Origin of the sequence: Polaromonas sp. OV174 (assembly GCF_900112285.1) — a bacterium.
Lineage (GTDB): Bacteria > Pseudomonadota > Gammaproteobacteria > Burkholderiales > Burkholderiaceae_C > Polaromonas.
In genome coordinates, this window is record NZ_FOKZ01000003.1 from 1 (window position 1) to 115343 (window position 115343).

The window sequence follows — 115343 nt, forward strand, 5'->3', positions numbered from 1 at the left end:
GAATCCCCGCTGGCAAGGCATTTTTCCCGCCATCACGACCAAGTTCCATGCCGATGAAAGCATAGACGCCGAAGGCACGGCCAAGCACATCGACTTTCAGATCCGCAACGGCGTCCACGGTCTGGTTACCTGCGGCTCGCTCGGTGAAGCCAGCACCTTGACGCTGGAAGAAAAGCTCCAGGTTGCCGACATCGCCATCAAGGCCAGTGCGGGTCGCGTCCCGGTACTGGCCAACGTCTCGGAAACCAGCACGCGCGAAGCGCTGCGCTACATCCGTGGCGCCAATGAACTCGGCGTGGACGGTTACATGGTGATGCCCTCGGTCATCTATGTCGCCGACGCCCGCGAGGCGATGCTCAATGTGCGCACCATGGCCGAGGCTGCGAAGAAGCCCATCATGGTCTACAACAACCCGGTCGCTTACCGCGTGGACCTCAAGCCCGAGCACATGGTTGAGCTGGCCGATTGCGAATGGATTGTCGCCATCAAGGAAAGCACGGACAACATCCGCCGCATCACCGACTTGCGTAACCTGCTGGGCGAGCGCTACCAGCTCTTTCTGGGCGTGGATGATCTGGCTTACGAAGGCCTGGCACTGGGCTGTGACGGCCTGCTCGCCGGTGTCGGCTGCACCTTCCCGCGTGAAACCGTGGCGCTGTATGACCTGATGAAGGCCGGCAAGTTCGCCGAGGCACTCAAGCTCTACCAGTGGATGACACCCATGCTGCACCTGGACGTGTCCACCAAGCTGGTGCAAAACCTCAAGCTCATCGACGTCTTGGCCGGTGTGAGCACCGAGCACATGCGCCGTCCCCGCCTGCCGCTGATTGGCGCCGAGCGTGAATACATTGAAACGATCGTGAACAAAGCACTCGCAACACGCCCGCTTCAATACCAGTCGGTAGCCTGACGGCCACCGTTTATCGACCCGAAACTTTAGGAGGCAGGTATGACAATCAAATCAAGCATGATTCCTCTTCTTGGACTTATGACTCTTGCTCTTGCAGGCCATGCGAATGCGCAGGAGCAAGTAGTCAAAATAGGCGTTACCGGTCCACTCTCAGGCCCCAATGCGTTTGCCGGCAAAGACAATGAAAATGGTGTTCGTCTGGCGATTGAAGAGCTGAACGCCAAAAAAATCATGGTGGCGGGCAAGGCGCTCAAGTTTGAACTGAACTCTGAAGATGACCAGTGTGACGCCAAATCAGGCGTTAACGCGGCCCAGAAGCTGGTGGATGGCGGCGTCAAGTTTGTCATGGGTCCCTACTGTTCGGGCGTTGCCATTCCCGCATCGCGGGTCTATAGCGAAGGTGGCGCCATGATGTCCACCGTCGGCACCAATCCTAAAGTCACCCAGGGCGGCTACAAAAACCTGTTTCGCATGGTTGCCAGCGACAACCAGATTGGCTCCAGCATGGCGGTCTATGCGGCCAAGGTGCTCAAGGTCAAGAAAGTGGGCGTGATTGATGACCGCACCGCGTTTGGCCAGGGTGTTGCGGATGAATTCCTCAAGGAGGCGAAAAACCTGGGCCTCACCGTCGTGGGCCAGGAGTACACCACGGACAAATCGGTTGACTTCCTGTCCATATTGACCAACCTGAAAGCCAAGCAGCCGGAAGCTATTTTCTTCGGTGGCTATGCACCGCAAGGCGCACCGTTAGTCCGGCAAATGAAACAACTGGGGATGCCGGCCAAATTACTGGGTGGTGACACGCTGTGCAGCCCGGAGATGGGGAAACTGGCAGCGGATGCGGTCAATGACACCGTTTTCTGCGCGCAAGGCGGCTCCATGCTGGATAAGGCCAAGGAAGGTCCCGCATTCAAGGCTAAGTACAAAAAACGCTTCAATCTTGAAGCGGACACGTATGCTGCCCCGTTCTACGACCAGACCTTGTTCATTGTCGAGGCCATGCAAAAAGCCAACTCGACAGACCCGATCAAAGTCGGCGCCGAAATCTACAAGTCAAGCTACAACGGGGTTGCCGGCACCTATGCCTATGACGAAAAAGGAAATATGAAACAGGCTCCCGTGACGGTGTCCACCTTCAAAAATGCCGCGCCGGTTCCATTGGTAAGCTATTGATACAGTCTGTTTTCCATAGCCACTGAGTTGAAGGAATAGGGCAATGCCAACTGCCCTATTTTTTCACTGTTTCCCCCTGGAAACCTCGTGGCCTCCATTCTCAACGGCATGATTGAAACAAGCATGAAACGCATCCAGATCATCGACTCCCACACGGGCGGCGAACCAACGCGCCTGGTGATTGGCGGCTTCCCCGACCTGGGACCAGGCAGCATGGCCGAGCGCCGCACTCTGCTGGCGCAGCAGCACGACGACTGGCGCGCCGCGACGGTGCTGGAGCCGCGCGGCAGCGACGTGGTGGTGGGGGCCTTGCTGTGCGAGCCCGTGGACCCGGCCAACGCTGCTGGCGTGATCTTCTTCAACAACACCGGTTACCTGGGCATGTGCGGCCACGGCACCATAGGCCTGGTGGCCTCGCTGGCTTATATGGGCCGCATCCAGCCCGGTGAGCATCGCATCGAAACACCGGTCGGCACGGTCACCGCAACCCTGCATGGCGACGGCTCGGTCAGCGTGCGCAACGTGCCGGCTTACCGACACCTGCACCAGGTCGCTGTCGAGGTGCTGGGCCACGGCACGGTGCGCGGCGACGTCGCCTGGGGCGGCAACTGGTTTTTTCTGGTCAGCCAGCACGGCCTGCGCGTGGCCAGCGACAACCTGGAAGCGCTCACGGCCTACAGCGTTTCGCTGCGTGAAGCGCTGGCGGCGCAAGGCGTCACTGGCGTCGACGGTGCCGAGATTGATCACATTGAGCTTTTTGCCGACGACGACCAGGGCGCCGACAGCCGCAATTTTGTACTCTGCCCCGGCAAGGCCTACGACCGCTCACCGTGCGGCACCGGCACCAGCGCCAAGATCGCCTGCCTCGCGGCCGACGGCAAGCTGGCACCCGGTGCGCTCTGGCAGCAGGCCAGCGTGATTGGCAGCCGTTTCGAGGCCAGCTATGCGCTGCAGGACGGCCAGGTCATTCCCACCTTGCGCGGCCGCGCCCACATGAGCGCCGAGGCCACGCTGCTGATTGAAGAAGACGATCCGTTTGCCTGGGGCATCCGGACCTGACTGCACCGCGACACCCCATCATGACTGACACCATTTCCCTCTCGCTGGACGCGGTTCATGCGCTTGCGCTGCGCGTTCTCACGCACCATGGCCTGTCCGCAGCGCATGCGCAAGCCATCGCCCGCATCATCGTGGCGGGCGAACGTGACGAATGCCATTCACACGGCGTATTCAGGCTGTTGATGTGTACGCGTTCGCTGCGCGACGGCAAGGTGTCGTGCCATGCCGAACCAAGGGTCACCGACCGCTCCGCCGCCGTCGTGGCTGTGGACGCGCAGTACGGTTTTTCGCAGCTCGCGTTCGAAATCGGCAGCCAGCACTTGGTCGAAAAGGCGCGGCGCAACGGCATCGCTGCATTGGCCATCAACAACTGTTTTCATTTTTCCGCCCTCTGGCCCGAGGTTGAAAGCCTCGCGGAGCAAGGCCTGGCAGCTCTGGCGCTGACGCCCAGCCATGCCTGGGTCGCCCCTGCCGGCGGCAGTCGACCGGTTTTCGGCACCAACCCCATGGCCTTCAGCTGGCCACGCCCAGGCGGCCAACCTTATGTCTTCGACTTCGCGACCAGCGCCGTCGCACGCGGGGAGATCGAACTGTATCGCCGCAGCGGCCGTGCCATTCCTCCAGGCTGGGGCATCGATGCAGCTGGCGCTGCGACGACTGATCCCGCCACCGTTCTGCAGCACGGTGCCATGCTGACCTTTGGCGGGTACAAGGGTTCTGCCCTGTCAACCATGATCGAATTGCTGGCGGGCCCGCTGATTGGCGATCTGACCAGCATCGAGTCGAAAGCCCTGGATGGTGACGCCGGCGGCACACCCTGCCACGGCGAGTTGATTCTTGCCTTCGATCCGGCCTTCTTTTCCCAGGGCGACGCGCAGGCAGACCAGGCGCGGGCAGAACAGTTGTTCCAGAGCATCACGGACCAAGGCGCGCGCCTGCCCTCGCAACGCCGCTTCGAGGCGCGGGCACGAAGCCTGGCTCGGGGTGTGCAGATTCCGCGCGCGCTACATGAGGACGTGCTGGCGCTGCTGCGGTAGCGCTGGCTGGTTTAAAAACACCGTCAACGGTAACCCCTGGAGGACTCATGAATTTAAAAAATATCATCACCGTAATTGGTGCCCACGCAGAAGGTGAAGTGGGCCGCGTCATCACCGGAGGTGTGATCGCGCCCCGTGCGGCGTCCATGTTCGAGCGACGACTGGCGCTGGAGGAAAAGCAGGACTGGCTGCGCACCTTGCTGCTGTCAGACCCGCGGGGCAGCGTTAACGCGGCAGTCAATCTGGTGACGCCTGCGATTGCACCGGAAGCGGACTTCGGCATGATCGTCATCGAATCGGACGACTACCCGCCGATGTCCGGCTCCAATCTGATGTGTACGGTGACCGCCGTCCTCGAAAGCGGCATGTTGCCTATGCAAACGCCGATAACCGAGCTGTGCGTCGACACGCCAGCGGGCCTGGTGCGTGTGCGTGCGGAGTGTGAAGGCGGCAAGTGTCGGCGTGTGTCGTTTCAAAACGTGCCCGCCTTCGTCATGCACCAGAACAAACCTGTCGAGGTTCAGGGCGTGGGCACGGTCATGGTGAATGTGGCTTACGGCGGCATGATTTTCGCCATTGTCGATGCCGCGGCTTTGGGGTTTTCGCTTCACCGCAGTGAGGCACGCTCACTGGTGGAAATGGGCGAGCGCATCAAGCTGGCCGCCGCCAAGCAACTGCCCAGCGTTCATCCGGAAAACCCAGGCATTCACACCATCAACATCACCGAATTTGCCGGGCCGCTGAGCATGGTGGACGGCGTTAAAACTGCCAAAAATGCCGTGGTGGTCTCGCCAGGTCGACTGGACCGAAGCCCCTGCGGCACGGGCAGCTCGGCGCGCATGGCGCTGATGCACGCGCGCGGCGAGTTGGGAGTGGGTGAGCCCTTCGTCCATACCTCCATACTGGATACGCAGTTTCTCTGCCAAATTGAGGCGGTGACACAAGTCGGCAGCCAGGCCGCCGTAGTGCCCAGGGTCAGTGGCCGTGCCTGGTTGACTGGTGTGTCCTATTACGGCGCCGACCCCGAGGACCCGTTTCCCGAAGGCTACCGCCTCAATGACACCTGGTTCGCCGATTGAGAACAGGAAACGCAACTATGCCTTCACAGGTCATTGCGGGCGCAAGCCTATGAACGCCGATGTGATCGTCATCGGCGCCGGCATCATAGGTAGCGCCTGCGCGCATGAACTCGCGCGCGCAGGTCTCGACGTGCTGGTGCTGGACGCCCGCCTGGGCGGCGCCACCAACGCCGGCATGGGCCATCTGGTGGTGATGGACGACAACCCGGCCGAACTCACGCTGAGCCACGAATCGCTGAAGCTTTGGCACGATTGGGCGCCGCGCATGAATGCCGATTGCGCCTTCACTTCCTGCGGCACGCTGTGGCTGGCCTCCAACGACGCGGAGATGGCTGCCGCAGAGGAAAAGAAAGTACGCCTGCAAGCCCACGGCGTCAGCTGCGAACTGCTGAATGCCGCCGCGCTGGCCGCGGCCGAGCCTATGCTGCACTCTAGCCTGGCAGGCGCACTCAAGGTCAACGGCGACAGCGTGGTCTATGCGCCCAGCGCCGCGCGCTGGCTGCTCACACAAGCACCCCGTGCCATCGCCTTCGAGCAGGCGGAAGTCACCGCCATCGATGGCGCCCGTGTGCGCTTGGCGGACGGCAGCTGGCGCAGCGCTGGTGCCGTGCTGTTGGCCGCCGGTATGCAGGCCACCCGGTTCTGCCCGGAGTTGCCCCTTCGCCCAAAGAAGGGCCACCTCGCGATTACTGACCGTTATCCGGGCACGGTGCATCACCAATTGGTCGAGCTGGGTTACATCAGCAGCGCTCACCACAGCGATGGCACCTCGGTCGCCTTCAACGTGCAGCCGCGCCCGACCGGGCAGTTGCTGATCGGCTCCTCACGCCAATTCGACACCATCGACCCGGCGGTGGAGCCCGCCATGCTGGGACGCATGCTGCGCCGCGCGCTGGACTACCTGCCGGCGCTGGCCGATCTCAACACCATCCGCACCTGGACCGGCTTTCGCTCCGCCACCCCAGACAGTATTCCCATCATAGGCCGCCACCCACAGCGCGACGGACTATGGCTGGCTGTCGGTCACGAAGGACTGGGCGTGACCACGGCCCCGGCCACCGCCCGCCTGCTGGCGGCACAGATGACGGGTGCTGCGCTGCCCTTTGATGCAGAGCCCTACAGCGCGCACCGTTTTCAGAAAACACCATAAATGCCTCTTCTTGTCTATCACGTCGTGTCACCAGAGGCACCCTCAGCGGCGCTCGGCGCCACTGTGGAGTTGCTGCTCGATGGCAAGGCCTTGCGTGTGCCGGCTGGCATCACCGTAGCTGCCGCCCTCGCACACCAGCCGCCTGGGTGGTCACGACTTTCCGTCAGCGGACAAGTGCGTGCGCCGTATTGCGGTATGGGCATCTGCCACGAATGCCGGCTGACAATAGACGGTCGCCGCCGTTTGGCTTGCCAGACCCTGTGCTGCGACGGAATGCGTGTGGAGACCGGAACCAGTCAGGGGCGAGCGTCATGAATGCGACGATCAGCGAACCTATCGCGCCTATCCTGTCGTCACCCTGCGAACTGCTGATTGTCGGCGCCGGCCCGGCTGGCTTGGCTGCCGCACTGGCAGCAGCTCCCAGCGGCGCACGCATCACGCTGCTCGACGACAATCCGGCCCCTGGTGGACAAATCTGGCGCGCTGGTCCAGCGGTCCGGCTCCCGCCACAGGCGCTGAGGCTGCGCGAGGCGCTCGCGCGCTGTGCCAATGTGCGCGTGCTTTGCGGCACGCGTGTGGTCGGTCTCGTGGGTGAGCGGGAATTGTTGCTGGAAGACCCCGAACGCGGCTGGGTCCAGCGCTATGACAAGCTGATTTTGTGCACAGGCGCGCGCGAACTGCTGCTGCCCTTCCCGGGCTGGACGCTGCCCGGAGTCACCGGCGCTGGTGCACTTCAAGCCCTCATCAAGAGCGGCCTGCCGGTTGCGGGTGAACGCATCGTGATTGCAGGCAGTGGCCCCTTGCTGCTGGCCGTTGCGGCCACGGCGCGCAAATGCGGTGCTCAAGTGATACGCGTCGCTGAACAGGCCAGCCTGTCTTCGCTCGCCGCTTTTACGGCGCAACTGGCGCGCTGGCCAGGCAAGGCCATTCAGGCACTGACGCTTGTTGAAAAAAGCTACCGTACTTCCTCGAATGTTGTTTCGGCACAAGGTAACGGGCGCGTCGAATCAGTCCGCTTGCAACAGGGCGCCAAAGTCATCGACATAGCCTGCGACCGCATTGCATGCGGCTTTGGCCTGATTCCCAACACCCAGCTTGGTCAGTTGCTGGGCTGCTTGCTGGCGTCGGCTTCTGGTGGCGCGCAGGGGCTGGCCTTCGATGCTTTTCAGGCCACCAGCGTGCCTGATGTTTACGCGGCCGGAGAATGTACCGGTTTTGGCGGTAGCGAACGGGCGCTTACGCAAGGCCGCATCGCGGGACATGCTGCGGTCGGTAACATCGCTGCGGCGCAGCGGTGTTGGCCGGAACGTGCCCGCTGGGAGGCCTTCGCCAACCAGCTGCATCGCAGGTTCGCACTGGCCGAGTCGCTGAAACAGATTCCCCGGCCCGACACGCTGATATGCCGCTGCGAAGACGTGCCGCACAACATACTCACCCAGTGCAGTGGCTGGATTGATGCAAAGCTTCACAGCCGCTGCGGCATGGGTGCCTGCCAGGGACGTGTGTGCGGAGCGGCGGCGCAGTTTCTCTACGGCTGGGAAGCCCCCGTGCCGCGGTCGCCGCTGTCGCCGGCGCGCATTGCGACTCTCGCTTCTCCCCTCAACTCAGACTGAAACCGCAACTCATCGATATGCCACAGAAAGCTATAAGCTCTACGTTTTTATGCTGTCGGCAGCGTTTTCGGGCTTGCTCGACTCACTCAAGGCGCTGCTACTTCGGCTCGCCGAGGTCAACGACGTGATGTTGGCAACTGCGATGGAAATGCTGCCTATGACGTTACTGGGCGGACTGGCCACCTGTTGGGGGCTCATGGTAGGCTTCCGCGTGGTAGTCATCCAGCAGAATCACCTCGCTACGTTAGGTGGAGTAGTTCCCGATCATCATCGGTATGACCTTCATCGTCTGCATGTCATTTTTCAGGCGCGGCCTGGTGGGAAAATGACAGGCCTTTCTGCAACGCTGAAATACGGAAAAACACAATGTCATCCTCAATGACCATGCTTCGGCTGCCGCCCAAACGCCGGGCCGCTGATGTCGCCTATGACGTCATAGAAACCATGATTTCCACGCTTCAGCTCGAACCCGGCACGCCCGTGGTCGAGGCTGATTTGGCGCAGCGTACCCAGCTAGGCCGCACGCCGGTGCGCGAGGCCCTGCTGCGCATGGTGTCCATAGGCCTGATTGTTCAGCAACCGCGCCGCGGCTTGCTGATCTCCAACATCGATCTGGCCGCGCATCTGGACGTGATCCTCACCCGGCGCGCGCTGGAATGCCTGATCGCGACCTGCTCAGCCAGGCGTGCCACGGCGTTGCAGCGCAAGGCCATCATCAGCTGCGCCGAAAAAATGATGAAGGCGGCGGAGCGCGGTAATCTGGACGCCTACATGACGGCCGACCATGAACTCGACGAGGTGAACCACGAAGCCTGCCGCAACCGGTCCGCCGTGAAATGCGTGGTGCCTCTCATCGTTCAGTGCAGGCGCTTCTGGTATGCCTACCAGCACGAAGGCGAGATCGCCGAGGGCGCGCGTTTTCACATGGAGCTGGCCCAGGGCATTGCCACCGGTGACGAGTTGGCGGCCGTGCGCGGTGCTAACGAATTGATGAACTATCTGGAGCGCTTTGCCCGGCGCGTCATAGAGATCTGAATCCGCTCATCCGGCTCCTACCCTTTCCCGCCTTATTAGTCATAGCCCCTATTTTTCAACCCAATGAGCACCCTCATGGACACCACCGTTCCCGCCAAAGCTTCCCCCATTTCGCTGCTGAAGGACCCCAGCCTGCTCAAAACCGACGCCTTGATCAACGGCCAATGGGTCGCCGGCAACACCCGGTTTGACGTGAACGACCCCGCCACCGGTCGCAAACTGGCCGATGTCGCCAACCTCGGCCCAGCCGATGCCGAGCAGGCCATCGCCGCCGCCAACGCCGCCTGGCCGGCCTGGCGCAGCAAGACCGGCAAGGAGCGCCACGCCATCCTGCTCAAGTGGTACCAGTTGCTGATGGCCAACGTCGAGGACTTGGGGACCATCATGACCGCCGAGCAGGGCAAGCCCTTTGCCGAGGCCAAGGGCGAAGTCGCCTACGGCGCCAGCTTTGTCGAGTGGTTTGCCGAAGAAGCCAAGCGCGTCAATGGCGAAACGCTGCCGCAGTTTGACAACAACCGCCGCCTGATGGTGATCAAGCAGCCGATCGGCGTGTGCGCCGCCATCACCCCCTGGAATTTCCCGCTGGCCATGATCACCCGCAAGGTGGCGCCGGCCTTGGCCGCCGGCTGCCCGGTGGTGATCAAACCGGCTGAACTGACGCCGCTGACGGCCTTGGCTGCCGCTGAACTGGCGGTGCGCGCCGGCATTCCCGCCGGTGTGCTCAATGTGCTGACGGCCGACAGCAGCAACTCGATTGCCGTCGGCAAGGTATTCTGCGCCAGCGACGTGGTGCGCCACATCAGCTTTACCGGCTCCACCGAGGTCGGCCGCATCCTGATGGCGCAAAGCGCGCCTTCGGTGAAAAAACTCGCGCTTGAGCTGGGCGGCAACGCGCCCTTCATCGTGTTTGACGATGCCGACATCGATTCCGCCGTGGAAGGCGCCATGGCCAGCAAATACCGCAACGCCGGCCAGACCTGCGTCTGCGCCAACCGCATTTATGTGCAGGACGGCGTCTACGACCAGTTTGTCGAAAAATTCGCCGCCAAGGTCAAGCTACTCAAGGTCGGCAACGGCTTTGAAGACGGCGTGGCACAAGGCCCCTTGATAGAAGACGCCGCGGTTGAAAAAGTGCAGCGCCACGTGGATGACGCACTCGCCAAAGGCGGCAAGCTGCTGGCCGGCGGCCACCACATCAAAGGCCAGTTTTTTGAGCCCACGGTGGTGGCCGAAGCCACCGCCGACATGTTGTGCGCCCGGGAGGAAACCTTCGGGCCCTTTGCGCCGGTGTTCCGTTTCAAGCATGAGCAGGAAGCGATAGACGCGGCCAACAACACCGAGTTTGGCCTGGCCAGCTATTTCTACAGCCGCGACATCGGCCGCATCTACCGCGTGGCCGAAGCGCTGGAATACGGCATGGTCGGCATCAACGCCGGAGTGATCGCCACCGAGCATGTGCCTTTCGGCGGCGTCAAGCAGTCGGGCCTGGGCCGCGAAGGTTCACGCCACGGCATGGAGGAGTATGTTGAAATGAAATACCTCTGCCTGGGCGATATCCAGAAGTGATCTGACTCCTCATCTGGCGGCAAGATGTGTTGCTCACTCGGACGACGAAATGAGTTCGGCGCCGAGCAGCACGCAGCGGAGCATGCGATCGATCTGAAGGCCCTGCACGCCAAAATCGGCCAACTGGCATTGGGATTTTTTGGGAGGCGTGCTCTTCACCGCCGGCATGCTGAGCACAAGGCGATGATTGATAGAAGCCATGATCTATCGATTAAGCTGCAGGCCGAACTGATGTCCGTACTGAAATCAGCCTGCACTGCTTGGCCTACAACATGCGCCGAGTCATGAGCATCCTGGGGATTACAGTGTTGATCAACACGATGCGATTGATGGGGGCAGATTTTTTGCGTTTTCACACAGGCTCAGTCTCTTGCAGTCAGTCGCCGTAACCTCCCCTTCATAGACAGGATTACAGCGATTTCGGACCTAGACGCAAGGCCACTGCTGCTGCATCCGGCCATGAAGCGACTGTTGCGAACGTCCGCAATGGTGCCCCCTAGATAGCAGGAATCACAACTCCGCCCACGATGCCTAGTGCACCGCATGTACGCGCAGCCACAAGTATCCCGCCGCGATGGTAAGCGTGAACAGCGTCACCGGGACGCCTATCTTGGCGTGCCGGCGCCAGTCTATGTGTACGCCGCGACGTGCAGCAGCATCGACGACGATGATGTTGGAGATGCTGCCGACGATGAACAGGTTGCCAGCCAAGGTACTGACCAACGCGAGCAAGGGCCCGGCCAGTGCATGCGTAGCGACTGGCAACAAGAGCATCACTGCGGGGACATTTGAGACGATGTTCGACAAAAGGAAGGTCGCGCCGAACAGCGGCGCAGGTTGATCCAGGGGCAGCCCCGCAGCAGCTAGCCCGGCCACCGCCTGGGCGGGCAGCCCTGACTTTTGCAGCGCGCCGTTGACGACAAACAGGCCAATGAAGAGGATCAGCAATTCCCAGTCGATGAGGCTTAGCATCTTGCTCGAATGCAGCTTGCGGCTCATCAGCAGCACCCCCGCACCGGTCAGCGCGACCACTTCGCGTGGCCAGGAGGTAAAGAGAAACGACAGCAGAATCAGCAGTGCTACCGCCAGTCCTTTGCCCGTCTGCCACCGGTCTAGAGCCTCAGACTCCTGGCGGCGTTCCGCCACTTGCACGTCGTCCCCCGACCAGCTCCAACGGCCCCGCGTGTGAGCCACGATCAAGCCCCACGTCACGATAAGACCGACGAGAACCGGAATCGCCGCTTCGGCAGCATAGCCGGCGAAGGACAGACGAAGCGTCTGGCCGATCAACATGTTTTGCGGATTGCCGATCAGCGTCGCGGCCGACCCGATGTTGGCAGAGCACGCAAGGGCCAACAGATAGGGCACCGGATTAAGTCGCCGCTGGCGACAAGCGTCGATCAGCACCGGCGTAACGGCAAGGCAGACGATGTCGTTGCTGAACACGGCCGACAACCCGGCGACCGCAAAAATCATGGCACCGAGCAGCAGCGGCGGCGCTAAGGGAAAGGAAGCAAGCTTGCGCGTGACCCAGTCGTAAAAGCCGCCAAGGCGCATCTGCGCGGACACTACCATGAAGGCGAACAGCAGGATGAGTGTCGGCAGGTGGACGGCTTGCGCCGCCTCATCGACACTGAGCGCCTCGCTCCCGATGACCGCGATAGCACCCAACAGCGCGATACCTGTGCGGTCCAACTGAAGAAATGGCAGCCCGCCAAGAATCATGCCGAGGTAGACCAGGCCGAAAATCGTGAGGACCGTTGATGTCATGCCACCATTGTCTGGGAAAACCTAGGCGTTATCCGTATCAGCGTCCGCGACAACATTGCACAGAATGCTCGCAGCACCTTCAGAGTATGCGAAAGCGCCATTGAGTTTCTGGTCACTGGTAACGCTAACGGCTGCTTTGGGCAGGTCAACTGTCGCCGCTGAATACCTTCAATTGGTCGAAATGCGTCGTTTACCAGAATTGGCTGAAGGTCCGCAACCAGTCTTAAACAGCCCGCCAACCACGAATGCCAAGCGGACATGACCCAGCACCGGCAAAGCTCTTCCCTCACGCACGATAATTAAGCCATGCGATTCCTACACACCATGCTGCGCGTTGGCAATCTCCAGCGCTCCATCGACTTCTATACCAAGGTGCTGGGCATGCAACTGCTGCGCACCTCGGAAAACCCCGAGTACAAGTACAGCCTGGCCTTTGTCGGCTACGAGGGCAATCCGGCGCAGGCCGAGATCGAGCTGACCTATAACTGGGGCACGGAAAGCTATGAACTCGGCACCGCCTATGGTCACATCGCGCTGGGCGTACCCGATGCCTATGCGGCCGGCGAAAAGATCAAGGCGGCCGGCGGCAACATCACGCGTGAAGCCGGCCCGGTCAAAGGCGGCAGCACGGTGATTGCTTTTGTGACCGATCCCGATGGCTACAAGATTGAATTGATACAGCGCGCCGAAGGCGCTGCTGGCGGCGGCCTGCGCTAGCCGACCGCGGGCGCTCAAACAGCTATCATTTCAATAGCTGTCTGCGCCCTACCCATATACGCTAAAGGCTGATTTCGCTTAAAAATCAGCCGATTTCAAAAAAATACCGGCTCAGACCGCCCGGCGCTGCAGCTGGCAGGCCTGCTGGGCCAGTGCCGTCACCTGGGCCCAGTCGCCACGCGCTACGGCATCCGCCGGCGTGAGCCAGGAGCCGCCCACGCAAACCACATTGGACAGGCTCAGGAATTCCGCCGCATTGGCCATGGAGACGCCGCCGGTAGGACAAAAGCGCACATCGCCAAAGGGCCCGCCCCAGGCCTTGAGCATGGCCGGGCCGCCGGCCTGCATGGCGGGGAAAAACTTCAGTTCGCTCAAACCGTCTTCTTGAGCCATCAGGATTTCGCTGCCGGTGGCCACGCCGGGCAGCAGTGGCAGACCGGCATCGCGGCAGGCTTGGCCCAACGCGTGGGTGTAGCCCGGACTGACGGCAAAGCGGGCGCCGGCCATGGCGCAGGCCTGGGCATCGGCGGCGCTGCGCACCGTGCCGGCACCGACCACCGCCTCGGGCACCTCGCGCGCAATCGCCTCTATGCAGGCCAGCGCCTGCGGTGTGCGCAAGGTGACTTCCAGCATGCGTATGCCGCCCGCCACCAGCGCGCGCGCCAGCGACACGGCCTGGCCGATCTCGCTCAGCACGATCACGGGAATCACGGGGGCATCCCGCATCACTTGCAAGGCGGTCAGTTTTCCGCTGAGGTCCAGGTTTACATCCACGATAAAGCTCCTTCTTCGGCCGTCAGTGCGCGCTCGCGCATGCCGGCAAACAATCCACGACCCATGCCCACGCCATTGCTCAGACGCAAGTCTTGCGGCATGGACGCCAATTGTCGCGCAGCCCATTCGGCTGGCGCGACCAAAACATTCAAATCACCCGTCACGGCATCGAGACGAACCAGATCACCATCGCGCACCTTGGCCAGCGGCCCGCCGGCGACGGCTTCTGGCGACACATGGATGGCTGCCGGCACCTTGCCCGAGGCACCGCTCATGCGGCCATCGGTAACCAGCGCCACCTTGTAGCCCTTGCCCTGCAGCACCGCCAGCGGCGGCGTCAGCTTGTGCAGCTCCGGCATGCCATTGGCCTGCGGGCCTTGCCAGCGCACCACGCACACCAGGCCCTTGGCGGCGCTGTGCTGGCACAGTTGCTCCAGCTCGCCGGCATTGAAGGCCTGCAGCAAAGCCTCTTGCGAATCAAAGACACGGGCCGGGGCCTCTATCACATGACGGTCATCGGGCACGGCCGACACCTTGATCACGCTGCGGCCCAGGTTGCCCTGCAGCAGCTTGAGCCCGCCGGTGAGGCTGAAGGGCCTGGCGGCGGGCCGGACTATGGTTTCGTCCTTCGAATCACCAGCGTCGTGCCAGGCCAGCGAAGCGCCAGCCAGGGCCGGCTCACGCGTGAATTCGCGAATGCCGCCTTCGCGCACCGTCAGCACGTCTTCGTGCATGAAGCCGGCGTCCAGCAGTTCGCGTATCACCAGCCCGGTGCCGCCCGCGGCCTGGAACTGGTTCACGTCGGCGCTGCCATTGGGATAGACATGCGTCAGCGTAGGCACGACTTCGGACAAGTCAGAAAAATCATTCCAGTCAATCACGATACCGGCCGAATGCGCCACCGCCACCCAATGAATCAGGTGGTTGGTCGAGCCGCCCGTGGCCAGCAAGGCCACCATGGCGTTGACAATCGCCCGCTCGTCGACGATCTGGCCTATGGGCGCAAAACGCCGCGACTTGATGATGCCCAGGGCTGTACGCGCCGCTTCGCGCGTCAGCTCGTCGCGCAGCGCGCCGCCGGGCGCCACAAAGGCGGTGCCGGGCACATGCAGGCCCATGGCTTCAAGCAGCATCTGGTTGCTGTTGGCCGTGCCGTAAAAAGTGCAGGTGCCGGGGCTGTGATAAGACTTGAGCTCGGCCTCCAGCAAGCCTGCGCGCCCGACCAGACCCTGGGCGGCGAGCTCGCGCACATGGGCTTTTTCCTTGTTGGCCATGCCTGAGGGCATGGGCCCGGCCGGCACAAACACCGTGGGCAAATGACCAAACTGCAGCGCGCCTATCAGCAGGCCGGGCACGATCTTGTCGCACACGCCCAGCATCAGCGCGGCATCAAACATGTCATGCGACAAGGCCACCGCCGTAGCCATGGCGATCACATCGCGGCTGAAGAGGCTCAACTCCATGCCGCTGGTGCCCTGGGTCACGCCATCGCACATGGCAGGCACGCCGCCAGCCACTTGCGCCGTGGCACCCAGCTTGCGCGCTTCGTCCTTGATCAGTGCGGGATAGCCTTGCAGCGGCGTGTGCGCCGACAGCATGTCGTTATAGGCGGTGACGATGCCGATATTGGGCGCACGCTCGGTCACCACCTTGAAACGGTCGTCCAGCGGCATGCCGGCCACGGCATGGGCCAGGTTGGCGCAGCCCATGCGATCCATGCTGGGCGGGCGCGTGACCGCCGCCTGCAACTGCGCCAGGTAGGCGCTGCGTGTGGCGCGGCTGCGTTCTGCGATGCGCGCAGTGATATCTGAGATTGCGGAATGAAGAGCCATGCTGTGCCACCTTTTGGTCAGGGATCGATATGTAACTTTATTACAGGCGCTATGGTAACTGGTGAACACTGCATTTAAGCCCCACATGGTTACTTTGCGGTTACCAAAACGGGCACAAAAAAACCCGCAGGGCCAGGCCGCTGCGGGTTGCTTCATCGGGGCCAGGCCCCGGCCATGTCTGGCTAGGCTTATTGCAGGCTGATTTCCACGCGCCTGGCTTCGGCATCACTGCCGCCGCCGGTCAGCTGCTCAGGCTTTTTCAGTTCGATCTGTGCTTCGGCCACACCCGCGGCCTTCAGCGCATCACGCACGGCCAGTGCACGCTGCTTGGCCAGTTCGGCATTTTTTTCCGCATTGCCGCTGGCATCGTGGAAACCCGAAATCAGCAACTTGCGACCGGCCTGAGCGCCTTTGACCACGTCGGCCAGGGCTTCGCTGGCGCCGGCGGCCAGATCGGCCTTGCCGGAGGCAAAGTAAAACTTCACCACGCCCTGCTCGACCGTGACGCTGGCCGCATCCGAAGCGGCTTGTGCAACGCTAGGCGTGGCCGGCTCAGACGCAGCGGCCAGCGGCGCGGTCACCTGGGCCGCAGGCGCGGCAGCGCTCTTGCCGGCACGCCCTATATTGACACCAAAAAACAGCACCGCGGCAACCACCAGCGCCACCAGGCCAAACACCAGGAACAAGGCCACGCGCTGCTGGCTATCATCGTCTTGAGAAACCATTACCTATCCCCTTTTTAAAATTTGCCGCTATTGTAAAGTGCGCTTGTGCAAAACCTAGCCTATCCACGCCGCGACCCGGCCCCCATGCTCCAGGCCGTCACCCATGAATGGGGCGGCCAGGGCGATCTCTGGGTTTTCGCCTATGCCTCGCTGATCTGGCGACCTGAATTCGAGTTTGCCGAAGAGCGCTTTGCCACCTTGCATGGCTACCATCGCGCGCTCAAGATGTGGAGCCGCATCAATCGAGGTACGCCCGAATGCCCTGGCCTGGTGTTCGGCTTGCTGGCCGGCGGCAGTTGCAAGGGCATGGTTTTTCGCATCCCGCAAGTCCAGGTGGCCGCCGCCCTGCCCGCCTTGTGGGAGCGCGAAATGCCCAACGGCGTCTATGACCCCAAATGGCTGCGTTGCCGCACGGCCCAGGGCGATGTCAAGGCCCTGGCCTTCACGCTGTCAAAGCGCAGCCCCAGCCACACCGGCGTGCTCAGCGAAGACACCTATCGGCAGATATTTTCAGCCTCCTGCGGGCGTTTTGGCACGACCCGCGACTACGCCCAGCTGACCTACGACAAGCTGCGCACGCTGGGCATAGAAGATCAGGCGCTGGGCAAGCTGCTGCAGCTGGTCAGCCGCTAACCCGCCAGGTATTCGGCCAAGCCCATTGCGTGCCTGGGCGACTAAGCCTAGAGTGGTGAGCCCATCACGCACCTTACGGGAGACCTGCATCATGAACATCCGTCTGACTCTGCTGAGCAGCCTGTTGGCCCTGGCCGCCTGCGCTTCCCCGTCCAGCGGTCCACGCGCCCTCGCCCAGCTTCAGGCCACCACGGGCAACACCACCACCGGCAGCGTGCGCTTCACCCAGATGGGCCAGGGCGTGATGGTCTCAGGCGAAATCTCCGGGCTCAAGCCCAATGCCGAGCACGGCTTTCATATCCATGAAAAAGGCGATTGCTCCAGTGGCGACGGCATGAGCGCGGGCGGCCACTTCAACCCCGACGCCAAGCCCCACGGCAATGCCACGGCCATGGCCCACCACGCCGGCGACCTGCGCAGCCTGAAGGCAGACGCCAACGGCATGGCGAAGTTCAGCTTTGAATCGACCGGCATCGCGATAGGCGGCGGCGCAACCGACATCGTGGGCCGCGGCCTGATTGTTCATCGCGACCCCGACGACTACACCACCCAGCCCACCGGAAACGCCGGGCCGCGGCTGGCCTGCGCCGTCATTACCCGGGCTTGAGCGCCTAAACCTGCCCCCGCGAGCGGCGGATGCTGCGGTCGTAGCTACCAAATCAATAGCTGCCCATGGCCGCAGCGCAAGCCCAAACCCCTTAAATCACTTAAACATAGGCGTAAAGAGGCCTGAACGGGGGTTAACCAATGCCTATACTTCAACGATGTCAGAGCACAACTCCTCCATCGCCGATCTGCGTAAAAGCTACGAGCGCGCCGAGCTCAACGAAGACGCCTCACACGCCGATCCCCTGCAGCAATTCGACCAGTGGCTGAACGAAGCCATCGCGGCGCAGGTGCCCGAGCCCAATGCCATGACGCTGGCCACCGTGGCCAGCAACCTGCGCCCGTCCACCCGCATCGTGCTGATCAAGGGATTCGATGAGCGCGGCATCGTCTGGTACACCAATTACGACAGTCGCAAGGGCCAGGAGCTGGCCGGCAACCCCTATGCGGCGCTGCAGTTTCACTGGGTCGAGCTGGAGCGCGTGGTGCGCATAGAAGGCGTGGTGGAGAAAGTCTCCGCCGAAGAAAGCGACGACTACTTCAACAGCCGGCCGCTGGATTCGCGCATAGGCGCCTGGGCCAGCCCGCAAAGCGAAGTGATCACCAGCCGCAGTGTGCTGGTGGCCAATGCCGCCAAATTTGGCGCCAAGTTTTTACTGCAGCCGCCGCGCCCCGCGCATTGGGGCGGCTACCGCCTCAAACCCGACAACTGGCAGTTCTGGCAAGGTCGCAAAAGCCGGTTGCATGACCGCCTGCGCTACACCCTGCAGGCCGACGCCGGCTGGCTGCGCGAGCGCCTGGCACCCTAGTTAGAGCTAGCCAGCCAGCGGCCCCAGCCGCTCTATGGCCTGGTGCGCCACGGCCTTGAGCTGTGCGTCGCTCACCCGGTCCGGGGCAATTTCGGCCAACGGCACCAGCACAAAGGCGCGCTGCGTCATACGTGGATGGGGCAGCGTCAGGTGCGCTGAATCCATCTGCGCGCTGCCATACAGCAGCAGGTCCAGGTCCAGGGTGCGCGGTGCATTGCGGTACGGCCTTTCGCGCCCGGCCTGCAACTCGATCTGCTGCAGCTGTGCCAGCAAGGCCGGTGCCGACAAGCTAGTCAGCAGCTCCACCACGGCGTTGATGTAATCGCCGCCCGGCGCGACGGCCTCTTGGCCGGAATCGCTGTCCAGCGGGGCGGTTTTATAGAGACTGGATGTTTGCCTCAATTGCGTCAGCGGCAAGGCCTTGATGGCGCTCACCGCCTGCCGCAGCGCCGCCGCTGCGTCGCCGAGGTTTGCGCCCAGGGCGACATAGGCCGTCACACCCGCTGGAGCGAGGGCATCCGCCTGGCCGCTACGCATGGCAGGCGCCCGGTTCAATGAGGGGATGCGGCGTCCGACGCAGGCTGCTCGCCGCCGCCCTCTAGCGTAGAGCGGTTGACAGGCTTGCGACGGCGCCGGCGTTTCTTGGCCGGCGCGGCCTCGCCTTCTTCACGCGGTGCGTCGGCCAATTCGGTCGCAGCCTGGCCCACACCAGCATCGGCATCGACCCGTTTCACGCGAACCCGGGGAGTTTGCGGTTTTTTCGACTGTTCCTGGCGCACCGCTTCAATCATGGCGTGGCGTTCGTCGTCATATGCGGTGCTGAATTTTTCCCACCACTCGGCCAGCGCGGCGTCGATCTCGCCGGTTTGCCCGCGCAGGCGCAAGAAGTCAAAGCCGGCGCGAAAGCGCGGCTGCTCCAGCAGGGTATAGGGCGCGCTGCCCACGCGTTTTTCAAAGCGTGGTTGCATGGTCCAGATCTCGCGCATGTCGGTGCCCAGCTTGCCGCGCCCCGAAACATCGCCAATCTTGGCATTAAAGGCCTCGTCAATCGAATCCTGCAGCGCCGGCATGACCGGCTCGCCGCGCTGACGACGCTGCTCCCAGCCGTGGCGCACATCGGACCACAGCACGCAAGACAGCAAAAAGCTGGGGGCCACAGGCTTGCCTTCGCCGACGCGGCGGTCGGTGTCCTGCAAGGCCAGTTTCAGGAAGGGCTCATCGGCCATTTCCACCACCACGTCAAGCAATGGATAGATGCCGGTGCCCAGGCCCAGGGTTTTGAGCTGGGCGATGCTGGCCATCGCATGGCCGGTTTGCAGCAGCTTGAGCATTTCGTCAAACAGACGCGACTGCGGCACGTCGGCCAGCAAGCCCTTCATCTCGCGCAGCGGCGCAGCGGTCTTGTCCTCGAACTTGAAGTCCAGCGCACTGAGCTTCGCACCAAAACGCACGGCACGAATGATGCGAACCGGATCTTCGCGGTAACGCACGGCCGGGTTGCCTATCATGCGTATGATTTTTTTCTTGGCGTCCTTGATGCCGTTGTGATAGTCGACCACGATTTGCGTTTCGGGGTCGTAATACATGGCATTGATGGTGAAGTCGCGCCGCGCCGCATCTTCCTCCATGGGGCCCCAGACGTTGTCGCGCAACACCCGGCCGGAAGCATCGACGGCATGCTTCATGCCAGCCAGCTGATTCTTGCTGGTGCGCTCGTTGCCGCCCACCTGCTCGGCCAGGCTGCTATCCAGATGGGCACGAAAGGTCGAGACCTCAATCACCTCATGCTCGCGGCCACGGCCGTAGATGACGTGAACGATGCGAAAGCGCCGGCCAATGATGAAGGCCCGGCGAAACAGGCTTTTGACCTGCTCCGGCGTGGCATCGGTGGCGACGTCAAAGTCCTTGGGACGCAGGCCAACCAGCAAATCACGCACGGCGCCGCCGACGATATAGGCTTCATAGCCGGCCTGTTTGAGCGTATGCACCACATCCATGGCGCGTTCATCGACCAGCTTGGGATTGATGCCGTGTTCCTGGGGGCCTATGTCCTGGCGCTGGCCGAACGGTGATTTTTTGACCCGCTTGGCGCCGGACTCTTCACTGCCGGATTTTCCAAACAGTTTGTCGATAAATTTTTTGATCATGAATTTCTGAAACTTTGCGGAACAAAGCGCAATTGCCTGGCGGCAAGCCCTGTCCCCAACTGGCTAAAACAGGTCAAGTATGCGCCATCCGCGCTCGGTCGCCAGCGCGCGCAGGCGCGGGTCCGGATTGGTGGCCACTGGCCAGGTGGCTTTTTCCAGCAAGGCCAGGTCATTCATGGAGTCGGTGTAGAAGGTGGTTTCCACATCCTCCCAACGCCAGTTGCGGGCCGCCAGCCATTGCTCCATGCGCGTGACCTTGCCTTCGCGGGCCGAGGGCGTGCCCCGGATTTCACCGGTCAGCTCGCCCCGGGCGTCGCGCTCCAGCTCCACCGCGATCAGCTCCTGCACGCCAAAGGCCTGGGCAATCGGACGGGTGACGAATTCATTGGTGGCGGTAACGATCACAAGCTCATCGCCGGCCGCCCGGTGCGTCTCCAGCAGCGCCCTGGCCTGCTCCGTAATGACTTTATTCACCACTTCGTCCATGAACTGGTCATGAGCAGCTATTGATTTTATAGAGCCCTGCTCACGAATGGCTTGCGTGGCAAAGCGTACGTAGTCGTGAATATCGAGCGTTCCGGCCCGGTACTGATCAAAGAATTCGGCATTGCGGCGCTTGAATTCGGTGGCATCGCACCAGCCCAGGGCAATGGTGAATTCGCCCCACTCATAGTCCGAGTCGATGGGGATCAGGGTGTGATCCAGATCAAACAAGGCCAGGCGTCTAGAAGCCTTCACTTGCGCTGTCATTCGCTCTCCAGCATGGATTTAAGCAGCGGCACCGTGATGGCCCGCTTGGTTTGCAAGGCGTAGCCGTCCAGCTTGTCCAGCAACTGCATCAGGCTTCCCAGATCGCGCGAAAAGCGCCTCAGCATGAAGTCCATCACCTCGTCGCTCAGAAACACGCCACGGGCATCGGCTTCGCGTCTGAGCACGGCACGCCGCTCCTCATCGTTCAAGGCCTGCAGGGCAAACACATGGCCCCAGCCCAGGCGGGAGCGCAAATCCTCACGCAGCACCAGATCGGCCGGCGGCACATCGCCAGCGGCCAGCACCCAGCGCGGCTGGCCGTCGTCGGTGCTCAGCGCATTCACAAACCAGTTAAAGGCGGCGCGCTGCTGCACCGCCGTGTAGAGGTGACAGTCGTCCATGATCACGACGGACCAGGCCTCGTTGAACTCCGGCGGCTCCAGCATGGAGGCGTCCATCCAGCCACTGGAGACACCTTGCGTACGCAAGGCCTCGCTCACGGCTTTGAGCAAATGGGTCTTGCCGCTGGCTTCTCCGCCCCACAGATAGGTCGGCACCGGCGAGCGCAGCGGGTTGCCGGCCCAGAGTTCAAGATGCTTGACTGCGGCCTCGTTCGGTCCGCTGAAAAAATTGGCAAACGAAGGGTCGGATGCCAGTCCGATGTCCAGTGCGATCTGTTTCATGCCTGTCATTACCGTGTTCATCCCTGATACAGCTTGCTGGCCATGTAGCTAGCCCGTAAACGACGAATGCCGACCAGCAGCACCGCGCTGGCGGGCAAGGCGATCAGCACGCCGAGAAAACCCAACAACTGGCCAAAGGCCAGCAGGGCAAAAATAACGGCCAGCGGGTGCAAGCCTATGCGTTCGCCGACCAGCCGAGGCGTCAGATAAAAACTCTCGACCATTTGTCCGGCGCCATAGACGCCGGCCACCACCAGCAGGCCGTAAAGACCGCCAAACTGCAACACGCCGGCCAGCAGCGCCAGCAGCATGCCCAATCCAAAGCCCAGAAAGGGAATAAAGAAGGCCAGGCCGGTGAAGACGCCCACCGGCACGGCGAGGTCAAACCCGAACAGCGAAAGCGCCACGCTGAAGTAAATCGCCAGCACCCCCATCACCAGCAACTGGCCGCGCAGATACTGGCCCAGCACCAGGTCGGCCTCGTCGATGAAGCTGTCGTACGAGGCACGCAGCTTGGGCGGCACCAGCTCGACCACCCGGGCAACAATCCGATCCCAGTCTTTCAGCAGAAAAAACAGCGCCACGGGTATCAACACCACATTGCCCATGATGGCCAGCGCCACGCTGCCGCCCAGCTTCAGCGAAGACAAGACCGAGGCCAGGGCATCTTCCACATTGGCATTGAGGTACTTGAGGACAAAGGCCTTGATGCTGGCAACATCCAGCGACACCTTGATGCCGAACTGCGACAGCCAGGGACCCAGCGAATGGTTGAGACGGTCGGCCAGCAAGGGCAGCTGCTCACGCAGCAAGGGCAGTTCCTTGGCGAAGATAGGTACCACCAGCAGAAAAATAGACAGCAGGACCAGGATAAACAGGGTTTCCACGATCAGAACCGCCAGCACCCGCGGCAGCCGGCCCCGGCCCAGGTCATCGAGCTTGTCCACCAAAGGCGTCAACGCATAGGCCAGCACGGCCGCCACCACAAAGGGTGTCAGCACCGGCCCCAGAAACCACAGCGCCAGCACCACCAGCGCGGTGATCAGGCACCAGGCAGCGGTACGTTTTTGGGTAGAAGTAAATTGCATACAGCCTTGGGTGAGCTTGCCGGAGTCAGCCCGGAACAGGTCCCCGGGTGGAACCTTTAGAATCTAAGGCTGAATTCTATCGGGCTTGCAAGGCGGTTCCAGACCACTGCCGGCCGGATAGACCGCCGCTCCACGCCCTCCATCGCATAAAGCCCCGATACATGACTACCTCTTCCACCACCCCCCTGAGCTACAAAGACGCCGGCGTTGACATCGTCGCGGGCGACGCCCTGGTTGAACGCATCAAGCCGCTGGCCAAGAAAACCATGCGCGAAGGCGTGCTGGCGGGCATTGGCGGCTTTGGCGCCCTGTTTGAGGTGCCCAAGCGCTACAAAGAACCCGTGCTGGTCAGCGGCACCGACGGCGTGGGCACCAAGCTCAAACTGGCCTTTGAATGGAATATGCACGACACCGTCGGCATAGACCTGGTCGCCATGAGCGTCAACGACGTGCTGGTACAAGGCGCCGAACCGCTGTTCTTTCTGGACTATTTCGCCTGCGGCAAACTCGACGTGGATACGGCAGCGGCCGTGGTCGGCGGCATTGCCAGGGGCTGCGAGCTGAGCGGCTGCGCCCTGATAGGCGGAGAAACCGCCGAAATGCCCGGCATGTACCCCGCCGGCGAATACGACTTGGCCGGCTTTGCCGTCGGCGCGGTGGAAAAATCCAAAATCCTGAGCGGCCAGGACGTGAAGGCCGGCGACGTGGTGCTGGGCCTGGCCAGCAGCGGCGTGCATTCCAACGGTTTCAGCCTGGTACGCAAGTGCATTGAGCGCGCCGGCGACAAGGCCCCCGTGAAGCTGGACGGCAAGCCCTTCAAAGAGGCGCTGATGGAGCCCACCCGCCTGTACGTGAAGAACGTGCTGGCCGCTCTGGCCGCCCACCCGATCAAGGCGCTGGCCCACATCACCGGCGGCGGCCTGCTGGAAAACATTCCCCGCGTGCTGCCTGAAGGCACGGCTGCCCATCTGAAAAAAGGCAGCTGGCCGCAGACCGAGCTGTTTGCCTGGTTGCAGGCCACTGCCGGCATCGACGATATCGAGATGAACCGCACCTTCAACAACGGCATCGGCATGGTGGTGGTGGTGGACGCTGCCAATGCCCAGGCGACGGCCAAAACCCTGCGCGATGCCGGCGAGCAGGTCTATGAAATCGGCGTGATTGCCGATCGCGGCGAAGGCGCAGCGGTCGTCGTCGGCTGATCTTCGGACTGTCACCACGCAAAAAAGCCGCTGATGCGGCTTTTTTGCTATCCCTCCGTCACTCTCCTGCCTAACTCAAGACGCAGGAACATCCGGCTTTTCAGCACGCTCCTGTGCAATGCCGTGCAGCCACTCGCGCCAGATAGCCACCAGCAAAGCCATCAACACCGGCCCGACAAACAGGCCGACCAGGCCCATGGTTTTGACGCCGCCCACCAGGCCAAAAAAAGTTGGCAAAAACGGCAGCTTGACCGGCCCGCCGACCAGGCGCGGGCGCAAGGTCTTGTCAACGATGAACAGCTCGACCGAGCCCCAGACAAACAAGCCCAGCCCCGCCATCGAGTGGCCAGAGCCCACCAGATAAAGCGACACCAGGGTGAAAGACAGCGGCGCGCCGCCCGGAATCAGGGCCATGAAGACCGTGATGACGCCCAGCAACACCGGCGAAGGCACGCCGGCCACCCAATAGGCGATGCCCAGCACCAGGCCCTCACCCAGCGCGATCAGTCCCATGCCGGTGACAGTGGCACTGACCGTGGCCGGCACCACGCGTGAAAAATGCTGCCAGCGCTTGGGCAGAATGCGCTCACCCACCACATCGAGCTGGCCCGCGATACGCAAACCATCCTTGTAAATAAAGAACAAGGTGATCAGCATGAACAGCACCGTCAGCACCAAGCTGAACACATTGCCGGTAGCGGTGAGCAGCGTGCGGTAAATATTGCCCAGGTGCTGGCCGCTGAGAATCTGAATCCAGTCACCCAGCGCACGCGGCGCGCTCAGGTGATCGCGCCAATAGCTGGCCAGACGCTCACCCACCACGGGCAGCGCCTCAATCCAGCGCGGCACCGGCGCACCGTTGCGATTGGCCTCTTGCAGCCAGGCCAGCAGGCTGCCGGCTTCGTGCAAGGCGTAAGGCAGGGCCAGCATCAGCGGCACCACCAGCACGCCGGTCACCAGCAGCAGCGCCAAGCTGGCGGCCAGGGTGGTGTTGCCATGACAGCGCAGCACCAGCCAGCCGTACAAGGGCCAACTCGCAAAACCGATGATGAGTGCCGCCAGCACCGGCACCAGAAAGCCACTAAAAAAATACCCGCCGGCGGCAATGAGCAAAAGCAGCAGCGTGCGGGTAATGAAGGGAGCGTGCAAGACAGGGGGCATGGGGGGAATTCTGGCATGAGGCCTGACAAGGCCCCGCCTCACTTGAAGAAAAAACCTGCCCGACCCGTTGGCGCTGGGCGTCTTAATGCTTGCCCTGGCGCAACTGGGCCAGGCGCTCGGCAATCACATCCATGTCCAGCGCATCTTCGGCGTGCGCCAGGTACATCTCCAGATCCGCCACCGCGTGCGCCACATCACCCTGCACCGCCCAGGCCAGGCCACGGTCGCGGTACTCAGTCCAGGCATCGGGCAGCAACACGATCAGGCGGTCCAGCACGGCAATCAGGCGCGGCCAGTCTTCCTGGGTTCGGTGAATCTCCTGCAGGTTGCGCAGCATGCGGCCTATGATTTCGCGCGGCGGCGCCGACTGCAGGTACAAGCCCATGGGCACATCAAACTCATCCACCAACCCGCTGCGCTGGCGAAACGGCTCCAGCCGCTCGACCAGTTCTTCGCGGCTCAATGACTGGCCGCTGAAGGGGTCTATCACCACCTGGCCTTTGGGCAGGTTGACCTTGACCATGAAGTGCCCGGGAAAAGCCACGCCGCGCGCATTCAGGCCCAGCCCCAGGGCCAGCTCCAGCCACAGCACCGCCAGCGTGATGGGAATACCGCGGCGCGTGCGCAGCACCGCGTTCAAGTAGCTGTTGTCCGGGTCGTAATAGTCATTGATGTTGCCGCCAAAACCAAGATCGCGAAAGAAAAACTGGTTCAGCGCGCGCAGGCGCTGTAGGTCGGGCGAATCGACGGGCAGGCGCCGCTTGACACGGGCCAGCAGTTGATCGACGTCGCCCAGCACCTGCTCGACATCGAGATCCGGGTATTCGTCCTGAGCCAGGCTGACGGCGGCCTCCAGCAAGGGGAAATGCGCATCGCTTTGCACCAGGCTGGAGAAATATTGCAGCGGGGACGGTACAGCCAAATTTAATTCCATGCCGCTACTTTCTCACAAACCGGCAGCCCCTGCGAGGCACATTAACTCAAGCCGCATCATCCGTGCCGCAGCAATTGGCGCAGCTTCAGCCCCGAAGCCCAGAGCGCTATAAAATAAATAGCTGCAGAGGCAATAAGCACAAGGGCTAGAGAGCCAATTCTTTGAAAATAATGGAATTTCAGGCCAATCCAGTTGACGCTGCCGGCGGCCCATAGCAAAAACACCGCCAACAGCGCGCTGGCCGCCAGCACTTGCAGCGCAAACCGACCCCAGCCGGCAGCCGGTTTGTAACTGCCGCGCCGCAGCAGACCAATCAACAGGCACAAGGCATTGATCAGCGCGCCCACGCCTATGGCCAGCGCCAGCCCGGCATGCTGAAAATAGGGCACCAGCACCAGATTGAGCAACTGCGTGATGACCAGCACCACCACCGCGATGCGGACCGGCGTCTTGATGTCCTGGCTGGCATAAAAACCCGGCGCCAGCACCTTGATGGCCACCAGGCCCAGCAGGCCCGCGCCGTAACCCATCAGCGCCGTCGTGGTCTGGCGCACATCACGGTCGCTAAAAGCGCCGTAGTGGTAAAGCGTGGCAACCAGTGGTTCGGCAAAGGTCAGCAAGGCCACCGCGCAAGGCACGGCCAGCAACACCACGAGGCGCAAGCCCCAGTCCAGCATGGCCGAGTATTTGAGCGCGTCGTTGGCGCCCTTGGCCGCCGCCAGTTGCGGCATCAGCACCACGCCTATGGCCACGCCCAGCATGGCCGTGGGAAATTCCATCAGGCGGTCGGCGTAGGTGAGCCAACTCACGCTACCGGGCGCCAGGTGCGAGGCAATCTGGGTGTTGATGAGCAGGGAGATTTGCGCAACGCTGACGCCCAGCAGTGCCGGCAGCATCAATCTTGCTATGTTTTTTGTAGCTGGATCCGCACATGCATCCTTGATGACAGCCCAATTCCATCCAATTTTTGGCAGCATGCCCAGACGCAGCAGGGCCGGCACCTGCACCGCCAGCTGCAACACCCCGCCCAGCATCACGCCTCCGCCCAGGGCATACACCGGCTCAATGCCCAGCGTCTTGAACCAGGGTGCGCCCAGCCAGGCTGCGGCAATCATGGACAGGTTGAGCAGCACCGGGGTGGCCGCCGGCACGGCGAAATGCCGCCATGTATTGAGAATGCCGGACGACAAGGCCACCAGCGACATGAAGCCGATATAGGGAAACATCCAGCGCGTCATGTAAACAGCGGCCTCAAAACCGCGCGGATCCTGCTGCAAACCGCTGGCCATGGCCCAGACCAGCAGCGGCGCCGCCACCACGCCCAGCACGCAAGTTAGCAGCAGCGACCAGCTCAGCAGCGTGGCCACCCGGTCAATCAGCAGCTTGGTCGCCGCCTCGCCGTGTTGCGCCTTGTTGGCCGCCAGCACCGGCACAAAAGCCTGACTGAACGCCCCCTCGGCAAACAGCCGGCGAAACAGATTGGGAATGCGAAACGCCACATTGAAGGCGTCGGTCATGGCGCTGGCGCCAAAGGCCGAGGCAATCAGCAACTCCCGCACCAAACCGGTGATTCGGGACATCAGCGTAAAAAGGGAAACGGTGGAGGCGGATTTAAAAAGTGACACCGCTGGAGTTTAGCCGTCACGGCAGCGCGCAAGCTGTGGTTCCGTGCGGCCGTATTTGGTGAGCTCTTCACACCAGCAGGGGCCACGGAACCGGCTTTGCCGGGCCGCAGGCGCAGCGGCCCCCTCGGGAGGCAGGGAGCTACACGCTAGTAGAGCGGCCGTGGAGGTATATAATCGTGGGCTTTGCTGCATCATCCACAGACTCCTCCCTGGATTAAAGGAAATTTATTATGGCAACCGCCAAACCCAAGAAAAAGAACCCCCGCCTCGCCTCCGGCCGCAAACGCGTCCGCCAGGACGTCAAACTCAATGCCGCGAATACCTCGCTGCGTTCCAAATACCGCACCGCTGTGAAAAACGTCGAAAAAGCCGTTGCAGCTGGTGACAAAGACAAAGCCAAGGACTTGTTCGCCAAGGCCCAAAGCATTGTGGACACGATTTCCGACAAGGGCATCTTCCACAAGAACAAGGCCGCTCGCGATAAGAGCCGCCTGTCTGCCAAGGTGAAAGCCCTGGCCCTGAAAGCCGCCTAAACATTTAGGCAAATCGCCCGGACGGTATTTCCCACAAAATTCCGCTCCGCCGTTTTGTAGGGTGCGCTGCAGCAAAAGTAAGAAACCGCCTTTCGGCGGTTTTTTTACGTCTGTACTTTCTGGATCGGGATGAGCCTGGTCACCCAGGACCACTCAGGGCTTGGGTGGATCGGGAAGCAGACAAGCCTCGGCCATTTGCAGCTTGTTGTCTTTGGCGAAGTTGATGGCGAAATCCCAGGCCATGGGTTCGGCGTCGCGCAGTTCAGCGTTGACCACCACGTACTTGACGCCGTTGATGACGGTTGGAACGCACCAGGGGGAATAAGTCAGGTGACTGCCGGGCTGCGGCCCACCGGGACGGAACTGGCTCATCACCCCGCACAACCGATCGGCCCAGTCGCTGGGCCGGAAGGTTTTGCCATCATGGGTGACGCCCTGAATGAAAACTTCTTTGGCGGAGTTGGAGACCATCGGGTGGAGGGTTTTTCGCGTGCCCGGGAAGCCGGTATGCGTCCCATGCTGCAGCGCGCAACTATTCTATCTTATATAAGACTCAGCTCAGATTTGCAGGCCGGCGCTGCAACCCGGCCCCGGCGCATGACTGTGATGCAGGATAGTCACAAAAGGCCGTAAAGTCTGCGCCTAAAATCACTTCAGACCCGCCCATTTTGGCGCGGCCTTCCGTTTTTTGCCACCGTCCCCGGAGTTATCAATGACCGCTGCCCTCCCCGACCACATCGAAGCCGCCTCTCCCCACGTGATGAATAGCTACGGCCGTCTGCCGATAGCGCTCTCGCACGGCCAGGGCTGCCGCGTCTGGGATGTCAACGGCAACGCCTACATCGATGCGCTGGGCGGCATTGCCGTCAACACCCTGGGTCACAACCACCCCGAGCTGGTACCCGCCTTGCAAGAGCAGATCGGCAAGCTCATTCACACCTCCAACTACTACCATGTGGCGCTACAGGAAACCCTGGCCGCCAAGCTGGTGGAACTGTCGGGCCTGGAAAACGTCTTTTTCTGCTCCACCGGCCTGGAAGCCAACGAGGCCGCGCTCAAGCTGGCGCGCAAGTTCGGTCATGACAAGGGCATTGAACGCCCCGAAATCGTGGTCTATGAAAAAGCCTTTCACGGCCGCAGCATTGCCACGCTCAGCGCCACCGGCAACCCCAAGGTGCAGGCCGGCTTCGGCCCGCTGGTCGAAGGTTTTATCCGCGTGCCGCTCAACAACATCGATGCATTGAAGGCCGCCACCGCCAACAACCCCAATGTGGTGGCCGTGTTCTTTGAGGCTATCCAGGGCGAAGGCGGCATCAACAGCATGAAGGACGAGTACCTGCGCGAAGTTCGGGCGCTCTGCGACGAGCGCGACTGGCTGCTGATGATCGACGAGGTGCAGTGCGGCATGGGCCGCACCGGCAAATGGTTTGCCCACCAGTGGGCTGGCATCAAGCCCGACGTCATGCCCTTGGCCAAGGGCCTGGGTTCGGGCGTGCCGATTGGCGCGGTGGTGGCCGGCCCGAAAGCCGCGCATATTTTTCAACCCGGAAACCACGGCTCGACCTTTGGCGGCAACCCGCTGGCCATGCGGGCCGGCGTGGAAACCATTCGCATCATGGAACAAGACGGCTTGCTGGCCAATGCCGTCAAGGTCGGTGACCACCTGCGCACGGCGCTCGCTCGCGAACTGGCCGGTGAAAAAGGCCTGAAAGAAATCCGCGGCCGCGGCCTGATGCTGGGCATTGAGCTGACCAAGCCCTGCGGCGAACTGGTCAAGCGCGCTGCCGACAACGGCCTGCTGATCAGCGTCACCGCCGACACCGTGATCCGCATGGTGCCTTCGCTCATCATGACCATCGCCGAGGCCGATGAGGTGGTGGCGATTCTGGTTCCGCTGATCAAGCAACTGCTGCAGGAAGGCGCATGACCATGAGCGCTCCCCTCAAACCCATCAAGCACTACCTGCAATTTAGCGACTTCACCGCCGATGAGTACGCCTACTTGTTCGAGCGCGCCGCTCTGATCAAGAAAAAATTCAAGGCCTACGAAAAGCATCAGCCGCTGGTCGACCGCACCATGGCCATGATTTTCGAGAAGGCTTCGACCCGCACCCGCGTGAGCTTTGAGGCCGGTATGTACCAGCTGGGCGGCAGCGTGGTGCATCTGACCACCGGCGACAGCCAGCTGGGCCGGGCCGAGCCGATCGAAGACAGCGCCAAGGTCATCAGCCGCATGGTTGACCTGGTGATGATCCGCACCTTCGAGCAGACCAAGATTGCCCGCTTCGCCGAGCATTCGCGCGTGCCTGTCATCAACGGCCTGACCAACGAATTTCACCCTTGCCAGATCCTGGCCGACATCTTTACCTACATCGAACACCGCGGCTCCATCCAGGGCAAGACGGTGGCCTGGGTCGGCGACGGCAACAACATGGCCAACACCTGGCTGCAGGCCAGCGAAATCCTCGGCTTCAAGGTGCACCTGAGCACGCCCGGCGGCTACGAGGTCGATCAGTCGATTGCCGGCATACGCTCGGCCAGCAGCTACCAGGTGTTCAAGGATCCTATGCAGGCCTGCGCCGGCGCCGACCTGGTGACCACCGATGTCTGGACCAGCATGGGTTACGAGGCCGAAAACGAGGCGCGCAAAAAAGCCTTTGCCGACTGGTGCGTAGATACCGAGATGATGCGCGTGGCCAAACCCGACGCCCTCTTCATGCACTGCCTGCCGGCGCACCGCGGTGAAGAGGTCGAGGCCGAGGTGATCGACGGCCCGCAGTCCGTGGTCTGGGACGAGGCCGAGAACAGGCTGCATGCGCAGAAGGCGCTCATGGAGTACCTATTGCTGGGGCGGCTTGAATGAACCCTTTCAAGGCCGCACTGGCCAGCGGCCGGCAGCAAGTCGGACTGTGGCTGTCCATGGCCGATCCGTATCTGGCCGAGGTCAGCGCCACCGCCGGCTTCGACTGGCTGCTGATCGACGGCGAACATGCGCCCAACGATGTGCGCAGCATGCTGGCGGCGCTGCAGGCGCTTGCGCCCTACCCTTCACAACCCGTCGTGCGGGCCGTGGCCGGCGACGTACCGCTGATCAAGCAGTTGCTGGACATTGGCGCGCAGAACCTGCTGGTGCCCATGGTCGACACGGCCGAGCAAGCCCGTACCCTCGTCAGCGCCACACGCTACCCGCCCCTGGGCATTCGCGGTGTCGGCAGCGCCATTGCCCGCGCCTCGCGCTGGAACGCGCGTGCCGACTACCTAGACACAGCCGACGATGACATCTGCCTGCTGGTGCAGGTCGAAACCGTGACCGCCTTGCGCAACCTGCAAGCCATCTGCGCCGTGGACGGCGTGGATGGCGTGTTCATAGGCCCGGCCGACCTGGCCGCGTCCATGGGCCACCGCGGCAAGTCCGACCACCCGGAAGTGCAGGCCGCGATCGAGCAGGCCATGCAAACCATCATCGCCTCCGGCAAGGCCGCCGGTACGCTCACCTCTGACCCTGCTTTGGCGCGGCGCTACCTGGCGCTGGGCTGCACTTTTGTGGCCACCGGGGTGGACGTGCTGCTCTACGCCAATGCCGCGCGGCGGCTGGCGTCGGACTTCAAATCGCCCGGCACCGCACCACCTTCGGGCCCTGGCGCGGCTTACTAAAAGAGCCGCAAGACCTGGACAAAGCCATCAGCCCCGGCCCACAAAAGGCATCTGCGTCGCCATGATGGTCATGAACTGTACATTGGTGGACAGCGGAAGCGCCGCCATGTGAACCACGGCGTCGGCGACCTCCTTGGCATCCATCATGGGTTCGACGGCGATCTCGCCATTGGCCTGGGGCACGCCCTTGGTCATGCGCGCCGACAACTCGGTCAGGGCATTGCCAATATCAATCTGGCCGCAGGCAATGTTGTATTTGCGGCCGTCCAGCGAGATCGATTTGGTCAGCCCCGTGATGGCGTGCTTGGTCGAGGTGTAAGAGGCCGAATTGGGCCGCGGTGCGTGGGCGGAAATCGAGCCGTTATTAATGATCCGCCCGCCCTGCGGCACTTGCTCCTTCATCAGCCGGAAAGCGCCTTGCGCGCACAGGAACGAGCCCGTCAGGTTGATGTTGACGACGTTCTGCCATTGCTCTACCGCGATGTCTTCAAAAGGCACGCCCAGGCCGCTCACGCCGGCGTTGTTGAACAGCACGTCAATGCGCCCGAACTCGGCCTTGATGCGGGCAAACAAGGCGTTGACGGAGTCGGCATTTCCCACATCGGTTGCCACCGGCAAGGCGCGGTCGCAACCGGACTCCTTGGCGACGCTGTTGAGCGGCTCGATGCGGCGCCCGGCCAGCACCACGCGGTAACCGGCCTGCAACATCGCCAGCGCCACGGCTCGGCCAATGCCGGTGCCCGCGCCGGTGACCAGTGCGACTTTATCGTTCGAATTCATGGAATGCCCTTGCCTTTGGAAATGGGTTTGAGATATGAAGATGGAATCTGTGGACGAATCGGGCGCCCGCCCGCTCGCCTGCACTGAGGCCAGGCGCGACGTGCCTGATATTGTGCAGTAGCCGCTGATTTCCCGGCCTCGCCCACCTCGCAACAAGCGGCCTGGCCACCCCCGAATACTTCAGGTTTCAATAATTTTAAAACCTGTTGGAAATAACCGACACCACGGGATTTTGAGCGGTGCTACCTTTGGGGAATGAGCCAGAGAGCCGACCCATCCTCCTTTGCACCGCCCCGGAAAATCCGGGACATTTCCCCTGCCGTCCACCCGGGTGCGCCCGTCTTTCCCGGCGACACGCCCTACCAGCAGCAGTGGTGCGCCACCATCGCGCCGGGCTGCCCGGTGAACGTGAGCAGCATCACGCTGTCGCCCCACATCGGCGCCCATGCCGACGCCCCCTTGCACTACGACCCGCAGGGCGCCGCCATCGGCGCGGTGGCGCTGGACGCCTTCATTGGCCCCTGCCGTGTCATCCATGCGATTGATTGCGGGCCGCTCATCGAATGGCATCACATTGCCCATGCCGTGAACCAGTTGCCACCGCGTGTGCTGGTGCGCACCTATGCCAAAGCGCCCGAACAATGGGACGCTGCGCTCAGCGCCTACGCCCCCGACACCATCGAGCGTCTGGCCGCACTCGGCGTGCGGCTGGTGGGCATAGACACGGCCAGCATCGACCCAGCCGACAGCAAGCTGCTGGCCAGCCACCAGGTGATTCGTCGCCTGGACTTGCGTGTGCTGGAAAACTTGGTGCTCGACGACGTGCCCGAGGGCGACTACGAACTGATCGCCCTGCCCCTGAAACTCACCCACGCCGACGCATCGCCCGTGCGGGCCGTGCTGCGCGACCTTTGATCCGAGAAAACGAAAACACTTATGACCACTTTGCAAGACTGCCGCGCCCTGGATGCGCAAGACCCGCTGCGCACCCTGCGCGACCATTTCACCCTGCCGGACGGCGTGATCTACCTTGACGGCAACTCGCTTGGCGTGGCGCCCATGGCCGCTGCCACCCGCGTCGCCGAGGTGGTGAAGCACGAATGGTCGCAAGGCCTGATCCGTTCGTGGAACGACGCCGGCTGGGTCGACCTGCCACAGCGCCTGGGCAACCAGCTCGCGCCCTGGATAGGCGCGGGTGCCGATGAAGTGGTGTGCACCGACACCACCTCGATCAACCTCTACAAGGTGCTGAGCGCCGCACTCAATATCGCGCGCCAGGACGGCCCCGCACGCACCAAGGTGCTGAGCGAGCGCAGCAATTTTCCGACCGATCTGTACATCGCGCAATCGGTGTGCCGGGAGCGCGGCCTTGAACTCGTGCTGCTGGAGCCCGAAGAGATCAGCGCCGCGCTGCAGGACGACGTCGCCGTGCTGATGCTCACGCATGTGAACTACCGCACCGGCGCCATGCACGACATGGCGGCCATGACCGCAGCGGCCCATGCGCGCGGCATCTTGACCATCTGGGACCTGTGCCACAGTGCCGGCGCCGTGCCGGTGACGCTCAAGGCGGCCGACGCCGACTTCTCCATTGGCTGCGGCTACAAATACCTCAACGGCGGCCCCGGCGCGCCGGCTTTTGTCTGGGTGCACCCGCGCCATACCGACCGTTTCTGGCAGCCGCTGACCGGCTGGTTCGGCCACGCCGCGCCCTTCGCCTTCACGCCCGACTACCAGCCCGCCTCCGGCATACGCCGCTACCTCTGCGGCACCCAGCCCATCATCAGCCTGTCGGCGCTTGCCTGCGGGCTGGATGCCTTCGACGCCACGGCAGCGCTGGGCGGCATGGGCGCGCTGCGCGCCAAGTCGCTGGCGCTGACCGACCTGTTCATTGCGCTGGTGCAAGAGCGCTGCGCCGGCCACGGCCTGGGCCTGGCGACGCCGCTTGAGCACGCACAGCGCGGCTCGCAGGTCTGCCTGACCCGCGATGAAGGCCAGGGCGTGAACGGCCAGGGCAGCGGCGCCTATGCCATCGTGCAGGCGCTGATCGCGCGCGGCGTGATCGGCGACTTCCGCAAGGGCGACGGCGGCACCGGCCGCCACAAGGACATCCTGCGCTTTGGCTTCACGCCGCTGTACGTCGGCTTTGAAGATGTCTGGAACGCGGTCGAGCACCTGCGCCAGGTGCTGGAAAGCGGCGAGTGGCAACGCGCCGAATTCAACCAGCAAAACGCGGTGACCTGAGCATGTGCCCGCACGCCCACACGCCCTCCACGACGCCTGCCGCCTCGGCGACGGCCCTGCCCGAAGCCATCGTGCACGAAGAGCGCGCCCAGCTCGACTTCAGCCAGAGCATGAGTTACGGCGACTACCTGCAGCTCGACGCCATATTGGGCGCGCAAAAACCGCTGTCGCCGGCGCACGACGAGATGCTGTTCATCGTGCAGCACCAGACCAGCGAGCTGTGGATGAAGCTGATGCTGCACGAGCTGCGCGCCGCCATAGGCCATGTGGCCAACGACGAGCTGCAGATGGCTTTCAAGATGCTGGCGCGCGTCAGCAAGATCATGGAGCAGTTGGTGCACGCCTGGGACGTGCTGGCCACCATGACGCCGCCCGAGTACAGCGCCATGCGCCCCTACCTGGGCCAATCCAGCGGCTTTCAGAGCTACCAGTACCGCAGCATCGAATTCGCTTTGGGCAACAAGAATGCCGCCATGCTCAAGCCGCACGAGCACCGCCCCGACCTGCTGGCGCTGGTGCAGGCGGCCTATGAGGCGCCCTCGCTCTACGATGAGGCCCTGCGCCTGCTGGCGCGGCGCGGCCTGCCCATGCCCGCCAGCCACACCGCGCGCGACTGGACCCAGCCTTATGTTGAAAGCCAGGCCGTAGAGCAGGCCTGGCTCACGGTCTACCGCAACCCACAGCAATACTGGGACCTGTACCAGCTGGGCGAGGAACTCACCGACCTGGAAGACGCTTTTCGGCTCTGGCGTTTTCGCCATGTCACCACGGTGGAGCGCGTGATTGGCTTCAAGCGCGGCACCGGCGGCACCGGCGGCGTGAGTTATCTGCGCAAGATGCTGGACGTGGTGCTGTTCCCGGAAATCTGGAAGCTGCGCACGGATTTGTAAAGAAAATAGGCCTGTAGCGCCCATCAACAGGGCGTAGCAAGCTACGCTTTTAATAGCAAATGACCACACGACCATGCCAGCGGTTTGCGGATTTCTGCAGACGCAGCATCGGTTTATGACTCATCCATGAGCCATGGGCGGGCAATGACCCTGCTGGCCGCACAAGACGATAAATCCTATTGAATGCCGGATAGGCGCATAATCCGGAGGTGCGGGTAGCAAAATACTCGCACAGTGATAGGCAAGTTTCGCGCGCTACAGCGGTACGTTTAAGATTTGTTGTGCTTTCGGGACCCCATCGCTTTTATTTTTTGTATTTTTGAGGAGTCCCCATGGGCAATAAACTTTACGTCGGCAACCTGCCATACACCGTTCGTGACGAAGATCTGCAACAGTCTTTCGGCGAATTCGGTTCCATCACCAGCGCAAAAGTCATGATGGAACGCGACACCGGTCGCTCCAAAGGCTTTGGCTTTGTGGAAATGGGCAGCGATGCTGAAGCTCAAGCCGCAATCGCCGGCATGAACGGCCAGTCGCTCGGCGGCCGTAGCATCACCGTGAACGAAGCCCGTCCGATGGAGGCACGTCCTCCCCGTACCGGCGGCTTCGGCGGCGGCGGTGGCGGCTACGGTGGTGGCGATCGCTCCGGCGGTGGCGGCTACGGCGGCGGCGGCGGTCGCGGCGGCTACTAAGCCCTGCAAACCCGGTCAACGGCAGAAATGCCGTTGCCACCCAGCTGACTCAGCCTTGCGCTGAGAAAAGCACAAAAGGCTTCAGAACTTCGGTTTTGAAGCCTTTTTTGTTGGCGCGGCCCCGTCCCGAGGATGGGGTGGTGCTATTTCCGCAAATCTGCAAGCTGCTCACGGCTTTGTGGGCTGCAAGAAAGCAGATTTGCTACCAATTCAGTAGCTTTTTGCGCCCGTGGCTATTGGGCTACAAGCACTTTTTTCATAAATTACTGACTGAGCACGGCTTTTGCAGGGATCAGCTGGTACTCGCCTGATCAAAGGCCTTGGTCAGTCGCGCCACCCCTTCCCTGATCTGCTCGACATCCGGGGCCGCGTAAGACAGGCGGAGCGTTCCAAGATCAGGGTTTTCGGGGTAGAAGGCGGCGCCAGGCACATACAGCACGCCGCATTGCACCGCCGCCTCAAACAGCCGCTTGGCATCAACAGGTACGGCGACGCGCGCCCAGATGAACATGCCGCCCTGCGGTTGCACAAAAGCAATGTTGCTGCCCAGTCCGGCACGCAGACCGCTGCTCAAGGCCAGCATGCGCTTTTTGTATTCGGCACAGGCGCGCTCTACCCCGGCCGGATAGCGGCCAGCGCCCAGATATTCAGCGGCGATCTGCTGCGCCAGCGGCGACGTGCACAAGTCCATGGTCTGCTTGGCCACCACGCAGCGACGCAGCACGTCCGCTGGCGCAATCATCCAGCCTATGCGCAGCCCGGGCGCCACGGTTTTCGACAGGCTGGACAGGTAGAGCACCGGATTGGCCTCAGCGGCGATGCGCTGGCCCACCGCGTACAGCGAAGCGGGCCGCTCATCGGTAAAGGCCAGCTCGCCATAGGGATCGTCCTCAACGATCAGAAAACCATATTCAAGCGCCAGGCGAACCAGCGCCTCCCGCCTGGCGGCAGGCAGCAAGGTGCCGCAGGGGTTGGAAAAGCTTGGCACCGTGTAAAGCAATTTGGGCCGTTGCGCTACGGGCAGCCGCTGCAAACGCTCTGCCAGTGCCTCCACGTCCAGGCCTTGCTCATCGACGGGTGCCGACAGGATCTGCGCGTCCGCCAGGCGCAGGGCCTGAATGGCCGCAGGATAAGCCGGCGTTTCCACGCAAACCGTGTCACCGGGCGCTATGAATATGCGCAGCAACAAATCAAAAGCCTGCTGCGAGCCCGTCGTCACGATCAGATCGGCCGGACTGCAGGTTATACCGCGCGCCCCGCACAGCAGCGCCAGCGCCTCGCGCAGAGCCGGCAGGCCCTCGGTGGCGCCGTATTGCAGCGCACCTGGCCCGGACAGCGCCCTGGCCGCCGCCTCTTGCAAGCCCTCGGTATCAAACAGGCTTGGCGAGGGGTAGCCGCCGGCCAGCGAGATCATGCCGGGCCGGCTCAAATACGGAAACAGCTCACGGATGGGCGAACCGGCAGGCTCGACAAAATTGGTGGCGAAAGGGATGTGGGTCATGACGCGAGGGAGGTAGTGAAAGAAGATTCACCGGCACGCGGCAAGCGCCGGGTCCGGGCCAAAATCGACCGCGCCGCATAAGCGCAAGGGGTCCAGCAGTTCGCGTATCCCGTCGGCCAGTGCGATGGCAGCCGGGTCGGTGTAGCAGTGGTAGTAGCGCAGGTTGTACGGGCCAATGCCGTGTTCGGCGCTGAAGCTGCCCTTGAAATCATCCACCACCAGGGCATAGAGCCGGTCGCGCAGGTCTTGCACCGCTTCGCTGTCATAGGCCGGCACGGCCTCATGCGGCCAGATCACGTTGAAATGCATGCCGCCATCGGCGATGTGGCCGAAATCCGTCACGCGCAAATGCGGATGCTCCGCCTCAAGCATGGCCAGCGCGGCCCGCCGAAAGGCCATGATGCGCGAGCGCGGCACAGACACATCAAAGGCCACCACACGCCCCAGGGCACGCGCACCTTCGCTCAGGGCATGGCGCAATTGCCACAGGGCGCTGGCATGGCCAAGCGCGGCGTTGACGATGGTGCCGCGCTCGAATTGCGCTTCCAGAAAGCGATCCAGCATGTCCTGCAAAGGCAGGCCGGTGACGCTGGCCAGGGCGCCGGCTTCGAGTTCTATCAGCACCGCGAATTCCGGTAAGGCCTCGGGCGCGAAAGGGTTGCGCATATTGGGCACATGATCGATCGCCGCCGCCATGGCCGCGCCCGACATGCCCTCAAAGGCTGCCAGGTGGTCGCCCAGCTCCAGTTCCAGCGCCTGCAGCAGCTCGCCAAGCGCCGCGTCCGAGCCCGGCACCACCAGCGCCGTAGCCGACTGCCGCGGCAGCGGATGCACCTCCAGCGTGGCCTGGGTGATCACGCCACCGGCGCCCGAGGTGCCGACGAAAAGCTGCTTGAGGTCGGGTCCGGTATTGTCCTTGCGCAAGGCGCTGCCCAGACGCAGCACCTGGCCGGGTGGATCGAACAGCACGACTTCTAGCGCCAGCAGGTTGTGCCGCACGTCACCATAGCGGATCAGCCGGGTGCCACCCGTGTTGGCGGCCACCATGCCGCCTATCGACGGGTTGGCGCCAAGGTCGACAGGAAACCACAGCCCATGGGACTCAAGCCGAGCATTGAGCTCCTGCAGCGTCAGCCCGGCATCGACGGCGACGCTGCGGTCCAGCGCATCGATCTCGCAGCGGCTGCGCAGCCGGCCAAGCGACAAGACCACCTGGCGGCCGGAATTGTCGGGCGAACTGGCACCGACCAGTCCGGTGTTGGCGCCTTGCGGCAGCACCGGCACGCGCCGCGCCGCGCATAGCCGCAGCACCGCGCTGACCTCATCGGTGCTGGCCGGACGGACCACGCACAAGGCCCGGCCCTGGCCGTAGCGCGCGCCCTGCTCGTAGCCCGCCATGTCGGCCCCGCAGAGCAAGCCGCGCTCGCCCACGATGGCTTGCAGCGCCGCCCGCAAGGCCTCGTCCGAGTCCCCCGCGACAAGCGGCACGGCGCTCATGCGCAGACCTGCGCGCACAAGGCCGCGCGGACCTGAGCTATGGAGCGGGCCTGAGCCTCTTCATACAGAGTAATTTCATCGTGCACAGGCGCGCCCAGAGCCGCCTCAAAAGCCGCCTGATCCTCACTCGCCGCATAGTGCCGGCGCTCGGTGCCGCCCAGATTTGACTGGAAAATGCCCGCCGCGCTGACCGGCAAAAAGTCTTCATAGACGATGGGATGGGCGCTGACCAGGCCCTCAGCGATCAAGGCTTCCAGCGACGCTGAATCGGCCGTTGAATCGGACGATAAGGCGGCTTCATCCCCTTCCAGGCCCGCCGATGCTTGGCCCTGCGGCGTCAGCGCATAGCGGAAAAACCCCAGTCCTTGGCGGCGCAGCGTGTCGTAGTCGTCCGGAATTGACTCAAAGGCCTGCGCCAGCCGCTGGACATAGGCGGCCGCGCTTTCGTTGGCAATAGCCGTATCGCGCACATCGGCCAGCAGCTGGTCGTAGCGCTGGCGTCCGGCTCGCGTGAGGGCGATGCCGCGCTGCTCGATCTCGCCGAAGCGCGCCGTGTGCGTGCCGGCGCGCTGACCGTCGCCGCCCTGGAACAAGACCTTTTCTTCCAGCGCCTTGAAACTGGTCTGGCGCAGCAAGATGGCGCAACGCCGGCGCGGCGGGCCTTCAATCAAGTCCTTGGCCGCAATGCCGCAATCCGGCATGGCGGCCTGGGCGGCATCGATGTCCAGCGTGCGCGGCGTCAGGTGGTTGATGTGCGGCCCTTTGAAGCAAACCACATCGGCAACCAGGCGATGCGCCCCTTGCAGCTTGTCGTAGGTGTCGCCGTCCACCGTCGCCTCGGCATGCCAGCGAAAGGTCTGCAAGGCTTCGGCCACGAATTCATCCGCTTCCTGGCTATCCAGGCCACCGGCGCTTTCAAAGCGTTCTATCAGAGCCAGCGCACGTTCAGTGAAGATTTGCCGGCGCGCCAGAATCGCAGCCGCCTGGCGGCGCAGCGCCTCGTCGGTGATCAGTTCCAGGCGCAGCAGCGAGGTGAAAACACGAAACGGGTTGTGCGCCAGGGCGGCATCGGCCACCGGCCTGAATGCCGTTGAGTGAACCGGCACACCGGCCACCGAGAGGTCGTAGTAGCCGACAGCCTCCATGCCCATCACCGCGAACAGGCGGCGCATGGTCACCAGTTCTGCCGCCGTGCCCAGGCGAATGGCGCCATGACGCTCTACGTCAAGCCGTTCGATCTCGCCGGCCTCGCTCAATTGCCCGGCCAGTCCGGGCTGGGCCGCCAGGGTACGGGCATTGACCTCGCTCACCAGTTGCAGCAGCGTGCCGTATTGCGGCACCTCCTGGCGGTACATCTGGGACATGGCCTGGGAAAAACGGGTACGGACATCGTTGCTGCTGACGAATTGAGGCGCGCTCATGGTGTGCTTGGTTCGGTTGGGGAAAATCATGGCATGCCCCGGTGGCATACCGCCTTGGAATCAACTTATATCGATCCTGAGCGAATGCTATTGACGAGCACAGGCAGCGTCAAACGATATTCAAGCCCTGGATCATTCCTATTTAGAATGATCACCATGCTGTTATCACACCGCTTTCTGCCGCCCATGTCGCTCTTGCGAGCTTTTGAATCGGCGGCGCGCCATCAAAGCTTCACCGCTGCAGCCGCCGAGCTTCATCTGACGCAAAGCGCCGTCAGCCGCCAGATTCGCTCGCTGGAGGAGTTGCTGCACTCCACCTTGTTCATTCGTGAACGCCAGACCGTTCGCCTGACGCTGGCTGGCGAAGCCTATGCGCAGGAAATTCGCGCCGCACTCATGCGTATCTCCAACGCCACGCTGGGCTTTCGCGCCAATCCAAAGGGTGGCACGCTCAATCTGGCCATCTTGCCGACCTTTGGTACGCGCTGGCTGGCGCCAAGGCTGCCGGGTTTTCTTGCCGCGCACCCCGGCATCACCTTGAACCTGACCACGCGCCTGTCACGCTTTGATTTTGAGCTGGAGGCGGTGGACGCAGCCATCCATTTCGGCTTGCCCGACTGGCCGGGCGCCGAGCTTGAATTTCTCATGAGTGAAACGGTGGTGCCGGCCTGCAGCCCGGCGCTCAAACAGCAGCATGGTTTCGCCGCGCCAGCCGATGTGCTCAAGGCCCCCTTGCTACACCTGGTATCGCGCCCCGATGCCTGGGAGCATTGGCTGCAGGCGCACGGCACCCCCGTCACCGAGGTGCATGGCATGCTTTTCGATCAGTTTGCGGTGGCGGCGCAGGCCGCCATCTCGGGGCTGGGGGTGGCGCTGCTGCCGCGCTTCCTGATCGAGGCCGAACTGGAGCGCGGCGACCTGGTAGAGGCCGTCGCCCAACCGCATCCCATAGAAAGCGCCGAGCGTTACTACCTGGCCTGGCCCGCCAGCCGCAGCAGCTATCCGCCGCTACAGGCCTTCCGGCAGTGGATTTGCGCCACCGCCCACGCGCAGTAGCGCGGCGCGCCGTTTACTTGGCGTCGGCGTAGGCTTCCAGCGGCTTGTCGTTGGGCTCGCGCAGCAGCTGCTTGAGCACATCGCTCATGGGCAAATTCAGACTGGTGTTGTTGGGAGGAATCGCCGACATGAACCACTTGTTGTAGAGCTTTTCGACCTCACCCGACTTCATCAGCTTGCGCAGCGAATCGTCAACCGCGGTCTTGAAGGCCGGATCATCCTTGCGCAGCACCAGCGCGATAGGCTCTGAACCGAGCGACTCGCCCACGATGCGGTAGCCCGCCGGGTTGCGGCTGCCCGAGATGACGCCGGCCAACAGGTTGTCATCAAGCACGAAGGCGTCGGCACGGCCAGACTCCAATAGCAAAAAACTGTCGACGTGGTCTTTGCCCAGCAAAGTCGGGAATTCGATGTTCTTGGTCTTGGCCAGCTTGCGCAGCATTTGCACGGCGGTGGTGCCGGTGGATGCGGCAGCCGTGCGGCCGGCCAGCTGGTCAAACGAGGTGATGCCCGAATTGGCCTTGGTGGCCATGCGCACCTGGCTCACGTAGGTGGTGAGCGAGAAAGCCACCTGTTGCTGACGCACCTTGTTGTTGGTAGTCGGGCCGCAGCCCAGATCGACCGTGCCGTTTTGCACCAGTGGCATGGTGTTCTGGGCCGTCAACACACTGTATTCAAGCTTGACGCTCGGCATGATGTCTTTCAGCACGCGCTCGCACAGCTCGACATGGTAGCCAACGAATTTCTCGTTGGCACCCAGCGCAAAAGCCATGGGCGAGGAGGACTCGCGCACGCCCAGCACGGCCTTGCCGCTGGTCTTCATCTTGGTCAGCGTGTCTGTGCCGCCAGCGTTCTGCGCGGCGGCAGGCAGAACCAGGGCAACGAGGGCCGTGGCCGCGAGTGTCTTGAGCTTGAAATTCATGGTGTCTCTGAAATATTGGTATGAAGTCGGGGGTCAGGGTCAATCCATCGCCCTAGGAGTCGTAAGGTGCACGCTGCCACCCTTACCTGACTGAATATCCGTCAAAGCCGTGCATCTGCATAGCGACGATATGGAAGGAGGTGATGCCAATCTGGAATGACAGATACGCAAAAAGAAGCGCTCGACGGCTACGCAAGACACGACAATGCAAAGGCCCGTTGAAGAACGCGCAGGAGACTTTGAACGTGCCCCCTTCAGCCCATCCCACCACCACCATCAAGGCCACGGCGTCGCAAGCCGCTACTTCGCCAGACTCGCCCGACGCTGCCGCCCCCCCGACAGCGGCACCGGCACCGGCACCCGACCAGGGCAAGGCCATGCTCTGGTTCATGCTGCTGTCCCTGCTGTCCGCCTTTGCCCTGAGCCAGTCCTACCGCACGGTCACGGCCATCATCGCCACCGGACTGCAGACCGACTTCGGCCTGCCTGCGTCCTCGCTGGGCGCCTTTGCCGGACTATTCGGACTGGCCTTTGGGGTCACGCAATTTTTCATCGGCATTGGCATGGACCTGTACGGGCTGCGCCGCACCGTGCTCAGCGTCTTTCCGCTGGCCATTGGGGGCGCCGCCCTGTCGGCATGGGCGCCGCAATACGGCTGGCTGATGCTGGGCCAATTGCTGATTGGCATGGGTTGCGCCCCCGCCTTTTTGGCCTGCACCGTGTTCATTTCACGGCATTTCCCGAGCTCGCGCTTTGCCTTCCTGTCTGGCGTTGGCATGGGCGTGGGCGGCCTGGGCCTGCTGTTTACCGGCACCCCGCTGGCCTTGCTGGTGCAGCGCTACGACTGGCGCATGGGCTTTGCGCTGCTGGCGCTGATGTCGGCGCTGTCGTGGCTGCTGATCTGGCGCTGCGTGCACGAGCCCACCCTGCCCGGCTCAAGCGAAGCGCGCGAAAGCTGGGGCGCTGCGGTGCGCCGCTTTGGCGCGCTGTTCACCCTGCCCCACACGCTGGGCATCTTGTTGCTCGGCATGGTGTCCTATGCCTCCTTCCTGACCCTGCGCGGCCTGTGGATTGGCCCCATGCTGATCCAGCGCTACAACTTTTCCCTGGTCGAGAGCGGCAACATAGCCATGCTCATGTCACTGATATCGCTGTTCAGCCCGGCCTTTTTTGGCCGCATAGACCCAGGCCCGACGCGCCGCCGCGCCTGGGTGGTGAACATGTCACTGATGGCTGCTGCGCTCTTTCTGGGCGTCGGGCTGCTGCACCACGCCACGCAAACCATCGTGCTGGTGCTGGGCATTTCGGTGCTGTCGGGCTACTCGGTGCTGCTGTACTCCGACGTGCGCTCGTCCTACGCGCCCGACCTGACGGCGCGCGCCCTGTCGGTCTACACCATGGCCATGTTTCTGGGCGTGGGCCTGATGCAGTGGGTAACCGGCTGGGTCGCCTCTTGGGCCCAAAGCCTTGGCCTGGATGTCTACCAGGCAGTGATGATCAGCATAGGCGCCGCGCTGGCCCTGGGCTCTACCGCGTTCCGCTGGCTGCCGATGTCGCCCTTGTTGAAAAATTTAAGTCAAAACGACCTCTAGCGCTTATCCATCAAGCGCTAGTAGCTATATTTTTTTATAGCATTTCATAATCATCACGCGCATCCCGCAGGCCAGCCTGCCGGGCCGCTCATCGGATGAAAAAGCGGGTTCAGCACAGCGGCGCTTTCCCGTGCCGAGCAGCCATGTTATCTTGCGGTTTTGCCAGATAGATCAAGGTTAAACCTCTTCCAAACATCACCAAGGAAAGGCATCTCAACATGGCGGCAGACACGAAAGTCAAAGGTCCAGCTTCTTACTTTCCATCCATCGAAAAGACCTATGACAAGCCGGTAGCGCACTGGTTCAAGCTCCTCGATTCGGTACGCGACAGCAAGCACATGGAGCAAGTGGCCTTTCTCAAGTCCGAGCACAAGATGGGACACGGCCACGCCAACGCACTGGTTGCCTACCATCTGGCACAGCAAAAGGCCTGACAAACTACTCAGGCCTTGGCCACTTCTAGTACCGAGGATGGTGAAACACCCAAGGAGAAGAATAGATGCAGCTATACGCCCACCCTTTTTCGTCCTACTGCCAAAAGGTTTTGATTGCCCTTTACGAGAATGCCACGCCATTCGAGTACCGCAGGCTGGAAGAGGCTGCAGCCAACGCTGAGCTCGCGCAGCTTTGGCCGCTCAAACGCTTTCCGCTACTGCTGGATCAGGGGCGCGCAATGCTGGAGAGCAGCACCATCATCGAGTATCTGCAGGCCCACCATCCCGGCCCTGTTCGCCTGATCCCGGATGGCGACGCTGGCCTAGAGGCGCGCATGCTCGATCGCCTGTTCGACAACTACGTCATGACGCCTATGCAAAAAATCGTGCTGGACCAGCGTCGCCCGGCGTCTGAGCGCGATGCCTACGGCGTGGCCGAGGCGCGTGATTTACTTAACAATATCTACGCCTGGCTCGACCAGCGCCTCGCCGGCCGCGAATGGGCATGTGGCGCAACCTTCACCCTGGCGGATTGCGCCGCTGCCCCATCACTTTTTTATGCCGACTGGGCCCATGAAATTCCACCCGCCCACACCAGCCTGCGGGCCTATCGCGCCCGCCTGCTGGCTCACCCATCCGTCGCCCGTGCCGTGGACGAAGCCCGCCCTTACCGCAGCTACTTTCCGCTGGGCGCGCCGGACCGTGACTGAGGCCCATTTGCACCCAGCCTGCACCAAAGATGTTTCGGCTATCTGGGCCTGCAGGCTATAGTGCGATAGGGAATGTGCTCCTGCCACCGATAGAGCAGCCAGGTGGACCGAAAAACAGGGGCGCTGACTTTGGAAAGTGCCATATGCCCGTGCACTTATCCAGCCATTGACCTCACCCTAGGCCGGCAAGCAGGCTTTGCGGATCTCTCGAAGTTGGGCATCACCATGAAGTCAGTGTCTTGGAGAATCCTTTGAACACAGAACTCACCGAACGCCAGCAACGGGAACTTGACTACCACCGCGAGCATGCCAAGGAGCACCAGCGCATCCTGAGCGCACCGTTTGCCTGGGACGTGCTGAACAAGCCTGAGCGGCGCTGGTGGAATGCCTACTGGCAAATGTATGCGTATCTGCTGACCTGCGACCTCAAGGACAAGCAGGTCCTGGTGGTCGGTTGTGGCTTTGGCGACGATGCCCTGCGCCTTTCCAAACTGGGGGCCAAAGTGAGCGCCTTTGACCTCAGCCCGGACTCGCTTCAGATTGCCAAAGCCCTGGCAACTCGCGAAGGCTTGACCATAGATTTCCAGGAAATGCCGGCCGAGCGCATGCGGTACACGGATTCAAGTTTTGACTATGTCCTTGCCAGAGACATTCTTCACCACGTCGATATTGCCTTGACCATGAAAGAGATCCATCGCGTGGCAAAACCCGATGCGCTCTTCATCGTCAACGAAATTTACTCCCACTCCATCACCGACAAGATTCGTCACTGCGCCTTGGTGGAGAAGATCCTCTATCCACGTCTACGCAAATTGATCTACGGCCCGGGCAAGCCCTACATCACCGAAGTCGAACGAAAACTCAGCGAAATGGATCTCAAAGAAACCACCAAGCCCCTACGAGAACCGGAGTTCTTCAAGCACTTCAATTTCATTGCTACCCGACTGCTTCCTGACCGGCTCGAGTTCTTCGCCAAGCTCGATCGCTTGCTGCTTCGCGCGCTATACCCCATGGGTTCATGGCTGGCAGGGCGGGTACTCTTTAGCGCGCGCATCCAGAAGTAGTTCGGGCCAAAGCACTATGACGCCCCTCACTCCAGTCGACCGCCTGCGGCCGCTGAATTCCAAGCTTGTGAGTCACAAGCCCGCTCACCAGCACCATCGAACGGACACCAACATGCAGGCTCCCATCGACTACCTGAACCCGCAACTGCCAGCGAATTTGCGCTGCGTCTCCATGCCACTGGTGGCGGCCACGGACGCCACGCTAAGCGGCTATGGCCGATTGGTTGACGATCCTGCCCAGTGCCAGGTCGAGATCGTCCGCTGGCCGGCCCAGGGCACCAGGCCGGTGGATGCTGACACCGGTGACGAGGCCGGCACGACCGAAGGCGTGTTCATCAGCGAATGGCGAGGCGATATTCTGTACGGCAGCAACGAAGCCGTCGGCGGCAACTACATCCTGGCTTACGCCGTTGCGCCCGAGCTCGCAAGCACCGAGCACGATAGGCCGCCCGCAAGAATGCTGCTGTGGCATGCGAACTATCACCCCGACGGTGGTCAACTCTTCTTTCCGCTGGAGCGCCGGCCCTTCTACGTTCCCCTGGCTCTTCCCGGAGACGATGTGACGCCGGAGCGCTTTGTCTGCTTTAGCTTCGACGGCACGCAAGGGCTCTATATCCATCCCAACATCTGGCACGAAGGTGTCTTTGGCCTTGCCGGCAAGCAGCGCTTCTTCGACCAGCAGGGCGCCGTACACGCGCGCGTCTCGGTCGACTTCGCGCGTGAGTTCAACTGCCTTCTTGAAGCGTCTATAGGCTAAGGCCCGAGCCCTGTGCCAAGCGCTTCCACCTGCATCTGCCATCTGCCATCTACACAAGATGTTGGCCCGGCGCTGCCGGTCGGCGATGTCGGCTTACCGGCAACCCGATAGATTTTCAGCCAACGGTCGTTCATGACCCGCTCTTGACGCCCCCAAGCGGTCGGATGCATATGAGACCCCGCAAGCCGACTGTGCAGCCCGTTGCGATCAGACTCCCTGTAATCAATGGGCAACCGTTGATAGGGCATGAATCGGTGGCATCGAGTTATGCAGCAAGTGCAGGAGGTCGGCCTGCCTGGACGTGCCGGTCTTGGAAAATATGTGCTGTAGGTGGGTGCGAATAGTCGATTCGCTGATGCCGAGCATGTCGGCCGCCTCCATGCCGTCCAGCCCCTGGGAAAGCGCCAGCAGCACGCGCAGTTCGCCGCCGGTGAGCCCATGCAGCCTGGCGAAGGCCTCTCCCGGCATGAGTGACGCCTGAACGGGATCCTGCACGAACACTGCGACCGCTGCTGCAAACGGTGCAAGTATGCCGCGGCGCTGACCGCTCTTAACCGGCAGGAGGGTCGCAACGTAGCCGCCGCCGACGCCATCTGGAATCGCCACGGAGTGCTCGCTCACACCCATATCGGCGTCGTCGCGCGCCGCCTCTTCAATCGCCTTCGACAGTGCAGCGCGAGCCGCGGAATCGGTGGGAGAAACCCGATTGTTGACGAGGCGAATCGAATGGCCGGTTTTGATCTGGCGCTCGGCAGCATGGTTCATATAAACGACGTGGCCGTCGCGCGCCGTGAGGAAAACACCGGCAACCAGTCCATCAAGCGTCTTTTCCAGCATCTCCGACCTCAGCGCCCTGATATCGAACACATAGGAGATGGCGAGCGCACGGCATACATGGGGAGAGAGGAGCTTGAACAGACTGACATCACGCTCTTGGTAATGCGGAGCCTTCTCGCTCCGGGAGGCATGCATGGAAGCCATGCGCGCCCCGGTCCGCAACGCGGGAAACCAGATCATATCCACCAGTCCAAATGGCTTTAGCACCTCTAAATAGAACCGGCTTTCGAGCAACTGGTAGCGCTCCATGGAGAGGGCGCTGACGTCGCCGATGTTCGAGACGATATCCGCAGCGGCCATGGGACTTTCCGCGTAGTGGTTTCTCAACTTTTCCAGGAATTCCGGTTGGTATCCGAATACGAACAGCTGGTCATTTTGCGCGTGCCGCAGATCATGAACGCATATTCCGCCCGCTGTGCTTTCACAGAGATCTGCAACCTTTCGGCAAGTAGCCGCCCAGCGCTGCGGATCGAGCGCACAGTCATAGATCACACAGATCAGGTCGGAAAACTCTTGCGCGGAAACTCCTTCCAGGCCGGTCACGGTAAAACCTTTCTACCGAAGGATGTCGAGGCACCCTGCCATGAACCTTTTGATATTGCATTGAAGCTAGCAGGAAAAAACGAAGTTCGCAAGCGCCATAGGCCGCCTTGCACGGGTTGCCCGTGAGATTGCAGTCCAGGCGAGATCCGCCTTCACCTAACAGGACTCCCCGCATCATCGCTTCCGATGACGCGGCGGCCAGGGTGAACGCCTAAGCTCACAACCGGCCCAAGGCAGTCGGTGCTCATTGTGGCGGCGCATCGCATTCACGAGGTACGAACGGCTTCACCACGACACTTCTTACCAGTAGTTGCATATGACAAAGAAACCCCATGCCGTAGACCGCGAACGGCAGCGCCGGCCTCTCGTTTCCATTGCGCTAAGAATTGGCGGCTTGATCGGCACCGTGATTTTCGGTGGACGCTTCGTTGCCTCCTACGGTTCAGGCGTGACCGACGTTGACACAGCCGTAGCCGCCCTGGCCAATGCCGAGACCGAAACAGATGCCGCAGCACGGTTCTTCCTTGAACGGCTCGATCACACGGTGGGGGGGCAACACAGCACCGCGCACGATTCCGGCTTGCCCGGAGCGTTCATCGTCGCCTGCGGGATGTAAGTGCGCGCCATTGCCAACGGGCCACACCTTTTGAAACTACCGGAGAACAGCATGAAGACCACACGTCACGAGGAACGGGAAGTCACCGAGCGGCTCTACCGCGCGACCACGGGCCGGCGCTCGCCGGCGATGAAGGCCGCCGCCGTAGTGCTGATCGTCGCTGGCGCGGCGGGCTGGTCCGCACCGAGCAGCGCGCAAGCGCCCATCGGCGCCGAATTGCGCTTGGCCGAGCTCGAGAAAGCCTTCTGGATCTGCGACTACGCGACGACGATCGACCTCATCGACAGGGGCACCGCGATGGCCTGCAGCAGCCTCTTCGAGGCGCTGAAACAGAACAAGTTCGATGGCGACTTCAATACCATGCTGGCCTGGTGGCGGCAGCACAAGGAGGCCGAGCACCTGGCGCTCGCCAAGGCCGGCGGCACGTCCCTGCCGCGCCTGGCGCCGATCGCGCCAGAGTGACCGGCGCCGTGATTCTCGGTGGACTGATCACACCCTAAAGCGCCTCTCATGAGTCCAGATCCAATCGACGCACGTTTTGAAGTCGCCATCAGCATTGCCCGATACCGCGCCGTCACCCGATTTGGGCCTCAAGCTCTAGCTGAGCTGCTTCGCGACCGTGGCCTTGCTGGCTGGGACTCGCCTTCATGAGGGGCTATCCGAAAGATCTGCCAAACACGTCGCCAGTTCCGACGCTGGCCTCGATGGCACCCAAACCGCGTAAGGCCATGGCCCGGGATGCGATACCGGATACGCCCATGCCGGTCGATCTTTACCGCTTTGCACTTAACGCGCGATGGCTGCCCTTGTTCGACGCCACATTGCCGACACCCGACCAGCCGATGTCGGGTATGGAGCGAGCCGCTTGAATAGCCCTAGGGCGCCAGTCAGTCTGATTTACTTCAAGAGCAAATCAAAGCACTTTGGCCGTCATGCCGTAAAGCCAGGGCATATCGAGCAGCTTGCTGCCCAGCAGCCTGAGCGAAGCATCGCGGCCCCAGCGCAGCAAACCCTGGGCATGAAAGATCTGGCCGTTGCGCAGCGCCCGCGCCTGCACCCTGGCGTTGCGCTGCCAGCGGTTCAGGGCATAGCGTTGCAGCATGGTGGGCACGTCGAAAACCGGGTCCAGCGCCTGGGCCAGCGTGTGGCCCAGTTCGGCCGCATCCTCTATCGCCATGCCGGCACCCTGCGCCAGGTAGGGCAGCATGGGGTGAGCCGCGTCGCCCAGCAAGGCCACCCGGCCCACGGCCTGCTGCTGCGCGCCTTGCATGGGCGCGCGGTCGTGCAGCGTCCACAAGCGCCAGCGCTTCATGGCCTGCGCCTGGTCTTGCAGCGCCGTGCAGCTGCCGGCCAGCCGCTCGGCCAGCTCGGCGGCATTGGCGCCGTGGTCCCACGAGTTCGGTTCGGCGGCGGTTTCGCCTTCCACGATGGCGACGACGTTGAGCCACTCGCCGCCGCGCACCGGGTACTGCACCACATGCAGGCGCGGGCCCAGCCAGGCCGTGACCTGCTGACTGCGCAAGCGCTTGGGCAACTGGGCTTGCGGCAGCAGCGCGCGGTAAGCCAGATGGCCGGTGCGCCGCGGCAGGCCGTCGCCCAGCAACTGCTGGCGCACCGTGCTCCACACGCCATCGGCGCCTATCAGCGCATCGCCTTCTATCTCCGGGCCACGGCTGGTCTTGACCGTCACGGCCTGGGCCTGCTGGCTGAAGGACAGCAGCGGGCGCTCCAGCTGCAGCCGGGTATCGGTTTTTTGTTGCACCGCCCGCAGCAACAACTGCTGCAAGTCGGCGCGATGCAGCGTGGCATAAGGCGCGCCATAGCGCCGCAGCATCGCCTCGCCCAGGGGCAGTTCCGCCAAGGTCTGACCCGATAGCGCGCAGCGCACCTGCAGCCGCTCGGGAAAGGCGGCCACCTCCTGCAAGGCCGGTGTCAGCCCCCAGCCGTTCAGCACCCTGAGCACATTGGGGCCCAGCTGTATGCCGGCGCCGAACTCGCTGAAGGCCGGCTCGCGTTCAAACAGGCGCACGTCCCAGCCGGCACGCGAAGCCGCCAAGGCCGCCGCCAGACCGCCTATGCCGCCACCGGCAATCAGGGCTTGGCGGATCATTTATGGCCCCCACGTTCGCTCACTGCGTGTAGCTCTCTGCCCCCCGAGGGGGCCGCTGCGCCTGCGGCCCGGCAAAGCCGGTTCCGCGGCCCCTGCTTGAATGAAGAGCCCTCGCCTTGGTTCACTGGGTGCAGCGCTGTGTTCCACGAGGGGGCCGCTGCGCCTGCGGCCCGGCAAAGCCGGTTCCGCGGCCCCTGCTTGGATGAAGCGCCCCCGCCTTTGTTCACTGGGTGCAGCGCTGTGTCCCCCAGGGGCGCTATGCTTGCTTGGGGCAACCCTGCAAAGAAGTGATTCGTTCTCAACACTGCCAATTCAAGCCGCCAACAATTGTCTGAGCACGTAAGGCAGGATGCCGCCGTTGCGGTAGTAGTCGACCTCGATCGGCGTGTCCACGCGCAGGATCACCGTGACCTCTTGCTGAGTGCCGTCGGCACGGTGGATGACCAGCTTGGCCTCGCTCTGCGGTTTGAGCTGAGGGTGCGGGATCACATCAATGATTTCGGAGCCGGTGAGCTTCAGGCTCTGCCAGGAATCGCCCGGCTTGAACTGCAGCGGCAGCACGCCCATACCCACCAGATTGCTGCGGTGAATGCGCTCAAAGCTCTTGGCCACCACGGCCTTGATGCCCAGCAGCTGCGTGCCCTTGGCGGCCCAGTCGCGCGAGGACCCGGTGCCGTACTCTTCGCCGGCAAAAATCACCGTCGGCGTGCCCTCTTCCATGTATTTCATGGCGGCGTCATAGATCGGCATCTTGTGGATCACGCTGTCTGGCGTGCGCTGGTGCGGATGGTAAAGCGTCACGCCACCCTCCTCGCGCGAGCCGTCCTTGCCGGCCGGGATCATCAGGTTCTTGATGCGCACATTGGCGAAGGTGCCGCGCATCATCACATCGTGGTTGCCGCGGCGCGCGCCGTAGCTGTTGAAGTCGGCTTTTTGCACGCCGTGCGCCTGTAGCCACAGGCCGGCGGGCGAGCTGGCCTTGATGGAGCCGGCCGGCGAGATGTGGTCGGTAGTGATGGAGTCGCCAAACAAGGCCATGATGCGCGCGCCCTTCACGGAATTTGCATCTTTTTGGCTTGCAGCGCCCGTCCCCTTTGCGGGTGGCGCTTCCAATTCCATAGCAAAATCCTTAAAGAACGGCGGCTCGGCGATATAGGTGCTGGTCGGCCAGGTGTAGGAGGTGCCGGTCACGCCCTTGATCTTTTCCCAGAGCTTGCCCGGCTCGGTGCTGATCTTGGCGTAGTTGGCGCGAAAAGCCTTGCCGTTCATGGCGAACTTCATCAGCTTTTCAATTTCTTCGCTGGTCGGCCAGATGTCGCCCAGGTAGACATCCTTGCCACCCTTGCCCTTGCCGACCGGCTCTGTCATCAAATCGCGCAGTACCGTGCCGGCAATGGCATAGGCCACCACCAGCGGCGGGCTGGCCAGGAAGTTGGCTTTCAGATTGGGGTGAATGCGGGCTTCAAAGTTGCGGTTGCCCGACAGCACGGCGGCGCACACCAGGTCGCTCTTGCTGATGGCTTCGTTGATCTCGGGCGTCAGGTCGCCGGCATTGCCTATGCAGGTGGTGCAGCCGTAGCCGGCCAGCGCGAAGCCGAGCTTTTCCAGGTAGGGCAAGAGACCGGTTTCCGTCAGGTATTCGGTCACGATGCGCGAGCCCGGCGCCAGCGAGGTCTTGATATGCGGCTGCACTTTCAGGCCGGCCTCCACCGCCTTCTTGGCCAGCAGTCCGGCGGCCAGCAGCACGCTGGGGTTGGAGGTGTTGGTGCAGCTGGTGATGGCGGCGATCAGCACGTCGCCGTTGCCCAGCGTCAGGTCTTTTTTGCCCGAAGCCGCTGCGCTCACACTCACGCTGGTGCTGGCCGCGCTGCCATGGCTTTCATGCGCGGTCGCCAGCGTCGGGCGGTTGATCTCCATTTCAACCACCGAGCGCGCAGCACCCACGGCCGTCGGCGGTGCGGCGGGCAAGGTGTCCTGGCGCCCCTCGTCGGTGCGGCGTATCAGGTGGCGCGTGGCCAGCATGGCGGCGGGCTGGTTGAAGCCGTTGTCGGCAATCGGCTTGCTGAACAGCGCTTCAAACTGCTGCGCCACCTGGCCCAGCTCGATGCGGTCTTGCGGCCGCTTGGGGCCGGCCAGGCTGGGCGTGACATCGCCCAGATCCAGCTTGACCACCTGCGAGTAATCAATCTCGCCGGCCTGGGCCACGCCGAACAGGCCTTGCGCCTTGAAGTAGGCCTCGAAGGCTTCGATCTCGGCCTTGGTACGGCCCGTGCCCTTGAAGTAGTCGATGGTTTTTTCGTCGACCGGGAAAAAGCCCATGGTGGCGCCGTATTCGGGCGCCATATTGCCAATGGTGGCGCGGTCCGGCAGCGCCAGCGTGCGCGTGCCTTCACCAAAAAACTCGACAAACTTGCCCACCACTTTTTCGCGGCGCAGGGTTTCGGTCACGCGCAGCACCAGGTCGGTGGCGGTGACGCCTTCGCGCAGCCGGCCGGTCAGCTCCATGCCCACCACATCGGGCGTCAGGAAGTATACCGGCTGGCCCAGCATGGCGGCCTCGGCCTCTATGCCGCCCACGCCCCAGCCGACCACGCCAATGCCGTTGATCATGGTGGTGTGGCTGTCGGTGCCGACCAGCGTGTCGGGGTAGTACACGCCGCCTTTGGTCTTGTGCACGCCGCGCGCCAGGTATTCAAGATTGACCTGGTGCACGATGCCAAAGCCGGGTGGCACCACGCCAAAGGTGTCAAAGGCCTGCATGCCCCATTTCATGAACTCGTAGCGCTCGCGGTTGCGCTGGAATTCGAGCTTCATGTTGAGGTCCAGCGAATTCTTTTTGCCGTAGTAGTCGACCATGATGGAGTGGTCCACCACCAGATCGACCGGCACCAGCGGCTCTATGCGTTTCGGGTTCTTGCCGAGTTTGAGCGCCACGCTGCGCATGGCGGCCAGGTCGGCCAGCAGCGGCACGCCGGTGAAGTCCTGCAGCACGACGCGCGAAACGACAAAGGGAATTTCCTGGCTGCGCTTGGCCTTGGCTGCCCAGTTGGCCAGTTGCTCCACATGCTCGGCCGTGACCTTCTTGCCGTCGCAATTGCGCAGCACCGACTCCAGCACGATGCGAATCGATACCGGCAGGCGCGCCACCTTGGGATACTTCTTGGCCAGTGCCGGCAGGGAGTAGAGCTTGGCGCTCTTGCCAGCAGCCGTGGTGAAGGTCTTGAGGGTAGAGGCGAAAGCGTGAACTGGGGGGCGCGCAAGGGTTGGCGACTTGGCCATGGCAGACTCCTTTTTGTTAAACCGGCAGCCTACATTCTGGCAGGCGCGGAGCCACCTCGTAAGACCATGCGTTGATGCCCCGCACTGCTGCAGTCCATGCGCCACGAAACCGGCTTGGCGCGCCTGGCTCGCGCCAGCACAAATCAGGATTCGCTATTTATTTAATAGCTGCCTGCGCAATACCTGCAAGGGCTGCAGGCATTATTTATCAAAATTCACGGCAGACTGGCGGGCGCCAGCGCCTGTCAGGCGCTGAAAACATGCGCGTCGCCGGCCACGCTGATGCGCACCATGGCGCCCACCGGCGGCACCTGCAAGGCCGAGGTACGCACCAGCAAGGGCGCCGCTTCGGCCAGATCGTCGGCGCCGGCCACGACGGCCGCAGCACTGCCGCGCAGCAGGCGCACCGACAGCACGCAAACCGAACCGCCAAAGTCGGTGTCCGTCACCGCGCCGTAGCAGCCGCTGGCGTCTGTGCCGTGAGCACTGCTGGCCGGCACTTGCACCACCTGCAATTGCTCTGGTCTGAGCATGATCTGGGCCGCGCCGCCGCGCTGGCGGTCATTGACGGCAATGCGTCCCAGCGCGCAGTCGGCCCAGCCGCCCGCCAGCTGCGCCGGCAGCACAATGCTTTCACCCAGAAAGCTGGCCGTCGTCACATCGCTGGGGCGCAAATACAACTCGGCCGGCGGACCGGCCTGCACCAGCCGGCCCTCGCGCATCACCGCCACCTGATCGGCAAAGGACAGCGCTTCGGACTGGTCATGGGTGACCAAAATGGTGGTGATGCCGGCATTGCCCAGCAGCGTGGCCACGGCCTTGCGGGTACTGGCGCGCAAGCCGGTGTCCAGCGCCGAAAAAGGCTCGTCCAGCAGCATCAGCCGGGGCCGCTGCGCCAGCGCCCGCGCCAGCGCCACGCGCTGCTGCTGGCCACCCGACAACTCATGCGGGCGGCGCGCCAGCATGGCGCGGCTCAGCGCCACCATGTCCATCAGCTCGGCAATCCGCTCGGCGCGCTGCGGCGTGTTGCGCGCCAGGCCAAAGCCGACGTTATCGGCAATCGTCAGATGCGGAAACAAGGCGCCCTCTTGCGGCACGAAACCAATGCCGCGCTTGTGCGCCGGCACCGCGCTCGGCCCGTCGGCCAGCAGCTGACCGCCCAGGGTGACGCGGCCGGCGTCGGGCGCCTCGAAGCCGGCAATGATGCGCAGCAAGGTGGTCTTGCCCGAGCCCGACGGCCCGACGATGGCGGTGCGGCTGCCGGCGGCCACGCTGAGGCCTATGCCGTCCAGCACATGCACCGGGCCATAGTGTTTGTGTACGGCGTGAAGATCCAGGGAAGTCATCGTCCGGCGCTCCGTTTCGATTGGGTGTAGAGCAGCCAGGTCATGGGCAGCGAAAGCAAAATCATGATCAAGGCATAGGGCGCGGCAGCGGCGTAGTCGATCTCGCTGCTATAGGCCCAGAAGGAGGTGGCCAGTGTGCGCGTGCCGTTGGGCGCCAGCATCAGGGTGGCGGTGAGTTCGTTGGTGATGCCCAGGCCGACCAGCGCCGCGCCGGCCGCCGCAGCAGGCGCGGCCAGGCGCAGGGTGATGGCCCACAAGGCCTGGGCCGGCGTGCGTCCCAGGCTGCGCGCGGCATGCTCGAGCTCAACCGGCGCCTGGGCGATGCCGGCGCGCAGGCTGATCAGCGCGCGCGGCAAAAACATCAGCATGTAGGCCAGCAGCACCGTGACTGCCGTCTGGTAAATCGGCATGGCCACGCGCACCGTGACCGTCACCAGGGCCAGCGCCACCACCACCCCCGGCAGCGAGCCGACCAGGTAATTGCAGGCCTCCAGCACGCGCTGCAGCCGGCCCGGCGAGCGGATGGAGAGCCAGGCCATGGGCACGGCGGCCAGGGTGGTCAGCAAGGCCCCGGCCAGCGCCAGCGCCAGGGTCTGGCCCAGCGCCGGGACTATCTCGCCCAGGTGCCAGACCTCGGCACCACCGGCCAGCAGCCAGCGCAGCAAGGTCAGCAGCGGGACGCCCAGCGCCAGCGCCGTGGTGAAGGCCGGCAGCAGCAGGCAAGGCCAGGTGGCGCGCCCCAGGCGGCGGCGCAGCGGCAGCCGCGCCGCACCGGTGCCGACGCGGGCATAGCGTTCATTGCCGCGCGCCGACGACTCCAGCCCCAGCAACGCAAAACAGCAAAGCACCAGCACGCCAGACAGCATGTTGGCCGCAGCTCCGTTGTAGGTGGACTGGAACTGATCGACGATGGCGGTGGTGAAGGTGTCGAAGCGGATCATCACGTAAAGGCCGTATTCGGCCAGCAGGTGCAGGCCTATCAGCAGCGAGCCACCGCAAACTGCCAGCCGCAGCTGCGGCAGTACGACGCGAAAAAACACCGCCCAGGGGCTCAGGCCCAGCGAAGCGGCGGCATCTTCCATGCCGGGGTCGAGCCGGCGCAGCGCCGCCGCCAGCGGCAGGTACACAAACGGGAAGTAGGCAATCACCGACACCAGCACGCCGCCGCCCAAGCCGTGCAGGCCTGGCAGCACGGTGACCCAGGCATAGCTGTGCACAAAAGCCGGCACCGCCAGCGGCGCCACCGCCAGCCAGGCCCAGATGCGCGCACCCGGCAGGTCGCTGCGCTCGGTCAGCCAGGCCAGGGCCAGTGCCAGCGCCACGCACAGGGGAACGGTGAAGGCCACCAGCAGTCCGGTGTTGAGCAGCAGCTCGCCCACGCGGGGCCGGAAAATCAGGGCGGAGGCGGTGTCCCAGCCGGTTTGAAAAGCCACCCAGACGACAAAGCCCAAGGGCAGCAGCGCCAGCAAAGACACCAGCAAGGCCAGGCTGGCCACCCAGGACAGCGACCAGCCGCGCCTGGGCTTGCGGCGGACCAGCGGCAGGTCCGGGCTGAAGGCCGTAGCGGAGGTATCGACGCTGGCAGGGAGGGGAATCGCACTCACAAAAAACAGTCAGAGCTATTAAACGAAAACGGTGTGACGCCCACCAGCGGTGGGCGTCACACAGGGTTGAGACCTTGGCCTTAGAGCAGGCCGGCCTGGGTCATCAGGTCGCTCACCTTTTTGCTGTTGAGCTTGGAGGGCTCGACCTTGGGCGATTGCAAATCGGCCAGCGGCACCAGCTTGGGATTGGAAGCTGCGCCAACGCCCACGGCATATTCGTAAGCATCGCCAGTCTTCAGGATGTCCTGGCCGCCCTTGCCAGTGAGCCAGTGCACAAAGGCCTGGGCCTCGGCCTGGTGCTTGCTGGAGGCCAGCACGCCGCCACCGGAAATGCTGACGAAGGCGCCCGGATCCTGCTGGCGGAAGTAATGCAGCGCGGCGTTATTGCTGTTTTCACCGGTCTTGGCCTGATCGCCAAACCAGTAGTAGTGGTAAATCACGCCGCCTTCCACCTGGCCGGCATTGACGGCCTTCATGACCACGCCATTGCCTTTGTAAATGACGGCGTTTTCCTTCATGCCCTTGAGCCAGGCGGCCGTGGCGGCTTCGCCCTTGAGCTCCAGCAGCGCGCTGACGATGGCCTGGAAGTCGGCACCGGCCGGCGACGCTGCCCAGCGGCCCTTCCAGCTGGGGCCCGCCAGGTCCATCAATGACTTGGGCAGTTGTGCCGGCGTCAGCTTGGCCTTGTTATAGACAAACACCGTGCTGCGCGCCGCGATGCCGGTCCAGCGGCCGTGCGCGGGGCGGAAATTGGCGGGCACCTGGCTCAGCGTGGCCGCACCGAGAGGTGCAAAGAGACCGGCCGTATCCACCAGGGCCATCGCCGGCGAATTTTCGGTCAGGAACACATCGGCCGGACTGGCCGCGCCCTCTTGCACGATCTGGTTGCCCAGCTCGGTGTCGCCGCCATTGCGCAAGGTCACCTTGATGCCGGTCTCCTTGGTGAAGGCTTCGGCCCAGGCCTTGGTCAGGCTGGCGTGCTGCGCGTTGTAAATCACGATGCCTTCGGCCGTGGGCGTGACGGCAGGCGCGCCCTGCGCCAGCGACACCAGCGGTGCGGCAATCAGGGCCGTGCCCAGCGCCAGGGCGCTGGCCAAAGAGGATAAAGACAATTTCATGAAGTGACCTTTGTTGAATAAAGATTCCAGAAATTCGGCGCTGCGTGCATCACGCAGAAAAGCGTAATACAAATGCGAATTACTTTCGTCTAGATTTTAACGACAACCCTGTAGAGCGCAAGGGCTAAGGCCATTGCGATTCATGCTTCACGATAAAAAAAGCCCCACTGCTTTCGCAGTAGGGCTGGCTAGTCAAGTCATGCCGCAAGAAATCGCCGGCATGCAGGCATCAGACCTTAAGCAGCCGCACCGTCTTTCACGGTATCGGCCAGATCGGTGTAGTCCTTGACCTGGTCAAAGTTCAGGTACTGGTAGACCTCATCGCTGGCAGCGGTCAACACGCCCATGTCCGCCATGTATTCGCCCTTGGTCGGGATGCGACCCAGCTTGGAGCAGATCGCGGCCAGTTCGGCGGAACCCAGATAGACGTTGGAGTTTTTGCCCAGACGATTGGGGAAGTTACGCGTCGAGGTGGAGAACACCGTCGCGCCTTCTTTCACCTGCGCCTGGTTGCCCATGCACAAGCTGCAGCCTGGCATTTCCATGCGCGCGCCAGCCGAACCCAGCACACCGTAGTGGCCTTCTTCCGTGAGCTGCTTGGCGTCCATCTTGGTCGGCGGTGCCATCCACAGCTTGACAGGGATGTCGCGCTTGTTTTCCAGCAGCTTGGAAGCGGCGCGGAAATGGCCGATGTTGGTCATGCACGAACCGATGAAAACTTCATCGATCTTGGCGCCGGCGACGTCGGACAGGGTTTTCACATCGTCCGGATCGTTCGGGCAGGCCACGATAGGCTCGTGGATGTCGGCCAGGTCGATCTCGATGACGGCGGCGTATTCCGCATCGGCGTCGCCCTTGAGCAATTGCGGGTCGGCCAGCCAGGCTTCCATGGCGGCGATGCGGCGCTTGATGGTGCGCACGTCCGAGTAACCCGTGGCGATCATCCACTTCAGCATCGTGATGTTGCTGGTGATGTACTCGATGATGGGTTCCTTGTTCAGGTGCACCGTGCAGCCGCCGGCCGAGCGCTCTGCCGAAGCATCGCTCAGTTCAAACGCCTGCTCCACCTTCAGGTCTGGCAAGCCTTCGATTTCCAGAATGCGGCCGGAGAAGATGTTCTTCTTGCCCTGCTTGGCCACGGTCAGCAGACCGGCCTTGATGGCGTACAAAGGAATCGCATTGACCAGGTCACGCAGGGTGACGCCGGGCTGCATCTCGCCCTTGAAACGCACCAGCACCGACTCAGGCATGTCCAGCGGCATGACGCCGGTGGCGGCGCCGAAAGCCACCAGGCCGGAACCGGCGGGGAAGCTGATGCCGATAGGGAAACGGGTGTGGCTGTCGCCGCCGGTGCCCACGGTGTCAGGCAGCAACATGCGGTTGAGCCAGCTGTGGATGATGCCGTCGCCCGGACGCAGCGGGATGCCGCCGCGGTCGCTCATGAAGTCGGGCAGTTCGTGGTGCATCTTCACGTCCACCGGCTTGGGGTAAGCCGCCGTGTGGCAGAAGGACTGCATCACCAGGTCGGCGCTGAAACCCAGGCAAGCCAGGTCTTTCAGCTCGTCGCGCGTCATCGGGCCGGTGGTGTCTTGCGAGCCCACAGACGTCATCTTGGGTTCGCAGTAAGTGCCGGGGCGCACGCCCTGGCCTTCTGGCAGACCGACCGCACGGCCGACCATTTTTTGTGCCAAGGTGAAGCCGCGGCCGTTGTTGACCGGGTCTTGCGGCAAACGGAACTGGGTCGACAGCGGCAGGCCCAGCGCGAAACGCGCCTTGGCGGTCAGGCCACGGCCGACGATCAGCGGAATACGGCCACCGGCACGCACTTCGTCAAACAGCACTTCGCTTTTGAGCTTGAACTCGGCAATCACCTTGCCGTCTTTCAAGGCCTTGCCGTCGTAGGGGCGCAGCTCGATCACGTCGCCCATGGCCATCTGGCTCACGTCGAGTTCGATCGGCAGCGCGCCCGAGTCTTCCATGGTGTTGTAGAAGATAGGCGCGATTTTCGAGCCCAGGCAGACGCCGCCGAAACGCTTGTTAGGCACAAAGGGGATGTCTTCGCCGGTGAACCACAGCACCGAGTTGGTGGCGGACTTGCGCGAGGAACCGGTGCCGACCACGTCGCCGACGTAGGCCACCAGGTTGCCCTTGGCTTTGAGTTCTTCAATGAACTTGATAGGGCCGCGTTTGCCGTCCTCTTCGGGCGTGACGCCGGGGCGTGCATTCTTGTGCATAGCCAGCGCGTGCAGCGGAATGTCGGGACGGCTCCAGGCGTCGGGCGCGGGCGACAGGTCGTCGGTGTTGATCTCGCCGGCGACCTTGAAGATGGTCAGCGTGATGGACTCTGGCACTTCGGGGCGGCTGGTGAACCACTCGGCATTGGCCCAGCTTAGCAGCACGGCCTTGGCATTCGTATTGCCCTTGTCGGCCTTTTCCTTGACGTCGTGGAACTGGTCGAACATCAACAGGGTTTTCTTCAGGCCTTCGGCCGCCACCGCGCCGACTTCGGCGTCGTCCAGCAGATCAACCATGGGACTGATGTTGTAGCCGCCCAGCATGGTGCCCAGCAGCTGCGTGGCATGTTCGCGCGAGATCAGCGCGCACTTTTCCGTGCCATGGGCCACAGCCGCCAGGTAGCTGGCCTTGACCTTGGCCGCGTTGTCCACGCCGGCCGGCACGCGGTGGGTGATCAGCTCGACCAGAAAGGCTTCTTCGCCCTTGGGCGGGTTCTTCAGCAGCTCGATGACTTCACCGGTTTGCTGCGCCGACAGAGGCAGCGGAGGAATACCCGACACCGCGCGTTCGGCGACATGGTTGCGGTAGCTTTGCAAGAACTCAGATGACATAAGGGCTTCTCCAATCTTCAAAATCGTGGGGGAAATCGGGGTTTTTAAAATGCGCTGGCGGCTTACTTCGCACCAGCCACTGGCTTCGGTGCATCCAGAATGCTGGGTGCCGGGTTCAGCTTCAGGGCCTCGGCCACGGTCACTTGATCCTTGCTCATGCACTCATCGGCCAGGCGAATCCCCAGCTTCTGGTTCATCAGCATGGACTTGTTGGCCAGCTGCAGCCACACCGCGCCGGCCTTCTGGTCTTCCAGGCGAATCGCACCCGTGGTAGTGGCCACTGGGAACATGCGGTATTTGAAATTTTTACCCTGCATGTCGAAATAGCCCGGAACTTTGGTGTCTGCCGTCAGCGTGACCGAAGCGCCAAGCTCGCAAGGCAGCAGGCCCACGTACACACGCTCGGCAATCGCCAGTTCAGCAGGCGTCATCGCGGCTTCGGCCGCTTCAATCCCAGCGGCCACGTTCTTGGCGGCGCTCTTCAGGTTGACACGGTTGTTGGGATTGACGACGGGTTGCTTTTTCGCCTGTGGCTTGGCGGCCGCCTTGGCAGCCGGTTTGGCGACAGGCTTGGTCGTGGTGGTCGTGGTTTGCGCCATGGCCAGGCTGGAAGCTGCCACCAAAAGGGTGGCGGCCAGGGTGGTGGTGAGGGTGGATGTCATACGACTCTCGTGGTTGGTTAGAGCTCAGTGAGAAAGGGCTTGGAAATAGGTTTGAGCTTCGGCGGGAAGTACTCGGCCGGTCTGATGCGCACGCTCCAGCACCTGCCAGAAATAGCGGTAGCTCGCACGGTCGTGCAATTTACCATCAAAACTAATGGGAGCCCAATCAGCGCGGGCGGCAGAAGCTATTATTTTTGTAGCATCTTCAATCTCATCCGCGGTAGGCGCAAAAGCCTCCAGGATGGGACGAATCTGGTTCGGGTGAATGCTCCACATACGGGTGTAGCCCATCTCGCGGCTGGCGCGGCGCGCAGCCTGCATCATGGCCGCCGTGTCATTGAACTCGGTGACCACGCAATGCGAGGGCACCTTGCCGTTGGCGTGGCAGCTCGAGGCGATTTCCAGCTTGGCGCGCACCACCAGCGGATGGCTGAACTGGCCCTGGCTGCCCATGCCCCCGGCCGGAATCGCACCGCCATGGGCTGACACAAAATCCATCAGGCCAAAACTCAGTGACTGCACCCGGGGATGGGCGGCGATGTCAAAGGCGTTGCGCACGGCAAGCGGCGACTCGATCAGCACATGCAGCGGCAGATGGCCGGCCGACGCCGCCAACAGCGCTTGCTCGGCCTTGATCACACCGGCGACGGACTCGACCTTGGGAACCATGATGTGAGACAGCTTGTGCCCCACCTTGCCGGCAATGACCGCCATGTCGGATTCAAAGGCCGGGTGATCCACCGCATGCACACGAACGGCGACGCGGGCCTTGTCACTGGCAAGCGCGGCCAGCGCCACCACCATGGCCGCATGGTCGGCTTCGCCACCGACGGGCGCACCGTCCTCGCAGTCCAGCGTCACATCAAAAACGCAGGCGCCAAACTCTTCCATCATCTCGGCCTGCAATTGCAGGCTCTTGCGCATGCGCGCTTCCACGCCGCTGTAGTGGTCGCACACCGGCAAGCGCACGGCACCGGCCTGCGCGCCCAGCAAGACATCGGCGGGATGGGTAGAAAGGGTTGTCATAAAGGTCTCTGAGCCACCATAAACATGCGGGGAAAAGCCAGCAGCCGCTTGCCGTCGGCACGTGCCGGATAGGCCTCGTCGACACGGCGCTCGTATTCGGCCAGGTAACTGGCCTGCAGAGCAGGCGAGAGCCTGTCGACAAAAGGCTTCAGGCCGGTGCCACGCACCCATTCGACGATGGCCGCAGCGCTGGCCATGGGGTGCTGATAAATCGTGTGCCAGACATCGACATGGGCCGCATGCGGTGCCAGCAGGTCATAGTAGGCGTCCAGGCCCAGCAGCCGGGTGCGCAACCTGTCGGCATCGCCAATGGACTCGGCCCACGGCGCCTGGGCCGCCAGCGCGCGCATCAGGCGATGGGTGGGCTCCTGGCGGTTGTCGGGCATCTGGACGGCCAATACGCCGCCCGGTACCAAAGCGTCGAACAGGCACGGGATCAACTTTTCGTGATCCGGCACCCATTGCAGCGACGCGTTGGCGTAAATGAGGTTGGGCGCTTCATCCGTGGATGGCGGCGCCCAGGTCGCGATGTCACTCAACTCGAAGCGGGCCTGCGGCAGGCGCTCGCGCGCGCTGAGCAGCATGGCTTCAGAGTTGTCGGTTCCCAGGGCTTGGGCCTTGGGAAACCGCTTGACCAGCAGTTCGGTGGAATTTCCCGGCCCGCAACCGAGGTCGACCACGCGGGCAGCCTCGGTCAGCGGTATCCGCGCCAGGAGTTCCTGTGCGGGCCTGGTGCGCTCGTCTTCGTAGCGACGGTAGAGCGCGGGGTTCCAGTCGAGCATGCTGGCGGGTCTTGGCTTAGAGCAGGTGCGCCACGCCGGCTTGTTCGCCTTGCAGTTCTTCCAGGGTCTTGTTGATGCGTTCCTGGCTGAAGGCGTCGATTTCCAGACCTTCAACCAGCTTGTACTCGCCGTTTTCGCAGGTCACTGGGAAGCCGAACATGGTGTCCTTCGGAATGCCGTACTGGCCGTCCGACGGAATGCCCATGGTGACCCACTTGCCGTTAGTGCCCAGGGCCCAGTCGCGCATGTGGTCAATGGCTGCGTTGGCGGCCGAGGCCGCCGACGACAGGCCACGCGCCTCAATGATGGCGGCGCCGCGCTTGCCGACGGTCGGCAGGAAGGTGTTGGCGTTCCATTCCTGGTCGTTGATCATCTTGGCGACGCTTTCGCCATTGATGGTGGCAAAGCGGTAGTCGGCGTACATCGTGGGCGAGTGGTTGCCCCAGACGGTGAGTTTTTCGATGTCGGCCACGGGCTTGCCGGTCTTGGCAGCGATCTGGCTGGCAGCGCGGTTGTGGTCCAGGCGCAGCATGGCGGTGAAGTTCTTGCGCGGCAGATCAGGCGCCGACTTCATGGCGATGTAGGCGTTGGTGTTGGCCGGGTTGCCGACCACCAGCACCTTGACGTTGCGGCTGGCGACGGCGTTGAGCGCCTTGCCCTGTGCCGTGAAGATGGCGCCGTTGACGGCCAGCAGTTCGGCACGTTCCATGCCGGGGCCGCGTGGGCGCGAGCCGACCAGCAGGGCGTAGTCGGCATCCTTGAAGGCGGTCATAGGGTCGCTGTGGGCGGTCATTTCCACCAGCAGGGGGAAGGCGCAGTCGTCGAGCTCCATCATCACGCCCTTGAGCGCTTTTTGCGGGCCTTCGACCGGGACTTCGAGCAGTTGCAGGATGACCGGCTGGTCTTTGCCCAGCATCTCACCAGAAGCAATGCGAAACAGCAATGCGTAACCAATTTGGCCTGCTGCACCGGTAACTGCAACGCGGACGGGTTTTTTGCTCATGATTGATGACTCCAGGAAAGTTAGAAATTGCTTGGCTGAGGGAATGAAGTGAGATGTCTGGCGTCAGTCTGGGACTTTTCGGTTGGCTCGGGGCCGGTCGCTCGGCTCCGGAGTCACCTCAAAAATGGACAGGCGACGCGTTGGGCTCAGCCCAAGATTTTACGCTTGAAAAACACGCCTCGTCAATTTGTCTTATGTCTTATATAAGATATGATTCGAGCTTGGCCCAAGGGCGCGCCCCAAGCCCATCCAAGCGCCGTTTTAAACCCTCCTGTATGGTCAACTCCGCCACATTACTGCTCGACACGATCGCCGCTGCCAACGAGGTCAGCGCCGTCGCGAGCGCCACCCCGGCCTTCAGCCCGCTGTACCAGCAGATCAAGGCGCTAATCCTGCAAAGCCTGCAGACCGGCGAGTGGAAACCGGGCGAACCGATTCCCAGCGAGATGGAGTTGGCGGCACGCTTTCGCGTCAGCCAGGGCACGGTGCGCAAGGCGATTGACGAGCTCGCCGCCGAAAACCTGGTGGTGCGGCGCCAGGGCAAGGGCACTTTTGTTGCCACCCATGCAGAGCACCATGTGCAATATCGCTTTTTGCGCCTAATGCCGGACAACGGCGACGCCAGCAGCGAAGGCCCGGCAGAGCGTGAAATCATTGACTGCAAGCGCTTGCGCGCTCCGGCCGACATCGCCCGCCCGCTGTCCCTGCGCAGCGGCGATGCCGTGCTGCAGCTGCGCCGCGTGCTGGCTTTTCAGGGCACGCCCACCATTCTGGAAGACGTCTGGTTGCCTGGCGGCCCGTTCAAGGGCCTGACGGCCGACCGGCTGGCCACTTACCGCGGCCCCATGTATGCGCTGTTTGAAACCGAGTTCGGCGTGCGCATGGTCCGCGCCGAAGAAAAAATCCGCGCGCTTGCCGCCGATGCGACAGCGGCCAAATGGCTACAAGTGCCTATCGGCGAACCGCTGCTGAGCGTAGAGCGCATCGCCTATACCTATAACGACTTGCCAATGGAATTGCGTCGCGGTTTGTACCGCACCGACACCCACCATTACAAGAATGAGCTTAGTTGAGGGGAATAGTCGAGAAGCGCCTGGCTGACAAATAACTTTGCTGCATTGCAATAGAATTAAAATGCTCGATTGGTAACCGTATGCCCTATGAGTTACTACCCAGTTACCCCCACGAAAGTCCAAAAAAATGACAGAGCTGGCATCCCCTCAGCGTCCCAAGCGGCCTGAGTACCGCAACATTAACGCCTTCAAAGACCTGACCACCTACCGCATGACGCCTGCGGCCTGGGTTTCCATCTTGCACCGCGCCAGCGGTGTCATCATGTTTTTGTTGATGCCCTTCGTCATCTGGATGTTCGACACCTCGATCTCCTCGGAAATTTCCTTCGAAAAATTCAAGGCCGCCTTCAACATCGGCATGCTGGGTCTGCCCGGTTTCATCTGGAAGCTGGTGGCACTGGCCCTGATCTGGGGCTATCTGCACCACTTCATCGCCGGCATCCGCCACTTGTGGATGGACGCCAGCCACTCGGCCGTCACAAAAGAATTCGGCAAGTCTTCCGCCCTGACCACGCTGGCACTGAGCATTGCTCTCACGCTGGTGCTGGGCGCCAAGCTGTTCGGCCTTTACTAATTTCAGGGAAAGCACACCATGTCTGTCAATTACGGCTACAAGCGCATCACTTCCGGTGCCCACTACGGTTTGCGTGACTGGCTGGCCCAGCGCGTGACGGCGGTCCTGATGGCCCTCTTCACCGTGCTGCTGCTGGTCCGCATCGTCTTCAGCCAGGGCCCCATCGGTTACGACCTGTGGGCCAGTCTCTTTTCTTCGCAGTGGATGAAGGCCCTGACCTTCACCGTCATCATCGCCCTGCTCTATCACGTCTGGGTCGGCATGCGGAACATCTGGATGGATTACGTCAAGCCGGTCGGACTTCGCCTGTCACTGCAGGTCTTCACCATCGTCTGGCTGGTGGCTTGCGCTGCCTGGGGCATTCAGGTCCTGTGGCGCCTATAAGCCGCCCCTGACTGCATCCGACAACCAAGACCTCAACAAAAATCATGACTGCAACTTCCCAACTCCCCAAGCGCAAATTTGACGTCGTCATCGTCGGTGCCGGCGGCTCCGGCATGCGCGCTTCACTGCAACTGGCCCGCGCCGGCCTGAACGTCGCCGTGCTGTCCAAAGTCTTCCCGACGCGCTCGCACACCGTGGCCGCACAAGGCGGTATTGGCGCCTCGCTTGGCAATATGTCCGAAGACAACTGGCACTACCACTTCTATGACACCGTCAAGGGTTCCGACTGGCTCGGCGACCAGGACGCCATCGAATTCATGTGTCGCGAAGCGCCCAAGGTCGTCTACGACCTGGAACACATGGGCATGCCCTTTGACCGCAACCCGGACGGCACGATTTACCAGCGTCCCTTCGGCGGCCATACCGCCAACTACGGCGAAAAGCCGGTGCAACGCGCTTGCGCCGCCGCCGACCGCACCGGTCACGCCATGCTGCACACGCTGTACCAGCAAAACGTCAAGGAAAAAACCAGCTTCTTCGTCGAATGGATGGCGCTGGACCTGATCCGCGACGAAGCCGGCGACGTGGTTGGTGTCACCGCCATTGAAATGGAAACCGGCGACGTTCACATCTTCGAAGCCAAGACCACCATGCTGGCCACCGGCGGTGCCGGTCGAATCTTCGCCGCATCCACCAACGCCTTCATCAACACCGGTGACGGCCTTGGCATGGCGGCGCGCGCCGGCATTCCTTTGGAAGACATGGAGTTCTGGCAGTTCCACCCGACCGGCGTGGCCGGCGCCGGCGTGCTGCTGACCGAAGGTTGCCGCGGCGAAGGCGCTATTCTGCGCAACAGCAACGGCGAGCGCTTCATGGAGCGTTATGCGCCCACCCTGAAAGATCTGGCGCCGCGTGACTTCGTCTCGCGCTCCATGGACCAGGAAATCAAGGAAGGCCGTGGCTGCGGTCCCAACAAGGACTACATCCTGCTGGACATGACCCACCTGGGCGTGGATGCCATCGCCAAGCGCCTGCCTTCGGTGCTGGAAATCGGCCACAACTTCGCCAACGTGGACATCACCAAGGAAGCCATTCCCGTGGTGCCCACCATCCATTACCAGATGGGCGGCATCCCGACCAACATCCATGGCCAGGTGGTCACGCAAGACGCCAACAACAACAGCCAGGTCGTCAACGGTCTGTACGCGGTGGGCGAATGCTCCTGCGTCAGCGTGCACGGCGCCAACCGCCTGGGCACCAACTCCCTGCTCGACCTGCTGGTCTTCGGCAAAGCTGCCGGCAACCATATCGTCGAGTTCAACAAGGCCAACCCCACGCACAAGCCGCTGCCGGCTAATGCCGCCGACGCGACGCTGGCCCGCATTGCCCGCCTGGACAACGCCACCGACGGCGAATACGCCCAGGACGTGGCCAACGACATCCGCGCCGCCATGCAGCAGCACGCCGGTGTGTTCCGCACCCAGGCCATCCTGGACGAAGGCGTCAGCAAGATCGCCGCCATGCGGGCACGCGTGGCCAGCATCGGCCTGAAGGACAAGTCCAAGATTTTCAACACCGCCCGCATCGAAGCGCTGGAAGTCGAGAACCTGATCGAGGCGGCCCAAGCCACCATCGTGTCGGCCGCTGCCCGCAAGGAAAGCCGCGGCGCCCACTCCGTGGACGACTACGGCGACACGCCAGAGCATCCAAACGGCCGCAATGACACCGACTGGCACAAACACACCCTGTGGTACAGCGAAGGCAACCGCCTGGCCTACAAGCCGGTGCAGATGAAGCCATTGACCGTCGAGTCCGTGCCGCTGAAAACGCGCACCTTCTAAGCACGGCCCAGCGACGAGAAAAGAAGCGAGAACCCACATGACCAAACGCACATTCCAGATCTACCGCTACGACCCGGATACCGACGCCAAGCCCTACATGCAGACCATCGAGGTGGAACTCGACGGCCACGAACGCATGTTGCTCGATGCCCTGATGAAGCTCAAGGCGCAGGACCCGTCCATCAGCTTTCGCCGCTCCTGCCGCGAAGGCGTGTGCGGCTCCGACGCCATGAACATCAACGGCAAGAACGGCCTGGCCTGCCTGACCAACATGAACACGCTGCCCGGCACCATCGTGCTCAAGCCGCTGCCCGGCCTGCCGGTGGTGCGCGACCTGATCGTCGACATGACGCAGTTCTTCAAGCAGTACAACTCGATCAAGCCCTACCTGATCAACGACAACGTACCGCCTGAAAAAGAGCGCCTGCAGAGCCCCGAAGAGCGCGAAGAGCTCAACGGCCTGTATGAGTGCATCTTGTGCGCCAGCTGCTCGACGAGCTGCCCTAGTTTCTGGTGGAACCCGGACAAGTTCGTCGGCCCGGCCGGCTTGCTGCAGGCCTACCGTTTCCTGGCCGACAGCCGCGACGAGGCCACGGCCGAGCGTCTGGACAATCTGGAAGACCCTTACCGCCTGTTCCGCTGCCACACCATCATGAACTGCGTCGACGTCTGCCCCAAGGGACTGAACCCGACCAAGGCGATTGGCAAGATCAAGGAAATGATGGTCCTGCGCACGGTTTGATCGCACTTTCTGGCACGGGTCTCATGAACACAACAGACGTACTGATTGATGAGCGGGCTCTCAGCAAGCTGAAGTGGCGTTGCCGCCGCGGCCTGCTGGAAAACGACCTGCTGATCGAGCGGTTCTTTCTTCGTCACGAGGCCAGCCTCAGCGTCAGACAGGCCAAAGGTCTGAGCGATTTGATGGACTTGTCTGACAATGATTTGCTGGATCTTCTGCTAAAAAGGAAAGAGCCCAGCCAGCTTTCGGAGGCGGATGCGCAAGCCAGTGCCTCGACGCCGGAAGCGCTTGAAGTTTTGCAGTTGCTGCGCCCCTCGGTACCGGTGTTTTGACTCCGTTCCCGTCCTATTTTGATATGAAAGAAAGAAGCGAGATATGAAGCTAGCTGACAACAAAGCCACCCTGTCATTCAGCAATGGCAGCCCCAGTGTTGATTTGCCGGTTTATCAGGGCAGTGTCGGTCCAGATGTCGTGGACATTCGCAAGCTGTATGCCCAAACCGGCATGTTCACTTACGACCCTGGCTTCCTCTCGACGGCGTCGTGCCAGTCCGCCATCACCTACATCGACGGTGACAAGGGCGAACTGCTGTACCGCGGCTATCCTATCGAGCAGCTGGCCACCAACTGCGACTTCATGGAAACCTGCCACCTGCTGCTCTACGGAGAGCTGCCCAACGGCGAGCAGAAAAAGGATTTCACCGCCCGCGTGACCAACCACACCATGGTCAACGAGCAGATGCAGTTCTTCCTGCGTGGCTTCCGCCGTGATGCCCACCCCATGGCCATCATGACCGGTCTGGTCGGCGCCCTGTCGGCCTTCTACCATGACAGCACCGACATCACGAATCCGGAGCACCGCGAGATCGCGGCGATTCGCCTGATCGCCAAGATGCCGACCCTGGTCGCCATGGCCTACAAGTACACCGTGGGCCAGCCCTACATGTACCCCAAGAATGAGCTGAGCTACGCCGGCAACTTCCTGCACATGATGTTTGCCACGCCCTGCGCTGAGTACAAGGTCAATCCGGTGCTGGAACGCGCCATGGACCGCATCTTCACCCTGCACGCAGACCACGAGCAAAACGCCTCCACCTCCACGGTGCGCCTGTGCGGCTCGTCAGGCACCAACCCGTTTGCGGCGATTGCCGCTGGCGTGGCCTGCCTGTGGGGCCCGGCGCACGGCGGCGCCAACGAAGCTTGCCTGAACATGCTGGAAGACATCCAGCGCCAGGGCGGCATCAGCAAGGTCGGCGAGTTCATGGAAAAGGTCAAGGACAAATCGTCCGGCGTCAAGCTGATGGGCTTTGGTCATCGCGTCTACAAGAACTACGACCCACGCGCCAAGTTGATGCAGGAAACCTGCAACGAAGTGCTGGCCGAACTGGGCCTGGAAAATGACCCGCTGTTCAAGCTGGCCAAGCAGGTCGAGAAGATCGCGCTGGAAGACGATTACTTCGTGTCCCGCAAGCTCTACCCCAACGTCGACTTCTACTCCGGCATCGTGCAGCGCGCCATCGGCATTCCCGTGCCGCTGTTCACCGCGATCTTCGCGCTGGCCCGTACCGTCGGCTGGATTGCCCAGCTCAACGAAATGATTGGCGATCCTGAGTACAAGATTGGCCGTCCGCGCCAGCTGTTCACCGGCTCGGTGTCGCGTGACGTTGTGCCAATGGCCAAGCGCTAAATCGCTCCGGCGCTGATCTGACGCAAAGCCCGCCCGATGGCAGCATCCGGCGGGCTTTTTAACGCCTTGGCACTGAATATCTACCGCTATATTTTTTATAGCTTGTAGCGCATGCCTGACAAGGGCCAGAGGCATAAAACATTAAAAATTCTCTGCCAATACGGCCAAAAGACGGATTTGGCAAGCCAGTCATCTCCGATTGCGATGACAAGGGAATCAATAAGACTGCAAAATATCGATACATCATCGTCAATCACGACGACGCCATACCCATGACCGCCAAAAGCTCAGAACGCAATTTCGCCCGCCGCATAGACCTGACCTCGCTTCAGCTCTTTGTGGCGGTGTGCGAACTGGGCAGCATAGGCAAGGCGGCGGAGCGCGAGTACATCGCCGCTTCGGCCGTCAGCAAGCGCCTGTCGGACCTGGAAGGCACGCTGGACACGCCGCTGCTGTATCGCCACACCCGTGGCGTGGACTTGACGCCGGCCGGAGAAAGCCTGTTGCACCATGCGCGCACGGTGCTCTTCAGCCTGGAAAAAATGCAGGGCGAACTGAGCGAATACGCCAACGGCGTGCGCGGCCATGTGCGGGTACACGCCAGCATTTCAGCCATCGTGCAGTTCCTGCCCGAAGACCTGGGCGCCTTCATACGCCAGCACGCCGAGATCAAGATTGACCTGGAAGAGCATCTGAGCACCGAGGTGGTTCGCGCCGTGCAGGAAGGCGCGGCCGACCTCGGCATCTGCAACACCGCCCACGGCACCGGCGAGCTGCAAACACAGCCCTACCGCAGCGACAAACTGGTGCTGATCGTGCCCAAAGGCCATGACCTGTGCGCGCAAGGCGCTATCAATTTTGCTGATGCGCTGGATTACGACCAGGTCGGCCTGCATTCCAACAGCTCGATTTACCTGGCCATGCGCCAGGCCGCCGCCGCCGTCGGCCGCACCATCAAGCTGCGCATTCACGTCACCGGCCTGGACGCCATGTGCCGCATGATCCACAACGGATTGGGCGTCGGCGTGATGCCGCAGCGCGCTTTCGAGCTCATGCACGGTGTCGGTGAACTGCAATCCGTGGCCCTGCTGGATGACTGGGCGACGCGTCAGATCCAGCTGGTGGCGCGCGATTTCTCCACCCTGCCGCTGACCGCCCGGCTGCTGGTCGATCACCTGACGCTGGGCCAGCCCGCCGCGCTGGCGGTTGCCCACCCGGCGGCCTAAAATTATTCGATAAACCACGAAGAGACCACGAAGGAAAACCCATGGGACGCACCCTTTACGACAAGATCTGGGACGAGCACGTTGTTCACACCGAAGAAGACGGCACGGCCATTCTGTACATAGACCGCCACCTGGTGCATGAAGTCACCAGCCCGCAAGCCTTCGAAGGCCTGCGCGAAGCCGGCCGCAAGGTCTGGCGCATCAGCTCCATTGTCGCCACGGCCGACCACAACACGCCCACCACCGGCTGGGAGCTGGGCTATGACGGCATCACCGACCTGGTCAGCAAGGAGCAGATCACCACGCTGGACGCCAACATCAAGGAATTCGGCGCCGCCGCCTTTTTCCCCTTCATGTCCAAACGCCAGGGCATCGTCCATGTGATTGGCCCCGAAAACGGTGCCACCCTGCCCGGCATGACCGTGGTGTGCGGTGACTCGCACACCTCCACCCATGGCGCGTTTGGCGCGTTGGCGCACGGCATCGGCACCAGCGAGGTCGAGCATGTCATGGCCACGCAAACCCTGCTGGCCAAAAAAGCCAAGAACATGCTGATCAAGGTCGAGGGCAAATGCACCCCCGGCGTGACCGCCAAGGACATCGTGCTGGCGATTATTGGAAAAATCGGTACGGCAGGTGGCACCGGCTACACCATAGAATTCGCCGGCGCTGCCATCCGCGAGCTCAGCATGGAGGGCCGCATGACGGTCTGCAACATGGCCATCGAAGGCGGCGCCCGCGCCGGCCTGGTGGCGGTTGATCAGAAAACCATAGATTACGTGAAGGGCCGCCTGCTGGCGCCCGGAACGGATGCACAAACTGGCCAGTTTGTGGGGGGCGTCGAGTGGGACCAAGCCGTTCAGTACTGGGCGACCTTGCACTCCGATGCCGACGCGACATTTGACGCCGTGGTCGAGCTCGATGCCAGCCAGATCCTGCCGCAAGTCACCTGGGGCACCTCGCCCGAGATGGTCTTGTCCATTGAAGGCCGGGTGCCCGATCCCGACAAGGAAAAAGACGCCAACAAGCGCGGCGCGATTGAGCGTGCACTCACCTACATGGGCCTGGAGCCGGGCAAGGCGCTGAACGACCTCTACGTTGACAAGGTCTTCATCGGCTCCTGCACCAACAGCCGCATCGAAGACATGCGCGAAGCCGCCGCCGTCGTCAAGAAGCTGGGCCAGAAAGTGGCCAAGAACATCAAGCTGGCCATGGTGGTACCGGGCTCCGGCCTGGTCAAGGAACAGGCCGAGCGCGAAGGCCTGGATGTGATCTTCAAGGCCGCCGGCTTTGAATGGCGCGAACCCGGCTGCTCCATGTGCCTGGCCATGAATGCCGACCGGCTGGAGCCGGGCGAGCGCTGTGCCTCGACCAGCAACCGCAACTTCGAAGGCCGGCAGGGCGCCGGCGGCCGCACCCATCTGGTCAGCCCGGCCATGGCCGCCGCCGCGGCCGTGCACGGCCACTTCGTCGACATCCGCAAATTCTCCTGAACAAGGCCCGCATCATGCAGAAATTCACCGTACACCAAGGCCTGGTCGCGCCCATGGACCGCGAGAATGTCGACACCGACGCTATCATTCCCAAGCAGTTCCTCAAGTCGATCAAAAAAACCGGCTTTGGCGTCAACCTGTTTGACGAATGGCGCTACCTGGATGCCGGCTTTCCCGGCCAGGACCCGGCCAGCCGCAAGCCCAACCCCGACTTCGTGCTGAACCAGCCGCGCTACAAAGGCGCGTCCATCCTGCTGGCGCGCAAGAACTTTGGCTGCGGCTCCTCGCGCGAACACGCGCCCTGGGCGCTGGACCAGTTCGGCTTTCGCTGCATCATTGCCCCCAGCTACGCCGACATCTTTTTCAACAACAGCTTCAAGAACGGCCTCTTGCCCATCGTCCTGCCAGAAGCCCAGGTGGCCCAGCTGTTTGACGAAGCCCTGGCCTTCCCCGGCTATAAGCTCACGGTGGACCTGGAGCGCCAGGTCATCGTCAAGCCACAGGGCGAGGAACTGCCGTTTGACGTGCAGGCCTTTCGCAAATACTGCCTGCTCAACGGTTTTGACGACATCGGCCTGACCCTGCGCCAAAGCGACAAGATCAAGGCCTTCGAGGCCGAGCGTCTGGCGACCAAGCCCTGGCTGGCGCACACCGTTGCCGGCTGAAATTTCGCCATTTATAGATCAAATAATGCTCTAACCCAATAGATACGGGTGCAAGCAGCTACCAAAAAGATAGTAACCATGAAAATCGCAATTCTCCCGGGTGATGGCATAGGCACCGAAATCGTCGCCGAGGCCGTCAAGGTCCTGAAGGCGCTGGATCTTCGTTTTGAAACCGAAACCGCCCTGGTCGGCGGCGCCGCTTACGACGCCCATGGCCACCCGCTGCCTGAGGCCACGCTCAAGCTGGCCAAGGAATCGGACGCCGTGCTGTTCGGCGCGGTCGGCGACTGGAAATACGACACGCTGGACCGCCCGCTGCGGCCCGAGCAAGCCATCCTCGGTCTGCGCAAAAACTTGGGGTTGTTCGCCAACTTCCGTCCCGCCATTTGCTACCCGCAGCTGGTGGACGCCTCCAGCCTGAAGCGTGAGCTGGTCTCCGGCCTGGACATCCTGATCATTCGCGAGCTGACCGGAGATATCTACTTTGGCCAGCCGCGCGGCCGCCGGGTTTCGCCAGACGGACACTTCCCGGGCAGCGAAGAAGCCTTCGACACCATGCGCTACTCGCGCCCAGAAATCGAACGCATCGCCCATGTGGCCTTCCAGGCCGCCCGCAAGCGCAGCAAGCGCGTGACCAGCGTCGACAAGGCCAATGTGCTGGAAACCTTTCAGCTCTGGAAAGATGTCGTCACAGAGGTCGGCAAAGAGTATCCCGACGTCGCGCTGGACCACATGTATGTGGACAACGCCGCCATGCAGCTGGTCAAGGCACCCAAGAAATTCGACGTGGTGGTCACCGGCAATATGTTTGGCGACATCCTCTCCGACGCAGCTGCCATGCTGACCGGCTCCATAGGCATGCTGCCTTCGGCCAGCCTGAACGCCAAGAACCAGGGCTTGTACGAACCCAGCCACGGCAGCGCGCCCGACATCGCCGGTAAAGGCGTGGCCAATCCATTGGCGACGATTTTGAGCGCCGCCATGATGCTGCGCTTCAGCCTGAACCAGCCAGAAGCCGCCGCCCGCATTGAAAAAGCCGTGGACGCCGTACTGAGCCAGGGCCTGCGCACGCCTGACATCTACAGCGAAGGCACCACCCGTGTCGGCACCGTGGAAATGGGCGACGCGGTGGTGAAGGCGCTGAACTGACGTTTTTTCGCAGCAAACCACCTCAAATCCACGTTGTGACGGTGGTTTGCCCAAAAGCCCAGGCCGGCCTGATGGCAAGCCTGGCTACAATCTCAACCATGTATCAAAGTCCCGCCATTTCCCACTGCCTCGCCGCCTTGCGTGCGGGACGTGCGGCGCCGGTTTTGATCCAGATCACCAAAACGACCACCATTAAAGGCTAGCAAGCCCGGTTCGTCGTGCCCGCTGGCTCGATGAGCCGGACCAAAAAGCCGTTTTTTTTCGTACTTTTTGAAGGGCAATCCCATGAAACTCAAAGGCAACCTCACAGGACTCGTCGGCTGGCGCGGCATGGTGGGTTCGGTGTTGATCGACCGCATGCAAGCCGAAGGCGACTTCGAGCTGATCGAACCGGTTTTCTTCTCGACCTCCAACGCCGGCGGCAAAGCCCCGGCCCAGGCCAAGAATGAAACCACGCTGAAAGACGCCTACGACATCGAGGCCCTGAAGAAGTGCGACATCATCATCACCGCGCAGGGCGGCGACTACACCAGCGAGGTTTTCCCCAAGCTGCGCGCTGCCGGCTGGACCGGCCACTGGATTGACGCCGCCTCCACGCTGCGCATGAACGACGACGCCGTCATCATCCTGGACCCGGTGAATCTGCCCGTCATCCAAAATGCCATGGCCAAGGGCGGCAACAACTGGGTGGGCGGCAACTGCACCGTCAGCTGCATGCTGATGGGCGTGGGCGCGCTGTACAAGGCCGGCCTGGTCGAGTGGATGACCAGCATGACCTACCAGGCCGCTTCCGGCGGTGGTGCCCAGCACATGCGCGAGCTGCTGACGCAATTCGGCACGCTCAACGGCGAAGTCAAGGCGCTTCTGGACGACCCGAAATCGGCCATCCTGGAAATCGACCGCCGCATCCTGGCCAAGCAGCAGTCGCTGAGCACCGGTGAAACCGCCAACTTCGGCGTTCCGCTGGGCGGCTCGCTGATCCCCTGGATCGACAAGGACCTGGGCGACGGCATGAGCAAGGAAGAATGGAAGGGCGGCGCCGAGACCAACAAGATTCTGGGTCAGGGCGCGAGCTTTGGCACGGCCGAAACGCCGGTCGATGGCTTTTGCGTGCGCATTGGTGCCATGCGCTGCCACAGCCAGGCGCTGACCTTCAAGCTCAAGAAAGACGTGCCGCTGGCCGACATCGAAGCCATGATCGCCGCCGATAACGAATGGGTCAAAGTGGTGCCCAACACGCGCGAAGCCTCCATCAAAGACCTGACACCTGTGGCCGTCACCGGCACCATGCAGATTCCGGTCGGCCGCCTGCGCAAGCTGGCCATGGGGCCAGAATACCTGGGTGCCTTCACTGTCGGCGACCAGTTGCTATGGGGTGCCGCCGAGCCGCTGCGCCGCATGCTGCGCATCCTGTTACAGGCCTGAACCTGGCAAAAGGATTGGCCGCAACCAGCGGTCAATCCTCGCCAGCAACTGTTACAAGACGTTGTCAGCAGACAACAATTAAAACTTGCAATCTGGTGCTAAATCGTCGTGTCAAAACTTAAGCGATGTCTTAGCTTGTCAGCCTAATGCCTTGATGTTAAGGTTGTTTTTCGAAAATTCGCATCAAGGCTTTTTGTGCGTTTAACCAGAATTAAGTTACATGTTGACCGAGCACCGGAGGCTCAAAACCCCATGAATAATCGCGGTCGTTGGCGTATTGGCGCCTTGGCAAGTGCCATTGCGTTGCTGGGTAGCGTGGCGAGCCTGGAGGCGCATGCTTTGGCACTGGGCCGAATCACGGTGCAATCTGCCCTGGGTGAGCCTCTGCGCGCAGAAATTGACATTCCAGACATCACGACAGAAGAGGCCGCCAGCCTGCGAGCAGGCGTAGCCCCCGTGGATAGCTTCAAGGCTGCGGGGCTTGAATACACCACTGCGCTGACCGGACTGGAAATCAATTTGCAGCGCCGTGCGGACGGTCGGGCTTATCTGCGCCTGAGCAGCAGCCGGCCCATCACCGAGCCTTTCGTGGACCTGATACTTCAGGCCAACTGGGCCTCGGGACGCATCAGCCGCGACTACACCATGCTGTTCGACCCGCCCAACTTGCGCGCCAACAGCGCCATTGCGGCGGCACCTACCGCCCCAATGCTGTCACGACCCGTAGCCCCCATTGCAACGCTACCCGCCAGACCCCAGGCCACCCAGCCAGCACCTGCGGCCCGCCCTGCACCGCTAGCCAAAGCGCCTGCCCCCAAGCCGATCCAGATTGAGAAAGCAGCTGCTGGCGACAAACAAATCACCGTGAAAGCCGGAGACACCGCCAGCAAGATTGCCGCACAAAACAAGGCCGCCAGCGTCTCGCTGGACCAGATGCTGGTAGCCTTGCTCAGGAGCAACCCCGAGGCCTTCATTGGCGGCAACATCAACCGGATCAAGTCTGGCGCGGTACTGGATGTTCCCAGTGCGGAAGCCGCCAGCGCTGTCTCCCCTGGTGAGGCCAGCCAGACCATCGTTGCCCAAAGCAAGGATTTCAACGCATTTCGCCGCAAACTGGCAGAAAACGTGCCGGCCACGCAAGTCGCCAGCGCAGACCGCCAAGCCGGCGGCAAGGTGCAAGCCAAGGTTGAAGACCGCGCGCCAGCCAACGCCACGCCCGACAAGCTGACCCTCTCCAAAGGAGCGATTCAAGGCAAGCCCGCCGCCACGCTCGAGGACAAGATTGCCACGGACAAGCAGGCCAAAGACACCGCCAGCCGCATGGCGGAGCTGTCCAAAAACATCGACGATCTCAATAAATTAAGCGCGCCTCCTACCGCTGCCAGTACGGCCACCGCACCTGTAGCGGCCGTATCAGCCACTTCAGTCCTAGCGGCCCCCGCCGCCGTGCCCAGTTCAGCCCCGAGCAGCAGCGCGGCAACGCCAGCGGCTGAGCCAGTGCCCGCCCTGCAGGCAGCCAGTGCCGCGGCTTCGCCGGCCAGTGCCGTCGCCGTGGCAGCCCCCAAACCCGTACCGAGTGCCCAACCGCAACCGGAATCCAGCTTGATTGACAGCGTACTCGACAATCCTTTGCTGTTGCCTGGCGCAGCGGGCCTGTTGGCGCTATTGGCAGGCTTGGGCTTGTACCGCTACCGCCAGCGCAACAAGAATGGTCAAGTGGACAGCTCCTTCCTGGAAAGCCGCCTGCAACCCGACTCTTTCTTCGGCGCCAGCGGTGGCCAGCGCATTGACACCAGTGAAAGCAACGTCACGGGCTCGTCGCTGGCTTACTCTTCCAGCCAGCTGGATGCAGCAGGCGATGTGGATCCGGTCGCCGAAGCCGATGTTTACCTGGCCTACGGACGCGATCTGCAAGCCGAGGAAATCCTCAAGGAAGCCCTGCACACCAGCCCCACGCGTGTTGCCATCCATGCCAAGCTGCTCGAAATTTACGGCAAACGTCGCGACAGCAAGGCGTTTGAAGGCGTGGCCGTGGAGGCCTTCAACCTGACGCAGGGTTTCGGCCCCGAGTGGGCTTATATCTCGGAAATCGGTCGCGACCTGGATCCTGCCAACCCGATGTACCAAACCGGCAGCGCGCATGCAAATAACGCAGCCCCCGCCGTCAAAACAGCAGTCACGGCGCCGCTGGACCAGCCTCAAACGCTGTCAGTTGCGGCAGCCGCTGCTACGGCCGCTAGCGCCGACATAGATCTGGATCTTGACCTGGATTTCTCTCTGACCGACGATGAGCCGAGTTTGCACACCGCCCCGGCCAGCATTTCAGCCTTTGCGCCTGCCGCACCAGAGCATGCTGTCGACACTCCCGCCGCCATTTCACCAAACCCGGTCTTTGATGACCTGGACTTGAATTTCGACCTCGCGACGGCGGAACTGCCTGCGGCCTCAGTGGCTGATCCGGCCGCCGCAGTTGACCTTTCCCACCCGGGGCTTGACTTCCCCACCGACGAACTGAGTTTCACGTCCGAGCCTTTTGCAGCACCCGAGCCCGTCAAACCTGCACCCGCCCAGACACACGCCGACAACGGCATGCTTGAGTTCGATCTGAGTGCGCTGTCACTGGATCTCGGTCCTTCGACAGAAGCACCTGCGCATGCCTTGACGGCCTCGCCCGAAGACCCGCTTGAAATCAAGTTCTTGCTGGCTGAAGAATTCCGCTCCCTGGGGGATCCGGATGGTGCCAAATCGCTGGCCGATGAGGTGTTGAGCAAAGCCAGCGGGCCCCTGAAGGTCAAGGTACAGGCGTTTCTCAACGCCCTGTCGTGAGCGCGGGCCCGAGCGCCCTGCGCTCGCCGGCGTGGAGTTTTCCGTGAGAATCGCACTCGGTATCAGCTATGGCGGCAGTGCTTACGAAGGCTGGCAAAGCCAGCTTTCGGGCAACACCGTTCAGGACAAGCTGGAGCTGGCTTTAAGCAAGTTTTCCGCCCAACCGGTGCGTGTCATGTGCGCCGGCCGCACCGACGCCGGCGTGCATGCGCTGCTGCAGGTGGTGCACTTTGATACCCTGCTGCAGCGTGACATCCGCTCCTGGGTGCGCGGCGTCAATGCATTTTTGCCATCCGACATCGCGGTTCAATGGGCGCGTGAAGTCCCGGATGAGTTCCACTCCCGGGGCAGCGCCATTGCGCGCCGCTACGCCTATGTGGTGCTGGAGTCCCCGGTGCGCCCCAGTGTGGAAGCCGGGCGCGTCGGCTGGGTCTACCGTCCCCTGGATAGCGCGGCGATGCAAACCGCCGTCACCTACCTGATAGGCGAACACGATTTCAGCTCATTTCGCGCCGCCCAGTGCCAGGCCAAGACGCCAGTCAAAACCATCAGCAGGATAGATATCTCCCGGCGCACCGGCTCGGACTCATCGTGCTACTGGCGCTTCGAATTTGAGGCCAATGCCTTTTTGCACCACATGATCCGCAACATCATGGGTTGCCTGGTGGCCATAGGCCAGGGCAAGCATGCGCCAGAGTGGCTGGACCAAGTCCTGGCCGCACGCAGCCGTGACGTCGCCGCCCCCACCTTCTCGCCCCATGGTCTGTATTTTCTGGGGCCGGTCTATGAAGACCATTTCGGCTTGCCGGCGCGTACTGCGGCCTATGATTGGCTGCCATGAAATATGTAACCCCCACGCTCCCCGCTTCGCGTGGCTCGCTGCCCCCTGAGGGGGCCGCTGCGCCTGCGGCCCGGCGAAGCCGGTTCCGCGGCCCCGGCTGGAATGAAGAGCTTCTGCGCTGTCCTCCATCGGGGGCTGGCCTATGACCCCTTCACACCCTCTGCGCACCCGCATCAAGATCTGTGGTCTGACGCGCGAGGAAGACGTGGACGCCGTGGTAGCGGCGGGCGCCGACGCGGTCGGCTTTGTCATGTATGAGCCCAGCCCTCGCCATATCACGGCCGAACGCGCCGCCGAGTTGGCCCGCCGTCTGCCGCCTTTTGTCACTCCTGTACTGCTCTTTGTTAACGCCAGCGCTACAAAAATAGTAGCTGACTGCGCCCGTCTACCAAGCGCATTGCTCCAATTTCATGGTGATGAGTCGCCGCAAGACTGCTTGCGGGCGGGCCGGCCCTTCATGCGCGCCGCACGCATTCCCCTGGGTGAAAGTGCTGCCGCCGCCGGGACAGGCTTCGATCTCGTAAAATACGCAGAAGACTTCAAGGCTGCCCAAGCCATATTGCTCGACGCCCATGTCGAGGGTTATGGCGGCGGCGGGAAAACATTCAATTGGTCACTTCTACCTCCAAGCGTCAACGCTCACCTCGTTTTGTCTGGTGGGTTGACGCCTGCAAACGTGATCGATGGCATTTTGCAAGTCAGGCCGCGCTGTAAAACGCTGGCCGTTGATGTGAGCTCGGGCGTCGAGATTGCCAAAGGCATCAAAAGCGCCGACGCCATCTTTCAATTTGTCGCAGCCGTTCGCGCTGCCGACGAACAACTTGCAAAGAAACCCATTCATCATGTTCGACTATCACCAACCTGACACCAACGGTCACTTCGGCATTTACGGCGGCAGTTTCGTCTCTGAAACCCTGACCCACGCGATCAACGAGCTGAAAGCGGCTTACGCCAAATACCAGAACGATGCGGAATTTCTCGCGGAATTTCACTCCGAACTGACCCATTTTGTGGGTCGCCCCTCGCCCGTCTACCACGCCGCGCGCATGAGCCGCGAACAGGGCGGCGCGCAGATTTACCTCAAGCGCGAAGACCTCAACCACACCGGCGCGCACAAAATCAACAACGTGATAGGCCAGGCCATGCTGGCGCGCCGCATGGGCAAGCCCCGCATCATTGCCGAAACCGGCGCCGGCCAGCACGGTGTGGCGACCGCCACCATTTGCGCCCGCTATGGCCTGGAGTGCGTGGTTTACATGGGCAGCGAAGACGTCAAACGCCAAAGCCCCAATGTCTATCGCATGAACCTGCTGGGCGCCACTGTGGTGCCGGTCGAAAGCGGCAGCAAAACGCTGAAAGATGCGCTCAACGAGGCCATGCGCGACTGGGTCGCCAACGTCGACAACACCTTCTACATCATAGGCACGGTGGCCGGCCCCCACCCCTACCCCATGATGGTGCGCGACTTCCAGAGCGTCATAGGCACAGAGTGTCTTGCGCAGATGCCGGAGTTCATTGGAAACCGACAACCCGACGCGGTGGTCGCCTGCGTGGGCGGCGGCAGCAATGCCATGGGTATTTTCCACCCCTACATCCCGCACGAAAACACCCGACTGATTGGCGTGGAAGCCGCTGGCGAAGGCCTGGACAGCGGCAAGCATTCCGCCTCGCTGCAGCGCGGCCTGCCCGGCGTGCTGCACGGCAACCGCACCTATGTCTTGCAAAATGAAGACGGCCAGGTCACCGAAACGCACAGCGTCAGCGCCGGCCTGGACTATCCCGGCGTAGGCCCGGAGCATGCCCTCCTCAAGGACATAGGCCGGGCCGAATATGTCGGCATCACCGACACCGAAGCGCTGGCGGCCTTCCACTATCTGTGCCGCACCGAAGGCATCATTCCGGCGCTGGAATCCAGCCATGCCGTGGCTTACGCCATGAAGCTGGCCAAGACCATGCGCCCCGAGCAAAGCATTCTGGTCAACCTCTCGGGCCGTGGCGACAAGGACATAGGCACGGTAGCCGACCTGTCCGGCGCCGATTTCTACGACCGCCCATCCATGCGCGGACTGTCCGTCAAGGGCGGCCAAGGCACGGGGACCCCATCATGAGCCGCATCGCAGCAACCTTTTCCCAACTCAAAAGCCAGGGTCGCAAGGCGCTGATTCCCTATGTGACGGCGGGTTTCCCCTTCGCCGATGTCACGCCCGAACTGATGCACGCCATGGTGGCCGGTGGCGCCGACGTGATCGAGCTGGGCGTGCCCTTTTCCGACCCCAGCGCCGACGGCCCTGTGATCCAGCAGGCCGGCGAAAAGGCCCTGGCCAATGGCATCGGCCTGGCCAAGGTGCTGGACATCGTGCGCGCCTTCCGCAGCCAGGACAACACCACCCCCGTGGTGCTGATGGGTTATGCCAATCCGGTCGAGCGCTACGACATCAAGCACCGGCAGGCCAGCGGCGACAGCGCCTTTGTGCGCGACGCCGCCGCTGCCGGCGTCGACGGCATGCTGATCGTCGACTACCCGCCCGAAGAGTGCGTGGAGTTCGCCGCCAGGCTGCGTGCGCACGGCATGGACTTGATCTTTTTGCTGGCCCCCACCAGCACCGACAGCCGTATGGCGCAGGTGGCCGAAGTCGCCAGCGGTTATGTCTACTACGTCTCGCTCAAGGGCGTGACGGGCTCGGGTGCGCTGGATGTGGAAGCCGTCGAAGCCATGCTGCCGCGGATTCGCCAGCATGTGAAAGTGCCGGTGGGCGTGGGCTTTGGCATCCGCGATGCCGTCACCGCCAAGGCCATCAGCAAGGTGGCCGACGCCGTGGTGATTGGCAGCAAGATCATCCAGCTGATTGAAAACCAGCCGCGCGACAAGGTTGCCGCCGTGGCTCATGACTTTCTGAAAGAAATCCGTACCGCCCTGGACTGACTGATCGCGGACGAAAGCCAGCGCATAATTACGCACTCGTCCAGCGACCCAGGCTTAGCGCCCGCGCGACTCAACAAGGACCGACACCATGTCTTGGTTAGAAAAACTACTCCCCCCAAAAATCAGCCACACCAACCCGACCGAGCGTCGCAGCATTCCCGAAGGCTTGTGGATCAAATGCCCGAGCTGCGAAGCCGTGCTCTACAAGGCCGATCTGGAAAAAAACCAGAACGTCTGCCCGCAGTGCAGCCACCACCACCGCATAGGCGCGCGGGCACGGCTGGATGCTTTTCTGGACGCCGAAGGCCGCTACGAGATTGGCCAGGAAGTGCTGCCGGTCGATGCCCTCAAGTTCAAGGACAGCCGCAAATACCCCGAGCGCCTGAAAGAGGCCCTGGAAAATACCCAGGAAACCGATGCGCTGATCGTGATGGGCGGCGCGGTGCATAGCATTGGCGTCGTCGTCGCCTGCTTTGAATTCGACTTCATGGGCGGCAGCATGGGCAGCGTGGTGGGCGAGCGCTTTGTGCGCGGCGTGCATACGGCCATGGAGCAAAAAGTACCCTTCATCTGCTTCACCGCCACCGGCGGCGCGCGCATGCAGGAAGGCCTATTGAGCCTGATGCAAATGGCCAAGACCAATGCCGCCCTGACCCGCCTGGCGAAAAAAGGCCTGCCCTACATCAGCGTGCTGACCGACCCGACCATGGGTGGCGTCAGCGCCGGTTTTGCTTTCGTGGGCGACATCGTGATTGCCGAGCCCAAGGCCTTGATCGGCTTTGCCGGCCCGCGCGTCATCGAGTCCACCGTTCGTGTGACCCTGCCTCAAGGCTTTCAGCGCGCCGAATTCCTGCAAACCAAGGGCGCGGTCGACTTTATCTGCGACCGGCGCGAACTGCGCAAGACCGTGGCCAGCTCGCTGGCCATGCTGCTCAAGCAGCCGGCCGATGCCGTCAGCTGAGCACGATCACCCCACCCTTGAGCGACCGACGGACCTTGCCAGCGTCAGCCCTTGCCGCCTGGGGTGATGTGCCACCTTGCCACTTGAAGCCTGACGCATGTCCGAAGCCCTGAAACTGATCTCTCTACCGCTGTTTCCGCTGGGCACGGTGCTTTACCCTGGCGGCCTGCTGCCCTTGCGGATTTTTGAGGTCCGCTACCTGGACATGATTGGTAAATGCCACAAAACCGGCGCGCCTTTCGGCGTGGTCGCGCTGACCGAAGGCTCCGAAGTGCGGCGACGGGATGAGGCGCAAACCGGCGACGGCTTTGCGCACGAGACTTTCAGCGCCGTCGGCACCCTGGCCACCATCACCGAGCTGGTGGTGCCGCAGCCCGGCCTGATGATGATCCGCTGCGTCGGTACGCAACGCTTTGAAATCTCACGCCAGGAAAAGCTCAAGCATGGTTTGTGGATTGCCGACGTCAGCCAGCTGGAAGACGATCAGCGCGTCAGCATTCCGGACGATCTGCAGAAAACCGCCGCTGCCCTGGGCAAGCTGATCAAAAACTTGCAGGAGCGCGAGCTGCCCGCCGACCAGATGCCGGTGCTGCCGCCCTACCAGATGGACGACTGCGGCTGGGTCGCCAATCGCTGGTGTGAGCTACTGCCCATGCCGGTGGAGCTCAAACAGCGCCTGATGGCGCTGGACAACCCCTTGCTGCGGCTGGAACTGGTCAGTGACATCCTGGATCGCACCGGCATTTCGCTCTGAAAGCCGGCGTCTGCCCGGTCCCTACTTCCCGCTAAACAGGTCTTTCCTGGCCGCCAAACGGGAAGCTCTCCCGAAAAACTTAAAATCAAAGATTCGGCGCTTTTTACGCTTCTTTTTTGACAGCGCTGGCGCCCGACATTCTTAGCCCTCTTTCCTGAGCACCACCCTTATGTCCAAACAAGAAAATTCGCCCACCGCCGCCGCCCCCGTGGCGCAAGATGAGAACCAGCTGATCGTCGAGCGCCGCGAAAAACTCAAGGCGCTGCGCCAGGCACAGGCCGAAGGCAAAGGGGTGGCGTTTCCCAACGACATCAAGCCGGAACACCGTGCGCAAAGCATTTTTGAGCAGTACGGCGAGACAACCAAGGAAGAGCTGGACGAGCTGGCCGTGACGGTCAGCGTGGCGGGCCGCATGATGCTCAAGCGCGTGATGGGCAAGGCCAGCTTCGCCACCCTGCAGGACGCCACTTTTGGCCCCTCGGGCGGCCGTATCCAGCTCTACATCAACAACGAAGGCGTGGGCGAGGAAGTCCACAGCAGCTTCAAGCACTGGGATCTGGGCGATATCGTGGCCGCCACCGGCACGCTGTTTCGCACCAAGACCGGCGAGCTGTCGATCAACGCCAGCAGCATACGCCTGGTCACCAAAAGCCTGCGCCCGCTGCCCGACAAATTCCATGGCATGGCCGACCAGGAAGTCAAATACCGCCAGCGCTACGTCGACCTGATCATGGACGAGTCCGCACGCAAGCGCTTCATGGCGCGCAGCAAGGCCGTCAGCGGCATTCGCGAGTTCATGGTGGCCAACGACTTCCTGGAAGTCGAAACCCCCATGCTGCACCCGATTCCGGGCGGCGCCAATGCCAAGCCCTTCAAGACGCATCACAACGCGCTGGACCAGGAGATGTTTTTGCGCATCGCGCCCGAGCTCTACCTCAAGCGCCTGATCGTCGGCGGCTTTGAGCGCGTGTTTGAAATCAACCGCAGCTACCGCAACGAAGGCATCAGCGTGCGCCACAACCCCGAGTTCACCATGATGGAGTTCTACGCGGCCTGGTGGAATTACGCCGACCTGATGAGCTTCACCGAGGCCCTGATTCGCGATGCGGCCGAGAAAGTCTGCGGCTCACTGCAACTGACTTATGCCGGCAAACCGGTCGACCTGAGCCAGCCCTTTGAGCGCCTGACGATTCGCGAAGCCATCGTCAAGCACACCGAGGCCGGCGCTCAGGTGGACGACACGGTCTGGTTGATCAACGCCCTCAAGAAGCTGGGCATGAACGAGGAAAAAGACCGGCTCTCCAGCCGTTCGCTGGCCAGCCTGCAGGTGCTGTACTTTGAGGAACTGGTGGAAGAAAAGCTCTGGCAGCCGACCTTCATCATGGAACACCCGACGGAAATCTCGCCGCTGGCACGCGCCAACGACAGCCGGCCGGAAGTGACCGAGCGCTTTGAGCTCTACATCACCGGCCGCGAGTTCGGCAACGGCTTCAGCGAGCTCAACGACGCCGAAGAGCAAGCCGCCCGCTTCAATGCCCAGGTCGCGGCCAAGGACAGCGGCGACGATGAAGCCATGTTCTACGACCACGACTTCGTGCGCGCCCTCGAGTACGGCATGCCACCCACCGGTGGCTGCGGCGTGGGCATAGACCGCCTGATGATGCTGCTGACCGACAGCCCCAGCATCCGCGATGTGATCCTGTTTCCGGCGCTGCGCCGCGAAGCTTGAAAATTTACATGATTTATGGCTGTAGCGCATACTGGATGGTCGCAGCCAGCTATTTATTTAATAGCAAATGACGACCCCCGTGCTGAAATACCTGTCGGCCTACCCCGACAGCCTGAAGCAACAGGTGCAGCGCCTGCTGGAGCAGGACAAGCTGAGCGAGCTGCTGCTGAAAAAATACCCCCAGATGCATGGCGTGCGTACCGACAAGGCCTTGTACGACTATGTGATGGGCCTCAAGAACGACTTCCTGCGCAGCGCCGAGCCGCTCTCCAAGGTGGCGTTTGACAGCAAGCTGCACGTGATTGCCCATGCGCTGGGCACGCACACCACCGTCTCGCGCGTGCAGGGCAACAAGCTCAAGGCCAAACGGGAAATCCGCGTGGCCACGCTGTTCAAGGAAGTGCCGCTGGAGTTCCTGCGCATGATCACGGTGCACGAGCTGGCGCACATCAAGGAAAAAGGCCATGACAAGGCTTTTTACAAGCTCTGCACCTATATGGAACCCAACTACCACCAGTACGAGTTCGATCTGCGCGTGTACCTGACGCACCTGGACGCCGTCGGCAAACTGGAATGGCCTGCGGCCTGAAACCGCTGCACGCCAGCAACGACTCAATAGCCGCCCGGGCCGGACACCGGCAAGGTCAGGCTAAAGAAGCATAGGTCGCATGGATCAGGGCGCTAGCCCATGGCCCGGTGTCGGCAACGGGTGACATCCGGTTGGGGCAATAGCTGAAACTCATGCGCCGGTCCGGATCGGCAAACGCGATGGCGCCGCCCATGCCGGGGTGACCAAAGTTTCTTTTGCCCTGCCCTATCGAAAATGCCGGGCCAGCGCGCATGAAACCGAGACCCATGCTGAAAGGGCGCTTGGTCATGTAATCCATGCCCTCCCAGCCGCCTTGTTGCGTGGCCTCCGCCAACACGTCTCTATGAACCACCTCGTAGCCATCCAGGGTACCGCCACAGGCCAGCGCGGCGTAAATGCGAGCCATGCCGCGGGCATTGCCATGACCGGCGTAACGCCGCCAGTCTGCTGAGTTGTAGTCTTCCTCGCGCGGCAAGGGGCGCCATGCGCGATAAAGCGGCGAATCGGGGTTGCGCTTCATCCCTTCCAGGCTGGGCGTGCCCGGCGTTTCCAGGTAGTCGGCGCACAGGCCATGCTGCGCATCTTCCAGGCCCAGCCAGTATTCAGCACCCAGCGGTCTCGCGATGCCATCACGGTGCAGATCGCGCGCGCTGCGGCCCGTCGCCTGCCTGAGCAGCTCGGCACACAAAAGCGGAAAGGTGAAGGAGTGATAGCAGGCCTGCGTGCCGGGTGGCCACTCGGGCGCCTGCGCTTCCAGCGCCTTGTTGACGACACCGGGCTGGTACAGCGAGCCCAGCGGCGCAGCATCGGGATACGGTAATCCGGCGAGATGGCCCAGGAGAAGGCGAACCGTGATGCTTTCCTTGCCCGCCTGGCCAAATGCGGGCCAGTACTGCGCCACCGGCGCATCCAGCTGCATCTGCCCAAGCCCCACCAAACGCAGGATATTGAGCGTATAAATGGATTTACCCACCGACTTCATGTCGGTGATGGTGTCAGCCGTCCAGGGCTGGCTGCGGGCACGGTCTCTATGACCCGCCCACAGGTCGACGACGGTTTCACCATCGATCACCACGGCGACCGCGCAGCCAACTTCCTGCCCGGCAGCCATATTGAGCTCCAGAGCCTGCGCCAGCGCAGCAAACGCCGCATCGCAATGGCCCTCAATGGCAAACGTGGCGGCTGTTGTCTTCATGGATTTCCCTCAAACTGTTGGTGGCTCAATCTAGCTTGATGTTGGCAGTCTTGACGAGATCGGTCCATTTTTCAACTTCAGCGCTGAGAGTCTTGCCAAGTTCCTCGGGCGACATCACCAGCACCTGGCCGTCCGACTTGGCCCATGCCTCACGCACATCAGGCCGCGTGATGATCTTGTTGATCTCGGCATTGAGCCTGTCTACAACCGGTTTGGGCGTACCCGCCGGCGCCATGAGGCCTATCACCACCTGTACCTCATAGCCGGGCACGCCTGCTTCGGACAATGTAGGCACGTCTGGCAAGGCCAGCGACCGGGTCTTGCCCGTCGTTCCGAGTGCGCGCAACTTTCCGCTGCGCACGTAAGGTGCGGCACCGTCAAGTGTGTCGAACATCAGTTGCAAACGCCCTGCCAGCAGATCTATGCGCGCGCCACTGCCCACTTTATAAGGAACGTGGGTCATTTTGGTTCCGGCCATGGAGTCGAACAATTCGGCCTCCAGATGCAGCATGCTGCCCGTACCGGATGAGCCGTAGTTCAGCTTGTTCGGCTGGGATTTGGCGAGTGCGATCAGTTCCTTGACCGAGTTCGCCGGCACCGAAGGGTGAACCACCAGCACACCTTGTGCATTGCTCAAGGCGGCGACGGGCGTGAGGTCACGCATCAACTGATACTTTTGCCGATTCACGCCAAGCGCCTCCACCAGCGTGTGGGAACTCGTCACCAGCACAAGGTTGTAACCATCGGCTGGCGACTTGGCCACGGCTTCGGTGCCTATGGCGAAGTTGCCACCGGGCCGGTTGTCGATGACAACGGCCTGTCCCAGCGCGGTCTGCAGATGCTGGGCCATCAGCCTGGTGAACACATCGGCCGTGCCGCCCGGCCCGAACGGAACAATGATGCGCACGGGTTTTGAGGGCCAGGTTTCCGCCTGGGCTTGCGGCACCAGGCCAATCAGCACAAAGGGAACAAGGACTGCCATGAACAAGCGCTTAGAGAGCTTCATGTGAACCTCCGGTAGGGGATTGCCGAACTAAATCAGAACTCGGGACGAAAAGCCTTCGCATGCTTCAGAAGGTGTGACGCATGCCGACCGTGTAGCCGGCGGTGTTTTCGCCAGGAAGCACCGTGATGCCCCGGTATACCGATTGACGGGAAACGCCCTTGTTCCGGATGTCGGCAATCTCCGAGTAAACCACGGTGCGTTTGGACAGGCTGTAAAAAATACCCAGACCAACGAAGTCAGTCTTGCTCGGCGAATTCTGGAAACGCTTGTGACCAAACTCGACGCTCAACTTGAGCGCCGGCGAAATCGGCAAACTAGCACCCAGAATGCTCAGATTGAAATCAAGCGGCACGCCCTGACCAGAGTATTTCTCGCTGAGATAACCCGCATGCGCCTTGACGACACCAAAGTCGTAGGTCCCCATCAGGGTGCCGCGGGTCACCGAATAGTCAGTTGCCGGCAGCTTTTGGGTAGCCACCTGCTCGACGACACCGGTGAGGTCGACAGCGCCCTGCACATAGTTGACCGCCAGGGCCGTGCCCACGCCATTTTTCTTGTTGGGTGCGGGTGATTCCGCATCCAAGATGCTGGTGCTGTGCTGGGCGATGAAATTCACCCCGCTGAAACCGGGGCTGGTGTAGCGAACGGAATTGTCCCAATAAGGAGAGTAGCCGCCAATGGCCAGGTTGAAGGCGCCGGCGAAATTGGACTGCGACGGTGCCTTGAACACCAGCGTCTGGTGCGTCGGACTGAACAACCGCCCCAATTCGACCTTACCAAATGGGCCTTCAAGCCCCACCTTGGCTTCAGAACCAAACAGCTTGCTGCCCGAGGTGGCTCCGGTTGAAAGAACATACAGGGAGCGCAGCAAAAAGCTGGCGGCATAGCCGCCGCCCAGATCTTCTTTTCCTTGAAACACCAGACTGCTCGCCGCAATGCTTCCGCTGGCAGTCTGGAATTGCGAATACCTGTCGGTCGTGACGTAGGCAATGCCACCGTCCAGTGCACCCGAGATACTGACGGATGACTGGGCATGGGCTCCCACGGCGCCCATCGAGATGGCAGCCAGGGTCAGTAACTGAAGCGCGGCATTGACGCGGTTCAAATGAAAACGGGACACAGGGACGGTCGATGGGTTCACGAAAACTCCTTGGCGTTGAGGGAGGGTGGAAAAAGACCTGGCGTCAGAGCGCCTCGGGCGAATCGGCAGACAAAGCACGCCGTAACGTTGCGGTCTGTGCAGCATCAAGCGAGCCGTCTTGCCGCAGCACCACGCGATAGACGACATGCGCACGATCCGCGCTGATCCAGCGTTCGGCCACCTCATGCGCGACCTTTGCGGGATCGCGAAGGTGTGGCGGGCCATAGCCGCCGCCGCCGCTGGACGAAGAAAACACACGCTCATGCGCTTGCAGCGTGACCTGGCCCCAGGCAGGCAAGACCTGTGTCTGCCCATCGGCGCCACGCTTGCCCTGGCTGGCCTTGAACCCGGACAGGCCGCCGCGCGCGCCTTGTGCCGCGTTGACGGCACCATCGCAGCCATAGGCGACGTTGATGCTGTTCTGCCCGACAGGGCCAAACTCCGAATACAGGCTGGACGCGCCTACATGCTTGCCGGCGCCCTCCGTGTCTTGGAGGAAGCGCCGCTGGTGGATGTACAAGGGCTGGCGCAGTTCGTCGAGTTCAATGCTGTCTATGAACATTTTTCCGGCGTTGCCGACATGGCCAATCAGTTGCCAGGCGTCGGCTGAAGGAGCGCCAGCGCCGCCTGTGACGCCAATGATCACCTGGTTGACGAAGGGCTTGCCCGTGACCGGATCAAGGCCGGAGACCACACCGCCGCCCGCAGGAATCACGCCGCCACACTCGGCCAGCCCGAAGCCATCGGCCAGACTGGCTATGGCGCTTTGCACCGCATTGGCCACACGGTCGGCGATATTGGTGGTGGCAGCGGAGCAGGAGGTCGGGTGAAGCGGAATGCCCGCGATGCAGTTTTCGCGCAGCTGCACCTTCAGGCGCCGAAAGCTACCGGCATTCTTGGGTACCGAATGATCGATGCTGTTGAAAACACCCACCATCGCGGATGTGCGGGCGCAGGACTCGGAGAGATTCAGTCCGACCGGCAGGCAATCCGGATTGTGGCGAAGGTCCACCTCGATCAGCCCCTGCTCTGCCAACACGCTCACATCGACACGGATGGGGATGCCCTCCTCATTCATTCCGGGCAAGGCGTCATGGATGCTGGTGCGTGTCACGCGGCCTTCAGGCATGGAGCGAATCGCTGCCACCATCCGTTTTTCGCTGTAGTTGAAGTAGTCCTGCTCATAGGCGTGCAGCTTGTCCCAACCCAGTTCTTCGCCCAGCGCCAGCAACTCGCGTTCACCGATGCGCGCGGCACCGACCATGGCGAGGTAGTCGCCATACCATTGTTCTGGCACGCGGATACGCATGCGGCACATACGGATGATGTCGTTGATATCCTGGTAGCCGGTTTGCACTTTCACAGCGGGAAAAATCAGCGCGCCTTCTTCATAGATGTCCCTGGCCGTACCCATGTAGGTGGTGGGCTGCGAGTTGCCGCAATCGGCCTGGTGGGCTTTGGCCAGCACCGTGTAGCGATGGATGCCTTGCGCGTCGACGACGGGAACAAGAATGGTGTGATCAGCCGGGTGCGAACAGCCGTGATAGGGCGAGTTGTGCAAGAAAGCATCGCCTTGTTCAATCCGGGGATGAAACTCCAGCATGGAACGCGCCATCAGGTCAGGACCCGATAGCACATGTATGGGCAGCCCCTCGGCGGCGGCCAGCAACTCGTGCTCTCGCGTCACAATGCAGCACGAAAAATCGCGCGCCATGTTGATGACGCCGGAGCGCGACGAACGCAGCAGCGTGTTGGACATCTTGCGTGCGATGCCTTCGAAACGGTTGGACAGCAGGGCCAGCCTGACGCCATTGGATTGACTCGAAGGTCTGGTGGTGTTTGACATGAAATTTCCTTGGCGTTCAGTCATGGCCAGGCACGATGGACAGCGAGCCTGAGGCCCGCTTTTGCGCCGTGGCGCCCGGATTGATCACCACCGTTGTGAACGAAGATTCGACGAGCGCCGGACCGCGCAGTTCTTGACCCGACTGGAGCGACTCGAAGCGGTAGACAGCGGCATCCACATGCCCATGCCCCGCAAAATAGGCCCGGCGCGATCGCGGCGGCTTCGCCACATCGGCGCTGCTTTTGAGCTGCAGGCCACTTGCGCCACCGCGAACCCGGCAAGCCACTGTTGCGCCCCAGCCGATGATTTCAATCTCAGCCGCGTCATCGCGCACCGCAAAAAGCTCTTCATGGGTGCGATGAAAGGTCTCCATCAAGGCCGCCAGTTCAGCCGTACCGTGGATGCGGCTGGCCGGCAGGGCGACATTGATTTCCCAGACCTGGTCGGCATAGCGCGCCTCGGCCCAGAATTCAACCGTGTGTTGATCGGAACCATAGGCCTGCTCCCGAATGAAGGCCTCGCACTGTGCCTCCAGTCCGGCCAGCACCCGGTTCACCGCGTCGTGGTCAAACGCATTGCTGCGCGTGTACAGCATGCCTTGAAAGCGCATCGACAAATCAGAGATCACCGCCCCAGCGGCCGACAGTGCGGCGCCAACCTGAGGAATCAATAGCCTGGGTGACTGCAGGCGCCTGGCGATCAGCACCGAGTTCAATCCCGCTGCACCACCGCCGCCGATCAGGATCGCGCTACCGGGATCAATGCCCTGGTTGACCGAGATGGTGAGTATGGCCTGCACCATGTTTTCGGTCGCCAGTTCAATGATGGCGCAGGCCGCCTCTTCAACCGATAGCTCCAGCGGGCCCGACACATGCTGTTCGATGGCGCGGTGAGCCGCCATGCGGTCAAGCTTCATGGCACCACCGAGGAAAAATTCCGGATCCAGATGACCCAGTACCACAGACGCATCGGTGACGGTGGGCCGCTCGCCGCCACGGCCATAGCAGGCCGGACCCGGCAGGGAGCCCGCGCTTTGCGGGCCGACGCGCAACATGCCCGCGTCATCTACCCAGGCCAGCGAGCCACCACCCGCGCCAACGCTGGTGACATCGACTGAGGCAAAGCCAGTCATGTGGCCGCTGTAAGGCTGGCCGATCCAGGACTCACGCGTCCACGGCACGACCCCGCGCCTGACCAGGCTGACGTCATAGGTGGTGCCACCGGTGTCGGCGATGATGGCGGTATCGGTCTGCTCGTCAACATCGGCAAAATACCGCCCGGAAACCGGCGCCATGGATGGCCCTGAGTTGACGAGGTAGATGGGCGCTGCGGCCGCTTGGCCCGCATCCATCACGCCGCCCTGGGAAGTCACCACCAGCGTGCGTCCAGAAAAGCCCTCGGCGGCCAGCCTTTCGGACAAGCTAGCCAGATAGGCGGTCATCATCGGTTTTAAAGAGGCATCAATGCAGCTAGAAGATGCGCGGCGGTATTCACGCAGTGTCGGGTTGAGCCGATGTGACAGCGTGAAGGGAATGCCCGGCATGTGAGCCGCCAGCAGCTCGCCTATCCTCAACTCGTGGGCCGGGTTGGCGATAGACCAGAGCAGGCATACCGCGACCGCTTCTACCTGGCGCGCCTTCATCGCCTGAATGGTTTCTATAACGCAGGCCTCGTCAAGCGGCGCCAGCTCACGCCCATCGGCCAAAATGCGCCCCCCCATTTCCCAGGTCAGCGACCTGGGAACATAAGGTTGGGGAAACGGCACGGTGAAATCAAAGGCGTCCGCGCGCCCGCCTTCACGCAGTGTCAGGATATCGGGATGGCCAGCCGTTGTCAGGAAAGCGGTGCGCGCCGTGTTCGACGTCAGCACCGCATTCAAGGCATGCGTGGTGCCATAGATGAACATGGTGCCGCGGCCCAGCAAGGTCCTCAGGCTGATGCCCAAGCCTTTTCCCGCCACGCTCAGGGCATCGATCACGCCGCGAATCGGATCGGCCGCTGTCGTCGAGGCCTTGAACATGTGCAGCTCGCCGCCATCGTCCTCGACGATGAGATCCGTGAATGTTCCCCCGGTGTCGACGGCAAAACGCATGACTAGTTCCCTTTAAAAACAGTGCGGACGGATGGAATCAGTTGCGCCGGGTCAGGCCCAGCTGCTCGCGCGCCTCGGCCGGGGTGGCCACGCTCAGACCGATGTTTTCGATGATGTTGGCGGCACGCTCGACCAGTTGCGCATTGGTGGCGAAGACGCCGCGTGACAGATAGAGGTTGTCCTCCAGGCCGACGCGCACATTGCCGCCTAGCAGCGCGGCCTGCGCCACCATGGGCATCTGATTGCGCCCTATCCCAAAAGCAGCCCAGTGGGCACCCACGGGCAGCAAGCCTTTTTGGTAGAGGATGGTTTCCGCGCTGGCCGGTGCGGCCCATTTCACGCCCAAGACCATCTGGTAGAGCGGCACGCCGCTGATCAAGCCCTCTTGAACCAACTGGTTGCCGAACAGGATGTCGCCGGCACTGAACACCTCAAGCTCGGGCTTGACACCCAGCTGCTGAAAAGCCTTGGCCATCTGGCGCAGCGTGCGGGTTGTGTTGAGGTACACAAACTCCACCGGACCTTCTTCCTGGTTGCATGTCGTGATGTCAAGCGATGCAATCTCGGGCAGGCAGTCGGCCAGATGCACCATGCGTTGCGCCGCCGGCAGCATGTCGCTGCCAGGCAGGCCGCGCGATTCGTCCTCGGGATCGGGCAGAAAGAATGCGCCGTGCCCACAAGTCAGGTTGATCACAATGTCAACACCACTGGCGCGAATGCGGTCAACCACCTCGCGAAACAGCTGCGGGTCCCGCGAGCCCAGTTTGGTGACCTGATCGCGCACATGGATATGCACCACCGAAGCGCCCGCCCTGGCGGCTTCGACGCAGTTGCGTGCAATGTCCGCCGGTGAAATCGGGAAATCCGGGTGTTTGGGGTTAAACGGTGCATTGCCGCTTACGGCACAGGTCAACACTACTTTTTTCATCATCATTCTTCCCATTCAACATTGCCACTGACAGATACCAGTTCACCCGTCACTTTTGCTGCCGCGCCCGATGCAAGAAACAGCACCATGTCAGCGATCTCTGAGGGCTCGACCATGGTCTTCATCGAGATGTATTTCAGGACGTCGCGCGTCACCTCGTCGATGGGAAGCGCCAGCACGGCGGCCCGGTCGGAAATGATTTTTCGCATGCGCAGGTTGTTGATGGCACCCGGCAAGATCGCGTTGCAGCGAATGTTGAAGGGACCGAGTTCGCGGGCGGCGTTCAGGGTCAGCCCTTCGACCGCGAACTTCGATGCCACGTAGGCGGTGCGCATGGGCAAGCGCGTGCGGGTGGAGCCGGTGGAGAAATTCAGGATCACGCCATGCCGCTTAGCCTTCATGCCAGGGATGGCTTGCTGCATGCAATACAGCATGCCGCTCACATTCACGTCCAGCGTTCTCTGCCACTGCGCCACGTCCAGGTCTTCGATGTTTCCACGCGGCCCGCCAATGCCCACGTTATTCACCAGCACGCTGACATCGCCCAGCCACTGGCGAGATTCCGCAAATACCCTGGCAACCGCGGCGGGGTCGCTGACATCGGCAAGCGTTCCCTGCATGCCAGGGTTGGCGGCCAGCGTTTGCGACAGCGCTTCTGCGTTGACGTCGCAGATGTGAACCTTGTGGCCACCAGCGGCGAACGCCTCGGCGATCACCCGGCCGACGCTATCGGCGCCGCCGGTAACAAGTACGGTTTCCGTGACGGACTGCTGCATGGCCGTACTCACTGCGCGGCCATGCCGGCGGAGATGCCTTCGTCCGCCAGCAGGCAGCTGCCATGCATAGCACGGCTGTCATCGCTGGCCAGAAACAGGGCAACCGCCGCGATATCTTCCACGTCGGAAAACGCACGCCCGCTAGGTGTGGCCGCAGTGATGGCCTTCATGGCCGCCGGGTCGCTGCGCATCGCAGCATTCATCGGGCTTGCCGTATTGCCGGGTGAAATCGCATTGATCTGAATGCCGTGCGGTGCCAGCTCCAAAGCCAGCGCGCGCACCATTTGCACGATGGCCGCCTTTGATGCGCAGTACAAAGCAAAGCCAGGCACACCATAGACGGCCGCGACCGATGCCAAGCAAATGATCTTGCCCCAACCGCGCTGCTTCATGCCGGCGGCCACGGCGCTGACCATGTTCCAGGTGCCCATCAGGTTGATATCCACCAGCTTGGCCGCCTCTGCGGCCGGCGTATCGCCTGCGGGCGTCGGGAAAAAGACACCTGCCGCATTCAGCAGGATGTCTACCGGCCCCAGCTCGCGCTCGACATCGGCCAGCAAGGTCTTGATCTGCGCCGGATCACGGACATCACAGACATACGGTTTGGCCACCCCGCCCCTGGAGGTGATCAGCTCAACGACCGTCTGCGCCTTGTCCAGGCTGGACGAACTCAGCACCGCCACTTGCGCACCCTCCCTGGCATAGAGGCAAGCGATGGCCTGACCTATGCCTTGGGAGCCACCACTCACCACCACCACTTTGTTTTGCAGCTTCATCGGCGACTTTCATCAGAGGTCAAGACGACCCATATTGCTCATCAAATTTTTACGATCAAACTATTTAAATATGATCACAGAATTATTTAATTTGATCACAGATATGGAATAAGATCAAAGTATCTGATTGAGGACTTACCCTCGGTTGTTGACAAACATCACACAAGGCAATAATTGAGTTCTATGGAAATCAACCGAACGCGCGACAAATCGGATGCTCCCAAGAAAGAGCCTCACAAGACCAAAAAAGACGAGCTCCCCTCGTTCCGGTTGGCGCCATTGAAGTCCGAATTCAAAACAGACACGACGCAAAACCGTGCCTACCAGGCGCTGAAAACGGCGGTTCTCGGCGGGGTTTTCTATCCGGGGACAGTGGTCACACTGGCCAAGCTGGCCGAGATGCTGGGCACCAGCGAAATGCCCGTGCGTGAAGCCCTGAAGCGCCTTACCGCCGAGGGCGCCTTCGAGGCGCTGCCCAATCGTTCGGCGCGGGTTCCTGTGCTCTCGCCGCTGGTGGTCAGGCAGATCCTGGAGTTGCGGGTGGAACTGGAGAGCCTTGCCGCGTCGCAGGCCGCCGAGCACATGTCCAAACACCACATCGACCAGCTGATCACGCTGGACAAAGCCATGGCACAGGCTCTGGCAGACCAGCAGTTTCCCCTGTACGTGGCGCTGAACATGGAGTTCCACTTCCTGATCTACAGGGTCGCCGGCAACGAGCCCCTGCTGTCACTGATCGAAGCACTATGGCTCAGGATGTCCCCGGTCATTGCCTTCAGCCTGACGGCGGCGAAGAACGCCGCGACGCATTTCGACCCGGTTGGTCTTGCACACCACGCCAACCTCATCAAGGCGCTGCAGGAAGGGAACGCCGCCAAGGCGCGCCAGGAAGTCCGTGCCGATCTGCTACATCCGGGAATACTGGTGAATTACCAGGACGCCCTGCCTGCCGCACGCTAGAGCGGGCAGACAGAGGTTTTCAGGGCAGCGAGCGTGTTGGTATCGCTATGACCAATGCACGGCCAGGTGCCGCGCCAGCCGCTCGAACGCCATATCCGTCACCACCGCCAGCATGCCCACCAGCAGCGCGCCCTGCAGCACATAAGCCGTGTTGAAGCCGCTCAGGCCGACGATGATGGGCGAGCCCAGGGTTTTGGCGCCCACGGTCGAGGCGATGGCTGCCGTGCCGATGTTGATGATGACCGAGGTGCGTACGCCGGCCAGCCACACCGGTAGTGCCAGCGGCACGTCGACCTGCCACAAACGCTCCCAGGGCGACATGCCCATGCCGCTGGCCGACTGGCGCACGGCTTCGGGCACGGACTGCAACCCCGTCACCGTGCCCTGCAGCACCGGCAACAGACCGTAAAGCGCCAGCGCCATCAGTGCCGGCAATTCGCCAAAACCCAGCACAGGCACGGCCAGCGCCAGCACCGCGACGGGCGGAAAGGTCTGACCCATGGACAGCACGATTTCCACCATGGGCCGAAACGCTTGACCGGCCGGGCGCGTGATCCACAGGCCTAGCGCCGTGCCCAACAGCACGGAAACCGCACTGGAAACACCAACCAGCTCGATGTGCTGCCATAGCAGCTGGGCAAAGGGCTCCTGCGTGTACACCGGCCTTTCGAGCTGAGGGAACAGCGCCGCAAACAGCGGCTGCGAATGCGGCAGGCCGATGACCAGTGCGGCCAGCGCCAGCACGGCCCACAGCAGTTTGTCGCTGGCCGGCCTAGCCATGCCGATCTGCCGGTTGGTCTGCCGGTGGACTGAAAATATCAGCCACATGCAGCACGCCGCCATGCACACCCGAGTCGCTGACCAAATTCACCGCTGCAAGCCGGTGCATGGCCAAAAAGGACACGGCTTCGCGCAGCGTGGTCTCGGCCGGCAGGCTGGCTCCCGCCAGCGGCGCTTCGGCTCTGGCCAGGTTTTGCGCCGACTGCAGCGACAGCAGCTTGATGCCTATGTCGCTGCGGCCAACAAAGTCCACTACCAGCGAACTGGCGGGCTGTGTCAGCAGCTCCAGCGGCGTACCTGTCTGCACCACCCGGCCCTGGTCCAGCAGCACGATGCGGGTGGCCAGGCGCAGGGCCTCATCGACGTCATGCGTGACCATCACGATGGTCTTGCCCGAGCTGCGGTGCACGCGCTTCATCTCCAGTTGCAGCGAGGCGCGTATCAGCGGGTCCAGCGCGCCAAAGGGCTCATCCATCAGCAGCACCGCCGGATCGGCCGCCAGCGCACGGGCCACGCCGACCCGCTGCTGCTGGCCACCCGAAAGCTGGTGCGGAAAGCGGGTCCGGTAGATGGCCGGGTCCAGGTCAAACAGCTGCAGCAGTGCGCTCACGCGCTCGCTGATTTGTTGCGCCGGCCAGCCCAGCATGCGCGGCACCACGCTAATGTTGCGCGCCACCGTCCAGTGCGGAAACAGCCCGACCGACTGAATCGCGTAGCCCATGCGCAGACGCAGCTCGCGCACCTTGAAGCTATAGATCTCGCGGCCATCGAACAGAATCTTGCCGGCGTCGTGGCTCTCCATACGGTTGATCATCTTCAGCATGGTGGACTTGCCCGAACCCGAGGCGCCTATCAGTACCACAAACTCACCGCGTTCAATCTTCAGGCTGAGCCCGTCAATCGCCAGCACCCCGGTGGCGTAGGTCTTGGAAATATTCTGAAATTCAATCATGAAGAAACCGTCACACCCGGCAGGGCAAAGCGGCTCAGTCCTATCAAGCCCTTGAAACCCAGATCGGCCAGCGCCCCCATCAGGATGATGGGCAGCACGCCCAGCAACACCAGGTCTTGCGCATTGGCAAAAAGCCCTTCAAACATGATGGCGCCCAGCCCGCCTGCGCCTATCAAGGCGGTGACCGCCGCCAGGCCCACGGCCTGTATGGTGGCGGTGCGCACGCCGCCCAGCACCACGGGCAGGGCCAGCGGCGCTTCGACCAGCCAGAAAATCTGCCAGCCCGGCATGCCCAGGCCGCGGGCTGCCTCGATCACGCCGGAAGGCACTTGCTGCAGGCCAGCTAGCATGCCCCTGACCACGGGCAGCAGGCTGTACAAGATGAGCGCAATCACGCCGGGCGCCAGGCCCACGCCGCTGATGCCGGCCTTGGCCAAGGCCGGCCAGCTGGCAGCCAGCAGGGCCAGTGGCGCCATCAGCAGGCCGAACAGCGCAATCGAGGGAATGGTCTGGATGACGTTGAGCAGTGGGAACAGCGCCTTGCCGACGCGGCCATGGCGGTAAGCCGCCCAGCCCAGCGGCAGCCCCAGGCACAGCGTGAACAGGATTGCCAGGCCGACGATCTGCGAATGCCGCGCCAGCACTTGCACAAACTGATCGGATCGGTTGGCGTATTCCTTCATGATGGACAGCTCGTCACACCAGCCGGCCCACAGCATCTGGCACAGCGGCAGCAGCACCGCCACCAGCACCAGCAGGCGCAGCGCGCGCCCGGCATGCAGGCGCTGCAAGGCATCGGCAGCCATCAGTCCGGCCAACAGCAGACCCAGCCAGAAAGCGCCGCCCAGCGACGTGCGGGCCAGCGGCGACTGGGTTTGCGCGATCAGACCGGCTTGAGCGGCCGCCAGCCAAACCAGGCCCGGCATCAGCAGCGACGACACGGCCACAGCCGCCCAGTCGGCGGCGCGGCGGCTGGGCCAGAAAGACAGGCACAGCAGCATGGCCGGGAGCGCCGCCAGCACCCAGGCCGGACCATGCAGCAGCGCGAAAAAATAAATCGGCTCGCCCGACACCAGCCGATTCGGCGCGGACCTCAAAAAGGGCAAGCCGTAAAGCGCGGCCGCCAGCGCCAGCGACAACGCCAGCAGCGCCGGGTTCCAGCGCGCGGCTGGCGCTGCGCCGCGCTGCAGGCTGTCGCCGTTCAAACGCTTAGCCGAAAGGGCCGCATGCGACACCAGGCGGACTTACTTCAGCAAGCCTTTGGATTTAAGGAAGTCGGCCGCGACTTTTTTGGCGTCCTGCCCTTCCAGCTGAATCTTGGCATTCAGGCCTTGCAGCGTGGGGCCGTCGAGCAGCTTGAAGACCGGCGCCAGCACCTCCTTGATCTTGGGATGGTTCTTGAGCACCTCTTCCCGAACAATAGGCGCAGGCGCATAAATCGGTTGTACGCCCTTGGGGTCTTGCAGCACCACCAGGCCCAGTGCCGCCAGCGCGCCATCCGTGCCGTAGGCCATGGCGGCATTGACGCCCGAGGTCTTTTCGGCCGCAGCGCGCTCGGTGACCGCCGTGTCGCCACCGGCCAGCGTCAGGAGCTGCTCGGGTTTGAGCTTGAAGCCGTAAGCGGCCTGGAAAGCCGGCAAGGCGTCGGAGCGCTCCACAAACTCTGCCGAGGCAGCCAGCTTGAACTGTCCGCCCCCGCTCAGCCAGGGGCCCAGATCCTGCAGCGTCTTGAGTTTGCCAGCGGCGGCCACATCCTTGCGCACGGCAATCGCCCAGGTGTTGTTGGCAGGGGCAGGCTCCAGCCAGACGATCTTGTTTTTCTCGTAGTCCAGGGTCTTGACACGCTCGTAGCCCGCCTTGGCGTTCTTCCAGACCGGACTGGACTCCTCGCCGAACATGAAGGCGCCATTGCCGGTGTATTCGGGATAAAGATCAATCTCGCCGGCCGTGATGGCGCCGCGCACCACCTTGGTGTTGCCCAGCGAGGCCTTGTTTTCGGTCTTGATGCCGTTGGCCTCCAGCACCAGCACGATCATGTTGCCCAGCAGCTTGCCCTCGGTGTCTATCTTGGAGCCGACACGCACCGGCGCCGACTGCGCCAGCGCTCCGCCCATCGCCAAGGCTGCGGCCAGCAGCATGACGGCCCTGCGTTGGATTGATTTCATGTTGAGCACTCCCGGTTAAACAAAGCCGAATGAAGGGGCAAAGCAACGAGAAAACACGATACCTCAGAAACCGCCACCGCTCCAGAAACCCTGATTCTTAAGCAAAAAAGGCCTCCAGCCCAATAGGGACAAGTGCAAGCAGCTACCAAATCAGTAGCATGCAAGCTTTGGCCGGGCGCCGCCTTCAGGGAATCAGGCTCATGGCGTGCATATAAGCCGGGTGCAGCATCAACTCGTCCCACTCATGAGCCGGCGTCGTGGGCAGCAGGTCAAGCCGGCGCATCTCGCTGGATTCCAGCGCCTCCCACTGGCCTTTAAGCAAGGCTTCGGCCATGCCGTCAAGCAAGGCGTCCACCGGCTTGCCCTGGCCCACCGACTGGTTGCACAGCAGCACCATGTCGCAGCCGGCGTTCAGCGCGGCGATGGCGGCCTGGGTGTAGCTCACTTTCTTGCCATCAAGCAGGCGCGCGCCGGCCATGCTCAGGTCGTCGCTAAAAATGGCGCCGCCAAAACCGAGCTGGCCACGCAAGATGTAGGTCAGCCACTTCTCCGAAAAACCGGTGGGGCGGGCGTCCACCTTGGGATAGATCACATGCGCCGGCATCACGCTGCTGAGCGTGGTGTTAAGCCATTCGTAGGGCGCGGCGTCGTCGGCCAAAATGGCTTTGAGGCTACGCTTGTCGACCGGGATCTCGGTGTGCGAGTCGGCCTTGACGAAGCCGTGGCCGGGGAAATGCTTGCCGCAGTTGGCCATGCCGCTTTGCAGCAGGCCGTGCATCAGGCTCTTGGCCAGCATGGTCACGACACGCGGGTCGCGACCGAAGGCGCGATCGCCAATGACGCCGCTGGCGCCGAAGTCCAGATCCAGCACCGGCGTGAAGCTGAAATCCACGCCGCAGGCGCGCAGCTCGGCGCCCAGCACATAACCGCAGGCGGTGGCGGCGTTGGTGGCGGCCAGCTGGTCCTTGATCCAGCATTCGCCCAGGGCGCGCATGGCTGGCAAATGGGTGAAACCGTCGGTTTTGAAACGCTGCACGCGGCCGCCTTCATGGTCGACACAGATCAGCAAGTCGTTGCGAATGCTTTTGATCTCGGCGCAGAGTTCGCTCAGCTGCTGGCGGTTTTGCCAGTTGCGGCCAAACAGCACAATGCCGCCGGTCAGCGGGTGCTGCAGGCGACGGCGGTCGGCCGGGCTGAGCGTCAGGCCGGCGATATCGATGATCAGGGGAGCGTGTTCGGATACGTGGGAAGTCATGGGTTTAAAGGGTTTGTTTTGCGTATTCAACCACCACAAAGCTGGCGGCGTAATCGGTTTCATCGGTGACGGAGACATGGGCGCTGAGCTGCTGGGCCTCGAACCAGGTCTTGAGCCCGCCATGCAGGACGATCTCGGGCTTGCCGCTGGCGGCCTTGGCAATCTCGCACAGGCGCCAGCTCATGGGCAGGCGCATGCCTGTGCCTATGGCCTTGCTAAAGGCCTCCTTGGCCGAAAAACGGGTGGCGAGGTAGCTGACGCCGCGATCCGGCCAGCGCGCGCTGCGGCTCTTCCAGGTGACAAGCTCGCCATCGCTGAGGATTCTTTGGGCGAAGCGCTCGCCATGGCGCTCCAGGCTGGCGCGTATGCGCCGCACGTCGCAGATGTCGGTGCCTATGCCGTAGATCATATGGACGTCGCCCCCACGGTCGCGCACTGCGTGTCGCTCCCTGCCCCCCAAGGGGGCCGCTGCGCCTGCGGGCCGGCAAAGCCGGACCCGCGGCCCCGGCTGACAAAGAAAAGAAGATGCAACAACGTGTCCATCAAGCGACGGGGAACGCCTCGTCGATGCAGCGCAGGTAATCCTTCACCGTAGCGGCGTAGCCCAGCTCCAGCGCATCGGCAATCAGCGCATGGCCTATCGACACTTCGAGCACGCCGGGCACGGCGCGCAGGAATTCCGTGAGGTTGTCGCGGTTCAGGTCGTGGCCGGCATTCACTCCTAAATCAATAGCATGTGCCGCTCGTGCAGCCTGCGAAAACTGCTCTAAAGCCTTGTGTTTTTCCTTGCCAGACCAGGCCCGGGCATAGCTTTCGGTGTAGAACTCCACCCGGTCGGCACCCACCGCCTTGGCCATGGCCATGGCTTCGGGAATGGGGTCCATGAACAGACTGACCCGCACGCCGCGTGAATGCACTTGCTCTATCAGCGGCCGAAGGCGTTCGGCGTCATCCGGAAAGGTCCAGCCATGGTCGCTGGTGAACTGGCTCTCGCTGTCCGGCACAAAGGTGCACTGGTGCAGCGGCAAGCCCCGGGCGGACAAATTGCGCTCGAAATCCATCAGGTTATGAAAGGGATTGCCCTCGATATTGAATTCGCAGTGCGGCCAGTCCTTCATCAGCGCCGCCAACTCGTACACATCATCGGCCCGGATATGCCGCTCGTCGGGTCTGGGATGCACAGTGATGCCCTGGGCACCGGCCAGCAGGCACAGCTCGGCGGCACGCGTCACGCTGGGAATGTCCAGGTGGCGGGTGTTGCGCAGCAGCGCGACCTTGTTGATATTGACCGACAAGGCCGTTTTTTTAGCGCTTGAGGGAAGCTGTTTTTGGGGGGTCTGGGCGGTGATCATGGCGATGAACTCGGGTCGTTAAAGGGCTTGCAGGTCCATCATCATTTGCCGGGTTTTCAGGACCTTCACACCGCAATGGTAGTGCAGCATGGCACGCAACTGGGATTTAAGCTCGTTGAAACCAGGGATACAGGCACGCACGGTATCGGAAAACAGCGACTGGTCAGTGAGCGCCTGCTGCAGCGCCTGCCACTGCGCGCCAGGCAGGCTGACGCGGTCGTCGTCATGGGCCTGCCTGAGGCCGGCTTCGGCGACCAGAACGTAACGGGTGTCAGGCTGAAGTGGCGCCAGCGTTGCCGTTTCGGCATCCAGCAAGGGCAGCAAGCCGATGTCGCGCAGCAGACGCAGCTCGAAAGCCCGCAGCGCCAGTTGCAGCGTGTCCATGCTCTGGCTGGCAAGCAATTGCACCGTGGCCGAATAGGCGTCAAACAGCACGGGATGCGGGTCATCGCGGGCCAACAGACGCATCAGCAACTCATTGAGGTAATAGCCCGACAGCAAGGCGTCTCCCGTGGGCATGACATGACCGCCCTGCCATTCGGCGCTTTTGAGGTTGCGGATTTCTGCATCGCCGCCGAAAGCAATGTGCAGGGCCTGCATGGGCAGCAAAATCGGCCGGAAGCTGGAACTGGGTTTTTTGGCGCCGCGCGCCACCAGCGCCACCCGCCCATAGTGGCGGGTAAACACTTCCAGAATCAGACTGGATTCGCTCCAGTCGTAACGGTGCAGCACATAGGCGGACTCGTTACTGATGCGTAGGCTGGCCATAGGTGTCAGGCAAAAGATCCACAGCTCATCGCCAAGTCAGCGAGCAAAATCCAGCAGGGGCCGCGGAACCGGCTCCGCCGGGCCGCAGGCGCAGCAGCCCCCTCGGGGGGCAGGGAGCTACACGCAGTGAGCGACCGTGGGGGCCTCATTCATACCCGAAGGTCTTGACACGGGCTTCGTCGTCGGCCCAGCCGGAGCGGACCTTGACCCAGATCTCCAGAAACACCTTGCCGCCGGTCAGCTTTTCCAGCTCATGGCGAGCTTCCGTGCCTATGCGCTTGAGCTTCTCGCCCTTCTCGCCAATGATCATGCCCTTGTGGCCGTCGCGCTCGACAATGATGGTGGCGGCGATCTTGCGCAGATTGCCCTCTTCCCCGTACTGGTCAATCACCACGGTCGAGGTGTAAGGCAGCTCATCACCGGTGAGGCGGAACAACTTTTCGCGGATGATCTCGGCCGCCATGAAGCGGTCGCTGCGGTCGGTCAGCTCGTCGGCGCCATACATCCAGGGCTGCACCGGCAGGTATTTTTCGCAAATGCCGAACAGTCGCTCAATGTCCTTGGCATTGTTGGCCGACATGGGCACAAACTCGGCAAAGTCGTGGCGCTCCTGCATGGAACGCAGCCAGGGGGCGATTTCGGCGCGGCGGTGAATCAGGTCAAACTTGTTGGCCAGCAAGATGGCCGGCGTTTTGGGGGGCAGCAGCGCCAGCACCTTGGCATCGGCCAGGTTGAACTGGCCGGCTTCGACGACAAAAACAATCAGGTCCACATCATTGACGGCGCCCACCACCGTACGGTTCAGCGAACGATTCAGGGCATTGCCATGCCGGGTCTGAAAGCCAGGGGTGTCGACAAAGACGTACTGGGTAGAGTTGACGGTGCGCATGCCGGTGATACGGTGGCGCGTGGTCTGCGCCTTGCGCGAGGTGATGCTGACCTTCTGGCCCACCAGTGCATTGAGCAAGGTGGATTTGCCCACGTTGGGTTTGCCGACGATGGCAATCAGGCCGCAACGCTGCTCACCCACGGGGGGCTTTTCGGCCGCTGGCTCAGCCGCGCCCCGCGCTGACAAGGCCTGGGCCAGCATGGCCTCCAGTGCATCGGGGGCTTGACCCGGCTCTATGGGTTGCGCCGATGGCGTGGCCGCCGCTTGCTTGGGCTCTTTTTTAGCTGTACTCATAATTTTGACTCAATGGTGTTGGGCTGCGGCGTGTCACGTCGGAAACGCAGATTCAGGATTTCAATGTTTTGACAAATGCCAGCATGGCAGCCGCCGCCGCCTGCTCGCCGGCCCGCCGCGAGCCTCCGATGCCGCGTTCGGCCCGGCCGTATTCGGCGATCTCGCATTCCACATCAAATGTCTGCTTGTGCGCCGCGCCCATGGTGCCAACCACCCGGTAAATGGGCAGATTCATTTTGCGCCCTTGCAACCACTCCTGCAATTCGGTTTTCGGATCTTTGCCGATCGCCTGCATCTGGGGGTTGATTTCCACGTCCTTGAACAGGCGACGCACCAACTCGTCGGCCTTGTCATAGCCAGCATCCAGGTAGACCGCGCCTATCACCGCTTCCAGCGCGTCTGCCAGGATGGAGGGGCGCTTGTGCCCGCCCGACTTGGCCTCGCCTTCGCCCAAGCGCAGCAGGTCGGGCAGGCCCAGCACCACGGCCAGCTTGTGCAGGGTGTCCTGTTTGACGAGATTGGCTCGCACGCGGGACAGATCGCCCTCGGGCAACTGGCTCAGCTCCTCATACAGCAGGCCGGCCACCGCCAGATTCAGGACGGAGTCGCCCAGAAACTCGACACGTTCGTTGTGATCAGCGGAAAAGCTGCGATGCGTCAGCGCCTGCGCAAGCAGTTTGGGATTGGCAAAATCGTGCTGCAGACGTTTTTGCAATGCCAGTAGTTCTGGACTTGAGGTGGCACTGGCTCGCACTTATTTGGATCGACCGTTGTACTTGAGTAATAAGAAGGCGGGACCCGCCATGTGAATTTCCCGGGTGTAGGCAAAAGAGACGACTGTTTTGTCGCCTTCCTTGGTCACTTCCAGGTCTTTTCCGGAAATCGAATGAATATCATCAATTTGCGCGGCCTTGTCGAAAATGGACTTCACTTCGGGAACCGTGCTGCCAGCGGCGGCTTTGCTGGCCGCCTTGGTTATGGCTTGAAACTCTATCAGCGTAGGCACTACTTGGGCCACCAGGATACCGGCGCAGGCCAGTACGCCACCGACAAACAGAAGACCGATGAAGGAGATGCCACGTTGCTGATGTTTCATTTTTTTCCTGTGCGATGAGAACAAAGACAAAACCACGATGAGTACTGATGGGGAGAGCGCTGCGAGAGCGTCACCCCGCAGAACTACTGGAAACCGCCAATACGCTTGAGATTGCCGAAATTCATCCAGACAAAAAAGGCCTTACCCACGATATTTTTCTCGGGAACAAAGCCCCAATAACGGGAATCCAGCGAATTATCGCGGTTGTCGCCCATCATGAAGTACTGGCCTTCTGGCACCTTGCAGACCACGCCTTCGCTGCTGTAGCGGCAGTTTTCCTTGTAGGGAAAATTGTCAGCACCGGCAATGAAGGCTGGGCGGTCGTCGTCGTTGAGCAGGCGATAAGTCCTGTCGCCGTTGGTTTCCTCAAACTGCTTGGCGTAACGCAGTGCGTCCACATCGAAGAAATCGGCCAAGGGCGTCTTGGGCAAAGGCTTGCCGTTGATGGTGAGCTTCTTGTTCAGATAAGCCACCTCGTCGCCGGGCACGCCAACCACACGCTTGATGTAGTCCAGGCTGGGCTTGGGGGGGTAACGGAACACCATCACGTCGCCGCGCTGCGGGCTATGGTTATCCAGAATCTTGGTATTGATGACGGGCAGGCGCACGCCATAGTGAAATTTATTCACCAGAATCAGGTCGTTGACCAACAGGGTTGGAATCATCGAGCCCGAAGGAATCTTGAAGGGCTCGAACAGGAAGGAGCGCAACAGAAAGACCACCACGATCACCGGGAACAAACCGGCGGTCCAGTCCAGCCACCAGGGCTGCATGATGAGCTTGGTTTTTGCTTCGCGGGTGTTGTCGTCGACCTGGTTGATACCCATCTTGGCCAACTCGGCCTGGCGTTTTGCTGCGCTGGCTTCAAGCGCGACAACGGCTTGGCGCCGTTGCGGCAAAAAGTAAAACCGCTCAGCCAGCCAGTAGATGCCAGTGACCGCGGTTGCCAGAAACAGCAGCAGGGAAAAGTTGCCTTCCACCACGCCAAAATACCAGGCGGCGCCGTAACCGACAAAGGCCGCCAACACCACCGCAGTGATGGAACTCATTGCACCGCGCATTAATCTTCTACCTGCAATATGGCCAGGAAAGCCTCTTGGGGCACTTCCACCGAACCGATTTGTTTCATGCGTTTTTTACCCGCCTTTTGTTTTTCGAGAAGCTTCTTTTTGCGTGAAATATCGCCGCCGTAGCATTTGGCGATCACGTTTTTACGAAGCGCCTTGATTGTCTCACGGGCAATAATATTGGCGCCAATGGCCGCCTGGATCGCCACGTCGAACTGCTGACGCGAAATGATTTCGCGCATCTTGGCCACCACGGCCCGTCCACGGTAGGCCGACTGGCTGCGGTGAACGATGATGGAAAGGGCATCGACTTTGTCGCCGTTCAGCAAAATGTCGACCTTCACCACGTCGGAGGCGCGGAATTCCTTGAACTCGTAATCCATCGAGGCATAGCCGCGCGAGACGGATTTAAGCTTGTCAAAGAAATCAAGCACGATCTCGCCCAGCGGCATCTCGTAGGTCAGCATGACCTGCTTGCCGTGGTAGGCCATGTTCATCTGCACGCCACGCTTTTGGTTGGCCAGTGTCATGACCGCACCCACATAGTCTTGCGGCATATAAAGATGCACGGTGACTATGGGCTCACGGATTTCGTTGATGCGCCCTCCGTCGGGAATCTTCGAGGGATTTTCAACCTTGATCAGCTCGCCATCGGCCTTGAGCACCTCGTACACCACACTGGGTGCCGTCGTGATCAGATCCTGGTCAAACTCCCGCTCCAGCCGCTCCTGGACGATTTCCATGTGAAGCAGGCCCAGGAAACCGCAACGGAAGCCAAAACCGAGGGCCTCGCTGACTTCCGGCTCGTAATGCAGCGAAGCATCATTGAGTTTGAGTTTTTCCAGCGCGTCGCGCAGCGACTCGTACTCACTTGCCTCCGAGGGATAAAGACCCGCAAACACCTGTGGCTGGATTTCCTTGAAGCCGGGCAAGGCCTCCGTGGCGGTGAAAGCCGCACCACCCGTGCCACCCTTGATCAGGGTGATGGTGTCGCCCACGCGCGCCGCCTGAAGCTCCTTGATACCGGCAATCACAAAACCCACTTCGCCGGCTTCTAGTGACTGGCGCGGCTCATTGTGCGGGGTAAAAACACCCAACTGCTCGGCGTTGTAGGTCGCCTCGCTGGCCATGAGTTTGATGCGGTCGCCCCTGGCGAGCCGCCCGTCCACCACGCGCACCAGCATGACCACGCCCACGTAGGCGTCATACCAGCTGTCAATAATCATGGCGCGCAGGGCCGCATCGGGATTGCCATTGGGTGGCGGAATACGGGCCACAACGGCTTCCAGAATCTCGTCAATGCCCATGCCGGTCTTGGCGCTGCAGGGAATCGCGTCAGCTGCATCGATGCCAATCACATCCTCGATTTCCTGCTTGGCATTGTCGGGGTCGGCCTGCGGCAAATCCATTTTGTTGAGTACCGGCACAACCGTCACACCCAGGTCCAGCGCGGTATAGCAATTGGCCACGGTCTGCGCCTCAACACCCTGGCTGGCATCGACGACCAGCAACGCACCTTCGCACGCGGAGAGCGACCGGCTCACTTCATAAGAGAAGTCGACATGGCCCGGTGTATCGATCAGATTGAGGTTGTAGATCTGGCCATCGAGTGCCTTGTACTTCAGCGCAGCGGTCTGCGCCTTGATGGTTATCCCACGCTCTTTTTCGATGTCCATTGAATCAAGCACCTGCGCACTCATCTCTCGATCCTGCAAGCCACCACAGCGCTGAATTAGGCGGTCTGCGAGAGTGGATTTACCGTGATCAATATGCGCAATGATCGAAAAATTTCTGATGTGATTCATCAACGAGAACGCCTAAGTACTTGAAAATATTACGAAGAGATTGGGGATTCTTCGCAAGGACCATAAAAAAGGGCGCGTCGAGTGGTGACGCGCCCTGAACCAACAATCTATGGCAACTGCGATAGTTGGGACTTCATTGTAGGCAAAAAGCCAGTCACGAACAGCCCCAAAACGGCCATATTTTTGACGTTGCAGACTAGCAACAGGAATCTTATGCACAACTTATGCACAATTTTATACTGTTTCACCGTGGACAACTTGTGGGTGAGCTGTGGATCAAGCCTGCACAGTCCAAATCAAACACAAATCGTGACCTTTAAGCACTTACATATGCCAAAAAATCACAAAGATCCTATGAATTATAACCAAATCCACTATTAAATGAATTGCAAATGTTAGCGAGCACCAACATTTTTTCGATCATTTTCCTACTTAAATATATTTTTTAACGCTCTCGCAACGACAGCGCGACGAGAAATAAGCTCGGCAATGAGGGTTTAAGGAGGCGCCAGAACCATCCAGCGCAGCCCCCGAAAGACCGGTCACAGACCCGTGCCACAGGTCTCAATCAATCAGCGCGTTGGCCGAATCACCACGTACTGCGCCCACTCGCCGCGTCGGATCAACACCGTCACGGCCTTGGACTTGACCGTTTTAGCCAGCACAGCTTCGAACTCCTTGACGTTGGTGATTTCGGTGTTGGCAACCGCCACAATCACATCGCCTTCACGCAGTCCGGCGCGGGCCGCCCCACCTTCAACGGCATCCACAGTGACGCCGCCCTTGATCTTGAGCTCCTTCTTCTGCGCATCAGTCAACTCGCTGACCGCCATGCCCAGGGCTTGTGCCGCCCCAGTCACTGGCGCTTTAGACTCCGGATCCGAAGCTTTGCGAGCGGGCTTGTCCGCCTCGACTTCGGCAATCACGACCGTCAGATCTTTGGTGGCGCCGCGCCTGAACACGGTCACCACGGACTTGGTGCCGGGCTTGACGTTACCGACCAGGCGCGGCAGGTCGCTGGGTTTTTCAATCGACTTGCCATCAAACTTGATGATGATGTCGCCGGCTTCAATGCCGGCCTTTTCTGCAGGCGCGCCGCTTTCAATGCCGCGCACCAAAGCGCCTTGAACCTTGCCCAGCCCTATGGACTCTGCCACCTCCTTGGTGACTTGATCAATCTGCACGCCGATGCGGCCGCGTGTGACCTTGCCGCTGCTGCGCAGCTGATCGGACACGCGCGTTGCCTCGTCAATGGGAATCGAAAAAGAGATGCCCTGGAAGCCGCCGGAACGAGAGTAAATCTGGCTGTTGATACCCACGACTTCCCCCCGCATATTGATCAGGGGGCCGCCCGAATTGCCAGGGTTGATGGCCACATCGGTCTGGATGAAAGGCAGGTAGTCGCCGGTATCGCGTTGTTTGGCGCTGACGATCCCTGCCGTCACGGTATTTTCAAGGCCAAACGGCGATCCGATCGCCATCACCCACTCGCCCACCTTCAGGCGATTGATATCGCCAATTTTCACGGCGGGCAGGCCAGCGGCCTCAATCTTGACCACAGCCACGTCGCTGCGCTTGTCGGCTCCAATGATCTTGGCCTTGAATTCACGCTTGTCAGGCAAGGTAACGATGACCTCATCAGCGCCATCGACCACATGGGCATTGGTCATGATGAAGCCGTCGGCCGTGAGAACGAAACCCGAACCTACGCCACGCGGCTGCTCTTCATCCGGCTGATTGCGATCCGGGCGCGGAGCGCGCGGCAGATTGGGTGGCACGGGAATGCCGAAGCGCTTGAAAAACTCCAGCATTTGTTCGTCAACGCCGCCCGCGCCCGATGCCTTGACTTTTTCCAGGGTACGGATGTTGACCACCGACGGCCCCACCTGCTCCACCAGATCGGTAAAGTCTGGCAGCGTTCGAGTTTGCGCCCACGCCGGGGCGACAGGCAACACGGCCGTCGTGGCAACAACAGCCATCAGACTCGCCGCCAGAAAAGGGCGCAAAGGGTTCCAGTTCAATTCAAGCATCATCAGCCTTTTCATAAATAGGGAAAGTCAGGCAAGTCGACTCATCGACAAAAAACGGAATCAGGCAAGCAAGAGCGCGCTGAGCACTCTTGTATTGTGCAAACTTCTGGTGGCATTGCGGCGGCAAACACCGGTTTTATTACTTCTTGTGTTCCAGTCCGCTGGCAAAGAGGCGCAAGGTGCTCATGGGAACCTCACCCATGACGGTGATCCAGTAGGCATCAAGCTGCCTGGTCATGGTCTGGGTTGCCCCGAGAGAAAGACTAGAGGCCTTGTCGTGGCGCTGGCGATCAAAAGGCTCGATGAAGATGGAGACCGCCGCCAGGCCATCGGAGAAAATCCATTGCAAAGATGCTTCCTCGGGCGCCGCACCCGCCGCCGTGGCGGCCAGCACCGGGCGCTTGTAGCAGCTCATGGTCTTGAAGCCCGCCACCGGCGCCTTCAGCACCCAGCCTTCGGCGCTCGCAGTGGTTTTGAGCAGCACGGGCTTGTCAACGCGATAGCCTTCGACCTTGCCCATCATCTGAATCAGATTGTCCATTTTGACCGGCGCGTCCAGCTGCAACTCTGAAAATGCAGCCTGCTCAAGCACCTGGCCATCGGTGCCCAGCGTCTGCAGCTTCACCACCAGACCATTTTTGCGCTCGGTCCAGACACGATAGCCAAAGCGCATTTTGTCTTTGGGAGCCAGCCTGATGACGTCGGCCTCGACGCCGGCCACGCGATCGGCCCCTTCCAGCTTGACCTTGTAGAAATTGGCGATTTGGCTGTCGGCAGACTGAAACAATTGGGGAAACATCCCCAGGGATTCGCGCTTTTCGCTACGCACCACCTTGTGCTCAGGCATGAAGGTCAGTACCTGATCGTTATGCCGAAAGATCGAGCGCGGCGAGCCCGTCAGGGTTTCAACCCTGTCCACCTGCTGATTGCCTTCGCACGCATGCCAGATTTTGGCGCTGGACATGATCCCGCCCGATGACACCACAAAGGTTCCGATGTAGGCACGGTTTCTTGATGCCTCATGCATGCGTAGCAACCAGTCATTCAGGCTCCTGGATTCGGCCGGCGCGGCCGAAGACTGCGCGGGGCTCTGCGCAGCTACATAATTAATAGCTGTCAGCGCATATGCAATAAGGGCTAGAGCCCTAAAACACTTGAAATTCATGAGCATATGAAGAGTGTCCCGCAACTCAGAATCCTTTTAACGGCCTGCAGCCTGCGGCATTTCAAAAGTGGTGTTGAGCAGAAAGCCAGAAGGCTCTTGCAACGCAAAAGTAGCGCCCAGTTGTTTGTGCGCTGCCAGCAATTCCTCCAGCCTGGCATCGCGCACCATGGGGCCTTGTGGCGAAGCCACCAGCACCTGCTGCGCCCCCCCGGGGGCCTGGGCCAGCTGAGGCGCTGCTGGCAGCAAACCTGAGGTATTCCAGGCAATCGCGGAAATGGCTGCCAGTGAGGCCAGGCCAGCCACCAGCTTCCAGCGGAAATTGCCATCATTGGAGGCCGGGCCGCGGCGCTGCAGGGAGTGCGAGGCAGGCACCGCCTTGATGATCGGCACCGCGGCAACAGGCTCAGCCGCACCCAGCGCCGAAGCCAGTGGTGCCTCTTGCGCCAGGCGCCGGTTGAGCTGGCTGACAAACTCGCGCTCAGCCGCCACCGTCACGGGGGCAGCGCTGTGACCCGGCGCGCGCAACAC

General features: G+C 62.0%; 109 protein-coding genes (1 of these 109 running past the window's edge). 55 read left to right on the top strand and 54 right to left on the bottom strand.

Translation table 11 applies throughout. From position 1 onward, the window contains the following. From BM160_RS03395 to BM160_RS03445, 11 genes are all read left to right on the top strand, one after another. On the top strand, positions 1-910 hold a 910-nt coding region (locus tag BM160_RS03395), incomplete at its 5' end, for a dihydrodipicolinate synthase family protein (RefSeq protein WP_143093173.1). 39 nt (positions 911-949) lie between these two features. Next, on the top strand, positions 950-2083 hold the full coding sequence (locus BM160_RS03400) for a branched-chain amino acid ABC transporter substrate-binding protein (protein ID WP_092000501.1): 1134 nt from the start codon (positions 950-952) through the stop codon (positions 2081-2083). A gap of 123 nt (positions 2084-2206) precedes the next feature. Then, complete coding sequence (locus BM160_RS03405) at positions 2207-3142, top strand: 4-hydroxyproline epimerase (RefSeq protein WP_092001201.1); 936 nt, start codon at positions 2207-2209, stop codon at positions 3140-3142. A gap of 20 nt (positions 3143-3162) precedes the next feature. Then, entirely contained in the window at positions 3163-4179 is a 1017-nt protein-coding gene (locus BM160_RS03410; RefSeq protein WP_092000504.1) for an Ldh family oxidoreductase, read from the top strand. A 47-nt stretch (positions 4180-4226) separates the two neighbouring features. Then, positions 4227-5258, top strand: a complete 1032-nt coding sequence (locus tag BM160_RS03415) for a proline racemase family protein (protein WP_092000508.1) — start codon at positions 4227-4229, stop codon at positions 5256-5258. Positions 5259-5307: 49 nt separating this feature from the next. Next, positions 5308-6408 (top strand): NAD(P)/FAD-dependent oxidoreductase, encoded by a 1101-nt coding sequence (locus tag BM160_RS03420; RefSeq protein ID WP_092000511.1) that lies wholly within the window; start codon positions 5308-5310, stop codon positions 6406-6408. Then, positions 6409-6723, top strand: coding sequence for a (2Fe-2S)-binding protein (locus BM160_RS03425; protein WP_092000515.1), 315 nt, complete (start codon positions 6409-6411; stop codon positions 6721-6723). Then, positions 6720-8021: an NAD(P)/FAD-dependent oxidoreductase gene (locus BM160_RS03430; protein WP_092000519.1), complete on the top strand. Its 1302-nt coding sequence runs from the start codon at positions 6720-6722 to the stop codon at positions 8019-8021. The genes BM160_RS03425 and BM160_RS03430 overlap by 4 nt, the downstream gene beginning before the upstream one ends. Positions 8022-8094: 73 nt before the next feature. Continuing rightward, positions 8095-8403, top strand: a complete 309-nt coding sequence (locus tag BM160_RS03435; RefSeq protein ID WP_143093174.1) for a hypothetical protein — start codon at positions 8095-8097, stop codon at positions 8401-8403. Then, positions 8400-9056: a GntR family transcriptional regulator gene (locus BM160_RS03440; protein WP_255368605.1), complete on the top strand. Its 657-nt coding sequence runs from the start codon at positions 8400-8402 to the stop codon at positions 9054-9056. Before BM160_RS03435 ends, BM160_RS03440 begins: the two co-directional genes overlap by 4 nt. A 75-nt stretch (positions 9057-9131) precedes the next feature. Further along, positions 9132-10622 (top strand): NAD-dependent succinate-semialdehyde dehydrogenase, encoded by a 1491-nt coding sequence (locus BM160_RS03445; protein ID WP_092001204.1) that lies wholly within the window; start codon positions 9132-9134, stop codon positions 10620-10622. 33 nt (positions 10623-10655) lie between these two features. On the opposite strand, the gene BM160_RS22520 is transcribed toward BM160_RS03445, so the two are convergent. Both BM160_RS22520 and BM160_RS03450 read right to left on the bottom strand, forming a co-directional pair. After that, positions 10656-10823, bottom strand: coding sequence for a hypothetical protein (locus tag BM160_RS22520; RefSeq protein ID WP_177218899.1), 168 nt, complete (start codon positions 10821-10823; stop codon positions 10656-10658). Positions 10824-11153: 330 nt separating this feature from the next. Further along, entirely contained in the window at positions 11154-12392 is a 1239-nt protein-coding gene (locus tag BM160_RS03450) for an anion transporter (RefSeq protein ID WP_092000530.1), read from the bottom strand. Between the two features lie 306 nt (positions 12393-12698). Between BM160_RS03450 and gloA the strand changes: the two genes are divergently transcribed. Next, complete coding sequence (gene gloA, locus BM160_RS03455) at positions 12699-13109, top strand: lactoylglutathione lyase (RefSeq protein ID WP_092000533.1); 411 nt, start codon at positions 12699-12701, stop codon at positions 13107-13109. 111 nt (positions 13110-13220) lie between these two features. Here the strand turns inward: gloA and eda are convergent, their stop codons facing one another. From eda to BM160_RS03470, 3 genes are all read right to left on the bottom strand, one after another. Then, on the bottom strand, positions 13221-13883 hold the full coding sequence (gene eda / locus BM160_RS03460; protein WP_255368606.1) for a bifunctional 4-hydroxy-2-oxoglutarate aldolase/2-dehydro-3-deoxy-phosphogluconate aldolase: 663 nt from the start codon (positions 13881-13883) through the stop codon (positions 13221-13223). Continuing rightward, entirely contained in the window at positions 13874-15715 is a 1842-nt protein-coding gene (gene edd / locus BM160_RS03465; RefSeq protein ID WP_092000537.1) for a phosphogluconate dehydratase, read from the bottom strand. Before edd ends, eda begins: the two co-directional genes overlap by 10 nt. Before the next feature lie 188 nt (positions 15716-15903). After that, entirely contained in the window at positions 15904-16440 is a 537-nt protein-coding gene (locus BM160_RS03470) for an OmpA family protein (RefSeq protein WP_092000540.1), read from the bottom strand. 45 nt (positions 16441-16485) lie between these two features. Between BM160_RS03470 and BM160_RS03475 the strand changes: the two genes are divergently transcribed. The 3 genes from BM160_RS03475 to pdxH all read left to right on the top strand — a co-directional run bounded on the left by BM160_RS03475 (position 16486) and on the right by pdxH (position 18488). Next, positions 16486-17073, top strand: coding sequence for a gamma-glutamylcyclotransferase (locus BM160_RS03475; protein ID WP_092000545.1), 588 nt, complete (start codon positions 16486-16488; stop codon positions 17071-17073). 91 nt (positions 17074-17164) lie between these two features. Then, positions 17165-17680: a superoxide dismutase family protein gene (locus BM160_RS03480; RefSeq protein WP_092000548.1), complete on the top strand. Its 516-nt coding sequence runs from the start codon at positions 17165-17167 to the stop codon at positions 17678-17680. A gap of 157 nt (positions 17681-17837) precedes the next feature. Then, a complete protein-coding gene (gene pdxH / locus BM160_RS03485) occupies positions 17838-18488 on the top strand; it encodes a pyridoxamine 5'-phosphate oxidase (RefSeq protein WP_092000551.1) in 651 nt (216 codons plus the stop codon). A 6-nt stretch (positions 18489-18494) separates the two neighbouring features. Here pdxH and folK read toward each other — a convergent pair whose 3' ends face one another. The 5 genes from folK to BM160_RS03510 form a co-directional block, all read right to left on the bottom strand. Further along, entirely contained in the window at positions 18495-19025 is a 531-nt protein-coding gene (folK, locus tag BM160_RS03490) for a 2-amino-4-hydroxy-6-hydroxymethyldihydropteridine diphosphokinase (protein ID WP_092000554.1), read from the bottom strand. Positions 19026-19039: 14 nt separating this feature from the next. Continuing rightward, complete coding sequence (gene pcnB, locus BM160_RS03495) at positions 19040-20635, bottom strand: polynucleotide adenylyltransferase PcnB (RefSeq protein ID WP_092000558.1); 1596 nt, start codon at positions 20633-20635, stop codon at positions 19040-19042. A 63-nt stretch (positions 20636-20698) separates the two neighbouring features. After that, positions 20699-21385, bottom strand: a complete 687-nt coding sequence (locus BM160_RS03500; RefSeq protein WP_092000561.1) for an HAD family hydrolase — start codon at positions 21383-21385, stop codon at positions 20699-20701. Beyond that, a complete protein-coding gene (gene hda, locus BM160_RS03505; protein WP_092001210.1) occupies positions 21382-22068 on the bottom strand; it encodes a DnaA regulatory inactivator Hda in 687 nt (228 codons plus the stop codon). The genes BM160_RS03500 and hda overlap by 4 nt, the downstream gene beginning before the upstream one ends. A gap of 17 nt (positions 22069-22085) precedes the next feature. Then, positions 22086-23156 (bottom strand): AI-2E family transporter, encoded by a 1071-nt coding sequence (locus BM160_RS03510; RefSeq protein ID WP_092000564.1) that lies wholly within the window; start codon positions 23154-23156, stop codon positions 22086-22088. Between the two features lie 161 nt (positions 23157-23317). On the opposite strand from BM160_RS03510, the gene purM reads away from it, so the two are divergent. After that, positions 23318-24358 (top strand): phosphoribosylformylglycinamidine cyclo-ligase, encoded by a 1041-nt coding sequence (purM, locus tag BM160_RS03515; protein WP_092000567.1) that lies wholly within the window; start codon positions 23318-23320, stop codon positions 24356-24358. A 75-nt stretch (positions 24359-24433) separates the two neighbouring features. On the opposite strand, the gene BM160_RS03520 is transcribed toward purM, so the two are convergent. From BM160_RS03520 to murJ, 3 genes are all read right to left on the bottom strand, one after another. Beyond that, positions 24434-25519 (bottom strand): AI-2E family transporter, encoded by a 1086-nt coding sequence (locus BM160_RS03520; protein WP_092000570.1) that lies wholly within the window; start codon positions 25517-25519, stop codon positions 24434-24436. Between the two features lie 82 nt (positions 25520-25601). Further along, a complete protein-coding gene (locus tag BM160_RS03525; RefSeq protein WP_092000574.1) occupies positions 25602-26453 on the bottom strand; it encodes a SirB1 family protein in 852 nt (283 codons plus the stop codon). A gap of 56 nt (positions 26454-26509) precedes the next feature. Continuing rightward, positions 26510-28078 (bottom strand): murein biosynthesis integral membrane protein MurJ, encoded by a 1569-nt coding sequence (gene murJ / locus BM160_RS03530; protein WP_092000577.1) that lies wholly within the window; start codon positions 28076-28078, stop codon positions 26510-26512. A gap of 230 nt (positions 28079-28308) precedes the next feature. Here murJ and rpsT point away from each other — a divergent pair, with 230 nt between their 5' ends. Continuing rightward, positions 28309-28611: a 30S ribosomal protein S20 gene (rpsT, locus tag BM160_RS03535; protein ID WP_092000580.1), complete on the top strand. Its 303-nt coding sequence runs from the start codon at positions 28309-28311 to the stop codon at positions 28609-28611. A 153-nt stretch (positions 28612-28764) separates the two neighbouring features. Here the strand turns inward: rpsT and BM160_RS03540 are convergent, their stop codons facing one another. After that, positions 28765-29082 carry a DUF3579 domain-containing protein gene (locus BM160_RS03540; RefSeq protein WP_092000583.1) on the bottom strand — a complete coding sequence of 106 codons (318 nt, stop codon included), beginning with the start codon at positions 29080-29082 and terminating at the stop codon, positions 28765-28767. Between the two features lie 241 nt (positions 29083-29323). Here BM160_RS03540 and BM160_RS03545 point away from each other — a divergent pair, with 241 nt between their 5' ends. Genes BM160_RS03545 through hpaI form a run of 3 tightly spaced genes read left to right on the top strand, consistent with a single transcriptional unit; the run spans position 29324 to position 32264 of the window. Beyond that, entirely contained in the window at positions 29324-30538 is a 1215-nt protein-coding gene (locus tag BM160_RS03545; RefSeq protein ID WP_092000587.1) for an aspartate aminotransferase family protein, read from the top strand. A gap of 2 nt (positions 30539-30540) precedes the next feature. Next, positions 30541-31473: an ornithine carbamoyltransferase gene (argF, locus tag BM160_RS03550; protein ID WP_255368607.1), complete on the top strand. Its 933-nt coding sequence runs from the start codon at positions 30541-30543 to the stop codon at positions 31471-31473. Then, positions 31470-32264 (top strand): 4-hydroxy-2-oxoheptanedioate aldolase, encoded by a 795-nt coding sequence (hpaI, locus tag BM160_RS03555; protein WP_092000593.1) that lies wholly within the window; start codon positions 31470-31472, stop codon positions 32262-32264. Before argF ends, hpaI begins: the two co-directional genes overlap by 4 nt. 27 nt (positions 32265-32291) lie before the next feature. Here hpaI and BM160_RS03560 read toward each other — a convergent pair whose 3' ends face one another. Next, positions 32292-33044 carry an SDR family oxidoreductase gene (locus BM160_RS03560; protein WP_092000598.1) on the bottom strand — a complete coding sequence of 251 codons (753 nt, stop codon included), beginning with the start codon at positions 33042-33044 and terminating at the stop codon, positions 32292-32294. Between the two features lie 255 nt (positions 33045-33299). On the opposite strand from BM160_RS03560, the gene kynB reads away from it, so the two are divergent. The 4 genes from kynB (at position 33300) to BM160_RS03580 (ending at position 36870) form a co-directional block, all read left to right on the top strand. Next, on the top strand, positions 33300-33959 hold the full coding sequence (kynB, locus tag BM160_RS03565; RefSeq protein WP_092000601.1) for an arylformamidase: 660 nt from the start codon (positions 33300-33302) through the stop codon (positions 33957-33959). A 21-nt stretch (positions 33960-33980) separates the two neighbouring features. Beyond that, positions 33981-35288, top strand: a complete 1308-nt coding sequence (gene kynU, locus BM160_RS03570; protein WP_092000605.1) for a kynureninase — start codon at positions 33981-33983, stop codon at positions 35286-35288. Positions 35289-35290: 2 nt separating this feature from the next. Next, positions 35291-36178 (top strand): tryptophan 2,3-dioxygenase, encoded by an 888-nt coding sequence (kynA, locus tag BM160_RS03575; protein WP_092000609.1) that lies wholly within the window; start codon positions 35291-35293, stop codon positions 36176-36178. Positions 36179-36510: 332 nt separating this feature from the next. Next, entirely contained in the window at positions 36511-36870 is a 360-nt protein-coding gene (locus tag BM160_RS03580) for an RNA recognition motif domain-containing protein (protein ID WP_092000612.1), read from the top strand. Between the two features lie 292 nt (positions 36871-37162). On the opposite strand, the gene BM160_RS03590 is transcribed toward BM160_RS03580, so the two are convergent. The 3 genes from BM160_RS03590 to BM160_RS03600 are packed head-to-tail and all read right to left on the bottom strand — an operon-like array spanning position 37163 to position 41289. After that, on the bottom strand, positions 37163-38371 hold the full coding sequence (locus BM160_RS03590) for an aminotransferase-like domain-containing protein (protein WP_092000619.1): 1209 nt from the start codon (positions 38369-38371) through the stop codon (positions 37163-37165). Positions 38372-38398: 27 nt separating this feature from the next. Beyond that, positions 38399-39868 carry an FAD-binding oxidoreductase gene (locus tag BM160_RS03595; protein WP_092000622.1) on the bottom strand — a complete coding sequence of 490 codons (1470 nt, stop codon included), beginning with the start codon at positions 39866-39868 and terminating at the stop codon, positions 38399-38401. Then, positions 39865-41289, bottom strand: a complete 1425-nt coding sequence (locus BM160_RS03600; protein WP_092001213.1) for a 2-oxoadipate dioxygenase/decarboxylase HglS — start codon at positions 41287-41289, stop codon at positions 39865-39867. Before BM160_RS03600 ends, BM160_RS03595 begins: the two co-directional genes overlap by 4 nt. A 156-nt stretch (positions 41290-41445) precedes the next feature. Here BM160_RS03600 and BM160_RS03605 point away from each other — a divergent pair, with 156 nt between their 5' ends. Beyond that, positions 41446-42345: a LysR family transcriptional regulator gene (locus BM160_RS03605; protein WP_092001216.1), complete on the top strand. Its 900-nt coding sequence runs from the start codon at positions 41446-41448 to the stop codon at positions 42343-42345. Between the two features lie 13 nt (positions 42346-42358). Here BM160_RS03605 and BM160_RS03610 read toward each other — a convergent pair whose 3' ends face one another. Next, the gene (locus BM160_RS03610; RefSeq protein WP_092000625.1) at positions 42359-43267 is read right to left on the bottom strand and encodes a transporter substrate-binding domain-containing protein; all 909 of its coding nucleotides are present in this window, start codon (positions 43265-43267) and stop codon (positions 42359-42361) included. A gap of 389 nt (positions 43268-43656) precedes the next feature. Here BM160_RS03610 and BM160_RS03620 point away from each other — a divergent pair, with 389 nt between their 5' ends. From BM160_RS03620 to BM160_RS03640, 5 genes are all read left to right on the top strand, one after another. Continuing rightward, positions 43657-44859, top strand: coding sequence for an MFS transporter (locus BM160_RS03620; RefSeq protein ID WP_092001219.1), 1203 nt, complete (start codon positions 43657-43659; stop codon positions 44857-44859). A 218-nt stretch (positions 44860-45077) separates the two neighbouring features. After that, entirely contained in the window at positions 45078-45293 is a 216-nt protein-coding gene (locus BM160_RS03625) for a DUF4287 domain-containing protein (protein WP_092000630.1), read from the top strand. A gap of 65 nt (positions 45294-45358) precedes the next feature. After that, on the top strand, positions 45359-46003 hold the full coding sequence (locus BM160_RS03630; RefSeq protein ID WP_092000633.1) for a glutathione S-transferase family protein: 645 nt from the start codon (positions 45359-45361) through the stop codon (positions 46001-46003). 251 nt (positions 46004-46254) lie between these two features. Then, positions 46255-47067, top strand: a complete 813-nt coding sequence (locus BM160_RS03635; protein WP_143093176.1) for a class I SAM-dependent methyltransferase — start codon at positions 46255-46257, stop codon at positions 47065-47067. 112 nt (positions 47068-47179) lie between these two features. After that, entirely contained in the window at positions 47180-47824 is a 645-nt protein-coding gene (locus BM160_RS03640) for an ureidoglycolate lyase (RefSeq protein WP_092001222.1), read from the top strand. Between the two features lie 222 nt (positions 47825-48046). On the opposite strand, the gene BM160_RS03645 is transcribed toward BM160_RS03640, so the two are convergent. Next, positions 48047-49204: a helix-turn-helix transcriptional regulator gene (locus BM160_RS03645; protein WP_092000639.1), complete on the bottom strand. Its 1158-nt coding sequence runs from the start codon at positions 49202-49204 to the stop codon at positions 48047-48049. Between the two features lie 316 nt (positions 49205-49520). Here BM160_RS03645 and BM160_RS03650 point away from each other — a divergent pair, with 316 nt between their 5' ends. From BM160_RS03650 to BM160_RS22525, 3 genes are all read left to right on the top strand, one after another. After that, positions 49521-49820 carry a hypothetical protein gene (locus BM160_RS03650; protein ID WP_092000642.1) on the top strand — a complete coding sequence of 100 codons (300 nt, stop codon included), beginning with the start codon at positions 49521-49523 and terminating at the stop codon, positions 49818-49820. 51 nt (positions 49821-49871) lie between these two features. Next, a complete protein-coding gene (locus BM160_RS03655) occupies positions 49872-50282 on the top strand; it encodes a hypothetical protein (protein WP_092000645.1) in 411 nt (136 codons plus the stop codon). 242 nt (positions 50283-50524) lie between these two features. Continuing rightward, on the top strand, positions 50525-50689 hold the full coding sequence (locus BM160_RS22525; protein WP_177218900.1) for a hypothetical protein: 165 nt from the start codon (positions 50525-50527) through the stop codon (positions 50687-50689). Positions 50690-50733: 44 nt separating this feature from the next. Here the strand turns inward: BM160_RS22525 and BM160_RS03660 are convergent, their stop codons facing one another. The 10 genes from BM160_RS03660 to BM160_RS03705 form a co-directional block, all read right to left on the bottom strand. Continuing rightward, on the bottom strand, positions 50734-51930 hold the full coding sequence (locus BM160_RS03660; protein ID WP_092000650.1) for an FAD-dependent monooxygenase: 1197 nt from the start codon (positions 51928-51930) through the stop codon (positions 50734-50736). A 312-nt stretch (positions 51931-52242) separates the two neighbouring features. Then, complete coding sequence (locus BM160_RS03665) at positions 52243-55209, bottom strand: aconitate hydratase (protein ID WP_092000655.1); 2967 nt, start codon at positions 55207-55209, stop codon at positions 52243-52245. A 245-nt stretch (positions 55210-55454) separates the two neighbouring features. Next, positions 55455-56555, bottom strand: a complete 1101-nt coding sequence (locus BM160_RS03670) for an ABC transporter ATP-binding protein (protein ID WP_092000659.1) — start codon at positions 56553-56555, stop codon at positions 55455-55457. After that, a complete protein-coding gene (locus tag BM160_RS03675; RefSeq protein ID WP_218156579.1) occupies positions 56552-58159 on the bottom strand; it encodes an ABC transporter permease in 1608 nt (535 codons plus the stop codon). The genes BM160_RS03670 and BM160_RS03675 overlap by 4 nt, the downstream gene beginning before the upstream one ends. Positions 58160-58239: 80 nt before the next feature. Then, positions 58240-59277: an iron ABC transporter substrate-binding protein gene (locus tag BM160_RS03680; RefSeq protein ID WP_092001225.1), complete on the bottom strand. Its 1038-nt coding sequence runs from the start codon at positions 59275-59277 to the stop codon at positions 58240-58242. A gap of 236 nt (positions 59278-59513) precedes the next feature. Beyond that, positions 59514-62123 carry a bifunctional aconitate hydratase 2/2-methylisocitrate dehydratase gene (locus BM160_RS03685; protein WP_092000665.1) on the bottom strand — a complete coding sequence of 870 codons (2610 nt, stop codon included), beginning with the start codon at positions 62121-62123 and terminating at the stop codon, positions 59514-59516. Positions 62124-62185: 62 nt separating this feature from the next. Continuing rightward, complete coding sequence (locus BM160_RS03690; protein WP_092000670.1) at positions 62186-62785, bottom strand: hypothetical protein; 600 nt, start codon at positions 62783-62785, stop codon at positions 62186-62188. A 24-nt stretch (positions 62786-62809) separates the two neighbouring features. Next, positions 62810-63811, bottom strand: a complete 1002-nt coding sequence (locus BM160_RS03695) for an HpcH/HpaI aldolase/citrate lyase family protein (protein ID WP_092000673.1) — start codon at positions 63809-63811, stop codon at positions 62810-62812. Then, positions 63808-64593 carry a trans-aconitate 2-methyltransferase gene (gene tam / locus BM160_RS03700; RefSeq protein WP_092000678.1) on the bottom strand — a complete coding sequence of 262 codons (786 nt, stop codon included), beginning with the start codon at positions 64591-64593 and terminating at the stop codon, positions 63808-63810. Before tam ends, BM160_RS03695 begins: the two co-directional genes overlap by 4 nt. Positions 64594-64609: 16 nt before the next feature. Next, positions 64610-65596, bottom strand: a complete 987-nt coding sequence (locus BM160_RS03705; RefSeq protein ID WP_092000683.1) for a malate dehydrogenase — start codon at positions 65594-65596, stop codon at positions 64610-64612. Positions 65597-65871: 275 nt separating this feature from the next. Between BM160_RS03705 and BM160_RS03710 the strand changes: the two genes are divergently transcribed. From BM160_RS03710 to BM160_RS03810, 21 genes are all read left to right on the top strand, one after another. Then, the gene (locus BM160_RS03710) at positions 65872-66669 is read left to right on the top strand and encodes a GntR family transcriptional regulator (protein WP_255368609.1); all 798 of its coding nucleotides are present in this window, start codon (positions 65872-65874) and stop codon (positions 66667-66669) included. A 127-nt stretch (positions 66670-66796) separates the two neighbouring features. Continuing rightward, a complete protein-coding gene (gene sdhC, locus BM160_RS03715; protein ID WP_092000687.1) occupies positions 66797-67243 on the top strand; it encodes a succinate dehydrogenase, cytochrome b556 subunit in 447 nt (148 codons plus the stop codon). A gap of 18 nt (positions 67244-67261) precedes the next feature. Beyond that, positions 67262-67627, top strand: coding sequence for a succinate dehydrogenase, hydrophobic membrane anchor protein (gene sdhD / locus BM160_RS03720; protein WP_092000691.1), 366 nt, complete (start codon positions 67262-67264; stop codon positions 67625-67627). 44 nt (positions 67628-67671) lie between these two features. Further along, on the top strand, positions 67672-69468 hold the full coding sequence (gene sdhA, locus BM160_RS03725; RefSeq protein ID WP_092000696.1) for a succinate dehydrogenase flavoprotein subunit: 1797 nt from the start codon (positions 67672-67674) through the stop codon (positions 69466-69468). A gap of 37 nt (positions 69469-69505) precedes the next feature. Continuing rightward, positions 69506-70210 (top strand): succinate dehydrogenase iron-sulfur subunit, encoded by a 705-nt coding sequence (locus BM160_RS03730; RefSeq protein ID WP_092000700.1) that lies wholly within the window; start codon positions 69506-69508, stop codon positions 70208-70210. Between the two features lie 23 nt (positions 70211-70233). Next, a complete protein-coding gene (locus tag BM160_RS03735; protein ID WP_092000703.1) occupies positions 70234-70542 on the top strand; it encodes an FAD assembly factor SdhE in 309 nt (102 codons plus the stop codon). Positions 70543-70585: 43 nt separating this feature from the next. Next, on the top strand, positions 70586-71896 hold the full coding sequence (locus BM160_RS03740; protein ID WP_092000706.1) for a citrate synthase: 1311 nt from the start codon (positions 70586-70588) through the stop codon (positions 71894-71896). A gap of 272 nt (positions 71897-72168) precedes the next feature. Then, a complete protein-coding gene (locus tag BM160_RS03745) occupies positions 72169-73122 on the top strand; it encodes a LysR family transcriptional regulator (RefSeq protein WP_092000710.1) in 954 nt (317 codons plus the stop codon). Between the two features lie 41 nt (positions 73123-73163). Continuing rightward, positions 73164-74615 (top strand): 3-isopropylmalate dehydratase large subunit, encoded by a 1452-nt coding sequence (gene leuC / locus BM160_RS03750; protein WP_092000714.1) that lies wholly within the window; start codon positions 73164-73166, stop codon positions 74613-74615. A 14-nt stretch (positions 74616-74629) separates the two neighbouring features. Further along, complete coding sequence (gene leuD, locus BM160_RS03755; RefSeq protein WP_092000717.1) at positions 74630-75280, top strand: 3-isopropylmalate dehydratase small subunit; 651 nt, start codon at positions 74630-74632, stop codon at positions 75278-75280. A gap of 78 nt (positions 75281-75358) precedes the next feature. Further along, a complete protein-coding gene (gene leuB / locus BM160_RS03760; protein WP_092000721.1) occupies positions 75359-76429 on the top strand; it encodes a 3-isopropylmalate dehydrogenase in 1071 nt (356 codons plus the stop codon). Between the two features lie 285 nt (positions 76430-76714). Further along, a complete protein-coding gene (gene asd / locus BM160_RS03765) occupies positions 76715-77854 on the top strand; it encodes an aspartate-semialdehyde dehydrogenase (protein ID WP_092000724.1) in 1140 nt (379 codons plus the stop codon). Between the two features lie 252 nt (positions 77855-78106). Further along, positions 78107-80680 carry a FimV/HubP family polar landmark protein gene (locus BM160_RS03770; RefSeq protein WP_092000727.1) on the top strand — a complete coding sequence of 858 codons (2574 nt, stop codon included), beginning with the start codon at positions 78107-78109 and terminating at the stop codon, positions 80678-80680. 43 nt (positions 80681-80723) lie between these two features. After that, positions 80724-81521 (top strand): tRNA pseudouridine(38-40) synthase TruA, encoded by a 798-nt coding sequence (gene truA, locus BM160_RS03775; protein ID WP_092001230.1) that lies wholly within the window; start codon positions 80724-80726, stop codon positions 81519-81521. 142 nt (positions 81522-81663) lie between these two features. Continuing rightward, entirely contained in the window at positions 81664-82386 is a 723-nt protein-coding gene (locus tag BM160_RS03780) for a phosphoribosylanthranilate isomerase (RefSeq protein ID WP_092000730.1), read from the top strand. Further along, positions 82364-83629, top strand: coding sequence for a tryptophan synthase subunit beta (gene trpB / locus BM160_RS03785; protein WP_092000733.1), 1266 nt, complete (start codon positions 82364-82366; stop codon positions 83627-83629). The genes BM160_RS03780 and trpB overlap by 23 nt, the downstream gene beginning before the upstream one ends. Further along, entirely contained in the window at positions 83626-84444 is an 819-nt protein-coding gene (gene trpA, locus BM160_RS03790) for a tryptophan synthase subunit alpha (protein ID WP_092000737.1), read from the top strand. The genes trpB and trpA overlap by 4 nt, the downstream gene beginning before the upstream one ends. An 88-nt stretch (positions 84445-84532) precedes the next feature. Beyond that, a complete protein-coding gene (accD, locus tag BM160_RS03795; RefSeq protein ID WP_092000739.1) occupies positions 84533-85405 on the top strand; it encodes an acetyl-CoA carboxylase, carboxyltransferase subunit beta in 873 nt (290 codons plus the stop codon). A 97-nt stretch (positions 85406-85502) separates the two neighbouring features. After that, positions 85503-86159, top strand: a complete 657-nt coding sequence (locus BM160_RS03800; protein ID WP_092000742.1) for an LON peptidase substrate-binding domain-containing protein — start codon at positions 85503-85505, stop codon at positions 86157-86159. A 169-nt stretch (positions 86160-86328) separates the two neighbouring features. Continuing rightward, positions 86329-87888: a lysine--tRNA ligase gene (gene lysS, locus BM160_RS03805; RefSeq protein WP_092000745.1), complete on the top strand. Its 1560-nt coding sequence runs from the start codon at positions 86329-86331 to the stop codon at positions 87886-87888. Between the two features lie 67 nt (positions 87889-87955). Further along, on the top strand, positions 87956-88477 hold the full coding sequence (locus BM160_RS03810; protein ID WP_092000748.1) for a YgjP-like metallopeptidase domain-containing protein: 522 nt from the start codon (positions 87956-87958) through the stop codon (positions 88475-88477). A gap of 55 nt (positions 88478-88532) precedes the next feature. Here the strand turns inward: BM160_RS03810 and BM160_RS03815 are convergent, their stop codons facing one another. The 8 genes from BM160_RS03815 to BM160_RS03850 form a co-directional block, all read right to left on the bottom strand. Next, entirely contained in the window at positions 88533-89672 is a 1140-nt protein-coding gene (locus BM160_RS03815; RefSeq protein ID WP_092000752.1) for a serine hydrolase domain-containing protein, read from the bottom strand. Between the two features lie 25 nt (positions 89673-89697). Continuing rightward, positions 89698-90678 carry a Bug family tripartite tricarboxylate transporter substrate binding protein gene (locus BM160_RS03820; RefSeq protein ID WP_218156580.1) on the bottom strand — a complete coding sequence of 327 codons (981 nt, stop codon included), beginning with the start codon at positions 90676-90678 and terminating at the stop codon, positions 89698-89700. Between the two features lie 64 nt (positions 90679-90742). Next, positions 90743-91819 (bottom strand): porin, encoded by a 1077-nt coding sequence (locus BM160_RS03825; protein WP_177218901.1) that lies wholly within the window; start codon positions 91817-91819, stop codon positions 90743-90745. A gap of 43 nt (positions 91820-91862) precedes the next feature. Continuing rightward, entirely contained in the window at positions 91863-93665 is a 1803-nt protein-coding gene (locus BM160_RS03830; protein WP_092000761.1) for a hydantoinase B/oxoprolinase family protein, read from the bottom strand. 16 nt (positions 93666-93681) lie between these two features. After that, positions 93682-95757: a hydantoinase/oxoprolinase family protein gene (locus tag BM160_RS03835; protein ID WP_092000765.1), complete on the bottom strand. Its 2076-nt coding sequence runs from the start codon at positions 95755-95757 to the stop codon at positions 93682-93684. 37 nt (positions 95758-95794) lie between these two features. Beyond that, the gene (locus BM160_RS03840; RefSeq protein WP_092001234.1) at positions 95795-96688 is read right to left on the bottom strand and encodes a beta-keto acid cleavage family enzyme; all 894 of its coding nucleotides are present in this window, start codon (positions 96686-96688) and stop codon (positions 95795-95797) included. Beyond that, positions 96688-97461, bottom strand: a complete 774-nt coding sequence (locus tag BM160_RS03845; protein ID WP_092000768.1) for an SDR family oxidoreductase — start codon at positions 97459-97461, stop codon at positions 96688-96690. Before BM160_RS03845 ends, BM160_RS03840 begins: the two co-directional genes overlap by 1 nt. A gap of 8 nt (positions 97462-97469) precedes the next feature. Further along, on the bottom strand, positions 97470-98237 hold the full coding sequence (locus BM160_RS03850) for an SDR family NAD(P)-dependent oxidoreductase (RefSeq protein ID WP_092000771.1): 768 nt from the start codon (positions 98235-98237) through the stop codon (positions 97470-97472). Positions 98238-98420: 183 nt separating this feature from the next. On the opposite strand from BM160_RS03850, the gene BM160_RS03855 reads away from it, so the two are divergent. Then, positions 98421-99197, top strand: coding sequence for a GntR family transcriptional regulator (locus tag BM160_RS03855; RefSeq protein WP_092000774.1), 777 nt, complete (start codon positions 98421-98423; stop codon positions 99195-99197). A 45-nt stretch (positions 99198-99242) separates the two neighbouring features. Here the strand turns inward: BM160_RS03855 and BM160_RS03860 are convergent, their stop codons facing one another. The 16 genes from BM160_RS03860 to BM160_RS03935 form a co-directional block, all read right to left on the bottom strand. Beyond that, complete coding sequence (locus BM160_RS03860) at positions 99243-99977, bottom strand: ABC transporter permease (protein WP_092000777.1); 735 nt, start codon at positions 99975-99977, stop codon at positions 99243-99245. Beyond that, complete coding sequence (locus BM160_RS03865; RefSeq protein ID WP_092000780.1) at positions 99970-100929, bottom strand: ABC transporter ATP-binding protein; 960 nt, start codon at positions 100927-100929, stop codon at positions 99970-99972. The genes BM160_RS03860 and BM160_RS03865 overlap by 8 nt, the downstream gene beginning before the upstream one ends. Then, positions 100926-102134 carry an ABC transporter permease gene (locus BM160_RS03870; protein ID WP_255368613.1) on the bottom strand — a complete coding sequence of 403 codons (1209 nt, stop codon included), beginning with the start codon at positions 102132-102134 and terminating at the stop codon, positions 100926-100928. Before BM160_RS03870 ends, BM160_RS03865 begins: the two co-directional genes overlap by 4 nt. 39 nt (positions 102135-102173) lie before the next feature. Then, on the bottom strand, positions 102174-103094 hold the full coding sequence (locus tag BM160_RS03875; protein WP_092000783.1) for a glycine betaine ABC transporter substrate-binding protein OsmF: 921 nt from the start codon (positions 103092-103094) through the stop codon (positions 102174-102176). A 184-nt stretch (positions 103095-103278) separates the two neighbouring features. Beyond that, positions 103279-104349 carry a beta-N-acetylhexosaminidase gene (nagZ, locus tag BM160_RS03880; RefSeq protein WP_092000786.1) on the bottom strand — a complete coding sequence of 357 codons (1071 nt, stop codon included), beginning with the start codon at positions 104347-104349 and terminating at the stop codon, positions 103279-103281. 4 nt (positions 104350-104353) lie between these two features. Beyond that, positions 104354-104758, bottom strand: a complete 405-nt coding sequence (gene acpS, locus BM160_RS03885) for a holo-ACP synthase (protein WP_092000790.1) — start codon at positions 104756-104758, stop codon at positions 104354-104356. 133 nt (positions 104759-104891) lie between these two features. Next, positions 104892-105701, bottom strand: a complete 810-nt coding sequence (locus BM160_RS03890) for a pyridoxine 5'-phosphate synthase (protein ID WP_092000793.1) — start codon at positions 105699-105701, stop codon at positions 104892-104894. An 18-nt stretch (positions 105702-105719) separates the two neighbouring features. Continuing rightward, positions 105720-106469 (bottom strand): DNA repair protein RecO, encoded by a 750-nt coding sequence (gene recO, locus BM160_RS03895; protein WP_092000796.1) that lies wholly within the window; start codon positions 106467-106469, stop codon positions 105720-105722. 145 nt (positions 106470-106614) lie between these two features. Further along, complete coding sequence (gene era / locus BM160_RS03900; protein ID WP_092000799.1) at positions 106615-107652, bottom strand: GTPase Era; 1038 nt, start codon at positions 107650-107652, stop codon at positions 106615-106617. 52 nt (positions 107653-107704) lie between these two features. Then, positions 107705-108406, bottom strand: a complete 702-nt coding sequence (rnc, locus tag BM160_RS03905; protein WP_092000802.1) for a ribonuclease III — start codon at positions 108404-108406, stop codon at positions 107705-107707. Continuing rightward, positions 108407-108748: a DUF4845 domain-containing protein gene (locus BM160_RS03910; RefSeq protein ID WP_092000806.1), complete on the bottom strand. Its 342-nt coding sequence runs from the start codon at positions 108746-108748 to the stop codon at positions 108407-108409. It abuts the gene before it with no gap. 83 nt (positions 108749-108831) lie between these two features. Beyond that, positions 108832-109797, bottom strand: a complete 966-nt coding sequence (gene lepB / locus BM160_RS03915) for a signal peptidase I (protein WP_092001240.1) — start codon at positions 109795-109797, stop codon at positions 108832-108834. A gap of 11 nt (positions 109798-109808) precedes the next feature. Beyond that, positions 109809-111620 (bottom strand): translation elongation factor 4, encoded by a 1812-nt coding sequence (gene lepA, locus BM160_RS03920; RefSeq protein WP_092000808.1) that lies wholly within the window; start codon positions 111618-111620, stop codon positions 109809-109811. Between the two features lie 572 nt (positions 111621-112192). Next, on the bottom strand, positions 112193-113650 hold the full coding sequence (locus tag BM160_RS03925; RefSeq protein WP_092001243.1) for a DegQ family serine endoprotease: 1458 nt from the start codon (positions 113648-113650) through the stop codon (positions 112193-112195). A gap of 139 nt (positions 113651-113789) precedes the next feature. Further along, a complete protein-coding gene (locus BM160_RS03930) occupies positions 113790-114821 on the bottom strand; it encodes a MucB/RseB C-terminal domain-containing protein (RefSeq protein ID WP_092000811.1) in 1032 nt (343 codons plus the stop codon). A 30-nt stretch (positions 114822-114851) separates the two neighbouring features. Next, positions 114852-115343 carry the 3' portion of a sigma-E factor negative regulatory protein gene (locus BM160_RS03935; protein ID WP_092000813.1) on the bottom strand. 147 nt of this gene lie beyond the right edge of the window, so 492 of the gene's 639 nt are visible here — the last part of the coding sequence; its start codon lies off the right edge, out of view — the gene reads right to left on this strand; its stop codon occupies positions 114852-114854.

Coding starts and splice junctions, on each gene's coding strand:
- BM160_RS03400 (WP_092000501.1), top strand. CDS start 950: ATGACAATCAAATCAAGCATGATTCCTCTTCTTGGACTTATGACTCTT.
- BM160_RS03405 (WP_092001201.1), top strand. CDS start 2,207: ATGAAACGCATCCAGATCATCGACTCCCACACGGGCGGCGAACCAACG.
- BM160_RS03410 (WP_092000504.1), top strand. CDS start 3,163: ATGACTGACACCATTTCCCTCTCGCTGGACGCGGTTCATGCGCTTGCG.
- BM160_RS03415 (WP_092000508.1), top strand. CDS start 4,227: ATGAATTTAAAAAATATCATCACCGTAATTGGTGCCCACGCAGAAGGT.
- BM160_RS03420 (WP_092000511.1), top strand. CDS start 5,308: ATGAACGCCGATGTGATCGTCATCGGCGCCGGCATCATAGGTAGCGCC.
- BM160_RS03425 (WP_092000515.1), top strand. CDS start 6,409: ATGCCTCTTCTTGTCTATCACGTCGTGTCACCAGAGGCACCCTCAGCG.
- BM160_RS03430 (WP_092000519.1), top strand. CDS start 6,720: ATGAATGCGACGATCAGCGAACCTATCGCGCCTATCCTGTCGTCACCC.
- BM160_RS03440 (WP_255368605.1), top strand. CDS start 8,400: ATGACCATGCTTCGGCTGCCGCCCAAACGCCGGGCCGCTGATGTCGCC.
- BM160_RS03445 (WP_092001204.1), top strand. CDS start 9,132: ATGGACACCACCGTTCCCGCCAAAGCTTCCCCCATTTCGCTGCTGAAG.
- BM160_RS22520 (WP_177218899.1), bottom strand. CDS start 10,823: ATGGCTTCTATCAATCATCGCCTTGTGCTCAGCATGCCGGCGGTGAAG.
- BM160_RS03450 (WP_092000530.1), bottom strand. CDS start 12,392: ATGACATCAACGGTCCTCACGATTTTCGGCCTGGTCTACCTCGGCATG.
- gloA (WP_092000533.1), top strand. CDS start 12,699: ATGCGATTCCTACACACCATGCTGCGCGTTGGCAATCTCCAGCGCTCC.
- edd (WP_092000537.1), bottom strand. CDS start 15,715: ATGGCTCTTCATTCCGCAATCTCAGATATCACTGCGCGCATCGCAGAA.
- BM160_RS03470 (WP_092000540.1), bottom strand. CDS start 16,440: ATGGTTTCTCAAGACGATGATAGCCAGCAGCGCGTGGCCTTGTTCCTG.
- BM160_RS03480 (WP_092000548.1), top strand. CDS start 17,165: ATGAACATCCGTCTGACTCTGCTGAGCAGCCTGTTGGCCCTGGCCGCC.
- pdxH (WP_092000551.1), top strand. CDS start 17,838: ATGTCAGAGCACAACTCCTCCATCGCCGATCTGCGTAAAAGCTACGAG.
- folK (WP_092000554.1), bottom strand. CDS start 19,025: ATGCGTAGCGGCCAGGCGGATGCCCTCGCTCCAGCGGGTGTGACGGCC.
- pcnB (WP_092000558.1), bottom strand. CDS start 20,635: ATGATCAAAAAATTTATCGACAAACTGTTTGGAAAATCCGGCAGTGAA.
- BM160_RS03500 (WP_092000561.1), bottom strand. CDS start 21,385: ATGACAGCGCAAGTGAAGGCTTCTAGACGCCTGGCCTTGTTTGATCTG.
- hda (WP_092001210.1), bottom strand. CDS start 22,068: ATGAAACAGATCGCACTGGACATCGGACTGGCATCCGACCCTTCGTTT.
- BM160_RS03510 (WP_092000564.1), bottom strand. CDS start 23,156: ATGCAATTTACTTCTACCCAAAAACGTACCGCTGCCTGGTGCCTGATC.
- purM (WP_092000567.1), top strand. CDS start 23,318: ATGACTACCTCTTCCACCACCCCCCTGAGCTACAAAGACGCCGGCGTT.
- BM160_RS03520 (WP_092000570.1), bottom strand. CDS start 25,519: ATGCCCCCTGTCTTGCACGCTCCCTTCATTACCCGCACGCTGCTGCTT.
- BM160_RS03525 (WP_092000574.1), bottom strand. CDS start 26,453: ATGGAATTAAATTTGGCTGTACCGTCCCCGCTGCAATATTTCTCCAGC.
- rpsT (WP_092000580.1), top strand. CDS start 28,309: ATGGCAACCGCCAAACCCAAGAAAAAGAACCCCCGCCTCGCCTCCGGC.
- BM160_RS03540 (WP_092000583.1), bottom strand. CDS start 29,082: ATGGTCTCCAACTCCGCCAAAGAAGTTTTCATTCAGGGCGTCACCCAT.
- BM160_RS03545 (WP_092000587.1), top strand. CDS start 29,324: ATGACCGCTGCCCTCCCCGACCACATCGAAGCCGCCTCTCCCCACGTG.
- argF (WP_255368607.1), top strand. CDS start 30,541: ATGAGCGCTCCCCTCAAACCCATCAAGCACTACCTGCAATTTAGCGAC.
- hpaI (WP_092000593.1), top strand. CDS start 31,470: ATGAACCCTTTCAAGGCCGCACTGGCCAGCGGCCGGCAGCAAGTCGGA.
- BM160_RS03560 (WP_092000598.1), bottom strand. CDS start 33,044: ATGAATTCGAACGATAAAGTCGCACTGGTCACCGGCGCGGGCACCGGC.
- kynB (WP_092000601.1), top strand. CDS start 33,300: ATGAGCCAGAGAGCCGACCCATCCTCCTTTGCACCGCCCCGGAAAATC.
- kynU (WP_092000605.1), top strand. CDS start 33,981: ATGACCACTTTGCAAGACTGCCGCGCCCTGGATGCGCAAGACCCGCTG.
- kynA (WP_092000609.1), top strand. CDS start 35,291: ATGTGCCCGCACGCCCACACGCCCTCCACGACGCCTGCCGCCTCGGCG.
- BM160_RS03580 (WP_092000612.1), top strand. CDS start 36,511: ATGGGCAATAAACTTTACGTCGGCAACCTGCCATACACCGTTCGTGAC.
- BM160_RS03590 (WP_092000619.1), bottom strand. CDS start 38,371: ATGACCCACATCCCTTTCGCCACCAATTTTGTCGAGCCTGCCGGTTCG.
- BM160_RS03595 (WP_092000622.1), bottom strand. CDS start 39,868: ATGAGCGCCGTGCCGCTTGTCGCGGGGGACTCGGACGAGGCCTTGCGG.
- BM160_RS03600 (WP_092001213.1), bottom strand. CDS start 41,289: ATGAGCGCGCCTCAATTCGTCAGCAGCAACGATGTCCGTACCCGTTTT.
- BM160_RS03605 (WP_092001216.1), top strand. CDS start 41,446: ATGCTGTTATCACACCGCTTTCTGCCGCCCATGTCGCTCTTGCGAGCT.
- BM160_RS03610 (WP_092000625.1), bottom strand. CDS start 43,267: ATGAATTTCAAGCTCAAGACACTCGCGGCCACGGCCCTCGTTGCCCTG.
- BM160_RS03620 (WP_092001219.1), top strand. CDS start 43,657: ATGCTGCTGTCCCTGCTGTCCGCCTTTGCCCTGAGCCAGTCCTACCGC.
- BM160_RS03625 (WP_092000630.1), top strand. CDS start 45,078: ATGGCGGCAGACACGAAAGTCAAAGGTCCAGCTTCTTACTTTCCATCC.
- BM160_RS03630 (WP_092000633.1), top strand. CDS start 45,359: ATGCAGCTATACGCCCACCCTTTTTCGTCCTACTGCCAAAAGGTTTTG.
- BM160_RS03640 (WP_092001222.1), top strand. CDS start 47,180: ATGCAGGCTCCCATCGACTACCTGAACCCGCAACTGCCAGCGAATTTG.
- BM160_RS03650 (WP_092000642.1), top strand. CDS start 49,521: ATGACAAAGAAACCCCATGCCGTAGACCGCGAACGGCAGCGCCGGCCT.
- BM160_RS03655 (WP_092000645.1), top strand. CDS start 49,872: ATGAAGACCACACGTCACGAGGAACGGGAAGTCACCGAGCGGCTCTAC.
- BM160_RS22525 (WP_177218900.1), top strand. CDS start 50,525: ATGGCACCCAAACCGCGTAAGGCCATGGCCCGGGATGCGATACCGGAT.
- BM160_RS03660 (WP_092000650.1), bottom strand. CDS start 51,930: ATGATCCGCCAAGCCCTGATTGCCGGTGGCGGCATAGGCGGTCTGGCG.
- BM160_RS03665 (WP_092000655.1), bottom strand. CDS start 55,209: ATGGCCAAGTCGCCAACCCTTGCGCGCCCCCCAGTTCACGCTTTCGCC.
- BM160_RS03670 (WP_092000659.1), bottom strand. CDS start 56,555: ATGACTTCCCTGGATCTTCACGCCGTACACAAACACTATGGCCCGGTG.
- BM160_RS03680 (WP_092001225.1), bottom strand. CDS start 59,277: ATGAAATTGTCTTTATCCTCTTTGGCCAGCGCCCTGGCGCTGGGCACG.
- BM160_RS03685 (WP_092000665.1), bottom strand. CDS start 62,123: ATGTCATCTGAGTTCTTGCAAAGCTACCGCAACCATGTCGCCGAACGC.
- BM160_RS03690 (WP_092000670.1), bottom strand. CDS start 62,785: ATGACATCCACCCTCACCACCACCCTGGCCGCCACCCTTTTGGTGGCA.
- BM160_RS03695 (WP_092000673.1), bottom strand. CDS start 63,811: ATGACAACCCTTTCTACCCATCCCGCCGATGTCTTGCTGGGCGCGCAG.
- tam (WP_092000678.1), bottom strand. CDS start 64,593: ATGCTCGACTGGAACCCCGCGCTCTACCGTCGCTACGAAGACGAGCGC.
- BM160_RS03705 (WP_092000683.1), bottom strand. CDS start 65,596: ATGAGCAAAAAACCCGTCCGCGTTGCAGTTACCGGTGCAGCAGGCCAA.
- BM160_RS03710 (WP_255368609.1), top strand. CDS start 65,872: ATGGTCAACTCCGCCACATTACTGCTCGACACGATCGCCGCTGCCAAC.
- sdhC (WP_092000687.1), top strand. CDS start 66,797: ATGACAGAGCTGGCATCCCCTCAGCGTCCCAAGCGGCCTGAGTACCGC.
- sdhD (WP_092000691.1), top strand. CDS start 67,262: ATGTCTGTCAATTACGGCTACAAGCGCATCACTTCCGGTGCCCACTAC.
- sdhA (WP_092000696.1), top strand. CDS start 67,672: ATGACTGCAACTTCCCAACTCCCCAAGCGCAAATTTGACGTCGTCATC.
- BM160_RS03730 (WP_092000700.1), top strand. CDS start 69,506: ATGACCAAACGCACATTCCAGATCTACCGCTACGACCCGGATACCGAC.
- BM160_RS03735 (WP_092000703.1), top strand. CDS start 70,234: ATGAACACAACAGACGTACTGATTGATGAGCGGGCTCTCAGCAAGCTG.
- BM160_RS03740 (WP_092000706.1), top strand. CDS start 70,586: ATGAAGCTAGCTGACAACAAAGCCACCCTGTCATTCAGCAATGGCAGC.
- BM160_RS03745 (WP_092000710.1), top strand. CDS start 72,169: ATGACCGCCAAAAGCTCAGAACGCAATTTCGCCCGCCGCATAGACCTG.
- leuC (WP_092000714.1), top strand. CDS start 73,164: ATGGGACGCACCCTTTACGACAAGATCTGGGACGAGCACGTTGTTCAC.
- leuD (WP_092000717.1), top strand. CDS start 74,630: ATGCAGAAATTCACCGTACACCAAGGCCTGGTCGCGCCCATGGACCGC.
- leuB (WP_092000721.1), top strand. CDS start 75,359: ATGAAAATCGCAATTCTCCCGGGTGATGGCATAGGCACCGAAATCGTC.
- asd (WP_092000724.1), top strand. CDS start 76,715: ATGAAACTCAAAGGCAACCTCACAGGACTCGTCGGCTGGCGCGGCATG.
- BM160_RS03770 (WP_092000727.1), top strand. CDS start 78,107: ATGAATAATCGCGGTCGTTGGCGTATTGGCGCCTTGGCAAGTGCCATT.
- BM160_RS03780 (WP_092000730.1), top strand. CDS start 81,664: ATGACCCCTTCACACCCTCTGCGCACCCGCATCAAGATCTGTGGTCTG.
- trpB (WP_092000733.1), top strand. CDS start 82,364: ATGTTCGACTATCACCAACCTGACACCAACGGTCACTTCGGCATTTAC.
- trpA (WP_092000737.1), top strand. CDS start 83,626: ATGAGCCGCATCGCAGCAACCTTTTCCCAACTCAAAAGCCAGGGTCGC.
- accD (WP_092000739.1), top strand. CDS start 84,533: ATGTCTTGGTTAGAAAAACTACTCCCCCCAAAAATCAGCCACACCAAC.
- BM160_RS03800 (WP_092000742.1), top strand. CDS start 85,503: ATGTCCGAAGCCCTGAAACTGATCTCTCTACCGCTGTTTCCGCTGGGC.
- lysS (WP_092000745.1), top strand. CDS start 86,329: ATGTCCAAACAAGAAAATTCGCCCACCGCCGCCGCCCCCGTGGCGCAA.
- BM160_RS03810 (WP_092000748.1), top strand. CDS start 87,956: ATGACGACCCCCGTGCTGAAATACCTGTCGGCCTACCCCGACAGCCTG.
- BM160_RS03815 (WP_092000752.1), bottom strand. CDS start 89,672: ATGAAGACAACAGCCGCCACGTTTGCCATTGAGGGCCATTGCGATGCG.
- BM160_RS03820 (WP_218156580.1), bottom strand. CDS start 90,678: ATGAAGCTCTCTAAGCGCTTGTTCATGGCAGTCCTTGTTCCCTTTGTG.
- BM160_RS03830 (WP_092000761.1), bottom strand. CDS start 93,665: ATGTCAAACACCACCAGACCTTCGAGTCAATCCAATGGCGTCAGGCTG.
- BM160_RS03835 (WP_092000765.1), bottom strand. CDS start 95,757: ATGCGTTTTGCCGTCGACACCGGGGGAACATTCACGGATCTCATCGTC.
- BM160_RS03840 (WP_092001234.1), bottom strand. CDS start 96,688: ATGATGAAAAAAGTAGTGTTGACCTGTGCCGTAAGCGGCAATGCACCG.
- BM160_RS03845 (WP_092000768.1), bottom strand. CDS start 97,461: ATGCAGCAGTCCGTCACGGAAACCGTACTTGTTACCGGCGGCGCCGAT.
- BM160_RS03850 (WP_092000771.1), bottom strand. CDS start 98,237: ATGAAGCTGCAAAACAAAGTGGTGGTGGTGAGTGGTGGCTCCCAAGGC.
- BM160_RS03855 (WP_092000774.1), top strand. CDS start 98,421: ATGGAAATCAACCGAACGCGCGACAAATCGGATGCTCCCAAGAAAGAG.
- BM160_RS03860 (WP_092000777.1), bottom strand. CDS start 99,977: ATGGCTAGGCCGGCCAGCGACAAACTGCTGTGGGCCGTGCTGGCGCTG.
- BM160_RS03865 (WP_092000780.1), bottom strand. CDS start 100,929: ATGATTGAATTTCAGAATATTTCCAAGACCTACGCCACCGGGGTGCTG.
- BM160_RS03875 (WP_092000783.1), bottom strand. CDS start 103,094: ATGAAATCAATCCAACGCAGGGCCGTCATGCTGCTGGCCGCAGCCTTG.
- nagZ (WP_092000786.1), bottom strand. CDS start 104,349: ATGACTTCCCACGTATCCGAACACGCTCCCCTGATCATCGATATCGCC.
- acpS (WP_092000790.1), bottom strand. CDS start 104,758: ATGATCTACGGCATAGGCACCGACATCTGCGACGTGCGGCGCATACGC.
- BM160_RS03890 (WP_092000793.1), bottom strand. CDS start 105,701: ATGATCACCGCCCAGACCCCCCAAAAACAGCTTCCCTCAAGCGCTAAA.
- recO (WP_092000796.1), bottom strand. CDS start 106,469: ATGGCCAGCCTACGCATCAGTAACGAGTCCGCCTATGTGCTGCACCGT.
- era (WP_092000799.1), bottom strand. CDS start 107,652: ATGAGTACAGCTAAAAAAGAGCCCAAGCAAGCGGCGGCCACGCCATCG.
- BM160_RS03910 (WP_092000806.1), bottom strand. CDS start 108,748: ATGAAACATCAGCAACGTGGCATCTCCTTCATCGGTCTTCTGTTTGTC.
- lepB (WP_092001240.1), bottom strand. CDS start 109,797: ATGAGTTCCATCACTGCGGTGGTGTTGGCGGCCTTTGTCGGTTACGGC.
- lepA (WP_092000808.1), bottom strand. CDS start 111,620: ATGAATCACATCAGAAATTTTTCGATCATTGCGCATATTGATCACGGT.
- BM160_RS03925 (WP_092001243.1), bottom strand. CDS start 113,650: ATGCTTGAATTGAACTGGAACCCTTTGCGCCCTTTTCTGGCGGCGAGT.
- BM160_RS03930 (WP_092000811.1), bottom strand. CDS start 114,821: ATGCTCATGAATTTCAAGTGTTTTAGGGCTCTAGCCCTTATTGCATAT.